Origin of the sequence: Roseisolibacter agri (genome assembly GCF_030159095.1) — a bacterium.
Lineage (GTDB): Bacteria > Gemmatimonadota > Gemmatimonadetes > Gemmatimonadales > Gemmatimonadaceae > Roseisolibacter > Roseisolibacter agri.
In genome coordinates, this window is the sequence record NZ_BRXS01000007.1 from 346,029 (window position 1) to 461,371 (window position 115,343).

The following is a 115,343-nucleotide window of genomic DNA, read 5'->3' on the forward strand; positions in this document are numbered from 1 at the left end:
TCGTCCCGTAGCAATCGCTTCGTCGTGCGACCTCGCGGATGCCGCATCGCGCGCCTCGCCGATCAGCTCCGCCACGATCTTCCCCGAGCTCATCACCCCCGGCAGCCCCGCGCCCGGATGCGTGCCCGCGCCGGCGAAGTACAGGTTGTCGACGTCCTCGCTCCGGTTGTGCGGGCGCATCCACGCGCTCTGCATCAGCGTCGGCTCCACCGAGAACGCGCTGCCCAGGTAGGAGTTGAGCGTCCCCTCGAAGTGCAGCGGGTCGATGCGGTGCTCGGTCACGACGTGCTTCGACAGGTCGGGCAGGTACCGCTCCTCCAGCGAGCGCATGATCGCGTCGCGGTAGCGCGACGCCGCCTGGCGCCAGTCGGTGTCGCCGCCCAGGTGCGGCACGGGCGACAGCACGTACCACGCGTCGCACCCCGGCGGCGCGAGCGACGGATCGGTCGCCGTGGGGCGGTGCAGGTAGAGCGAGAAGTCCTCCGCCAGCCGCTTCCGCCCGAAGATGTCGTCCAGCAGGCCGCGGTAGCGCGGACCCATCAGGATCTCGTGGTGGGCCATGTGCTCGTAGCGCCGGTCCGTGCCGAAGTAGATCACGAACAGCGACATCGAGTACTTCATGCGCTTCACGCGCGCGTCCGTCATCCGCCGGCGCGCCGCGGGCGCCACCATCTTGAGGTACGTCGAGGCGACGTCGGCGTTGCTCACCACCGCGTCCGCGCGCAGCCGCGTGCCGTCGGCCAGCCGCACGCCCGTCGCGCGGCGGCGCGTGGCGTCGACCTCGATCTCCGCGACGTCGGCCTCCAGCCGCAGCTCGCCGCCCAGCTCCTCGAACAGCCGCACGAACGCCTGCACGAGCGCGCCCGTGCCTCCCATCGCGAACCACACACCCCAGCGCTGCTCCAGCGTGTGGATCAGCGTGTAGATCGACGTCGTCTGGAACGGGTTGCCGCCCACCAGCAGCGGGTGGAACGAGAAGACCTGTCGCAGGCGCTCGTCCCGGATGTGGCGCGCGACGTAGCTGGCGACGCTGCGGTCGGCGCGCAGGCGCACGAGGTCGGGCAGCACGCGCAGCATGTCGCGCAGCTTCAGGAACGGCTTGTCGATCAGCCCGAACCCCGTCTCGAAGATCGCGTCGCCGCCCGCGAAGAATCGCTCGTATCCCGCGACGTCGTCGGGGTTGAAGCGGCGAATCTGCTCGACGATCGACGCGCGGTTCCCGTCGTAGCGGAAGACGGAGCCGTCCGGGAAGCGGATGTTGTAGAACGGGTCGCACGGCACGAGCGACACGTAGTCCTCGGTGCGGCGGCCGGCGACCGCGAACAGCTCGTCGATGAGCCACGGCGCCGTGATGATCGTCGGTCCGCCGTCGAAGGTGAAGCCGTCCTGCCGGTACACGTACGCGCGTCCGCCCGGCTGGTCGCGCCGCTCCAGGATCGTGACCTCGTGCCCCTGCGCCTGCAGGCGGATCGCGGCGCTCAGGCCGCCGAAGCCCGAGCCGATGACGAGGATCCGCATCAGGACGGGATCCCGACGACGCTCGGCGCTCGTCGCTCGGCGCTCGCTCCGTCGTCGGGCAGCGTGAGCGCCGAGCGCGGAGCGCCGAGCGTCGAGGGCGCGCGCAGTGCGAGCGCGAGCGGCAGCGCCATCGCGACGAAGCCCAGGATCACCGCCCACCACATCCCGTACCGCGCGCAGATCGTCAGCGGCAGCACGCCGTTCACCGCGTACAGCGCCAGCGGAAAGCGCGACGGCGCCACCAGCCGCGCCCACGCGCTCGGCGGCACGACCGCCAGCATCACGCGCGCGACGACGGTGCCCGTCAGCAGCCAGCCGAGCCAGTTCGAGAGCGGCATGCCGTAGAACAGGTCGCTCACGAACACGCGCTGCAGCGTCGTCTGCTGCGCCTCGGGCGCGAGGTGCCAGAGCCAGTGCGCCGTGCGCACCATCGCGGGATCCATCGACACGTCCCACGCGGTCAGCACGAGCCCCGCGACGGCTGCCCACCGTGCCTTGCTCCATCCATCATCCGCGACGCGCAGGATGCGCCCGCAGATCGCGAGCGAGCAGTAGAGCATGAAGAACCACGACGTCGGGATGTTGAACGGCACCAGCCCGGCGACCTTCCAGCCCAGCAGCCCGCTGTACGCGTACGGTCCGAACGGGTAGCCCGTGGCGGTCCCCGACAGCTCCGATGCGAGCGAGATCGAGAAGCCGAGCACGAAGATCAGCAGCGCGCGCCGCGCGCCGAGCTTCCCGGCGGCGTGCAGCAGCCCCGCCAGCGCGCCGAGCACCACCGTCGTCGCGGGCCCGAACGTCCAGCCGATGCGCAGCGCCTGCTGGTTGGCCGGCTCCTGCAGCCATGCCGGCGGTGGACCCGACAGGAAGGTCGCGAACGCGACGGCCGAGAAGACGCTGAGCGCGGCGTGCGCGGCGAGACAGATGCCGGCGGCGCGGACCAGCGCCGGCGAGGACGTGTGCGTCGTGCTCACGCGAGCTTCACCAGGTCGGTCGGGCGGTGGTGCGTGGCGTGACCACCGCCCGCGACGGCGAGCGCGGTGGGGCAGAGGTCCCACTCGGGCGCCGCGTCGCGCACGCGGTCGGCGCCCGGCCGCGCGTCGCCGGCGCGCAGTCGCCACGCGCGCCACAGCACCTCCGCGCGCGCGGCGGCTCCCACGCGCGCGCGCTGGGCGATCGTGTCGTAGCCGAGGCGCTCGATCGCGCCGAGGATGCTCGCGTAGCCCGTCGCGCAGGCGAGCGCGCACCGCTGCGCGTCGGGGGAGAGCAGGGCGATCCCCGGAAGCGCCGCCTCGTAGAGCGAGCGTGCGCGACCGACGGCGAACGCCATGAACGGCCGCCACCGCTCGTCGCGCGCGAGGTCGGCGCGGTGCAGCACGTCGTCCACGCCGAGCCCGAACGCCGCCAGGTCCTCGGCCGGGAGGTAGCAGCGGCCGCGCCGCGCGTCCTCGCCCACGTCGCGCAGGATGTTCGTGAGCTGCATCGCGACGCCGAGGGTGCGCGCGTAGCGCAGCGCGCGCTCGCGCATCGCGGGCCCGCCCGGCACGCCGAAGACGTGGGTGCACATCTCGCCGACCGTGCTCGCGACGCCCTCGCAGTAGGTCACGAGCGCGCGCCAGCTCTCGTAGCGCACCGGCTGCAGGTCGCGCGCGACGCCCGCGAGCAGCTCGCGCAGGACCGTCGGCGGCACCGCGTGCCGGTCGAGCACGCGGTGCAGCTCGCGGAAGACCGGCCCCTCGGGCCGTCCGGCGAGCGTGGCTTCGAGCGCGAGGGCGTAGTCGTCGAGCTGCCGGGCGACGGCGACCGGGCCGGCGAGCGGGGCGGCGTCCACCAGGTCGTCGGCGACGCGGCAGAAGGCGTAGAGCGCGTACGCCGCGCGGCGCTTCTCCGGCGGGAGCAGCCAGCTCGCGTAGTGGAAGGTGCGCGCGTGCCCCTGGACGATGCGGGCACACCAGCGCGCGTCGTCGCCGGGCGCGACCGTCGGGAACGCCGCGGAGCTCGAGTCGGGCATCACGATGCGGGAAGCGGGGACCGCGCGGCGCGCGGCGCCGCGGTGACCGCCGCCCCCGGCGGGGGCGACGTCGCTCCGGACAAACGTGTGCTGCGTTCGCAGGTTCCCGGCCGCCCGCGTCGGCCCGGTCCTGTTCGCGTCCTGTTCGCGCGCTCCATGCTCGGGGCGGGACTCGAACCCGCACGCCTCTCGGCACCAGATCCTAAGTCTGGCGCGTCTGCCATTTCGCCACCCGAGCCGCGGCCGCGCCGGCGTGTGCTGCCGCCGGCGGGCTGATGGAAGGTAGCCCGCGCCCGGCGGCGCCACATCCCCGGCACTTCGTACGGCCCGTGAACATTCCCGGCGTCGCGAGCGTGCTTGACAGCCCCCGCGCACGCGTGGTATTCCCTGCGAAGACGCAACCCCACGCGCCTGCCGCGCATCACCGTCCGGTGGTGGCGCGCCGTGGACGCTGCGCGCTCACGGCGTCGCGACGCCGTGTCACTCGATGCGGCTGTTCCGGGTGCTCGCCGCACCCGTTCGCCGGCGGCCCATGCGGGCCGCCTTTCGTGTACCGACGCTTCGGGAAGGGAGACGCATGCGCACGAGACCTCCGTCGTGGGCCAGGCGAGGGCAATCCGCCCTCGTGGCCACCACCCTCGCCGGCGCCGCCCTGGCCCTCCTACCGGTCCGCTACGCGTGGGCGCAGCAGCCGGCGGCCACGCAGTCGGCCGGCATCATCGAGGGGCGGGTCACCGAGGCCTCGACCGGCCGGCCGCTCGAGGCCGTGCAGATCCAGGTCGTCGGCACCATGCTCGGCGCCGCCACCAACGCCACCGGCGCCTTCCGCATCACGGGCGTGCCCGCGCGCGAGGTGCAGCTGCGCACGCGGTTCATCGGGTTCGCGCCGCAGACGCGCGCGGTCACCGTCGCCTCGGGCCAGACGGCGCGCGTCACCTTCGAGCTCAGCACCTCGGCGCTGCAGCTCGATCAGGTGGTCGTCACCGGCACCGGCGGCGCCGTCGAGACCAAGAAGCTCGGCAACACGATCGCCGTCGTGCAGCCGCCGCAGAACGCGCCGGTCACCACGGTCTCCGAGGTGCTGCAGGGCCGCGAGCCCGGCCTCGTCGGCCTCCCGTCGAGCGGCATGACGGGCGAGGGCGCGCGCATCCGCATCCGCGGCAACGCCAGCATCTCGCAGTCCAACGAGCCGATCATCCTCGTCGACGGCATCCGCATCAACCAGGCGGGCGGGTTCGGCGGCAACATCAGCCGCAACGGCGGCTCGCCGTCGCGCCTCGACGACATCGACCCCAGCTCCATCGAGCGCGTCGAGGTCCTCAAGGGCGCCGCGGCGGCCACGCTCTACGGCACCGAGGCGTCGAACGGCGTCATCCAGATCTTCACCAAGAAGGGCGCCGCCGGTCGGCCCGTCTGGCAGTTCGGCTTCGAGCAGAGCGCGTCGCGCTACCCGACCGACCGCCTGCCGACGAACGCCGGCTTCGCGCGCACGCAGGGCCGCGCCGACTCGCTGAGCGTCTTCTACGGCCGCACCATCCAGCCGTTCGAGGTGATCGAGCGTCGCGTGCTGGACGAGATGATCGGCACGGGCCTCGGCCAGGTCTACAACGGGCAGGTCGCGGGCGGCACGGGCACGACGCGGTACTTCGTGTCGGGACGCTACGCGTACGAGGACGGCCCGATCAGCAAGACGCTGCAGGGCTTCACGCTCCCCACGGAGGACGTCGCGCGCCGCGCGCAGGCGACGGCGAACGTCGAGTTCCAGCCGCGGAGCAACCTCCGGATCAGCGCGCGCTCCAGCTACACGGGCGCGTTCCAGGAGACGCCGTCGAACGGCAACGACATCACCGGCATCATCAGCCAGGGCTTCCTGGCCAAGCCGGAGAACGCGAACTGCATCCGCGCGGTGCAGCTCGATCCCACCAAGGCGGCCACGCAGGGCGTGCGCGCGCCCGGCGAGTGCGACGGCCCGGGCAACCCGTACGGCAACGGCGCCTTCGCCACCATCCGCGAGGGCGGGCAGCTCCGCACGCGCCAGGACGTGCAGCGCTTCATCGGCGCGTTCGAGACGCAGCTGCAGCTGCCGGCCGACCTGACGCTGACCGCGATCACGGGCGTCGACATCACGGGCCAGCGCAGCACGTCGCAGCTGCCGTTCGGCAACGCGGTCGACAACCAGAACTCCACCGCGCCCAACGGCCGCCGCACCACGGACGACCTGAACGACCGCCAGATCACGGTCGACGCGAAGGCGCGCTGGAAGCGCCAGCTGCGGCCGCAGCTCGGCATGACCCTGGACGCGGGCGTGCAGGGCTTCTTCTCGCGCACCATCAACGGCTCGGTCACGGCCGAGAACTTCCCCGGCCCCGGTCTCGAGGTCGTGAGCGCCGGCACCGTCACCACGTACCCCGAGAGCTTCCTCTCGACGGTGAACGGCGGCGTGTTCGGGCAGGCGCAGTTCGAGCTGTTCGACTGGATCTTCCCCACCATCGGCGGCCGCTACGACTACGCGAGCGCCTTCGGCACCGAGGCGCCGGGCGTGTTCTACCCGAAGTTCAGCCTCTCCGTGGTGCCGAGCGACCGCGCGTGGTACCGCGAGAGCTTCCTCGCCCGCGCGGTGCCGACGCTGCGCCTGCGCGGCGCCATCGGCCAGTCGGGCCGCCAGCCCGGCGCGTTCGATCAGTTCACGACCTTCGGCCCGATCCAGGTCGCGAACCCCACGTCGGCGAACGGCCTGATCCCGGTGAACCTCGGCAACCCCGAGCTGGCGCCCGAGGTCTCGACCGAGACGGAGCTGGGCTTCGAGGCCGGCCTGCTGAAGGATCGCCTGGGCCTCAGCGTCACGGCGTGGAACCGCGTCGTCAACGACCTGCTCGTGCCGGTGCAGTACGCGCCGTCGGGCGGCTTCCTGCCGACGCAGCTCACGAACGTCGGGCAGATGAAGGCGCGCGGCCTCGAGCTCGCGCTCAACGCGACGGCGATGTCGCGTCCGAACCTGCAGGTGGACCTGTTCGCGAACGGCGCCTACCTCTGGCAGAAGATCACGGACCTGGGCGGCGCGGCACCCATCAAGGTGAGCGCGGGCGGGGTGCGCTATCGGAACTTCATCCGCCAGGGCTACGCACCGGGCGCCATGTTCGGCGGCGCCATCATCAAGTCGTGCGACCTGCGGCCGTCGGGCGCCACGTACGCGTGCCTCACCGGCGACCAGGTGCCGTACGACTTCAACGGCGACAAGGTGCCCGACACGCGCGCGCAGGCGCTCACCTACCTCGCCAACGTGCCGCGCCTCGGCGCGAACGCGGGCGTCGCGGCGCTCAACCCGATCCAGGTCGACGAGACGCCGGATCCGAACAACGATCCGCTCGACAACTACCTCGGCAAGCCGATCCCCGACTGGTCGGGCGGCTTCGGCGGCACGGTCACGCTGTTCAAGCGGTGGCGCGTGAACACGCTGTTCGAGTACCGCGCGGGCAACTTCACCGTCACCAACCTCACCGGCGCCTTCAAGAACGCGCTCGGCATCGCGCTCAACTCGAAGGGCACCGCGACGGTCGACGCGCGACTGCAGAACCCCGCGACGACGGCCGAGCAGCGGCTGGCCGACGCGCTGACGTGGGCGAGCGACCTCAAGGCGCTCTCGCCGTACGACGGCCTCAATCAGAACGAGAGCGGGGACTTCATCCGCTGGCGCGAGCTCGGGCTCACCTACACCGCGCCGACCGCGCTCGCGGGCCGGCTGGGCGCGACGGACCTCGGCATCACAGTCGGCGTGCGCAACCTGATGCTCTTCACCAAGTACAGCGGCGTGGACCCGGAGGCCAACCAGGCCGGCCGCGGCGGCAACACGGGCGCGGGCGCGACCGTGAACCAGAACTTCGCGGAGGCGGTCGACGTGTTCGGCATGCCGCTGCAGCGTCGCTTCACCTTCGCCGTGCGCCTCGGGTACTGACATGCAGAAGACCACCAGCCAGTCTCCGGGTCGCACCATGGGCCGCCTGCGCCGCGGCGCCCTCGTCGCCTGCGCCGCCGCCGGCGCGCTCAGCGCCGCCTGCAGCAACCTCCTCGACGTCGACAACCCGAACAACGTCATCGACACCGCGCTCGAGGACCCGTCGGCCGCGACGCCGCTGGCCACGGGCGCGGTGGGCCTGACGATCCGCGCGCTGAACGCGATGCTGGACGTCTACGGCACCGCGAGCGACGAGCTCGATTTCGTCGGGTCGCAGGACGGCTTCTTCCAGCTCGACGTCGGGAACGTCGGCAACCCGGGGCTGCAGTTCAGCGACAACGGGTTCCTGCAGATGTCGACGGCGCGCTACACGGGCGACCTCGCCGTGAAGCAGCTCAGCGCGTTCGACGCGAAGTCGCAGCTCGTCAACCGGAACGACCTCGCGACGAGCTACCTGTACGCCGCGATCAACTACGTCACGATCGGCGACATGTTCGACGACTTCCCGATCGCCTCCGACCGCGCCGAGGGCGCGCCGCCGGTGGGCGAGGCGAAGATGAGCGTCGTCTACGACACCGCCGTGGCGTACCTCGACCGCGGGCTCGCCGTCGCGACCGCGACCAACAACGCGGCGCTGCGCACGCAGATCCTCGCGATGCGCGCGCGCGCCAAGTACTCGCGTGCGGTGTGGGCGAAGGTCAATCCGCCGACGCGCCAGACCGGCGCCGCGCAGCCCGTGGCGAGCCCGCTGGTGAACGACGCCGGCGCGAACGCCGACGCCACCGCCGCGCTGGCGCTCATGGGCGCCGCCGACTTCACGCTGACGGTGCAGCCCACGCCCACCGGCACCGCCGGCAACAACCTCGGCAACGACCTGAACACGCGGCGCGAGGTGCGCATCGGCCAGGCGTACGCGACGCCGGACCCCGCGGCGCAGGGCCAGAACCGCACGCTGATCGCGAACGGCCAGCCGGTCATCGCGCTCAACGACCCGATCACGGGACAGCCCGACCTCGCGCTGCGCGCGCGCGTCAGCACGCTGATCAACGGCGGCCAGTTCCTGCCGGCGATCGTCGTCTCCGCGCGCGAGATGCACCTGATCCTCGCCGAGGCGGCGCTGGCGCAGGGCAACACGGCGGAGTTCACGTCGCGGATCAACACGGTGCGCGCCTTCACGTCGGGGCTCGCGCCGTACACGGGCACCGGCGTGGCGCCGCAGGACCTGCTGGTGCACATGCGCCGCGTGAACCTGTTCATGCAGGGCCGCCGTCTGGCCGACATGTACCGGTTCGGGCAGCGCGACGCGCGGTGGCAGCAGACGTCGCTCGCCTACACGATGCGCGGCTGCTTCTTCCCGATCACGCAGACGGAGCGGCAGTCGAATCCCAATCAGATCCCGCGTCCGCTGTGCGAGGGATGAGCGGCCTGAAGGCGCGCCGCCGGCGCGCGGCGCTCGTGGGGACGCTCGCCGCGCACACCCTGCTGGTGGGGTGCTACGCGCACGTCCCCGCCGCGCCCGGGTCGGTCGCGCCGGGCGCGCGCGTGCGCGTGGGCCTCACCGACGCCGGCGTGGGCGCGCTCGCGTCGTCGCTGGGCAGCAGCGTGCGCGGGCTGGAAGGGCAGGTCGAGCGTGTCGCGGGCGACACGCTCGTGCTGCGCCCCGACCGCCTGCTCACGACCGCCGACGTCGACGTGGCGTGGAGCGGCGACGCGCTCGCGCTGCCGGCGGCGTGGCGGCAGGGCGTCGAGCGCCGGCAGCTCGCGAAGGGCCGCACCGCCGTGCTGGTGGGCGGCGGCGTCGCGCTGGTGGTCGCGCTGGTGGCCGTGCTGCGGAAGGCGGGCGAGGGCGCGGGCGGCCCGGGCGGCGGCGGGCCCACGCCCTTCTGAATCGATGCCGTACGTGCGAGACGACGCGGGGCCGGTGTCCAGTGGACACCGGCCCCGCGTCGCATCACGCGCTGCGCGGTCGCGTCACTGCGCCACGCGCACGTTCACCACGCGGACGCCGATCACCGGCTCCGCGGTGCCGTAGACGCGGAGGCTCACGACGTCGCCCGCCTTGAGGCCCGACAGCACGTTCTGCAGGTCGGCGGTCGTGCGCACCTTCCGCGGCGACGGGAACATCACGTCGGTGATGACGTCGCTCGGCACCAGCAGCCGGAACGCGGGGCCCGAGCGCGACACGTCCGTGATGCGCAGGCCGCGGTCGCCCGCCGCGAGGTTCGTCTCGCGCGCGAAGTCGGCGGACACCGGCTCGACGCTGATGCCGAGCTTCACCGCCTCGCCGCGCGCGGGCTCGACGCGCGGAGCCGCGGCCCGCGCCACCGTCGGCGTCTCCTCGCGCTCCAGCAGCTTCACGCGGTAGCTCTGGCGCTTGCCGTAGCGCATCACGTCCACGCCGACCGTCTCGCCCGGCTCGTGCGCGCGCACCACGCGCTGCAGCGTGCTCACGCGGTCCACCTCGCGGCCGTCGATGGCGACGATCACGTCGCCCGCCTGCAGCCCCGCCTTCTCCGCCGGGCTTCCCTCGGCCGGGTTGAAGCCGCGCACGATCACGCCGCGGATGCGCTCCACGCCGGCGACCTTCGCGTCCTCGGGCGACACCTCGTCGATCGAGATGCCGAGCACCGGCGCGCGCACGCGGCCGTGCTTGATGAGGTCCTCCATCACGCCGCGCGCGAGCGACACCGGGATGGCGAAGCCGTAGCCCGAGTAGAAGCCCGTGCGGCTGGCGATCGCGGAGTTGATGCCGATCACCTCGCCGCGCGAGTTGAGCAGCGGGCCGCCCGAGTTGCCGGGGTTGATCGCGGCGTCGGTCTGGATGAAGTCCGAGATGGAGTAGTTGCCGCCCAGCAGCCCGGGGAGGTCGCGGTTCGAGCGCCCCTTCGCGCTGATGATCCCGGCCGTCACCGTGAAGTCGAGGCCGAGCGGGTTGCCGACGGCCACGACCCAGTCGCCCACGCGCGTCGTCGTGTCCTCGCCGAGCACGACGCTCGGCAGGTCGCTCCCCTCGATCTTGATGACCGCGACGTCCGTGGTCGGGTCGCCGCCGACGACCTTCGCGCTGAACTCGCGGTGGTCGGTGAGCGTCACCTTCACGCGGTCGGCGTCGCCGACGACGTGGTTGTTGGTGAGGATGTAGCCGTCCTTCGAGACGATGAAGCCGGAGCCATCGGCCTGCACGGGCTCCTGCTGCCGCTCCTCGAACTGGCGGAAGAACTCCTCGAAGCCGGGCGGGACGCGGCCGCGGCCGTCCTGGCCGCCGCGGGCCGTGCGACGCGCGTCGCGCTCGGTCTGGATGGAGACGACGGCGGGGGTGACCTGCTCGGCGATGCGGGCGAAGCCGCCGCTGACGTCCACCTGCGCGGCGCTCACCGGCGCGACGCGCACGCCGTTCTGCGCGCCGAGGTGGCGGGTCCAGTCGAATGCGGTGGCGAACAGGACGCCACAGACGAAAGCGAACGCCACGGCCACGCCGAGGCGAACACGGGCGAGACGTGCCATACGGAGCAACTCGAGGTTGGTGGTCAGCGGACGTACCCGGCCCACGAGGGCAAGTTTCGCCTGGCGGCGTCGTCCGCGACAGTGAGACAACCGGCAGCCGGGGAAGGGTTCCCTCCGGAGTCGTCCCGAGCGCAGCGAGGGACCTACTCTCCGGGGCGAGTGGGTCGCCACGGAAAGGAGGTCCCTCGCTGCGCTCGGGACGATCAGGAGCGGATCAGGCCCTCAGATCACTTCTTGTCGTCCACGATCTCGTAATCGGCCTCGACCACCTCGTCGGCGGCCGCGCCCTGGGCACCCTGCGCGCCCTGGGGGCCCTGGGCGCCGGCGGACTCGCCAGCGGTCGCGCCATCCGGGCTGCCCTGCGCGCCCTGCTGCTGGTAGAACGACTGGCCGGCCTCGCTGAACACGCGCGTCAGCTCCTCCTGCGCGCTGCGGATCTCGGCCATGTCGTCGCCGCGCAGCGCCTTGCGCGCGCGGTCCACGGCGGCGTCGATCTTCGTCTTCGTCTCGGCCGGGACCTTGTCGCCCCACTCCTTGACGTTCTTCTCCACCTCGTAGGTCAGCGAGTCGAGGCGGTTGCGCGTGTCGATCTGCTCGCGGCGCTCCTTGTCCGCCTGCGCGTTCGACTCGGCGTCCTTCACCATCCGCGAGATTTCGGCGTCCGACAGCCCGCTCGAGGCCTCGATGCGGATCTTCTGCTCCTTGCCCGTCTGCTTGTCCTTCGCGGTCACGTGCAGGATGCCGTTGGCGTCGATGTCGAAGGTGACCTCGACCTGCGGCATGCCGCGCGGAGCGGGCGGGATCCCGGTGAGCTGGAACTTGCCGATCGTCTTGTTGTAGGTCGCCAGCTCGCGCTCGCCCTGCAGCACGTGGATCTCGACCGTCGTCTGGTTGTCGTCGGCGGTGCTGAACGTCTCCGCCTTCTTGGTCGGGATCGTCGTGTTGCGCGGGATGAGCACCGTCATCACGCCGCCCAGCGTCTCGATGCCGAGCGAGAGCGGGGTGACGTCGAGGAGGAGGATGTCCTTCTGCTCGCCCGTCAGCACGCCGCCCTGGATGGCGGCGCCGATGGCGACCACCTCGTCCGGGTTGACGCCCTTGTTCGGCTCCTTGCCGAAGAACTTCTTGACCGTCTCCTGGATCTTCGGGATGCGCGTCGAGCCGCCGACGAGGATCACCTCGTCGATCTTGTCGGGCGTCAGCCCCGCGTCCTTGAGCGCCATCTCCATCGGCGGCAGGACGCGGCCGATCAGGTCGTCCACCAGCTGCTCGAACTTGGAGCGGGAGAGCTGGTAGTTGAGGTGCTTCGGGCCCGTCTGGTCGGCGGTGATGAAGGGGAGGTTGATGTCGGTCGACTGCGTCGACGACAGCTCCATCTTCGCCTTCTCGCCGGCCTCCTTCAGGCGCTGCAGCGCCATCGGGTCCTTCGACAGGTCGATGCCCTGGTCGCGCTTGAACTCCGCCACCAGCCAGTCGATGACGCGCTGGTCGAAGTCGTCGCCGCCGAGGTGCGTGTCGCCGTTGGTCGACTTGACCTCGAAGACGCCCTCGGAGAGCTCGAGCACGGAGATGTCGTACGTGCCGCCGCCGAGGTCGAAGACGGCGATCGTCTCGTCCTTCTTCTTGTCGAGGCCATACGCGAGCGCGGCGGCCGTCGGCTCGTTGACGATGCGCAGCACGTCGAGGCCCGCGATCTTGCCGGCGTCCTTGGTGGCCTGGCGCTGCGAGTCGTTGAAGTACGCGGGCACCGTGACCACGGCCTTGCTGACCGAGTGGCCGAGGTAGTCCTCCGCGGTCTGCTTCATCTTCTGCAGGATCATCGCGGAGATCTCGGGCGGGGTATAGCGCTTGCCCTGGACCTCGACGGACGCGACGTCGTTGGCGCCCGCCTGGACCTTGTAGGGCACCTTGCGCTGCTCGTCCGCGACCTCGCTCATCTTGCGCCCCATGAAGCGCTTGATGGAGAAGACGGTGTTCTGCGGGTTGGTGACGGCCTGGCGCTTGGCGATCTGACCGACCAGGCGCTCGCCGTCCTTCGTGAAGGCGACGACCGAGGGGGTCGTCCGCCCCCCCTCGGCGTTGGGGATGACGACCGGGTCGCCCCCTTCGAGCACGGCGACGACGGAATTGGTCGTGCCGAGGTCGATGCCGATGACTTTATCTGCCATGAGATCCTCAGAGGGTGAGCGGCGCGGCCCGCTGCCGGGTCGGCGCGGGCCACGTGCGACAGGGAGGTGGCAGGGCAAGCCCGGGGCCCGGTATCCCTGTCACCCTGGCAGAATCGACGGGCGCGTCGCACCGCGGCCCGTGACAGATCGGCACCGGCCGCGCACTCTTGTCACGCCGCCGTCCACCGGCCCCGCATGACCATCTCATGATCCCGATCAGCGACGACAACCCGACGCTGCGCACCCCGGTCGTCACCTACCTGCTGCTGGCCGCCCTCCTCGTCACGTGGGTGTGGGTGCAGGGCGCGGGAATGGAGGGCTACCAGCTCATCGCGTCGGTCTGCAACTGGGGGATGGTGCCGGGCGAGCTGACGCACCGCGTCCCGGTCGGCCTGGGCGTCCCGATGGCCCCCGACGTCGCCTGCGTCATCGACGAGGAGCGCCGGAACGTCCTCACCCCGCTGACGTCGATGTTCCTCCACGGCGGGTGGGCGCACCTGCTGGGCAACGCGGTCTACCTCTGGGTGTTCGGCAACAACGTCGAGGACTCGATGGGGCGGGGGCGCTTCCTCGCCTTCTACCTGCTGTGCGGGCTGGCCGCCGCGGCGACGCACGTCCTGCTGGAGCCGACGTCGCCCGTGCCGACCGTGGGCGCCTCGGGCGCCATCTCGGGGGTGCTGGGCGGCTACCTGCTGCTCTATCCGCGCGTGCGCGTCCGCACCTACTTCCCGCCGATCTTCCTCTTCCACGTGCCCGCGTGGCTGATGCTGATCCTCTGGTTCGGGCAGCAGGTGCTGGCGGGGCTGCCCCAGCTGATGCAGATGCGCCCCGACGCGTCGGGCGGGGTGGCGGTGTGGGCGCACGTCGGCGGCTTCGTGGCCGGGGTGCTGCTGGTGCGGCTGTTCGAGGACCCGTCGCTGGTGCGGCGGCGCGTGACCGCGGGCGACGCGCGCGTGGTGTTCGACCCGAACGCCTGACCGCGGGGCGGCCCCGGAGGGTGCCGCGCGGCCAGGGGGCATTAGCTTTCCGCGCGGCGCCGCGCGGAGTCTCGCGCGGCCCAGCCTGCCGTGACAGAACCGTTACGCCGCCGGCCGTGGCCGCCGATGGGCCGCGCCGACTGCTTACAGCCGCCCTCGGCCGGCCCGCGCCGGCCTCCTACCCCGAGCACCTCCCCTCGTGCGACTCATCCCCCGCGACGAGCAGTTCTTCGACATGTTCGCGCAGATCGCGCAGCGCATCACGTCCAGCGTGACGCTCCTGCACGAGCTGTTCAGCAATCCCGCGCGCCTGCAGCACTACGAGGCGGCGATCAAGGACGTGGAGCACGAGGCCGACGTGCTCGTGCAGCAGGTCAACACGCGCATCGACACGAGCTTCGTCACGCCGCTCGACCGCGAGGACATCCACCGCCTCGCCACGCGCCTCGACAACGTCGTCGACCTGATCGACGGGACCGCGCGCCGCGCGCGCATGTTCCGCATCACCGAGACGCGCCCGGCGGCCCTCAAGCTGACCGAGGTCCTCGTGCGCGCCGGCAAGACGATCGAGGAGCAGGTCCGCGACATCAAGAAGCCCAAGGCGGTCGTCGAGTGCGGGCGCCGAATCAAGCAGCTCGAGGAGGAGGGCGACGCGCTGTACCACGCCGCCGTCGGCGAGCTGTTCGACGGCACGCCCGACGCGCTGGACGTCATCAAGTGGAAGGAGCTCTTCGACAAGCTCGAGGAAGCGCTGGACGAGTGCGAGGACGTCTCCAACGTCCTCGAGAGCATCGCGCTCAAGAACTCCTGAGTCGCCAGGCGCCCGCGCCCTCTCCTCCGTGCTCACCTACATCCTGGCGATCGTCGCGGTCGCCTTCCTGTTCGACTTCATCAACGGGTTCCACGACTCGGCGAACTCCATCGCCACCATCGTGGGCACCCGCGTCCTCAGCCCGTTCGCGGCGGTGGTCTGGGCGGCGGTGTTCAACTTCGCCGCCCTCTTCGTGGTCAAGACGGCCGTCGCCAAGGCCGTCGCCACGGGCTTCGTCGATCCCGCGATCGTCAACCCGAACCTGATGTTCGCGGCGCTGCTGGGCGCGATCATCTGGAACCTGCTCACCTGGTACTTCGGCATCCCGTCCAGCTCCTCGCACGCCCTCATCGGCGGGCTGGCGGGCGCCGGGCTGGCGAAGGCAGGGCTCGCGGGGATCACGTTCGGTCGCAAGTGGATCGAGACGCTCTCCGCCATCGCGCTCTCGCCGATGCTCGGCGCCCTGATGGGCTTCCTCATCATGGTGGCCGTCTTCAACCTCTTCCGCCGCGCCACGCCGCACCGCGTGGACAAGGTGTTCCGCCCCGGCCAGCTGCTCAGCTCCGCGCTGCTCTCGCTGGCGCACGGCGGCAACGACGCGCAGAAGACGATGGGCATCATCGTCGGCCTGCTCGCCTCGACGCAGGCGCAGGCGGTCTTCCAGGGCCAGTCCGGCTGGAAGGCGTTCTTCTACGTCCCGAACGCGGGCGTCGTCCCGCCGCTCTGGGTCGAGGTCATGGCCTACCTCGCGATCTCCCTCGGCACGCTCTTCGGTGGCTGGCGCATCGTGCACACGATGGGCTCGCGCATCACGCGCCTGCGGCCGGTCGGCGGCTTCGCGGCGGAGACGGGCGGGGCGCTCATTATCCTGATCGCGTCGAAGTTCGGCATCCCGGTCAGCACGACGCACACGATCACCGGCTCGATCGTCGGCGTCGGCGCCACCAACCGCCTCTCGGCGGTGCGGTGGGGGCTCGCCGGCCGCATCGTCTGGGCATGGATCCTCACGATTCCGGCGGCGGCGATCATGGCGGCGCTCTCGTTCTGGCTGCTGAACACGCTCATCCCGATGTGATCGCGAGGTGACGGCGGCGCGGCGCCGATCGTGCTCTGGACGACCCGCCGCCCGCGTCGTACCGTCTCGAGACGCCCTGACGTCCGCGCCCATGGGCTGCCATGGCGCGGACGTCGTCGCTTCCAGGCCCGCCGAGCTCCCGTGCCGATCCGCCTGCCGCCGTCCGCCCTGTTCATCAACCGCGAGCTGTCCTGGCTCGAGTTCAACGCGCGCGTGCTGCACGAGGCGCTGGACGCGCGCGTGCCGCTGCTGGAGCGGCTGAAGTTCCTGTCGATCTTCAGCACGAACCTGGACGAGTTCTACATGGTCCGGGTGGCGGGGCTGCGCCGCAAGGCGGCGCTGGGGGCGGTGCAGTACCCGCCCGACGGCCTGACGCCGACGGACCAGCTGAGCGCGATCCAGATGCGCGTGCGCGAGCTGCTGGGGCTGCGCGACCGCTGCCTGCACGAGGAGCTGCTGCCGCTGCTGGCGGCGCACGACATCCGCCTGGTGCGCATGTCGGAGCTGACGCCGGCCGAGTGGATGCGGGTGGACGAGTTCTTCGAGTCGCAGGTGTTCCCGATCCTCACGCCGCTGGCGGTCGATCCGGGCCACCCGTTCCCGTACATCTCGAACCTGTCGCTGTCGCTGGCGGTCGAGCTGCGCGACCCCGAGCGCGGCGAGGAGCACTTCGCGCGCGTGAAGGTGCCGCGCCTGCTCTCGCGCTGGGTGCCCACGGGCACGCCCAACCACTTCGTCCCGCTGGAGGAGGTCATCGGCGCGAACCTCGCCGCGCTCTTCCCGGGGATGGAGGTGCTGCGCTGGTTCGCGTTCCGCATCACGCGCTACAGCGACCTCGATCTCGGGCAGATCGACCAGGTGGAGGACCTGCTCGACACGGTGGAGCAGCAGGTCTTCCGCCGCCGCTTCGGCGAGGTGGTGCGCCTCGAGGTGCAGGAGGGGATGCCGGTCGCGCTGCGCCAGCTGCTGCTGGAGGAGCTGAACGACGCGGAGACGCAGAGCGTCAGCGCGCTGACCGAGGACGAGGTGCACGAGAGCGGCCGCCTGCTGGAGCTGGGCGACCTGATGGCGCTGACGCAGCTCGACTTCCCGCAGCTCAAGGACCCGCCGCACACGCCGGTGGTGCCGGGCGTGCTCCGCGAGACGGGGCCTGGCGGCGCGGCGCGCTCGATCTTCGACGTGATCCGCGAGCGCGACCTGCTGGTGCACCACCCCTTCCACTCGTTCGACGCGACCGTCGAGCGGTTCCTGAAGGAGGCGGCGGAGGACGAGCACGTCCTCGCGATCAAGCTCACGCTCTACCGCACGTCTGGCGACACGGACATCGTGAGCGCGCTGGCCGACGCCGCGCAGGCGGGGAAGCAGGTCGCCGTGCTGGTGGAGCTGCAGGCGCGCTTCGACGAGGTGAACAACATCAACTGGGCGCGCACGCTGGAGCGCTACGGCGTGCACGTGGCCTACGGGCTGCCCGGCCTCAAGACGCACTGCAAGACGGTGCTGGTGGTGCGCCGCGACCCGGACGGCGTGATCCGCCGCTACTGCCACCTGGGCACCGGCAACTACAACTCGAAGACGGCGCGGCTCTACACGGACGTCGGGCTGTTCTCCGCCAGCCCGTCCATCGGCGCCGACCTCTCGGACCTGTTCAACACGCTCACGGGCTTCTCGCGGCAGCGGCTGTACCGCAAGCTGCTGGTCGCGCCCGCGAACATGCGCGAGCGGCTGCTGGGGCTCATCGCGCGCGAGACGGCGCACGCGCGCGCGGGCCGGCCGGCGCGCATGATCGCCAAGATGAATGCGCTCGTGGATCCCGAGACGATCGCCGCGCTCTACGAGGCGTCGCAGGCGGGCGTGGACATCGACCTGATCGTGCGCGGCATCTGCTGCCTGCGCCCCGGCGTCGAGGGCGTGAGCGACCGCATCCGCGTGCTCTCGATCGTGGGGCGCTTCCTGGAGCACTCGCGCATCTTCTACTTCCGCAACGACGGGCAGGCCGAGTACTACATCGGCTCCGCGGACTGGATGCCGCGCAACTTCGACCGGCGCGTGGAGTCCATCGCGCCCGTCGAGGACCCGTCGCTCCACTCCGCGCTCGGCTCGCTGCTCGACACCTGCCTGCGCGACAACCGGCAGGCGTGGGAGCTGCACGCGGACGGGACGTACCGGCAGCGGCGTCCGGAGCCGGACGGGCCGGAGTGGTCGACGCACCGCATCCTGCAGCGCGATCCGTGGGGGCAGGTGGCCGACGCGATGCCCGACGCGCCGCCACCGGAGCGCCGTGACGGCGCGCGCGTCCGACCGGAGGGCGTCACGACGGGCGACTGAGGGCGACCGGGGGCGCGCCGCTACTCGCCCTCGCCGTCGCCGCCCGGCAGCACGGTCGCGCCGTCGGGCGCGACCAGCTCGACCGGCGCGCCGAGGACTTCGGCGAGCAGCTCCGCCTTGCGGCTGGCGCCCCACAGCTCCAGCCGCAGCGCGCCGGCGCCGGCCACCGGGACCGGCGACAGCCGCAGCGTGCCCTGCGCCCAGCGCGCGTCCACGTGGTGCACGGCGCTCGCGTGCCCGCGATCGAGGCCATCGGCGACGCGCAGCACGGCCGACAGGCGCACGATGCGCTCGCGCAGCGCGCGATCGAGCTTGCCGAAGTTCTCGTGCTTCTTCTTCGGCTCGGGCCCCCGGTGGTAGCGCGCGACGTTCGCCACCGCCACCTGCTCCAGCGGCGTCATGCCCAGCAGGTCCGCGTGCAGGATCAGGTGGTACGAGTGCTTGTGGTGCTTCTCGTGGCTGATGTGGTAGCCCACGTCGTGCAGCAGCGCCGCGTCGGCGAGCACCTCGCGGTCGCCCGGCTGCGCGCCGATGCGCGATCCCAGCTGGTCGAACAGCTGCAGCGCGAGGCGGCGCACCTGGTCGGCGTGCGGCTGCTCGTAGTGGCAGCGCTCCGCGAACGCGCGCACCGAGCGCTCGCGCGCCTCGCCCGGATCGGCGATGGTGGGCGCGACGGCGGCCGCCTCCAGCAGCAGCCCCTCGCGGATGCCGTAGCCCGACACGTGCAGCTCGCGCGCCTCGAACACCGACATCACCTCGGCCGCCACGGCGAGGCCGGCGACGATGATGTCCGCGCGCGCCGGGTTGAGGCCGGGCACCGCCGCGCGCTCCTCGAGCGTGAGCGTCGCCAGCGCGTCGAGCGTGCGCGTGAGCTCCGCGCGCGACGCGACGGTGCCGTGGCGCGTGCGTGCGCCGGAGAGGCCCCCCCGCGCGTGCAGCAGCCCCGCGAGGTTGGTGAAGGTGCCGCCGGAGCCGATCACGCGCGCGCCGCGCCACTCCTTCACGGGCAGGCGGTCGCGCACCGCCCAGCGCACCGCGCGGCGCAGCTGGCGCAGCGCCTCCTCGGCGCGCGCGCCGCCGCGCGGCAGGTCGGCGAGGAACTGCTCGGTCGTGCGCACCGCGCCGAACGGGAACGACTCCAGGCGGTCGAGCAGGCCGTCGGCCGCGAGCACCAGCTCCAGGGAGCCGCCGCCGATGTCCATCACCACCGTGCGGCCGACGCCGAGCTCGAAGTGCGCGAGCGCGCTGCGGAAGGAGAGTCGCGCCTCCTCCTCGCCGGTGAGCAGCCGCACGCGCAGCCCCGTCTCCTCGCGCACCCGCTCCAGGAAGGCGCCACCGTTGTCGGCGTCGCGCACGGCGCTCGTCGCCACGGCCTCGATGCGGTCCGCGCCCATCTGCCGCGCGAGCATGGCCATGCGCGACAGGGCGGAGAGCGCGAGCTCCATCGAGTCGTCCGCCAGCGTCCCGGTGGCGTCGACGCCCTTGCCGAGTCGCGGCATCGCCTTCATCTCGTCGACGACCTGGATCGCGCCGTCGGGCGAGACGTCGGCGACGATCTGCCGGATCGAGTTGGAGCCGATGTCGATCGCGGCGATGCGCAGCGCGTCGTCCGCGACGGGCCGGCCCGCGGGTCCGCGCCGTGGGCGCGCGAGACGCGGCTGGTAGGTGGCCGTGGCGTCGCTGGCGCCGGCGCCGTCACCCTCCAGGTCGGGCGGCAGGCGGTCGTTCATCGCCCGCCGCCCGGGAAGCGGTACGCGAGACGGTCAGCGGGGCTCTCGGGGAGGACGGGGGTCGCCGGCATGCTCCAGATTGTGCTTGATCGTCTTCCCCTCCGCCAGATAGACCGCGTCCTCGCCGATGTTGGTCGCGAGGTCGGCCACGCGCTCCAGGTTGCGGCTCACCAGCAGGTACTCGAGCGACGCGTTGATGGTGCGCGGGTCGGCCATCATGTGCGTGAGCAGGATGCGGAACACCGAGTCGTGCAGCGCGTCCACCTGGTCGTCGGCGCGGCACACCTCGCGGCCCAGCACGCCGTCGGCCCGGACGAACGCGTCGAGCGCGTCGCTGAGCATCTTGCGCGCCCGCCGCGCCATGTCCTCCAGCGCCGGCGCGGGGCCGGGTGGGGCGGCGAGCTTCGACAGCCGGATCGCCGACTGCGCGATGTTCACCGCGTGGTCCCCCACGCGTTCGAGGTCGCTCGACACCTTGATCGCGCTGATGATGAAGCGCAGGTCGCGCGCCATCGGCTGCTGCAGCGCCAGGAGCTCGACGGCCAGCGCCTCGACCTGGATCTCGAGCGCGTCGACGTCGCGGTCGCCGGCGAGCACGCGCTCCGCCTTCGCCATGTCGTGCGCGAGCAGCGCCTCGACGGCGGTCTCGACGAGCGCCTCGGCGCGCTCCGACATGTCGAGCAGCCGCGCCTTGAGCGCGCCGAGCTGGTCGTGGAAGTGGCGGAAGCGGGTGGCCTCCGCGGGCGCGCCGGTCATCCGAACCTCCCCGTGATGTACGCCTCGGTGCGCTCCTCGCGCGGGCTCGTGAAGAGCTCCTGCGTGGGGCCCGCCTCGACGAGGCGCCCGAGGAAGAAGAACGCGGTCCGGTCGGAGATCCGCGCCGCCTGCTGCATGTTGTGGGTCACGATGGCGATGGTCAGCTCCCGCCGGAGATCGTACAGGAGCTCCTCGATGTGCTGCGTCGCGATCGGGTCGAGCGACGCCGTGGGCTCGTCGAGCAGCAGGACCTCGGGCTCGTTCGCGAGCGCGCGGGCGATGCACAGCCGCTGCTGCTGGCCGCCGGACAGGCCGAGCGCGTTGGCACGCAGCCGGTCCTTCACCTCGTCCCAGAGCGCGGCGCGCCGTAGCGCGTGCTCCACCACGGCGTCGAGCTCCGCCCGCGTGGGCGATCCGTTCAGCCGCGGGCCGTAGGCGACGTTGTCGTAGATCGACTTCGGGAAGCAGTTCCAGCGCTGGAACACCATCCCGACGCGCTGCCGCAGCGTGACCACGTCGACGCCCGGCGCATGCACGTCCTCGCCGTCGAGCAGGATGCTGCCGGCGTGCCGCGTGCCGGGCACCAGGTCGTGCATGCGGTTGATGGCGCGCAGGAAGGTGGACTTCCCGCATCCAGAGGGTCCGATGAACGCCGTGATCTGCTGCGGCGGCACGGCGACGGTGACCTCGTGCAACGCCTGCTTCTCGCCGTACCAGAACGAGAAGCCCTGCGCCTCGATGCCACCCGTGGTCACGCCCGTGGCGACGGCGGCGGGGGCGGCCGTCATCCGAACCTCCCGGTGATGTACGCCTCGGTGCGCGCGTCGGCGGGCGTGGTGAAGAGCGTGCGCGTCGGTGCCACCTCCACCAGCTCGCCCGCCAGCATGAACGCGGTGCGGTCCGAGACGCGCGCGGCCTGCTGCATGTTGTGCGTCACGATCACCACGGTCAGCTCGTGGCGCAGCTCGTACACCAGCTCCTCGATGCGCTGCGTCGAGATCGGGTCGAGCGACGCGGTCGGCTCGTCGAGCAGCAGCACCTGCGGGCCGTTGGCCAGCGCGCGCGCGATGCACAGGCGCTGCTGCTGCCCGCCCGACAGCCCGAGGGCGCTCGTGCGCAGGCGGTCCTTCACCTCGTCCCACAGCGCCGCGCGGCGCAGCGCCGCCTCGACGATCGTGTCCGCCTCGCCGCGCGACGGCTTCGACTGCCCGTGCCCGCGCAGGCCGGCCAGCACGTTGTCGCGGATCGACATCGTCGGGAAGGGCGTCGGGCGCTGCAGCACCATGCCCATGTGCCGGCGCACGGCGTTCGCGTCGATGCCGCCGCGATAGATGTCCTGCCCGTCGAGCGTGACGCTCCCCTGCACGAACGAGCCGGGCACGGTGTCGTGCATCCGGTTCAGGCAGCGCAGCAGCGTCGACTTGCCGCAGCCCGACGGCCCGATGATCGCCGTCACCTGCCGGTCGAGGAAGCCCAGCGAGACGCCGTGCAGCACGCGCGCCTTGCCGAAGCCCGCGCGCAGGTCGGCGGTGGCCAGTCGCGCCGGCGCGTCCTCGTCGGCCGGCGCGGGCAGCAGCGCGGCAGTGGGGAGGTGCCTCACGGGCTCACTCGCCGGCGGTGCCGAAGCGCGAGCGCGTGGCGACGCGGGCCGCCACCGAGATGACCAGGACGATCCCGATGAGGACGAGGGCGCCTGCCCAGGCGTGCGCGTGCCACTCGTCGTAGGGGCTGATGGCATAGGTGAAGACCTGCAGCGGCAGCGCGGCGATCGGCTGGCCCAGCTCGACCGACCAGAACTGGTTGCCGAACGCGGTGAAGAGGAGGGGGGCCGTCTCGCCGGCGACGCGCGCCACGGCCACGAGCGCGCCGGTGACGATGCCCGGCAGCGCGGTGCGCAGCACGACGACCAGCGAGGTGCGCCACTGCGGGTAGCCCAGCGCCAGCGCGGCCTCGCGCAGCGAGTTGGGCACGAGGCGCAGCATCTCCTCGGTGGTGCGGGTGACGATCGGGATCATGATCGCGGCCAACGCGGCGCCGCCCGCGAGCGCGGAGAAGTGCCCGGCCGGTCGCACGAGGAACTCCCACGCGAAGATGCCGACGACGATCGACGGGAGCCCGTTCAGCACGTCCGACAGGAAGCGCACCGCCGTCGCCAGCGGCTCGTCGCGCCGCTCGGCCAGGTACATCCCGGCGCCGATGCCGATCGGCAGGCCGATCGCGGCCGCGATGCCGACCACGACCAGCGTGCCGACGATCGCGTTCGCCATCCCGCCGCCCGCCTCACCCGGCGGCTTGGGCAGCTGCGTGAAGAAGTCGGGCGACAGCGCGGCCGCGCCCTGCTTCAGCAGGTAGCCCAGGATCAGCACCAGCGGCAGCACGGCCAGCAGCGCGGCCAGGTAGGTGAGCACCACCATCACGCGGCTGCGCGCGCGACGGCCGCGCAGCGAGCGCGGGCGGCGCACCGTCGGGCGGGCGGGCGACATCGCGGCGCTCACGCGCGCCCCCGGCGCGACACGCGCCACACCAGGTAGCGGGCGATCGCGTTCACCACCAGCGTGACGGCGAACAGCACCGCGCCCACGGCCATCAGCGACGAGAGGTGCAGGTCGCCCGTAGCCTCGCTGAACTCGTTGGCGACCAGCGACGCCATCGTGTAGCCGGGCGAGAAGAGCGACGACGAGATCTCGTGCCGGTTGCCGATGACCATCGTCACGGCCATCGTCTCGCCGAGCGCGCGCCCGAGGCCGAGCACGACACCACCGATGATGCCCGAGCGGGCGTACGGCAGCACCGCGTCGCGGATCATCTCCCACCGCGTCGCGCCGAGCGCCAGCGCCGCCTCGCGCTGGGAGCGCGGCACGGCCAGCAGCACCTCGCGCGCGACCGCGGCGACGTACGGCAGCACCATCACTGCCAGGATCAGCCCCGCCGCCAGCATGCTCGGCCCGTACGCGGGGCCGGAGAACAGCGGCGTGCTCCCGAGATGCAGCGTGTTCTGGAGGAACGGCATCACGTGCTCGCGCAGTAGCGGGAGCAGCACGAACACCGCCCACAGCCCGTACACGACGCTGGGCACGGCGGCCAGCAGGTCGATCAGGAACGCGGCCGGCGTCCGCAGCCAGCGCGGCGCGAACTCGGAGAGGAAGATCGCCGACCCGAGCGCCAGCGGCGTCGCGAGCGCGATGGCCAGCGCCGACGACACGAGCGTGCCGTAGAGCGCCGGCGCGGCGCCGAACGTGCCGCGCGTCGCGTCCCACTCGCTCGACGTCAGGAAGGAGAGGCCCGCGGTGCGCAGCGCCGGCCACGCGGCGACGCCGAGCGCGATCGCGATGGCGAGCAGCAGCAGCGGCACGCACAGCGCCAGGGCAGTGGTGACACCGCGGTAGATCCGGTCGCCGGCCGCCGAGCCCTCGATGCGCACGCTCGCCGCTGCGGGCGGCGTGGCGCGCGCCCGGGCCGAGGGGTCGAGCCCCCCGGCCAGCGCCGAGCGGGCGACGGCGTCGCTCACGGCTGCGCGTCCAGCTTGATGGTCGCGAGGCGCTGCTCCAGGCGCGTCACGAGCGCCGGCGGCAGCGGGGCGTAGTCCAGCGGCGCGGCGAACCGCGCGCCGTCCTTCAGCGCCCAGCCGAGGAAGTCCACGAGCTTGCGGCCCTTAACGGCGTCGCGCTGCGTCTCGTAGACGAGCAGCCAGGTGAACGACGAGATCGGATAGGCCTCCGCGCCCGGCGCGTTGACGATCGACACGCGGTAATCGGACTCCGCGGGCAGCTGCTCGGCAACGCCGGCGGCGGCCGCGGTCACGCTGGCGATGGACGGCGTGACGAAGGTGCCGGCGGCGTTGCGGATGGCCGCGACCGGGAGGCGGTTCTGCGTCGCGTACGCCAGCTCCACGTAGCCGATGGTGCCCGGCGTCGACTTCACCTGGCCGGCGACGCCCTCGTTCCCCTTGCCGCCGAGGCCCACGGGCCAGCGCACTTCCTTCCCCTTGCCGGGGCCCGCCTTCCACGGCGCGCTGACGGCCGACAGGTAGTCGGTGAAGATGTACGACGTGCCGCTGCCGTCCGAGCGGCGCACCACGAGGATGTCGCGCGCGGGCAGCGCGACGCCCGGGTTGAGGGCCGCGATCTGCGGCGCGTTCCACTTGGTGATCGTGCCGAGGAAGATGTCGCCGAGCACCTCGCCCGTGAGCTTCAGCGGCTGCTGCAGCTCGGGGACGTTGTACGTCACCACGACGGCGCCGAGCACGGTCGGGATGTGCAGCACCTTGCCGCCCTTCGCCTTCGACATCTCCTCGTCCGACATCGGCGCGTCGGAGGCGCCGAAATCGACCGTCTGCTCGGAGAGCTGGCGGATGCCGCCGCCCGAGCCGATCGACTGGTAGTTGATGCGGACGTTCTTCGCCGTCGCGTACTCGGAGAACCACTTCGAGTAGAGCGGATACGGGAAGGTCGCGCCGGCGCCCGTGAGGTCGACGGAGCCGCTGCTCGCGGGCGCCGCGCCCTTCGTGTCGCCCTGCTTGTCGGACGAGCCGCACGCGGCGACGAGCGCGGCGGCGGCGAGGATCATGAGACGCTTCACGCGTCGCTCCTGGATCGGTGGTGGGTGTCGGGCGCGCTCATGCTGCGCTGCCCGCGTGGGAACGCTGCCACGGCCGCGTCCCGATTCGGCGAGCGTCCTGTCACGGCTGGGTCACGGCGGGCGCCACCGCTGGGCGGCGCCACGCCGTCGGCCGTCAGTAGTTGAACTGCGCCTGGAGGCGGAGGAAGCGCCCCTGCTCGCGAGCGTCCGGCGCGGCGAAGTCGCTCGTGCGCCGGTCCGACGCGACGTAGCTCGCCGTCAGCTCGAACGCGGAGAAGGGGAGCCACTCGGCGCCGACCTCGAGCTCGCGCACGCGGTGGTGCCGCGCGTCGGTGTCGAGCTTCTTGCCGCCGTCGTAGTACTGGCCGCGCGCGAACGGGGTCAGCACGTGGCTGCCCGGCTTGGTGCGCATCATCACCATCGCGTAGCCGCCGGACAGGTGCTCCTCGCGGATGGTCGGCGTCCCCTCGCGCGAGAAGCTCGGCCCGCGCCCCACGTTCCACTCCGCCTGGAAGCCGATCGGCTGCGGATAGACGATGAGCGACGCGGCGACGCGCCGGTCGTCGAACTCGCGCGGAGCGTTCAGACCCGCGGTGCGCTGCGAGCTGGGGATCACGAAGCGGCCGCTGTAGCCCTGCACGCCCGCCTCGACGAACTGGCCGCCGGGCAGCTGGAACGGATAGCTCACGCGCAGCACCGCGTGCTGGCCGTCGTTCTGCTCGGCGCGGTTGGCGGTCTGGCCGTTGAAGATGCCGAGGCCGACGACGCCGTAGTCGCCCGAGCCCTTGTAGCCGCTGTCGGTGAGGACCTTGAAGCGATGACGTGCCGTCGGCGGCGACCAGTAGCCCATCACGCCCAGGTCGCGCTCGTTCGGCAGCCCGCTATTGAGGCCGTCGTCGCGGTCGAGCGGCAGGCGGTTGGAGCTCGACTGCAGGTTCTGGAAGCCGAACGGGATCTTGCTCTGCCCGACGCGCAGGCGGAGCGTCTTCGCGCTGTCCAGGAAGAGGTCGAAGTACGCGTCGCGGATCTGCGCGTAGTGAAGCTGGCCGTTCGCCTCGGAGGCGAGGTCGGGCTGGATGTAGACCGAGACGCGCGGGTGCACCTCGCCGCTGAGCACGATGCGCGAGCGACGGATGAAGAAGCCGTTGTTGCGCCCGATCGACCGGTCGCACTGGGCGCACGTCAGGTCGGGATTGGTCTCGAGCAGGCGGTTGTAGCGCACCTGCGTGTAGCCGCGCAGCGACAGCCGCTCGTACCACGCGCGGCTGCGCGGCGCGGGCGTGCGCGCGGTGTCGCGCTTCGCGGGCTGCGAGTCGCGCGGCGCGTCGGTCTGCGCCGACAGCCGCGCCGGGGCGAGGCAGAGCAGGAAGACGGCGACCACGGCGGCGGCGAGGCCGCGCGGCACCGGAAGCGGGCGAGCGTTCGACACGAGGACGGGACTCGGGGACGTCGGCGCCACCGTCCGGCGGCCGCCGTTACATTCGCCGCGAAGCCTGTCGCTACCGTGTCACGGATCGACCGGCGCTCTGTAACGAAACGGCCACCGAGCACGTGACATCGGCGTCATCGCCGCTGCCTCAGCCCTCGGCCACCTCGGGAAAGAGCGCCTCGATCGTCGTCCCGTGCCCGACCTCGCTCTCGGCGTGGATGCGGCCGCCGTGCGCCTCGACCAGGTGTCGCACGATCGCAAGGCCGAGACCCGTGCCGCCGGCCTCGCGCGAGCGGCCGGGGTCCACGCGGTAGAAGCGCTCGAACACGCGGGGCAGGTGCTCCGGCGCGATGCCGATGCCGGTGTCGCGCACCGAGAGCCAGATCCCCTCGTCGCTGCGCCGGGTCGTGACCGCGACGCGCCCGCCGGCGGCCGTGTGGCGGACCGCGTTCTCGACGAGGTTGCTGACGACCTGCCGCACGGCCGTCGGGTCCGCGTGCAGGACCGTCGCGTCGGGCGCGGGCGCGATCTCGAGCGCGACCCCCTTCTTCGCGGCCACGCTCTGCACCGCGGCCGTCGCCTCCGCGCTCGCCTCCTCGACGTCGACCTCCTCCGGCGCCGGGCGCCAGCGTCCGCTCTCGATGCGCGAGAGGTCGAGCAGGTCGTCGACGATGCGCTGCATGCGCGACGCGTTCGCCAGCACGGTCTGCGCGAACTGCTGCCGCTGCTCCAGCGTCAGCTGCTCGTCCTCGACCAGCGTCTCGGCGAAGCCGGCGACGACGGTGAGCGGCGTCTTCAGCTCGTGCGAGACGTTGGCGACGAAGTCGCGGCGCACGTTCTCCAGCCGTCGCAGCGGCGTCAGGTCCAGCAGCGCGAGCACCGCGCCGCCGGCGGGCAGCGGCCGCGCGGTGAGCGCGAGCACGCGGCCGTTGACGCGGATCTCCTCGGTGGGCGTCGCGGCGCCCGCCAGCGCCTCGCCGAGCGCGGCCCGCAGTGGGCGAAGACGCGGGAGCCGGTCGATGGAGAAGGGGACCGGGTCGCGCAGCTCCAGCAGCTGCTGCGCGACCGCGTTCACGCGCACCACGCGCTGCCGCGCGTCCACCGCCACGACGCCCTCGGTCAGCGCCTCGGTGAGCGCGACCATCAGCGCCTGCTCGGTACCCAGCGCCGCCAGGCGCGCCTCCAGCTGCTCGGCCAGCACGCGCACGGCGTCGGCCAGGTCGCCCACCTCACCCGGCGCGGAGAGCGCGGGGCGGCGCGAGAGATCGCCGGCGGCGAGCGCGCGCGTGACGTCGCGCAGCTCGGCCACCGGGCGCGAGACGTTGCGCGAGAAGAGCGCCGCGAGGCCGAGCGCGACCACCATCGCGATCGCGCCGGCCGTGAACACCTCGCCGCGGCTGCGGGCGAAGATCGCGTCCACGGCGCGCGTGCTGACCGACACGCGCGCCACCCCGCCGGGGGCGCGCACGGCGACGTAGAGCTCCTCGTCGCCGGCCGATCGGCTGGGGCGGCGCGCGACGCCCACGCCCTCGCGCAGCGCCTGCACGACCTCGGGACGCGTCGCGTGGTTCTCGAGCGCGGCCAGCGCGCCGTCGTCGAACTCGGAGTCGCCGAGCACGCGCCCGTCGGCGGCGATGAGCGTCACGCGGTGGCCGAGCGCCTCACCCGCCGCGTCGGCCATGGCGTCCGGCGCGACGGCCGGCGTCCACTGCACGCGCACCAGCCGCGCCTCGCGCGTGAGCTGCTCGCGCAGCCCGCTCTGCACCTCGGTGCGCAGCCGGTAGTCGAGCACCGCGAGCACGACCAGCAGCAGCACGGCGACGACCATCGCGGCGCCGAGCAGGAGCCGCGCGGTGAGCTTCATGCCGCGCGGCGCCGCATGTGGGACCTCGTCGGCCACTGTCAGTTGCGGGCGTAGCTCGTCCAGCCCTGCCACCAGCGCGGACCGGTCGGCGAGACCGCGCCCAGATACGTCGTCGTCGCCAGCGGTGCGCCGAAGAAGCCGCCCGTGCGTGCGGCGACGCGCGTGGGGAACGCCGCGAGCCCGCCCGTGCGGAGCGGCGTGGCGGGCGTCCAGTCGAAGGCGGCCGCCGTCGGGACGCCGGTCGGCAGCGCAGTGAAGAGCGTCGCCGCGGTGCCCGTGCCCGCGACGGCGCCCGGGAAGTTCGTCGCGGTGCCGAAGCCCGCGCCGCCCGCGGCGTCGAACGGGCCGAGCTGGTTGTCGGTCAGCAGCACCGCGCCGATGTACAGCGAGTCGCGCTGCCGCAGCGTGTCCGTGGCCGCCTCGCGCACCGAGAGGCCCTGCGCCTGCCAGCGCGCCACGACGCCGTTCACCAGGCTCGCGCCCGAGCCGCGCCGGATCATGATCCCGTGCGACTGGTCGCGCGTCTGGAGGGCGGCGAAGCCGCCGGCGCCCGGGCCGACGAGCGTGAAGTTCGCGAACACGGGCTCGGAGATCGGCGCCTGCGTCGACGTGACGCACCCCTCGACGTTCGGGTCGCAGCCGTAGCCCTGGAAGCCGCGCGGCGTCGTCGAGACGAGGCCCGCGCGCGGCGCGGGCTCGTGGCTCTGGAAGCCGATCACGAACTGGTTGCGCCCCTGGTAGCCCTCGCTCCACGAGAAGTGGTCGTCGCCGGACTCGTACGAGACGAGGTAGCGCGCGTCCACGGTCCCGCCGAACCACTGGAAGCTGCTGCCCAGGTTCTCCAGCGCCTGCAGGTACTCGACCGTGGTGCCGCGGCCGACGGCGTAGAAGGAGAACGCGCCCACCGCCGTCGGCGTCCCGTCGGTCCCCGTCGGCACCTCGGCGCCCGCGAACTCGACGCGCACGTAGCGCAGGATGCCGCTGTCGTCGCCGGCGCTCGTGCCGCCGCCGTACGTCTCGGCCTGCGCGGCCGTGCCGACCGTGCGCGCGAGCGCCGGCGTGCGGCTGGACGGCGCGTTGCCGACGATCACGAGGCCGCCCCAGTCGCCCGGCGCGCGGCTGCCGGCGGCGCGCTGCGACGTGAAGACGATCGGCTGCGCCTCGGTGCCGCGCGCGTCGATGCGCGCGCCGCGCGCGATCATCAGCAGGCTCCCGGCGACCGTGCTGTCGCCGACGAGCCGCGTGCCCGGCTGGATGGTCAGCGTCGCGCCCGCGCGCACCTTCACGAAGCCGCTGATGACGTACGTGGTGTCGGCGCTCAGCGTGCGCGACGCGGTGATGTCGCCGCGCAGCGCGGCCGCGACGGCGCCGAGCGCGCGCGTCGCGACCGTGACGGCGGCGCTGTAGCTGCTCGTGTCGGCACCGCGCACGGCGGCGACCTGGTACTGGTAGCTGGTCGCCGGCAGCAGGCCGCTGTCGTCGAAGGTCGCCGCCGTCGCCACGCCGGCGCGCGTCGCGCTGCCGCCGGCCGGCGTGCGCTGCACGACGTAGGCGGTGGCGCCCGTGACGGCGGTCCAGGTGAGCCGCACCGCGCTCGTCGAGAGGGCCGTCCCCTGCACGGACGTCGGCGCGCCGAGCGTCGTCGGCGGCGGGGTGGTGCCGCCGTCGGGACCCGTGGAGTCGGAGCCGCCGCAGGCGGCGAGCAGCACGAGGGGGAGCGCGAGGAGGGGGAGCCGCGAGGGCGTGCGCATGGCGGGCGGGGAGGGGAGCGGAGCGGCCGGCGGCCGTGCCTGCCGGAATAGACGAACGGGAGACGCCGCCCGCCACCTCTCGTTCAGGTCCTCGTGTCCCCGACGGCCGCCATCAGAGCCTGTTGGAGTAGCTCACGAACTTGAAGGAGCCGCCGCGCTCCAGGATCGCGCCGAAGAGCTGCTCCTGCACGGTGTCGCCGGGCGCCTGCAGCCGGCGGATCGTGCAGCCGGCGTGGATGCGGTTCGCGCCCTCAGCGTCGACCCGCGGGCAGGCGTGCGACAACAAGCGGAGCGGGCGGCCGCCGCGCTCCTCGAGCGCGTGGAACAGCCCGCGCCCGCTGTTGCCCTCCAGCTGGAACCACATCAGCGCCGGCGACAGGTCGTACGGCGGCCGCGCGAGCCTGCTGGCGGGGTAGTACGCCCAAGCGAACTCCCGGCGGTCGATGCGGAGCGCGTGGAGCGTCGCCGTGTCGCGCGCCTCCAGCGCGGTCGCGAAGCGCCGCACGAGCGCGTCGGCGCTCGGCGCGCCGCCGGCGAGCGCGTCGACCGAATCGACGCCCTGCCGGAAGCGCCGCAGCTCCTCGTCGCGTGGGACGACGCTGTCGATCACCGCCGCGGCGACGGTGGTGGGGGAGTCGGCCACCGCGGCCGTCTCCCCGCGCGCGCACGCCGCGGTCACGAGGACCGCGGCGCGCACCGGCCACGAGCGGAAGGTCCGGGACATCCCGCTCAATTGATGGCGTAGCGCGTCCAGCCGGCGTACCAGGGGCTGGCCGCGCCCGGCTCCACCGCGCCGATGTAGCTCGTGTTGGCCCAGCCGCCGCCGGCCGTGAAGTACCCTGCGACGCGCGCCGCGGGCGTCGTCTCGGCGCCCGACGTCAGCGGGTTCGCCGCGCCGGCGATCGGGCGCCAGTCGAGCGAGGTCGGGTTGATGCTGGTCAGCAGCGCGGCCGCGGCCGTCGCCGTGCGGACGTTGCTGCCCGCGAACTTGTCCGGCGTGCCGAGGCCGTTGTTGCCCGCGCCCGTCGTGTCGAAGTTGAAGCCGTTCTCGGCCAGCACGAGCCCGCGGATCGAGAGGCTGTCCTTCACGCGCATCGAGTCGGTCCAGGCGTCGCGGATGTTCAGCCCGATGCCGCGCCAGCGCGCCAGCAGACCGTTGCGGAAGGTGCCGCCGGTGCCGCGGCGCAGCGTGGCGCCGTTGCCGTCGGCCGGGAAGCCGCCGAGCGGTCCGGTGCCCACCATCGTGAAGTTCGCGAACACGGGCATCGAGTACGGGGTGCTCGTCCCCGTCGCCGTGACCACGCACCCCGAGGTGCCCGGATCGCAGCCGTCGCCCTCGAAGCCGCGCGGGTCGCTCGAGAACACGCCCGCGCCCGTGCGCGGCACCAGGCGCTGCGTCTGCAGCGCGATCATGAACTGGTTGCGGCCGACGTAGCCCTCGGTCCAGTCGAAGTGGTCGTCGCCCGACTCGTACGAGACGAGGTAGCGGCCGTCTACCGCGCCGCCCCACCACTCGAACGAGTCGTCGAGGCCCGACAGGGTCTGCACGTACTCAAGCGTTGTCCCGCGGCCGACGGCGTACATCGACAGCGAGTTGAGCTCCTGGCCGGCGCCGTTGGACACGTCGAAGCCGGCGAACTCGATGCGCACGTAGCGCAGCGTGCCGCTGTTGTCGTTGTTGTCGGTGCCGCCCGCGTAGTTCTCGGCCACGCCCGCGGTGCCGCCCTCGGTGGTGATCGTCGTGCCGCTGCGGTTGATGATGCCGTTGCCGACGATCACGAGGCCGCCCCAGTCGCCCGGCGACCGGCTGCCGGCCGCGCGCTGCGAGGTGAAGACGATCGGCTGCGCCGCCGTGCCGACCGCATTGATGCGCGCGCCGCGCAGGATCCAGAGCGAGCTCCCCGGCACCGTCGTGTCGCCGACCACCGTCACGCCCGGCTGGATGGTGAGCGTCGCGCCGTTCTGCACCTTGATGAAGCCCGACAGCACGTAGGTCGAGTCGGTGGACCAGGTCTGGCTCGCCGTGATGTTCCCCGTGATGCGGCGGACGCGCGGCCCCTGCACGGGGCTCGCGGTCGTGCGGGCCACGACCTCGCCGCTGAACGGGCCGCTCGTGCCGCTGCGGACCGCGCCCACGCGGTAGCGGTAGTCGGTGGCGGCGGAGACCGCGTTGTCGGTGAGCGTGGTACCCGTCACCACGTCGCCGACCTGCACGAAGGTGCCGCCCGAGGTGCCGGCGGCGCGCTGCACGACGTAGCCGGTGGCGCCGGTCACGGACTGCCAGCTGACGGTGACGGCGGTGCTCGTCGTCGTGGTGGTGACGCCGGTCGGCGCGACGAGCGTCGGCGCGGGTTCGACCGGGATGGTCTCGTCCTCGTCGCTGCACGCGGTGGCCGAGAGCGTCAGGAGCGTGGCGGCCGTCGCCAGTCGCACGAAGGCGGTGATGCGCATGATGGCTGGAATGGAGTGGCGGGAGAACGCACAGCAGGCCGAGCGCGAGAACGAAGCGCCCGGCCTGTCGTGTCACGGTGACCGTGCGGTCACGGCCGCGTCACGGGCCGCGGATCGCGCCCCTGCGGCCTCCAGCTCAGCCCGAGCGAGAACACGCGTCCCGCGCGGTACGAGCGGCGATGGACCCCGCCGATCTGCTCGCGATACGGCGCGTCGAGCAGGTTGGAGCCGTTCACGCGCGCCGTCACGTCCGCGAGCACCGGCACCTGGAGCGCGAAGTCCAGGACGTTGCGCGGCCGCTCGTAGGTGTCCGGAAGCGGCTCGACGCCGGCGAGCGTGATGCGCTTGCCGAAGACGTTGTACAGCACCGTGGCCGAGAAGCGGCCGTCGGGCTGCGCGTAGCCGAGGCTCGCGTTCACCACGTAGGGCGACTGGCCCACCATCGGGCGGTCCGGGTTGGTGGCCGCCGTCAGCGAGTCGGTGATCGCGATCCGGCTGCGCATGAACGTCGCGTTCGTGGACGCCGTGATGTCGCGGAACGGCGCGCCGAGGAAGCCGAGCCCCTTCCGCACGTCGAGCTCGACGCCGTAGTTGGTGGCCGCGTCCGCGTTCACGAAGCCGATCTGCGGGCGTCCCGTGGTGGCGACGAAGACGCGCTCGATGGGATCCTGGAAGCGCTTCGCGAACACGCCGACGCTCAGCACCTCGCCGCCCGACGGGTACCACTCCCAGCGCGCGTCGTAGTTCCGGATCAGCGCGCGGCGCAGGCCGGGGTTGCCGCGCTCCTCGTTGTTGGCCGCGATCTCGACGTACGCCACCGGCGACAGCTCCCGGTACTCGGGGCGCGACAGCGTCTGCGTGGCCGACAGGCGGAGGTTCTGCGCGTCGGTGACGCGGACGGTGAGGTTCACCGCCGGCAGCACGTCGGTGTTCTTCAGGCGCGACACGGTGTCCTGCAGCTGCGCCGTCAGCGTATTGACCTGGATGTCGGCCGACTCGACGCGGGCGCCGGCGATCACGCGCACCCGGCTGCCGAGCCCCCCTTCGAGCATCGCGTAGCCCGCGCCGAGCGTCTCGTCGGCCGAGTAGCGCCCGCCGAAGGTGCTCGGGCGCACGAGCAGCGACGCGGCGTCGCTCGACGCGGCGCGGCGGAAGATCGACTCCGCGCGGTCGCGCAGCGCGGCCTGCTCGAGCCCGAGGTTCAGGATGTCGTACGCCTGGACGTCGGAGTCGCGGTGCACGTCGCGGTAGTAGCCGCCGACCTTCAGCTGCGGCGCCGATGCGGCGTCGCCGAAGCTGACGCGGTAGTTCAGCGCCCCCGCGTAGTCTCGCTCGTCCAGCGCGCCGAAGAAGCGGGTCGCGTCGTTCGCCAGCCCGCGCCAGAACCGGTTCGCGCCCGTGCCCTGGTACACGAGGTCCGAGCGATCCGGCTCGTCGCGGCTCACCTGGCTGCGCGACACGTTCCAGTCGAGCTGCTGTCGCGCGCCGGCGCCGATCGTGTGCTCGCCGCGCAGCTGGTTCGACAGCACGCTGCGCGAGACGAAGCCGAGGCGCGTGAGCGTGAGGACGCTCGCGAACTGCTCGTCGAGCCCCGTCAGCGACCGCGCCTCGTTGTCGGAGGTGCGGTTGTACGTGTTGTTGAGCGACAGGCGCGACGCGCCACCGAGCATCGTGCTGAGGTTGGCCACGCCGCCCCACAGCACGCTCTCGCGCCCGGTGCTTCCGGCGAACGTGGAGAGCGCCTCGGCGCCGCCCGCGCCGTCGGCGCGCGGCACGATCAGCTGCTCGTCGCGCCGCACCTCCTGCGAGGTGGAGTACGACAGCGACGCCACGTAGCCGACACGGCGTCCGAGCACCGCGTCGTTGCCACCCACCGACACGCCGAACGAGCCGTTCGGGAGGCCCGTGTTGTCGGCGACCGGTGTCCACTTGTTGCGGAAGCTCCGGATCAGCGCGTTGGTCGGCGCGCCGGGCGTCACGCCGCTGAGCGTCTGCCCCGCCGCGGCCACCGCCGACGGAAGGGTGCGGCGATCGCCGCCGAAGCCGAGCCACTCCTGGCCGACGCGCGGCGCGCGGATCACGTCGCGGCCCGCGGCCGCGGTGTTGGCGCCGAGCGACGACGAGAAGGTCACCGATCGCGACGCCGGGAACTCGCGGGTGCGGATGTCGACCAGCGCGCCGCTGAAGTCTCCGGGCCGGTCGGGCGTGAACGTCTTCGCGGTGGTGATCGCGTCGATCAGCGCGGCAGGGAACAGGTCGAGCGGGACGACCTTGCGCTCGGGCTCCGGGCTGGGGACGCGCGATCCGTTGAGCGACGTCTGCGTGTAGCGCTCGCCCAGGCCGCGCACGATGACGTACTTGCCGTCCTGCACCGTCACCCCGCTCACGCGCTTCACGGCCTGCGCGGCGTCGGCGTCGGGGCTGCGCTGGATCTGCTCGGCCGTCGTCGCGTTGACGATCGACGTCGACGTCCGCTGCTCGTCGAGCGCCTTGCTCACCGAGCCGCGCTCGGCGGACGCGGTCACTGCCACCGCCTGCAGCTGCACCGTCGCGGTGCCGAGGGTGACGTCCTGCTCCAGCGTCTGGCCGCCGGCGAGCATGATGCCGGTGACCGTCTTCGCCTGGTAGCCGATGCGGCGCGCCTGGATCGTCACCGTGCCGGCGGGGACCGCGGGGAGCGTGAAGCGGCCGTCGACGCCCGACATCGTGCCGAGCGTGGTGCCGACCACCTGCACGCCCACGTCGGAGAGGCCCGCGCCGGTCTTCGCGTCGACGATGCGGCCCGTGATGCGGCCGGTGGCGTGGCGCGCGGCGGTCGCCGCGGGCTGCGCGACGAGTGCGGACGGGATGGCGAACGGCATCAGCGGCATCGCCGCGTACATCGCGGCCGCGGTCCACCGTGAGCGAGCAGGCATGGAGGTCTCGGGTTGGCGTGAGAGGGACCCGGTCTGGGTCACGACTCAGCGTCAAAGCTCCCCGGCCTCGGCAACGCCGCGCCGACGGCCGCGCCACGGAACGGTCACGACGGCGCGACGGGCGCGTGACGCTCCGTGACGCGATCAGCGCGTGCCCGGTGCCTTCAGGCGGTAGCCGAACCCGCGCACCGTCTCGATCAGGTCGCCCGCGTCGCCGAGCTTCGTGCGCAGCCGCTGCACGTGCATGTCCACCGTGCGCGTCTGGATGTCGGGCGCGGCCTCCCACACCGTCTCCAGCAGGTGGCCGCGCGCCTGCACCCGCCCGCGCCGCTCGGCGAGCGTGAGCAGCAGCTTGTACTCGGTCGGCGTCAGCTCGATGCGCCGGCCGTCGACGTCCACGGTCATCGCCGCGCGGTCGATCCGCAGCGGACCCACCACCAGCAACTCGGCCGTCTCCGCGGCGGCGGCCGGCGCGGCGCCCGCCGTGACGCGCCGGAGGATCGCGCCGACGCGCAGCATCAGCTCCTGCGGCGAGAACGGCTTCGCGAGGTAGTCGTCGGCGCCGAGGGAGAGGCCGCGGATGCGATCGGGCTCCTCGCGGCGCGCGGTGAGCATCAGCACGCCCAGCCTCCGCGTCGCTTCGTCGGCGCGCAGCTGCTCCAGCACCTCGAAGCCCGAGAGGTCGGGCAGCATCAGGTCGAGGACCATGAGCGCGGGGCGCTCGCGGCGCGCCAGCTCCAGCGCGTCGGTGCCGGTGCCCGCCGTCGAGACGCGGTAGCCCAGCTTCGCCAGGTGGTACGCGACCAGCGCGACGATGTCCGGCTCGTCGTCGACGACGAGGATCCGCTCGCCCGCGCCGGGCACGGTGGGCGGCGCGGCGCTCGGCGACGAGCGGTCGGGCGAGCGATGGGGCGAGCGGTCGGCGCTCGACGAGAGCATGCGAGGAAGGCGGATGGCCGGTCGTGCGGGCGGCGCGGGGCGCGCCTCAGTCGCGGCGGGCCTGCAGGCGACGCTGGATCTTGGCGACGATCATCTCGATCGCGACGGCGTTGTGGCCGCCGCGCGGGACGATCACGTCCGCGTAGCGCTTGCTCGGCTCGACGAACTGCTGGTGCATCGGGCGCACGGTCGAGAGGTACTGCTCCAGGATCTCGTCGAACGGTCGGCCGCGCTTGACGATGTCGCGCCGCAGCCGCCGGATGAGCCGCACGTCGGCGTCCGCGTCCACGTACACCTTCACGTCGCACAGCTCGCGCACGCGCTCGTCGACGAACAGCAGGATCCCGTCGATCACGACCACGTCCGCCGGCGCGATGTGGACGACGTCGGGCGCGCGCAGATGCTCGACGAAGTCGTACACCGGCTTCTGGATCGCCTCGCCGCGCGACAGCCGCCCGAGGTGGTCGACGAACAGGTCGAGATCGAACGCGTCCGGGTGGTCCCAGTTCACGCGCCGCCGCTCCGACATCGGCAGGTCGGCGAAGTGGCGGTAGTACGCGTCCATGTCGACGAACGCGACCGACGCCGCCGACTCGCCCGCGGTCAGCGCCTCGGCCACGCGGCGCGCGACCGTCGACTTCCCCGAGCCCGTGCCGCCCGCGATCCCGATGACGAGCGGCTTGGTCACGGGCGATCCCCCGGTCGGGTCACGCCCGGGCGTTCACGGAGGCAGGATGCCGGGCCGGCGGCGCGAAGTGAAGCGGGGCGCGCGTCACGGGAGTGTATCGGGCCCCGGGACGAGCGGCGGTGCGCAGGGGTCGTGGCAGGCATCCGGGCAAGTGTGGCCGGCGCGCCGGACAGCGTCAACCGCACGCCCGCGCCGGCGCCAGCGGCCCGCGCCCTGCACCCCCGCGGAGGCGGCCGCTAGCTTGTGTCCATGCAACGAGTTGCTTCACTCCGGGTGCCGCGCCGCGGCGCCGTGTGGTCGGGCGCCGCGCTCTCGCTCGCGGTCGCCATCCTGGGCGGGGCCCACGTCGCCGGCGCGCAGGGCGCGCCACGCGCGGCCGACTCGCTCGAGCTGCTGATCGCCTCGACGACCGACGTCCACGGCCGCCTGCGCGGCTGGGACTACTTCGCGGGCCGCGCCGACACGGTGCGCTCGCTGGCGCGCGCCGCGACCGTCGTCGACTCGCTCCGCGCCGCCCACCCGGACCGCGTGGTGCTGGTGGACGCGGGCGACCTGCTGCAGGGGACGCCGCTGACGTACGTAGCGGCGCGCGTCGCGCCCGACCAGCCGCACCCGGTGTCTGCGGCGATGAACGCGATGCGCTACGACGCTGCGGCCATCGGCAACCACGAGTTCAACTACGGCGTCGAGACGCTGGACCGCGCGACGGGGCAGGCGCGCTTCCCGTTCCTCGCGGCCAACCTGCGACGGACGGACGGCGGCCGCGCCTACCGTGCCTGGACGATGGTCGAACGCGGCGGGGCCAAGGTCGCGTTGGTGGGTGGGACGACGCCGGGCTCGATGGTCTGGGACCGCGACCACCTGAAGGGGAAGGTGACGATCGGCGACATCGTGCCCGCCGTGCGCGCGGCCGCGGCCGAGGCGCGCGCGGCCGGCGCCGACGTGGTCGTCGCGGTGCTCCACTCGGGGCTCGGCGAGCCGTCCAGCTACGACACGGTCAGCACCGGCCTGCCGAGCGAGAACGTCGCCGCGCGCGTCGCGCGCGAGGTGCCGGGGCTCGACGTCGTGATCTTCGGCCACTCGCACCGCCAGCTCCCCGACACGACGATCGGCGGCGCGCTGGTGATGCAGCCCAAGAACTGGGCGGAGAGCGTGGGCGTCGCGCGCCTCGCGCTCGTGCGTCGCGACGGGAAGTGGGCGGTCGCGTCGAAGCGCGGGACGCTGGTGCCGACCGTCGGCCGTGCCGAGTCGCCGGCGGTGCTGGCCGCGACCGATGCCGGGCATGCGCGGGCCGTCGCGTACGCCGCCTCCGAGGTCGGCCGCACGACGGTCGCCTGGCGCGCCGACTCGTCGCGCGTCGCCGATACCCCGCTGCTCGACTTCGTGCTCGAGGTCATGCGCCGCACGGCCAAGGCGGACCTCGCCGCCGGCGCGGCATTCTCGCTCGAGGCGGGGCTGGACGCCGGCCCCGTGACCGTGGCCGAGATGGCGCGCCTCTATCCCTACGAGAACACGCTGCGCGCGGTGAGGGTGAGCGGCGCGCAGCTGCGGCAGTTCCTGGAGCACAGCGCGCGCTACTACCGCCCGTTCGACGCCGCGAACGCGTCGGCGTCGATCGTCGATCCGTCGGTGCCGGGCTACAACTTCGACGTCGTGGCCGGCGCCGACTACGTGCTCGACGTGAGCCGTCCGGTGGGGCAGCGCGTCACGTCGCTGTCGGTTCACGGCCGTCCCGTCGCCGACACGGACAGCTTCACGCTCGCGCTCAACAACTACCGGCAGACGGGCGGCGGCGGCTTCGCGATGCTGGCCGGCGCGCCGGTCGTGTACGACGAGGGGCTGGAGATCCGCCAGCTGCTGATAGACGAGGCGAAGGCGCGCGGCACGCTCGACCCGGCCGACTACTTCACGCCCAACTGGCGGCTGGAGCCGGCCGCCGCGGTCGGCGCGGCCTACGCCTCGATGCGCGGCGACGCGACCGGCCGCGCGGCGGCTGGCGCGAGCGCCGTGCGCGCGACGACGGCGGCCGCCGCCGCCGCGCAGGACACGGGCGCCATCCGCGTGCGGAAGGATGCGCCGGCGATCCGCCGCCGCCCCGGCCTGCCGACGACGCTGCGCATCATCGGGATGAACGACTTCCACGGCGGCGTCGAGGCGCGCGCGGACACGCGCGGCGTGCGGCGCGGTGGCGCGGATGCGCTGGCGGCCGCGATCGCGCGGGCGCGCAGCGAGTGCCGCCCGCCAGCCTGCGTCAGCATCCTGCTCGATGGCGGCGACGAGTTCCAGGGCACGCCCGCCTCGAACCTGACGTACGGCAGGGCGGTCGTCCCGATCATGAAGGAACTGGGCGTCGTCGCCTCCGCGCTCGGCAACCACGAGTTCGACTGGGGCGTCGACACGCTGCGCGCCCGGCTGCGCGAGCTGCCGTACACGGTGCTCGGCGCCAACGTCCGCACGACCGACGGGAAGAAGCTGCCCTGGCTGCGCGACGACACGCTGGTGGTCCGCAACGGGCTCCGCATCGGCATCGTCGGCGTCGCCGATCCGTCCACGCCGCGCACGACCAAGGTGCTGAACGTGAAGGGGCTGGTGTTCGGCCCCATGGCGCCGGCCATCGACGAGCGGGCGCGCGCGCTGCGGGCGCGCGGCGCCGATCTCGTGGTGGTGACGGGGCACATCGGCGGCTACTGCGATCGCGACGGCGAGAACGACCCGGGCTCGGCCGGCGCGGCGGGTCCCACGCCGTGCACGGGCGAGGTGTTCACCCTCGCGCGCGAGCTGCGCGAGCCGATCGCGGCGATCGTCAGCGGGCACACGCACTCGCGCGTCGCGACCATCGTCAACGGCATCCCGATCTCGCAGGGTCGCTCCAGCGGTCGCGGGCTGGGCGTGATCGACATCCCGCTGGCGGGCGGCGCGCCGCGCGTCGAGATGCGCGAGGTCGTCGCCGACTCGATGGGGCCCGTCCCGCCGCGCGTCGCCGCGCTCAGCGCGCGCGCGCTCGCCGACGTGCAGGCGCGCGTGACGCGCGTGGTGGCCGAGGTTGCGGAGGCGATGCCCCGGGAGCCGGACGAGCAGTACGCCGTCGGCAACCTGATCGCGGACGCGCAGCGGTGGGCCACGCGCGCCGACGTCGCGATCATGAACAACGGCGGCATCCGCACCGGGCTGCCCGCGGGACCGGCGACCTTCGGCCGCCTCTACGAGATCCAGCCGTTCGGCAACACGCTCTACACCCTGCGCGTGCGCGGCCGCGACCTGAAGGCGTACCTGCCGAAGCTCGTCACCCGCGACCGGCCGCGCTGGCACGTCAGCGGCGTCACGATCACGTACGACAGCACGAAGACGGGCACCGCGCGCTTCGTCGCCGCGACGCTCGACGGCGGGAAGGCGATCGAGGACGAGCAGCTGTACGCGGTCACGATCAACGACTTCCTCGTCACCGGCGGCGACGGCGTCACGCTCGCCGAGGGCGCCGCTTCGGTCGTCGAGACGAAGGTCGTCGACGTGGACGCGTTGATGGGCTACCTGCGCCAGCTGCCGCAGCCGGTGCGCGCGCCGACCGAGGTGCGCATCCGCAACGTCGCGGGAGCGCAGCCGTGACTGCGCTCCCGCCGACGCTCCGCGTGTTCGTGAACGAGCGCGCCGTCGAGGTCCCGCGTGGTGCGAGCGTCGCCGACGCCCTCCGCGCGCACGACGCCGGCGCGGCCGACGCGGTCGCCGCCGGCGAGCGCCTCGTGACCGACAGCCGTGGCCTGCCCGTCGACCCGCAGGGCGAGACGTACGCGGGCGCCATCTACCGCCTGATCTCCGCGCGCCGCGCCGCGGCCGCCGACGACGCCGAATGACCTACCGACACGCCGACCTCCCGCCTCGCGCCGCCCGCCTCGATCCGCAGGAGGTCGCCGAGCGGCGCGCCGCGCGCGAGGCCGCGGTGGACCGCACGCTGCTCGCGCGCCTGCCGAAAGCGGAGCTGCACTGCCACCTCGACGGCTCCGTCCGCCCCGAGACGCTGATCGCGCTGGGCGCCGAGCTGGGCGTCCGCATGCCGGCCGCGACGCCTGAGGCGCTGCGCGAGTACATGCGCGTGGATGACGCGCGCAACCTCGAGGACTACCTCGCGCGCTTCGACGTGACGCTCTCGGTGATGCAGACCGAGGCCGCGCTGGAGCGCATCGCCTACGAGCTGGCCGTCGACGCGGCGGCCGAGGGCGTGCGCTACCTCGAGACGCGCTTCGCGCCCGTGCTCAACACGAGCGGCGGCCTCTCGCTCGGCGCGACGGTCGAGGCGCCGCTGCGCGGCCTCGCGCGCGCCGAGCGCGAGACGGGGATCGTGGCGCGCGTGATCGTGTGCGGGATCCGCAACATGGACCCCGAGGTGTCGCTGGAGCTGTCGCGCCTCGCGGTGGAGTACCGCAACCGCGGCGTCGTCGGCTTCGACCTCGCGGGCGGCGAGGCGGGGAATCCCGCGTCGCGCCATCTGGCGGCGTTCGAGCACGCGCGGAACAACGACCTCGCGATCACCTGCCACGCGGGCGAGGGCGCGGGCGCCGAGAGCGTGCGCGACGCGCTGCACACCTGCGGCGCGGAGCGCCTGGGCCACGCCACGCGGCTGATCGAGGATCCGGCGCTGGTGGACGAGGTGGGCGAGCGGCGCATCTGCTGCGAGTGCTGCCTGACGTCCAACGTCCAGACGCGCGCGGCCCACGACTACGCGTCGCACCCGTTCCGCCGCTACTTCGACCTGGGACTCAACGTCGTGCTCAACACCGACAACCGCCTCATGAGCGGCACCACGCTCGTCGACGAGTACGTGCACGCCGCGGCGCACCTCGACTTCACCTTCGACGAGCTGTCGCGCGTGGCGCTGAACGGCTTCGAGAGCGCGTTCCTCCCAGCCGAGGAGCGCCGCGCGCTCATCGCCCGCGTCGAGCGCGACCTGGCCGCGCTGCGCGCCGACGGCCGCGAGGTGCTCGCGTGAGCGCCGGCGTGATGGTGGGTGCGGATCACGCCGACCTGGCGCGCTACGGCGCCGAGGCGGCCGCGCGCGCGGCGGACGCGATCCGCGAGCGGCTCGGGGTGCGCGCCCCGGCGTGCGCGATCGTCCTCGGCTCCGGGCTGGGCGACCTGGCGCACGACATCGTGGACGCGCGCCGGATGCCCTTCGCCGAGGTGCCGGGCTTCCCGACGGCGACGGTGGCCGGGCACGCGGGCGCGCTGATCGCGGGCACGCTCGCGGGCCGCGAGGTCGTCGCGCTGGCGGGCCGCTTCCACATGTACGAGGGGCACCCGGCCGCGCTGGCCGGCTTCCCGGTGCGCGTGGTGCACGCCCTCGGCGCGCCGACGCTGTTCGTCAGCAATGCGGCCGGCGGCGTGCGGCGCACGTTCGCGGCGGGCGACCTGATGATCATCGCGGACCACATCAACCTCATGTTCCGCAACCCGCTCGTCGGGCCGCTGCAGCCGGGGGATGTGCGCTTCCCGGACATGTCCGACCCGTACGACGCCGGGCTGCGCGCGGTGCTGCGGCGCGTGGCGGCGGAGCAGGGGATCCGCGTGCAGGAGGGCGTCTACGCCGCATCCGTCGGCCCGACGTACGAGACGCCGGCCGAGACGCGCATGCTGGAGCGGCTCGGCGCCGACGCGACGGGGATGTCGACCGTGCCCGAGGTCGTGGTGGCGCGCGCGATCGGGATGCGCGTCGCGGGCGTCAGCTGCATCACCAACATGGCGTGCGGCATCGCGACGCACCCGCTGTCGCACGAGGAGGTGCTGGAGACGGGCCGCGCGGTGAGCGCGCAGTTCCGCGCGCTGGTCACGGGGTTCGTGAAGGCGCTCGACTGAGCAGCCGCGGACCCGAAACGACGGAGGGGCGGGCCGCAGCATCGCGGCCCGCCCCTCCGTCGTCTTCTACCCGTCGCTCAGCGCGCGGCCTGCCGCGGCGCCGCCGGCAGCGACTTCAGTCGGTTCTGGAAGGCGCGGAAGTTCTGCGAGTCGCGCGACAGCGACTGCAGTACCGCCGGCGAGATCTGCGCGATCTGCGCCTCGGTCTTCGAGATGCGGTCCTCCTCCATCGGGTGCGTGGAGAACCACGCCTCGACGCCCGCGGGGCGCGACTGCCGCTCCTCGAGGAGCACCCGGAACATGCCCGGGATGCCGCGCGGGTCGATGCCGGCGCGCGTCACGTACCGCACGCCCTCGGCGTCCGCCTCGCTCTCGTCCTGCCGGCTGAAGCGCGCGAACACCGCGCTGCCGCCGACGTTGATCAGCGCGCCCGCCGCCTGGTTGTTGCACACGGCCGGCGCGAGGATGCAGCCGATCGTCAGGCCGATGTTGGCGCCCTGCGCCTTCTGCATCTGGTCGATCGAGTGGCGCTTCGTCACGTGGCCGATCTCGTGCCCCAGCACGCCCGCGACCTGCGACATGTTCTGCGCGCGCTCGATCAGCCCGCGGTTGACGTAGATGAAGCCGCCCGGCACCGCGAAGGCGTTGACTTCGGGGGCGTTGACCACGTAGAACTGCCAGTCGAGGTCGGTGCGCCCCGTCACCCGCGCGATCGAGTCGCCGATCACGTTGATGTAGCGCGAGATCTCGGGATCGGTGATGATCGGCAGCTGCGAGTTGATCTGCTGCGCATACTGGGCACCCATCTCGACCTCCTGCTGCGTCGACACGCCGCAACCGGCGGTCAGGAGGGCGAGGCTCGCTGCGGTGCTCACGATGAAACGTCTCATGACGACTCCACGCGTGCTCGGTGATCGAAGGTCGGCCCGGCGCGCGACGCCTGTCGGCGATGTGCGTCGGGGGCGGTCCACGCCAGGGGCGGTCCACGCCCAGCCACTTCCTAGGGCAAGAGCCATTCCCGGCGCCGATCGCCGGCTGCGAACGGTAACGATATGCGGCTGCTGACTTTAGCGCGCGACCTCCAGCGTCGGAAGGCGCGCGAACGGCAGGGGCTGTTCGTTGCAGAGGGCATCCGGACGGTCGAGGAGCTGCTCGCCGCGCCGCTGCGCCCGCGCGGCGCGGTGGTCTCCGACGCCCTCGACGCGACGCCGCGCGGCGTCGCCCTCCGCGAGCGGATCGCGGCCGCCGGCATCCCGCTGCTCGAGGTCACGGCGCGCGACTTCGCCACGGCCGCCGACACCGACGCGCCCCAGGGCGTGCTGATGGTGGCCGAGCAGCCGGTGCTGGCCCTCGACGCCCTGCGGGAGCGGCTGCCCGCGTCCGATGTCCGGCTCCTCGTGCTCGACGGCGTCCAGGACCCGGGCAACGTCGGGACGATCCTGCGGTCCGCCGCCGGGCTCGGAGCCGCCGCCGTCGTCGCGCTCCCCGGCACGGTGGACCTGTGGAGCGCCAAGGTGGTCCGGTCGGCGATGGGCGCGCAGTTCAGGCTGTCTACGGTGGGTGATACCGTGGAGGCGCTCGACGCGTTCCTCGCGGCCGAGCGGATCGTCCTGTGGGGGGCGGACGGCGCCGGCGCGCCCGTCGGCGCGCTGGCGTCGACCGCGCCCGACCGTCTCGCGGTCGCGGTGGGGAACGAGGGCGCGGGCCTCTCCGCCGCGCTCCGGGGGCGCGCCGCGGGCCTCGTCGCCGTGCCCAGCACCGGGCTCGTCGAGTCGCTCAACGTCGCGGTCGCGGCGTCGATCCTCCTCTACGAGCTGCGCCCCGCGTCGCTCCGCCGCCCCGCCTGAGCACGTCCCTCCGTCGTCCGCCCGACCCCCGCCGATGCTCGAGCCGCACTGGTCCCTCGCCGTCCTCGCGTTCCTCTTCGGATCGGCGATCGGCTCCTTCCTGAACGTCTGCATCGTCCGCTGGCCCGAAGGCGAGTCGGTCGTCCGCCCGCGCTCGCGCTGCCCGCGCTGCGGCCGCCCCGTGCAGGCGCTGGAGAACGTCCCGATCCTCAGCTGGCTGGTGCTCCGCGGGAAGTGCCGCGGCTGCGGCCTTCCGATCTCGCCGCTCTACCCGGCGATCGAGGCGCTGGTGGGGCTCGGCTGGCTGGCCGCGTACTTCACCTACGGCCCGACGCTCGACGCGCTGCGGGTGGCGGTCTTCGGCACGGTGCTGCTGGGCATCGCCGCCACCGACGCGCGGCGCTACCTGATCCCCGACGGCTTCACGGTCTTCCTGCTGCTCTGGGTGCTCGCGACCTCGCTGATCGCGCGCGGCGCGGGCGCCGCGACGCTCTTCGCGTCGCCGTACGAGGCGCTCATCGGCGCGTGCACGGGCGCGGGCGCGATCGCGATCATCGGCTGGCTGGGGGAGCTCGCGTTCAAGAAGGAGGCGATGGGCTTCGGCGACGTCACCATGATGGCGGCCGTCGGCGCCGCGCTCGGCCCCGAGCGCGCGCTGCTGACGGTGATCGTCGGCGCGTTCGTCGGCGCCGTCGCGTCGGTCAGCGTCATCGTGCCGGCGGCCTGGGTACTGCACCGACGTCGGCTGGTACAGGGCGACGCCGACGCGGCGTTCGAGCTGCCGCCGGTGCCGTTCGGCGTCTTCCTTGCGCCTGCGGCACTCCTGACCTTGCTTTGGGGAGACCGCATGATCGCCTGGTACTTCGCCACCGTCCTGCAGTAATGCCGACCGCGCCGCGCCTGCGCACCACGCTCGGCGCGCTCGCCGCCTGCGCGGCGCTCGCCGCGTGCCGCCCCAGCGCGGGCGAGATGCGCGCCTCCTACGTCGAGCAGGCCGTCAAGCTGGCGCCCGAGATCGAGCGCGCCACGGGCCTCCGCTTCACGACGCCGCCGCGGGTCGAGGTGCGCACGGCCGAGCAGGTGCGCGCCTTCCTGGAGCGCGAGATCGACGAGCCGCGGGCGCGCGCGGAGCTGCAGGGCCAGGCCGCGGCCTACCGGCGCCTGGGCATGATGCCCGACACGATCGACCTCCGCGCGCTCCTCGTCCGCGTGCTGGAGGAGCAGGTGGTCGGCTACTACGACCCGCGCTCCAAGACGCTCTACGTCGTCGAGGGCGCCGACTCCGCGGCCGCCGCGGTGACGCTGCGCCACGAGCTCGTGCACGCGCTGCAGGACCAGCACCGCAACCTCGACTCGCTGCTGCGGCTGCACGGCCAGGCGGACCGCGCCAGCGCGGCGCACGCGGCGCTGGAAGGGCAGGCGACCTGGGTGCAGCTGAGCACCGGCGGCGACACGTCCTCGCGCTCGGCCGCGGGGTGGGAGCGCACGCGCGAGGCGATCCGCGCCAACATGAACCGCACGCCGGTGCTCGCGGCGGCGCCGCTGATCGTGCGCGAGACGCTGCTCTTCCCGTACCTGAGCGGCGCGGAGCTGGTGCGCCGCGTGGCCGGCGCGGGGCATCCCGACAGCGTGCTGCTGCGGCTCCCGACGTCCACCGAGCAGGTGCTGCACGCCGACCGCTACGCGCCGGGCAGGGCGGACGACGCGCCGCTCGCGGTGCGGCTTCCCGCGCCCACCGTCGGCACGCTGACGGCCGAGAACACGCTCGGCGAGTTCGAGACGCGGCTCGTGCTGTTCGAGCACCTGCAGGATCTCGAGCTGGCCGCGCGTGCGTCGGGCGGCTGGGGCGGCGACCGGTGGGCGATCGTGCGCACGCCCGCGGGCGACGCGTTCGTGTGGCTGACCGCGTGGGACGGCGGCGTGGACGCGGCCGAGTTCTACGACGCGCTGGCGCAGGTGGTGCCGCACCTCCATCCGAGCGCACGCGCCGAGACGACGAAGCTGCCGACGGCGCGCGCGTACGTCACGACCGACGCGAGCCGCGAGCGTCGCGCGCTGCTCGTGCGCGCGGCGGAGGTACAGGGGCGCCCGGTCGTGCTCTACGTCGACGCGCCGGCCGCCGCCGGGACCGACCTGCTGGACCTGGCGCGCGTGACGCTCCAGCCGTGATCCAGCCCTGACGCGACCGTGAGCGACGAGCCGTCGCCCGTCACGGCGCCCGATGCGCCGTCCACCGAGCCGCCGATGGAGCGGCCCGCGACGCTCGCGCTGCCCGCGCCGCCGGTGCCGCCGGTGCCGCCGGTGCCGCCCGTGCCCGCCGGCGCCACGCACGACCCGAGCGTCCCGCCGCCCATCGCCGACGAGGCGGAGAAGCAGCGCGCGCTGGAGCAGATGCAGCGGCGCGCGACGGCGCTGCTGGTGGCCGCGGGCGTGCTGTTCGTCGTCACGCGCTGGTTCGAGTCGCGGTACCACTGGCTCGGCTTCGTGCGCGCGTTCGCGGAGGCGGCGATGGTCGGCGGTCTCGCCGACTGGTTCGCGGTGACCGCGCTCTTCCGCCGCCCGCTCGGCCTGCCGATCCCGCACACCGCGATCGTGCCGACGCGGAAGGACCGCATCGGGCGGTCGCTCGGCATGTTCGTGCAGCGCAACTTCCTGTCGCCCGAGGTCGTGGGCACGAAGCTCCGCGCGGCGCGCGTGGGCGAGAAGGCGGCGCGCTGGATCGCCGATCCGCTGCACGCGCGGATGGTCGCGCGGCAGGTGGCGGCGGGCCTCTCCGGCGCGGCCGAGGTGTTGCGCGACGAGGACGTGCAGGGCTTCGTCGAGCGCTCGTTGGTGACGCGCGCGCGCAAGGTGCAGGTCGCACCGGTGATGGGCCGCATCCTCAACCTGCTGACCGCCGACGGGCGGCACCAGGAGCTGCTGGACGAGGCGCTGCGGCTGGCGACGCGCGTGCTGAGCGAGAACGAGATGCTGATCCGCGACCGCATCGCGGCCGAGGCGCCGTGGTGGATGCCCGGCGCGGTCGAGGACCGCATCCACGACAAGGTGGTCTCGGCGGTCGAGCGCACGCTGCAGGAGGTCGCGGCGAACCCGGACCACGAGCTGCGCGAGCGCTTCGACGAGGCGGTGCGCGGCTTCGCCGAGCGGCTGCGCACGAGCCCCGACACCATCGCGCGCGCCGAGGCGATCAAGGAGGACATGCTCCAGCATCCAGCCGTGCGCGAGTACGCGAACACGGTGTGGAGCGACGTGAAGGCCGCGCTGGGCCGCTACGCGACGGCCGACCTGGAGAGCGGCGACGGCAGCGGCGCGCTGGCCGCGGTCGAGCGCGGGCTGGTGTCGCTCGGCAACGCGGTGCTCGCGGATCCCGCGCTGACGGCGAAGGTGGACGCGTGGGTGCTGGACGCGACGCTGTTCGTGGTCGAGCAGTACCGCAGCGAGGTCTCGGCGCTCATCGAGTCCACGGTCGCCGGCTGGGATCCCGCCGCCACCTCGCGCCGCATCGAGATCCAGATCGGTCGGGACCTGCAGTTCATCCGGATCAACGGAACGCTGGTCGGTGGACTCGTCGGCTTGCTGCTCTATACGATCGGGCGATTCATCGACTGACGCGCGGGACTGCGGAGGACGAAGGGGCGGAGGACGGTGAAGCGGAGGACGGAAGGGCGTGAAACGAAAGAGCGGACGCTTCGAGCTTCAGGCTCGCAGCGTCCGCTTCTCCGTTTCACGCATTCTCGTTCTTCGCCGTTCCGGCCTCCGCCTCACCGTCCTCCGCCAAACCGCGCTAACGCTTCACGTCCGCCAGCGGCACGGTCTCCACGGAGGCACTCGGCGTCCGATGGTTCTCCCCCACGGCCAGATCCGCCGCATCCGCGATCGGCGCCGTGGCCTTCTCGTCGACGTCCTGGTCGGGCGCGCGGTCGGCGTTCGGCACGGGGCTCGGCAGCAGCGCGATGCGCAGCACCTCGTCCATCGACGAGACGAAGCGGAACTCGATGTGCTCGCGCACCTCCTTCGGCACGTCGCGCAGGTCCTTCTCGTTGCTCTTGGGCAGGATCAGCTCGCGCAGCCCCGCGCGGTAGGCGGCCAGCACCTTCTCCTTCACGCCGCCGATCTCGAGCACCTTGCCGCGCAGCGTGACCTCGCCCGTCATCGCCAGGTCGCGGCGCACCGGGCGGCGCGAGAAGACGCTGGAGAGCGCGAGCGTGATGGCGATGCCGGCCGACGGGCCGTCCTTCGGGATCGCGCCCGCGGGGAAGTGGATGTGGATGTCGGAGTCCTTGAAGTCGCGCGCCTCGATGCCGAGCGTCTCGGCGCGCGAGCGCACGTAGGAGTGCGCCGCGTCCACGCTCTCGCGCATCACGTCGCCCAGCTGGCCGGTGACCGTCATCCGTCCCGTGCCCGGCATGCGCAGCGCCTCGATCACCATCAGGTCGCCGCCCGTGGACGTCCACGCGAGGCCCGTGACCGCGCCCACCTCGGGCTCCTTCTCCGCCTCCTCCACCGCGTAGCGCGGCGGGCCGAGGACCTCCTCGACCTTCTCGCGGTCGAGCACCCACGCGCCCTGCTCGCCGTCCGCCTTGCGACGCGCGCGCTTGCGCATGAGCGTCGCGAGGTTGCGGCTGAAGTTGCGCAGCCCCGCCTCGCGCGAGTAGCGCGCCGCCACGAACGACAGCACCTCGTCGGTGAAGACGATGTCCTGCTCGGTGATCCCGTGCTCCTCCAGCAGCTTCGGGATCGTGTAGCGCCACGCGATCTCGACCTTCTCCTCGATCGTGTAGCCGGCGATGCGGATGATCTCCATCCGGTCGCGCAGCGGCCCGGGGATGTCGAAGACGTTGTTCGCCGTCGCGATGAACAGCACCTGCGACAGATCGAACGGCAGGTTGAGATAGTGGTCGACGAAGCTCTGGTTCTGCGACGGGTCGAGCACCTCGAGCATCGCCGCCGTCGGATCGCCCGACGGGCCGCCGCCCGACATCTTGTCGATCTCGTCGATCAGGAACACCGCGTCGCGCACCTGCACGCGGCGCAGCGCCTGGATCAGCAGCCCGGGCATCGAGCCCACGTACGTGCGCCGGTGGCCGCGGACCTCGGCCTCGTCGCGGACGCCGCCCACCGAGATGCGGTAGAACTGGCGGCCGATGGCCTTCGCGATCACCTCGCCCAGCGACGTCTTGCCGGTGCCCGGCGGGCCGGCGAAGCAGAGGATCGGCCCCGCCAGCGCCACCTCGGTCGCGCGCGCCTCGCTCGGCGCCGCGTCGGCGTCGACGGGCGGCGTCGCGGGCACGGGCGCGTCCGCCGGGACGGCGTGCTCGGTGCGATCCGCGCGCGGCTCGTCGTCGTCGGCCAGCGGCGCGGCGTGCGCGGTCGGCGTCATCGCGCGCAGCTTGCGCACGGCGAGGTACTCGACGATGCGGTCCTTCGCCTCGTCCAGCCCGTAGTGCCGCTCGCCGAGCGCGTCCTCGACCTTCTTGAGGTCGATCGCGCTGTCCTGCTCGCCCGACTTCGCGTTCCACGGCAGCGCCAGCACCCAGTCGAGGTAGGTGCGCACCACCTGGTACTCGCTGGAGGCGGGCGAGAGCATGCGCAGCCGCTCGACCTCGCGCCGTGCCTCCTGCGCGACCTTCTCCGGGAGCTTGGCGTCGTCGACCTTGCGCAGGAGGTCCACCGCCTCCTTCTCGCCCGGGTCGGTCTCGCCCAGCTCCGCCTGGATCGCGCGCAGCTGCTGGCGCAGGTAGAACTCGCGCTGGTGCTGCTCGATCTTGATCTCGGTCTGCTTCTTCACGTCCTCCATGACGCGCGCGCGCGCCACCTCGCGCTCCAGGCGCGAGAGGATGAAGCGCAGCCGCTCGCCGACGTCGAGCTTCTGGAGGACCTCGTCCTTGTCGGCGATCCGGAAGTTCATGTTCGTCGCCGCCAGGTCCGCGAAGCGGCCCGGGTCGGAGACATTCATCTTCAGGATCGCGGGCACCTCGTCGGGGATGCGGTCGACGAGGTTCGCCAGCGTCTCGGCCGCCGACGTCACGCGCGCGACCAGGTCCTCGACGTCCGCGTCGTCGGGCGGGACCTCGCGGGCCGGCGTGATGCGGGCGACGGGGTACGGGTTCAGCTGGTCGATCCCGTCGATCGTGATCCGGCGCAGCCCCTGGAGGGTGATCTGCACCGTGTCGCCGGGCAGGTTGATCCGCTCGTGGACGCGGGCCGCGACGCCGACCTTGCCGGTGAACTTGGTGCTGTCGATCGGCTCGTCGTGGTCGCCGAGGGCGACGACCAGCGCGACGATCACGCCCGGGTCCTCGTTGGCGCGCAGGAGCGCCAGGTTCTCGGGGGCGCCCATCTGCACCGCGATCGTGCCGAGCGGGTACACGATGGTCGAGCGCAGCGCCATCAGGGGGAGGACCGGGGGGACCTCGGACCGGAGGATCTCTTCCTTGCGCTGGGGTCGGGGCATCGCGGCTGGACCGGAGGAACGGGAGGCGGCGGCTTTCGGCCTCGGAGCGGGGGGCTCCCCTGCACGACCGATACCCGTCGCGGAGATCGGGGGCCGCGCGTCGGGGCGGTCGCCGGCTGGGGACGCGGCGTCCGGCGGGGGAGATCCGGCCGGGTCGGGCCGGTTGTTCCGGAGTCTAAATCGCGGTACTTTCAACGGCTATGTTCGACGAGCTGACTGAGAAACTCGAGTCGACCTTCGCCCGCCTGCGCGGGAAGGGGACGCTCACCGAGGCCGACATCAAGGAGGGGCTGCGCGAGGTCCGGCGCGTCCTCCTGGAAGCCGACGTCAACTTCCAGCTCACCCGCGAGTTCCTGGAGCGGGTGGAGGGAGCGGCCGTCGGCGTCGCGCAGCTCAGGGGTGTCAATCCGGCGCAGCAGCTGGTCAAGATCGTCTACGACGAGCTGACGAAGATGCTCGGCGAGCGGCGCGAGGGGCTCAAGCTGAGCACCATCCCGCCGAGCGTCGTCATGATGGTCGGGTTGCAGGGCTCGGGGAAGACCACGACCGCCGGAAAGCTCGCGCGGAAGCTGAAGGCCGAGGGGCGCCAGGTGCGCCTGGTCGCCGCCGACGTCTACCGTCCCGCGGCCATCGACCAGCTCGAGACCGTCGGCCAGCAGATCGGCGTCCCCGTCTACGCCAACCGTACGACGAACGACGTCGTCCGGATCGCGCGGGAGGGGATCGAGGAGGCCAAGCGCGGCCGCGACCGCCTGGTCATCGTCGACACCGCCGGCCGGCTGCAGATCGACGCCGACATGATGGCCGAGCTGAAGCGGCTGAAGGAGGCCGTCCGCCCGGACGAGATCCTCTTCGTCGCCGACGGCATGACGGGCCAGGAGGCCGTGCGCATCGCGCAGGGCTTCGACGAGGCCCTCGGCGTCACCGGCGTCGTGCTGACCAAGATGGACGGCGACGCCCGCGGCGGCGCGGCGCTCTCGATCTACGGCGTCACCAAGAAGCCGATCAAGTTCATCGGCGTGGGCGAGAAGCTCGACGCCCTCGAGGATTTCCATCCCGACCGCATGGCCGGGCGGATCCTCCAGCAGGGCGACGTGCTGACGCTGGTCGAGAAGGCGCAGTCGGCGTTCGACGAGGAAGAGGCGAAGCGCCTCGAGAAGAAGGTCCGCAAGGACGGCATGGACCTGAACGACTTCCTCGTCGCGATGAAGCAGATGCAGAAGCTCGGGCCGATGAAGGACCTGCTCAAGCTGCTGCCCGGGGTGAACGCCAGCATGCTGAAGCAGGCGAACCTCGACCCGAAGCGCATGAAGCACGTCGAGGCGATCGTCCTCTCGATGACGAACGCCGAGCGCACGCGCCCGGAGCTCATGAACGGCTCGCGCCGGCTGCGGGTGGCCAAGGGATCCGGCCGCCCCGTGCAGGAGGTCAACCGCCTGCTGGAGCAGTTCCGCGAGATGCAGAAGATGATGAAGAAGATGACGCAGGGCGGCGGTGGCGGCGGTGGCCGCATGCCGCAGCTGCCCGGCATGCCGCGGGGGCCGTTCGGCTTCCGCTAGGCGAGCACGACCCGAGTGCGACCCGGATCCGCCGGCGTTCGCGAGGAGCTCGGGAGCAGTACCCACCACCTCTGACGGGGTAGTTGTCACATGGTTCGCATCCGTCTCCGCCGCGTCGGCCGCAAGAAGGCGCCGGCCTACCGCATCGTCGTCGCCGACAGCAAGAGCCCGCGCGACGGCAAGTTCATCGAGATCATCGGGCAGTACGCGCCCCGCCAGAGCGACGACCAGAAGCTCACGATCGACCTCGATCGCGTGAACTACTGGATGAACGTCGGCGCGCAGCCGTCGGACACCGTCCGCTCGCTGCTCCGCCGCGCGGGCGTGCTGAAGGCCCGCCACGAGACGCGCCTGGCGCAGAAGCTCCAGAACGCGGCCGTCGCGCTCCCCGAGAAGTCGGCGGAGTGATCGGCGCGCCATGACGACGTCCATCGGAGGCGGGGGCAACCCCGCCGACGAGCTGGCGATCGTCGGGCGCATCCGGAAGGCGCATGGGATCCGCGGCGAGCTCGTCGTGGAGCCCTACACCAACGAGCCGGCCGCGGTCTTCGCGGCCGGCCGTCGCCTTTTCGGGGGCAATGCCGACGGCCGTCCGCTTCCGCAGTCCCCGGCGCTGACGGTGCGCCGCGCGTCGCCGCACAAGGACGGCTGGATCGTGCGCGTCGACGAGATCGCCGACCGCACGGCCGCCGAGGCGTGGCGCGAGCGCACGCTGCTCGCCCCGCTGGCCGAGCTGCCGCCGCCCGGCGACGACGAGGTCTACCTGCACGACCTCGTGGGGCTGCGCGTGCAGCGCGTCGACGGCACCGCGGTCGGCGCCGTGGTCGACTACTACGAGATGCCGCACGGCATCATGCTCGAGGTGCGCCTCGACGCGCGCGACGGCACCGCGCTCGTGCCGTACCGCCCGGAGATCGTGACCGTGGTGGACACCGGCGCGCGCACGCTGACGATCGACCCGCCCGAGGGGCTGCTGGAGTGAGCGAGGCGGAGCGACCGGAAGCCGAGGGCGCGACGCGCCGCTCGCCGCTGCGCATCAACGTCGTCACCATCTTCCCGCCGTTCTTCGAGGGGCCGCTGTCGCTCAGCATCCCGGCGCGCGCGCGCGCCGCGGGCAGCGTGGAGTACCGCATGGTGGACCTGCGCGACTTCACGCACGACCGGCACCGCTCGGTCGACGACTATCCGTTCGGCGGCGGGCCGGGGATGGTGATGCGCCCCGCGCCGTTCTTCGAGGCGGTGGAGCACATCGGCGCCCGCGCGCCGATCGTGCTGATGTCGCCGCGCGGGCGCACCTTCACGCAGGCGGACGCCATCCGCTTCGCGCAGGGCGAGGAGCTGACGCTGCTGTGCGGGCACTACAAGGACGTCGACCAGCGCGTCGCCGAGCATCTCGCCACCGAGGAGCTGTCGCTCGGCGAGTTCGTGCTGAGCGGCGGCGAGCCCGCGGCGCTGGCGATCATCGACGCGGTGGTGCGGCTGCTGCCGGGCGCGATGTCGGACCACGACAGCGCGTACGGGGACTCGTGGTACGGCCGCGACGTGAGCGCGCCGAGCTACACGCGGCCGGCGTCGTATCGCGGGCACGAGGTGCCGCCGGTGCTGCTCTCCGGCGACCACGCGAAGATCGCCGCGTGGCGCGAGTGGGAAGGGAAGCGCCTCTCGGCGCGCCGCGCGGGCGAGCCCGAGCCCGTGCCCGAGACGCCGCGCGGCAAGCGTCCGCGGACGCGGCGCGCGCCACGCGTCGCGCATGTCGACGACGCGTCGCGCGCAGCGGATCCATCCGTTATTGTGACGCCGGACACGCCTGAGTCTGTCGGTTCCGACAGCCCCGACCTCAGTAAGCGGGCTGAGCAATAGCAATCGACGCGCGTCGGTGATCGCAGTCACATGACGCGGTGACAGGGCCCGTTTTGATTCGTCCCCATCCGTCGCCTGGGTGTCAGCCCGGGCAGCAGATCGGGGTGCAGCTCGGGCCCGACGATCTGTGAGGTGACCGCCCTCGACACCAGTCGACGGGCGCCGTCCTGCTTGTGGGTCCCCGAGCTCGGAGAACTTCGTTTGATGGTCCGACGCGTTCTTGCTCCCGTCGCCACGCTGGTGGTGACGGTCCTCGCCGCTTGCCAGGGCGATCTCCCCGCGCCCGTGGCGCCCGACCTCCTCGCGACGTCGTCGCTCGCCGGCGCGCCGCGCCTGGCCCGGAGCCCCGCCGCGAACGAGGTCGTCCCGGGGCAGTACCTGGTCGTCTTCCGCGCGGGCGTCGCCGACGGCAACGGCCGGTCCGAGGCGAAGGCCGCAGAGAAGATCGCGCGGGCCCGGAAGCCCGCGAAGCTCAAGCACACGTACTCGGCGGTCATCAAGGGCTTCGCCGCCGAGCTGTCGGACGAGGACGTCGCGGCGCTGCGCGCCGATCCGGACGTCGCCGTCGTCGAGCCGGATCCGGTCGTGCGCATGGCCGGCTCGCAGGCCGGCGCGACGTGGGGCCTCGACCGCATCGACCAGGCGTCGCTGCCGCTGAACGGCACGTACAGCTACGGCAACGACGGCTCGGGCGTCACGGTCTACATCCTGGACACCGGCATCAACACCGGGCACGTCGAGTTCGGCGGCCGCGCGGTGGCCGGCTACGACGCGATCACCTCGGGCGGCGGCGCGGCGGACTGCAACGGCCACGGCACGCACGTCGCCGGCACGGTGGGCGGCGCGACCTACGGCGTCGCGAAGAACGTCCGCCTGGTCGCGGTGCGCGTGCTCGACTGCTCGGGCAACAGCGCGGGCTCGTCGCTGATGGCGGGCATGGACTGGGTGACGCGCCAGAAGCAGGCGAGCCCCAGCACGCCGATGGTCGCCAACATGAGCCTCGTCGGCGCGGCGTCGTCGTCGTTCGACCAGGCCGTGCAGAACATGATCAACGCCGGCGTCACGGCGGTCGTCGCGGCGGGCAACTCGTCGCTCGACGCCTGCACCGTGTCGCCGTCGCGCCTCCCCGCCGCGATCACGGTCGGCGCGTCCGACCAGACGGACGTCTACGCCTCGTTCTCGAACTACGGCAGCTGCGTCGACATCACGGCGCCCGGCGTCGTGATCACGTCGTCGTACATCGGCAGCACGACCGCCACCGCCGCGATGAGCGGCACCTCGATGGCGACGCCGCACGTCGCCGGCGCGGCGGCGCTCTACCTCGCCGCGAACCGGACGGCGACGCCCGCGCAGGTCTCGGGCGCGCTGGTCAACAACAGCGTCACCGGCCGCATCCTCTCGCTCGCCGGCGGCCAGACGAACCGCCTGCTCTCGATCGCCTTCCTCGGCGGCAGCGTCACGGAGCCCGCGCCGGTCCCGGCGCCGACGCCCGCGCCGTCCGCGGGCACGCAGACGAACCTGCTGTCGAGCGCGTCCGGCCTCGGCTGCCTCGAGGTCGCCAACGGCTCGACGTCGAGCGGCACGATCGCGACCGTGAACGCCTGCGCCTCGGGCGCGGCCCGGCAGACCTGGACGCTGCCGACGACCGGCAGCACGGGGATCGTCTCGGTCTACGGCGGCGCGCAGTGCCTCGACGCCTGGGGCGCCGCCGGGACGCCCGGCACGACGCTCGGCACGTGGACGTGCGTGCCGTCCGCGCCGAACCACCAGTGGACGCTGACCGCCGACGGCTACCTGAAGGGCCAGAACGGCCTCTGTGCGACGGTGAGCAGCGCCGGCGGGACCGTCACGCTGCAGAGCTGCACGGGCGCGAGCACGCAGAAGTGGACGCTGGGCGCGACGAGCAGCGCCCCGGCGCCGAGCTCGCCGACGACCTCGACGCCGACGGTGGGCGTGCCGCTGGTGGTGGCCTCGGGCGCCGGATGCCTGGGCTCGCAGGCCGGCTCGGCGACCAGCGCGGCGGCCGTCACGCTGGTCGGCTGCGTCAGCGGCGCGGCCACGCAGACCTGGACGCTGCCGGCAGTGGGCACCACGGGCCTGGTCACCCTCGGCGGCGGCGCGCAGTGCCTCGACGCCTACGGCGGCAGCGGCGCGGTCGGCACCACGCTCGGCACGTGGACGTGCGTGCCGACGGCGCCGAACCACCAGTGGACGCTGACCGCCGACGGCTACCTCAAGGGGCAGAACGGCCTCTGCGCCACGACGACGAGCGTGGGCGGCAGCGTCAGCCTCCAGCCCTGCACCGGGGCGAGCACGCAGAAGTGGACCACGGGCAGCGGCAGCACGCCCGCGCCGGCGCCCACGCCGGCTCCCGGCACGGGGACGCTGCCGACGACGCGCTTCGGCGCGACGCTCACCGGGGTGGGCTCGGGGCTCTGCCTGAGCGTCAGCGGCAACCAGGCGACCGCGAGCGCCGTGGTGCTGGCGGGCTGCCAGGGGCTCACGGGGCAGACGTGGAGCCTGGCGGGGCTGGGTGCGACGGGTGTGGCCTCGGCGTTCGGCGGGGCGCAGTGCCTCGACGCGTACGGCGGCAGCGGCGCGGTGGGCACGACGGTCGGCACGTGGACGTGCGTGGCGTCGGCGCCCAACCACCAGTGGACGCTCACAAGCGAGGGCTACCTCAAGGGGCAGAACGGCCTCTGCCTCGGCGTCCGCCAGGGCGCCACGGCCAGCGGCAGCCCCGTCGAGCTCCAGAGCTGCACCGGCGCCAGCCACCAGAAGTGGACCGCCACGCCGCAGTGACGGCCGACTGACCGCTTGCCGCGGGCGGTCGATCGCCCGCGGCGGGCCCGCTAGCGTGCGGCGCCCCAAGTAATTACGTTGCGATTCTCTTGTCCGTCCGCACCACCCGTATACCGATCGGGCCTGTCCTCCAGCCCGGAAGACCGCCAGCCCGAGGAGCGTCATATGCATCCGTTCATCGAGACCCAGAAGGAGTGGCTCCGCAGCGAGATCCCCGCGTTCCGCGCCGGTGACACGCTTCGCGTCAACGTGCGTGTGAAGGAGGGCGACAAGGAGCGCCTGCAGGCCTTCGAGGGCGTGTGCATCGCCCGCCGCGGCAGCGGCGTCAGCGAGACCTTCACCGTCCGCAAGATCAGCAACGGCATCGGCGTCGAGCGCATCTTCCCGGTGCACAGCCCGATGATCGGCAGCGTCGCCGTGGTCCGCCGCGGCCTCGTGCGCCGCGCGAAGCTGTACTACCTGCGCAACGTGACCGGCAAGGCGGCCCGCATCCGCGAGCGCAAGGTCGTCCGCCCGACGTCCGCCGGCGCGCCGGCCGGCGCCGCGCCGCAGGGCTGAGCCGCACCTCCACCGTCGCGCGCGAGCGCGGCCGGACGTGCGCTGGAGTGAACTCGAGCGGGCCGTGCGCGTGGCGCACGGCCCGCTCGTCGCAGGCGTGGACGAGGTGGGCCGCGGCCCGCTCGCCGGCCCCGTGGTGGCCTGCGCCGTCGTCATGCCCGCGGACGCGCGCGCGATCGGCGGCATCGACGATTCCAAGAAGCTCGACGCCGAGGAGCGCGAGCGGCTGGCGCGCCTGATCCGCCGCAAGGCGCTGGCGGTGGGCGTGGGCGCCGCGAGCGCCCGCGAGGTGGACGCGCTCAACGTCTACCACGCGACCACGCTCGCCATGCGCCGCGCGCTGGCGCGGCTGGGCGCCGGCCTGGGCGCCGCGCCCGACCACGTGCTCGTGGACGGGAAGCCGATCCGCACGCTGGGCGTCGAGCACACGGCGGTGGTCGGCGGCGACGCCCGCTGCTACGCGATCGCCTGCGCGTCGATCGTGGCCAAGGTGACGCGCGACCGGCTGATGCACGCGCTCGCGCGCCGGCACCCCGCGTATGCCTGGACCCGCAACGTGGGCTACGGCACGCCCGCGCACCTGGACGCGATCGCGCGCCACGGGCTGACCGCGCACCACCGGCGGTCGTTCTGCGCCCGCGCGCAGATCGAGCTCGCGCTGGAGGAGCCGCCGGCGGCGACGGAGGCGACGCCCGCGGCTGGCGAAGCGCCCGTCGCGCCGACAGAATAGCAGCGCGCGGCGCCCGCCCAGGGTGTCGTGCGCTTCTCTTTCACCCCCGCGCGCATGCCCGACACGTCCGTCTTCCGCCCCGGCCTGCTGGACGGGCAGGTCGCCCTCGTCACCGGTGGCGGCACCGGCATCGGGTACGGGATCGCCGAGCTGCTGGCGGGGCTGGGCGCGCACGTCGTGATCGCCAGCCGGAAGCCCGAGCACCTGGAGCAGGCCGCCGGCCAGCTGCGCGCCGCGGGCGGCGCGGTCTCCACGGTGGCGGTGGACGTGCGCGACCCCGAGCGCGTGCGCGCGATGGTGGAGCAGGTGACGAACGAGCGCGGGCGCATCGACCTGCTCGTGAACAACGCCGCCGGCAACTTCTACGCGCCATCCGAGTCGCTGTCGCCGAATGCCTGGAAGAGCGTGGTCGAGATCGACCTGTACGGCACCTTCTTCTGCTCGCAGGCGGTCGTGCCGGTGATGAAGCAGCAGGGCGGGGGGCGCATCGTCTCGATCTCGATGACGCTGCACTACCGCGGCTGGCCGCAGATGGCGCACGCGACGGCCGCCAAGGCGGGCGTGGACGCGCTGACGCGCACGCTGGCGGTGGAGTGGGCGCCGTACGGGATCCGCATCAACGCGATCGCGCCCGGCCCGATCCCCACCGAGGGGGTGCGGAAGGCGTTCACGCCGCCGGCGGACAGCGGCATCCCCGACGTCTTCGCGGCCGCGGACGAGGCGATGGCGCGCTACGCCCGGAAGGCGATCCCGCTGGGGCGCTGGGGTGCACCACGCGACATCGCGAACATGGTGGCGTTCCTCGCGTCGCCCGCGGGCGACTGGATCACCGGCGCGATCATGGTGGTGGACGGCGGCGAGTGGCTGTCGAAGGCCGGCGCGTGATCGCGAACTGACGCGAACCGTCGGCATTCCGGGGGAATGACGGCCCGCTGCCTGCCACTGGGCGGGGGCCGGCCGGCCGCGTGACGGCACCCAGCGCTTCCCGCGTGTCCCGCGTCACCGACCGGCCCGCACGACTGCCAGCACGGGTGATCGGAGTCACGCCGAGGGTTTTCCATGGACCGTACGTTGCCCTTGCGTCCTGCACGGAGACGGTCGGCGGCTGCTGACCTCCCAACGCGCTGTGCCGCCCGACGCACCGCCGTCACCACCAACTTCACGGGGATTCCAACTATGCGCTCCTTCCAGGTTCTGGTTCTGGGTCTCGCCGGCGCCGCCAGCCTCAGCGCGTGCGCGACCAAGGGCTACGTCAACCGCCGCGTCGACACCGTGGTCGCCACCGAGCGCGTCGCGCGTGAGAGCGCCGACAGCGCGCAGGTCCGCGACATCGCCGCCCTCCGCACGGATCTGACGGCGCTCCGCAACGACCTGCAGACGCTCCGCAACGAGTTCGGCGCGCGCATCACGGCGATGGAGGACCAGGTCAAGTTCACGATGCCGGTCCACTTCGCGTTCGACGACGCGTCGGTCCGCCAGGAGGACCAGGCGGCGCTGCAGCGCTTCGCGCAGGTCGCCAACAAGTACTACAACGGCGCCGCGATCACGGTCGAGGGCTTCGCGGATCCGGCCGGCTCGGCGCGCTACAACGCCGCGCTCTCGAAGCGCCGCGCGGACTCGGTGAAGGACTTCCTCGTCGCGCAGGGCCTGAACGACGGCCTCGTCAAGACGGTCGGCCTCGGTGAGAGCCGCCAGGTCCGTCCGGGCGCCGCGGGCAACGACGCGGGCGCGGAGCTGAACCGCCGCGTGGTGTTCGTGATCGAGTCGCCGGGCGTGGGTGCCGCGACGACCGCCGCGACGACCGCCTCGATGCAGTAAGGCCCAACGGAGGGACGTCGCGCGACGCTGCGCGGCGCCCCTCCGTTCGCACGACCTCCGCACGACCTCCGCACGACCCGCTGCACCGCGGCCCGTCCGCACCGCAGCGTACGACGCGCCCCGCCGGGCCTGAGCCCGGCGGGGCGCGTCGCGTGCGCGACGTCCGCGACGTGCGCGGATCGCACGCGTACGCGGTCTGCACTGGCGTCCGGCGTTCGCGGCGCCGCCCCGGTCGCGACGTCTTGGGGCGCCGCGAGGCGCCGCCCGGGTCCGATCCTTGATGGGGCGGCCGCACATGCACGATCCCGCGCACATGACCGCACCGAAGACGCCTCCCGCCCGCCGCGCCGCCCGCGCCGCCGCCCCCGCGGCCGGCGCCACCGCGAGCCCGCCCCGCATCGTCGTCGCCGACGTCGCGCCCTCCGTGGACGACGGGCGCTTCCCGGCCAAGCGCGTCCTCGGCGAGACGTGCGTCGTCACGGCCGACGCGTTCCGCGAGGGGCACGAGCTGCTGCGTGCGCGCGTGCGCTATCGTGGCCCGGACGGCGGCGCGTGGCGCACCGCGCCGATGACGCACGATCCCGACGCCGACCGCTGGACCGGCGAGTTCCCGCTCGACGCGCTCGGCGACTGGACCTTCACCGTCGAGGCGTGGACCGACGAGTTCGGGACGTGGCTGCAGCGGCTCGGCAAGCGCGTCGCGGCGCAGCAGCCCGAGGTCGCGACCGAGCTGCTCGACGGCGGCGCGCAGCTGCAGCGGGCCGCGCGACGCGCGCCCTTCGGCGCGGCGCGCAAGCGCCTCGAGGCGGCGGCCACGCTGCTGCTCGACACCGCGCAGCCGCTGGACGCGCGCGTCGCCGCCGCGACCGATCCCGCGCTCGCGACGCTGATGGAGGCGCACGCGCCGGCGAACGACCTCACCACCTACGACCGCGAGCTGCGCGTCTCCGTGGAGCGTCCGCGCGCGGCGTTCGCGGCGTGGTACGAGTTCTTCCCGCGCTCGACCGCCACGGAGCCGGGGCGCCACGGCACCTTCGCCGACGCGGAGCGGGTGCTGCCGCGCATCGCGGAGCTCGGGTTCGACGTCGTGTACCTGCCGCCCATCCACCCGATCGGCCGCACCTTCCGGAAGGGGAGGAACAACACGCTCACCGCCGAGGCGGACGACGTCGGCAGCCCGTGGGCGATCGGCAGCGAGCACGGAGGCCACACCGCGATCGAGCCGGCGCTCGGCACGCTCGAGGACTTCGAGCGCTTCGTCGCCCGCGCGCGCGCGCTCGACCTGGACGTCGCGCTCGACTTCGCGCTGCAGGTGTCGCCCGACCATCCCTGGGTGCAGGAGCACCCCGAGTGGTTCGTGAAGCGGGCCGACGGCACGATCGCGTACGCCGAGAACCCGCCCAAGAAGTACCAGGACATCTACCCGCTCGACTTCTGGTCGTCCGACCGCGAGGGGCTCTGGACGGCGGCGCGCGACGCGCTGCTGTTCTGGATCGCGCGCGGCGTGAACACCTTCCGCGTCGACAACCCGCACACCAAGCCGTTCGCCTTCTGGCAGTGGGTGATCGCCGAGGTGCGCCGCGCGCACCCGGAGGTCGTCTTCCTGAGCGAGGCGTTCACGCGCCCCAAGAAGCTGCTGCACCTGGCGAAGCTCGGCTTCTCGCAGTCGTACGGCTACTTCACGTGGAAGAACGAGGCGTGGGAGATCACGCAGTGGCTCGAGGAGTTCCTCGCGCCCGACGTGGTGGAGTACCACCGCGGCAACTTCTTCGTGAACACGCCGGACATCCTGCACGAGTTCCTGCAGACGGGCGGGCGCGGTGCGTTCCGCCTGCGGCTCCTGCTGGCCGGCACGCTGAGCCCCCTCTACGGCGTCTACAGCGGCTTCGAGCTGCTGGAGCACGAGCCGGTGCGCGCGGGCAGCGAGGAGTACCTCAACAGCGAGAAGTACGAGCTGCGGCAGCGCGACTTCACCGCGCCCGGCAACCTCGACGAGGACATCCGGCGGCTGAACCGCATCCGGCGCGCGGAGCCCGCGTTGCAGCGGCAGGACAACCTGACCTTCCACCGCTCGGAGAACGAGCAGGTGCTCTTCTATCGTCGCGCCGGCAGCAAGGGCGCGGCCGACCTGCTGGTGGCCGTGAACCTGGATCCCCGCCAGGCGCACGCGTCCATCGTGCACGTGCCCATCGCGGACATGAACATCGCGGACGACGAGCCGTACGAGGTGGAGGACCTGCTGACGGGCGCGCGCTACACGTGGCGCGGCGTGCGCAACTACGTGCGGCTGGATCCCGCGCACGAGCCCGCGCACGTGCTGCGCGTGGAGGCGCGGCCGCCGCGTCCGAAGGCCGCGAAGGCGACCACCGCGGGCGCCGGAGGCCACGCGTGACGGCGCCGACCGACCAGCGCGCCGCCGAGGAGCGCGCGGCGCACGAGTTCCGCGGCGACGACAACCCGCTCTGGTACAAGGACGCGATCATCTACCAGCTGCACGTCAAGGCGTACCGCGACCACAACGGCGACGGCTACGGCGACTTCCGCGGGCTGCTGGACAAGCTGGACTACATCCAGTCGCTCGGCGTCGACTGCATCTGGCTGCTGCCGTTCTACCCGTCGCCGCTGCGCGACGACGGGTACGACATCTCGGACTACAAGGCGATCAACCCGACGTACGGCACGCTGGAGGACTTCCAGCGCTTCCTCGACGCGGCGCACGCGCGCGGCATCCGCGTCATCACGGAGCTCGTCATCAACCACACGAGCGACCAGCACCCGTGGTTCCAGCGCGCGCGCCTGGCGCCCAAGGGGAGCCCGGAGCGCGACTGGTACGTCTGGAGCGACGATCCCAATCGCTACGCCGGCACGCGCATCATCTTCACCGACACCGAGACGTCCAACTGGACGTGGGACCCGGTGGCGCAGCAGTTCTACTGGCACCGCTTCTTCAGCCACCAGCCGGATCTCAACTTCGACAACCCGGAGGTGCTGGAGGCGGTGAAGGACGCCATGCGCTTCTGGCTCGACATGGGCGTCGACGGATTGCGGCTGGACGCGATCCCGTACCTGGTGGAGCGCGACGGCACGAACTGCGAGAACCTGCCCGAGACGCACACGGTCCTGAAGCAGCTGCGCGCCGCGCTGGACGCCGAGTACCACGGGCGGATCTTCCTCGCGGAGGCGAACCAGTGGCCGCCCGACGTGCGCCCGTACTTCGGCGACTCGGACGAGTGCCACATGGCGTTCCACTTCCCGGTGATGCCGCGCATGTACATGGCCGTCGCGCGCGCCGACCGGACGCCGATCGTCGAGATCATGGCGCGCACGCCGGACATCCCGGCCGACTGCCAGTGGGCGATCTTCCTCCGCAACCACGACGAGCTGACGCTCGAGATGGTGACGGACGAGGAGCGCGACTACATGTACCGCGAGTACGCCAAGGATCCCCGCATGCGCATCAACGTGGGGATCCGGCGCCGGCTCGCGCCGCTGATGGACAACGCGCGGCGGCGCATCGAGCTGATGAACACGCTCCTGATGTCGATGCCCGGCACGCCCATCATGTACTACGGCGACGAGATCGGAATGGGCGACAACGTGTTCCTGGGCGACCGCAACGGCGTGCGCACGCCGATGCAGTGGAACGGCTCGTGGAACTCGGGCTTCTCGGAAGCCGACAGCGCCGCGCTCTACAGCCCGCTCATCGTCGACCCGCCCTACGGCTACCAGGGCGTGAACGTCATGGCGTCGGAGCGCACGGACTCGTCGCTCCTGCGCTGGATGCGGCGGCTGATCGCGGTCCGCAAGACGTCGCGGGCGTTCGGGCGCGGGCGCATCGAGTTCCTGCACCCGGCGAACCGGAAGATCCTCGTCTTCCTGCGCGAGTACGAGGACGACATCGTGCTGGTGGCGTGCAACCTCTCCGGCAGCGCCGAGCCGGTGGAGCTGGACCTGCGCCGCTTCGCGGGCTACGTGCCGATCGAGATGTGGAGCGACCGGCCGTTCCCGACGATCGGCGAGCTGCCCTACTTCCTGACGTTCGGCCCGCACGGCTACTACTGGTTCCGGCTCTCGCGTCCCGACGGCGCAGGGCCGGGCGCGTGAGCCCGGCCCACGCCGGCGCCCCTGACGCCGGCGTTCCGCCGTTCGACTGGGGGGCGCTGCCGCCGGCCGCGCTGGCCGACCACCTCGCGCGCCAGCGCTGGAGCGGGGCGCGGGGCGCCACGATCACCGACGTCCGCGTCGCCGGCTGGATCCCGTTCCCGCTCGACGCGGCGGACGCGTGCGCGATCGTGCTCGTCGAGGGGCGCGTGAACGGCGCGCCCGTGCGCTGGCAGCTGCCGCTGCTCGCGCCGTCCGACGCCGCGGTCGACCTCGCGTCCGCCGACGCGACGGCGCACGCCCCCTTCCGCGACGCGCTGCGCGCGGCCCTGGCCGCGGAGCGCGAGCTGCCGGGACGGACGACCGACGGCCGGCCGCTGCGCTGGCGCGCGCGCGCGGTCGCGCGCGATGGCGCGCTCGCGGCGTCGCTCCCGTCGCGCGTCGGCGGCGCGGAGCAGAGCAACACCTCGCTCCTCTACGGCGAGGCGGCGATCGTGAAGCTGTTCCGGCGGCTGGAGCGCGGTCCGCAGCCCGACGTCGAGATCGGGCGCGCGCTCGCGACCACGCGCTTCGCGCACGTGCCCGCGCTGCTCGCCGTCGTCGAGCTGGACGAGGACGGCGACGTCACCGTGCTGGCGATGGCGCAGGCGCTGGTGCCGCGCGCCCGTGACGCCTGGGAGGTGGTGGTCGCGCGCGCCCGCGCCGCGCTCGCCGGCGACGCGTCCACCGAATCAGACGCCGGCGTCGCGGAGGCGCGCCGGCTGGGCGAGGCCACGCGCCGCCTGCACGATGCGCTCGCGGCCGTCGGGGAGGAGGCCTTCGCGCCCGAGCCGGCCACGCCGGCCGACGTGCGCGGCTGGGCCGGCGATGCGGCGCGCGCGTTCGACCTCGCGCTCGACGCCGTCGCGCCGCCGCCGGGCGAGGACGCCTCGACCGACACCGCGCGGGCGTTCGCGGAGGCGCGCGCCGCGCTCGGCGCCCTCGCGGCGCGTCGCGAGGAGCTGCGTGCGCGGCTGGACGCGCTGGTCGCGCGCGTCGACGACGACGCGGGCCTGCGCATCCGCCACCACGGCGACTACCATCTGGGCCAGGTGCTGCGCGGCGAGGACGGCACGCTGGCCGTCATCGACTTCGAGGGCGAGCCGGCGCGTCCGCTGGCCGAGCGGCGCGCGCGACATTCGCCGCTGCGCGACGTCGCGGGCATGCTCCGTTCGTTCGGCTACGCGGCGGCGGCCGCGCTGCGCGAGGTGTCCGCCGAGGACGACGTCGCGCCGCGCGCCGACGCCTGGGAAGCGGCCGCGCGTGCCGCGTACCTGGACGGCTACTTCCACGCGGCGGCCGAGGGACGGCCGTCGTATCTTCCCCGCAGCCGCGTCTCGGCCGACGCGCTCGTGCGGGTGTTCGAGCTCGAGAAGCTCTTCTACGAACTACGCTACGAAGTGCGGAACCGACCCGACTGGCTCGCCATCCCGCTGCGCGGGCTGCAGGCCCTCCTGGCCGCCGAGGTGCGCTGATGCGCGCCTGGCCCGGCCAACCCTTTCCCCTCGGCGCCACCTGGGACGGCGCGGGGGTGAACTTCGCCCTCTTCTCCGAGAACGCGACCGGCGTCGATCTCTGCCTGTTCGACGCGCCCGACGACCCGCGCGAGCGCGTCCGCATCCCGATGCGCGAGCGCAGCGACCAGGTGTGGCACTGCTACCTGCCCGACGTGCGCCCCGGGCAGCTCTACGGCTACCGCGTGCACGGCCCCTACGCGCCCGAGCAGGGCCACCGCTTCAACGCGGCCAAGCTGCTCATCGATCCGTACGCGAAGGCGGTCAGCAACTCCATCGCCTGGAGCGATGCGCTGTTCGCCTACAAGGTGGGCGGTCCGCGCGAGGACCTGGAGCCCGACCCGAGCGACGAGACGTCGGGCGTGCCGAAGTCCGTCGTCGTCGACAACGCCTTCACGTGGGAGGACGACCGGCCGCCGCGGACGCCGTGGAACCGCACGGTGATCTACGAGTGCCACGTGAAGGGGATGACGATCCAGCATCCGGACGTCGACCCGTCGCTGCGCGGCACGTACCTGGGCCTCGCGTCCGATCCGATCGTCGAGCACCTGCTCTCACTCGGCGTCACCGCGGTCGAGCTGCTGCCCGTGCACCACTACGTCGTCGACCGGCACCTGGCCGAGCGGGGGCTGACGAACTACTGGGGCTACAACTCGATCGCGTTCTTCGCGCCCGACATCCGCTACGCCACGCCGGAGGCGCGGTACGGCCAGCAGGTGTACGAGTTCAAGACGATGGTGAAGAAGCTCCACGCCGCGGGGATCGAGGTGATCCTCGACGTGGTCTACAACCACACCGGCGAGGGGAATCACCTGGGGCCGACGCTGTCGCTGCGCGGCGTGGACAACCGGGCGTATTACCGCCTGATGCCCGACAATCCCCGGTTCTACATGGACTTCACGGGGACGGGCAACTCGCTGAACATGATGCACCCGCGGACGATCCAGCTCATCATGGACTCGCTCCGCTACTGGGTGACCGAGATGCACGTCGACGGCTTCCGCTTCGACCTCGCGCCGGTGCTGGCCCGCGAGCTGTTCGACGTGAACCGCCTGTCGGCGTTCTTCGACATCATCCACCAGGATCCGGTCCTCAGCCGCGTGAAGCTGATCGCGGAGCCATGGGACATCGGGCCCGGCGGCTACCAGGTCGGCAACTTCCCGGTCGGCTGGGCCGAGTGGAACGGCAAGTACCGCGACTGCATGCGCCGCCTCTGGCGGGGCGACCCGAACGTCGTCGGCGAGGTGGCGTCGCGCCTCTCGGGCTCCAGCGACATCTACGCCTGGAGCGACCGCGCGGCGTACGCGAGCGTGAACTTCGTGACGGCGCACGACGGCTACACGCTGCGCGACCTCGTGAGCTACGAGCGGAAGCACAACGACGCCAACGGGGAAGGGAACCGCGACGGCCACGACGACAACCTCAGTCGCAACTGGGGCGCGGAGGGCGAGACGGACGACGCGCGCGTGATCGCGCGCCGCCGCCGCGCGATGCGCAATCTCATCGCCACGCTCGGCTTCTCGCAGGGCGTGCCCATGCTCTCGCACGGCGACGAGATCGGCCGCACGCAGCGCGGGAACAACAACGCGTACGCGCAGGACAACGAGCTGTCGTGGGTCGACTGGAAGCTGGAGCCCTGGCAGCGCGAGCTGCTCGACTTCACGCGCCGCGTCATCGCCATCCGCCACGTGCACCCGGTGCTGCGCCGCCGCAGCTTCTTCCGCGGCCGGCCCGTGGGCGCCGCCGGGGTGAAGGACCTCACCTGGCTGCGCCAGGACGGCCACGAGATGACGGACGCCCAGTGGCACGACCCCAACCGTCGGGTGCTCGGCATGCTGATCCACGGCGAGGCCGCGGACGAGACCGACGACCGCGGGCGCCCGGTGCGCGGGGACACCATGTTGCTGGTGATCAACGCGGGCTTCGACCCGGTGGACTTCACGCTGCCGGCGGTCGCGGGCGCGGGCGCGTGGACGAAGCTGATCGACACGGTGGAGGGGCACGTGGAGCCGGCGACGGGTCCGACGCTCGCGCTGGAGGGCTTCTCGCTGGCGCTGCTGCGCCACGGCGTCGAGCGGCGCATCGGCTGGACGGGCGCGACGGCGGAGAGCGCGGCGCTGGTCAACGCGGCGACGGTCGGCGGCGCGAGCGGGCTCGCGGCGGCCGAGCTGTCGCTGCTGGGCATCGGAGGGGTGACGCCATGAGCGACGATCGTCGACCGCCCGAGGGGCCGACGCCGGACGACGCGACGCCGCGCGAGTCCGACGTGCCCGCGCGCGCGCCGCGCGGGCGACGCCCCGCGTCGAGCGCGAAGAAGTCCGCCGGCGCGCCGCCCGCGCCGTCGACGTCGGCGCGCAAGCGGGCGCGCGGTGCGGAGCCCGCGCCCGTGCTGCCGCCCGAGTCGGGCGCACAGGTGACGCTGCCGCCGCCGCCGGCAGGCGCGCAGGACGTCGCGCGCCTCCGCGCGGGCGACGTGACGGACCCGCACGCGATCCTCGGCGTGCACCCGGCGCTGTCCGAAGGGCTGGCGGGGCTCGTCGTGCGCGCGTGGCATCCGGATGCCGTGTCGGTCGACCTGCTGCCCGCGAGCGGCGGCACGCTGCCGATGGAACGCAGCGCGCCCGGGCTGTTCGGCACCTTCCTCCCGGGCGAGACGCTGCCGTTCGCGTACCGGCTGCGCTTCACCTTCGCCAACGGCGGCGTGTGGGAGCGCGACGATCCGTACCGCTTCCTGCCGACGCTCGGCGAGGTGGACCTCCACCTCTTCAACGAGGGCACGCATCGCCGGCTGTGGGAGAAGCTCGGCGCGCACGTGCGGACGGTGGACGGCGTGCGCGGCGTCGCGTTCGCGGTCTGGGCGCCCAACGCGCGCCGCGTCAGCGTCGTGGGCGACTTCTGCGGCTGGGACGGCCGCCTCTTCCCGATGCGCCGCATGGGCGGCAGCGGCGTGTGGGAGCTGTTCATCCCGGAGATCGGCCCCGACACCTGCTACAAGTTCGAGATCCGCACGCGCGAGGGGATGCTGCGCCTCAAGACCGACCCGTTCGCCGCGAAGATGCAGCAGGCGCCCGCGACGGCGTCGATCATCGTGGACGACGCGGCGTACACGTGGGGCGACGACGAGTGGATGACGCAGCGGCCGCGGCGCGACCCCGCGCGCGAGCCGATGGCGATCTACGAGGTGCACCTCGGCTCGTGGCTGCGGCACGCGGACGATCCCGAGCGGCTGCTGACGTACCGCGAGGTCGCGCCGCGCCTCGCCGCGCACGTCGCGGGGCTCGGCTTCACGCACGTGGAGCTGCTGCCCATCGCCGAGCATCCGTTCTACGGCTCGTGGGGCTACCAGGTCACGGGATTCTACGCGCCGACGTCGCGCTACGGCACGCCCGACGACTTCCGCTACCTGGTGGACACGCTGCACCAGGCGGGCATCGGCGTGATCCTCGACTGGGTGCCGGCGCACTTCCCGAAGGACGACCACGCGCTGCGCCGCTTCGACGGCACGGCGCTGTACGAGCACGAGGACCCGCGGATGGGCGAGCACCCCGACTGGGGGACGCTCATCTTCAACTACGGGCGCCACGAGGTCCGCAACTTCCTGCTCGCCAACGCGCTCTACTGGCTCGACGAGTTCCACGTCGACGGGCTGCGCGTGGACGCGGTCGCGTCGATGCTGTACCTGGACTACAGCCGCGCACCGGGCGAGTGGCTGCGCAACCGATACGGCGGGCGCGAGAACCTGGAGGCGATCGACTTCCTGCGCACGGTGAACGACGTGGTGCGCACGGACTACCCGGGCTGCTTCACGGTGGCCGAGGAGTCGACCGCGTGGCCGGGCGTGACCAAGCCCGCATCGGAGGGCGGGCTCGGGTTCACGTTCAAGTGGAACATGGGGTGGATGCACGACACGCTCGAGTACTTCGCGCGCGATCCGTTCTACCGCCCCTGGCACCACGACCAGCTGACGTTCGCGATGATGTACGAGTACAGCGAGCGCTTCATCATGCCGCTGTCGCACGACGAGGTGGTGCACCTCAAGAAGTCGTTGCTCGACAAGATGCCGGGCGACGTGTGGCGCAAGTTCGCGAACCTGCGCCTCCTGCTCGCCTATCAGTGGACGCGGCCCGGCAAGAAGCTGCTGTTCATGGGCTCCGAGCTGGGCACGTGGCGCGAGTGGGACCACGACCGCGGCCTGGAGTGGCACCTGCTCGAGTCGGCGCCGCACGCCGGGCTGCTGCGCTTCGTCGAGGCGCTCGGCCGCCTGTACGGGGAGCACGCGTCGCTCTGGAGCCACGACCACGATCCGCACGGCTTCCAGTGGGTGGACGTGGCGGACCGCCAGAACTCGGTGGTGAGCTACGTGCGCCGCGACGGCGCCGACCACGTGGTGGTGCTGCTGAACCTCCAGCCGGTTCCGCGCGAGCGCTATCGCATCGGCGTCCCGGCACGCGGCGCGTATCGCTGCGTGCTCTCCAGCGACGCGGCGCGCTTCGGCGGCAGCGACTGGCCCACGCCGGACCGGATGGACGCCGAGCCGGTGCCGTACCACGGGCACGCGCAGAGCATCGAGCTCTCGCTGCCGCCACTCGGCGCGCTCGTCCTCGCGCCGGCCGACGACGTCCCGGATGACGTGGAGAGCGTCGCCGCCGACGTGTCCGAGCCGCCGGTCGCCGCCGCATGAGCGCGCCGGCCGACGGGCCCGGATCGCACGAGGCGGCGCGCGCGGGGCTCGCCGCGGCGCTCGGCATCGTGGCCGAGTACCACGACGTGTCGGGGCGCCTGCACCACCTGGGCGACGAGACGCGCGAGCGCCTGCTCGCGGCGCTCGGCTTCCCGTCGCCGGACGACGCCACCGCGCAGCGCCACCTGGACGCGCTGCACGCGGCGACGGCCGCGCGCGCGCTGGCGCCCACGTGCGTCACCGTGCGCCAGGCGCCGGGCACGCCGCTGACCGTCGGCTTCCGGGGCACGCCCGACACGGACGTCGGCTACGCGCTCTGGTGGCGCGGCGAGGGCGACGCGGCCGAGACGCTGGTGGCGGAGGGGAACGCGCACACCGACGGCGCGGGCGCGACCTCGGTCGTGACGCCGGACCTCGCGCCGGACCTCGGCTACCACACGCTGCGGCTGGCGGTGCGCGACGCGGACGGCGCGCGCGAGTCGACGCAGCGGCTCATCGTCGTGCCGCCGCGCTGCGCCGCGCCGGAGGACGTGCTGCGCGGCGAGCGCGTGGTCGGGCTGACGGCGAACCTCTACACCGTGCGCAGCGCGCGGAATTGGGGCGTGGGCGACTTGGGCGACCTGCGCACGCTGACGCACGTCGCGCACGAGGTGGGCGCCGCCTTCGTTGGCGTCAACCCGCTGCACGCGCTGCGCAACGCCGACGGCGACGTGAGCCCGTACAGCCCGATCAGCCGCGTCTTCCGCAACGTGCTGTACCTGGACGTCGAGGCGGTGCCCGAGCTGGCGGAGTCGTCGGAGGCGCGCGCGCTGCTCGCGTCGCCCGCGCTGCAGGATGCGATCGCGGCGCTGCGCGCGGGCGCCCGCGTGGACTACGCGGGCGTGATGCGCTGCAAGCTGCCCGTGCTGGAGGCGCTGCACCGCGCGTTCCGCGCGCGCCCCGCGGGCGACGTGCGCCGCGCGGCCTACGACGCGTGGATCGCGATGCACGGCGAGGCGCTGCAGCGCTTCGCGCTCTTCACCGCGCTCGACGAGCACTTCCGGCCGCAGGGCTACGGGTGGTGGCCCGAGTGGCCGCAGGAGGTGCGCGATCCGCGCGGAGACGGCATCGCGGGCTTCCGCGCCGTGCACGCCGAGCGCATCGACTTCCACCTCTGGTGCCAGTTCGAGCTCGATCGGCAGCTGGCCGCGGTGGCGGCGGAGGGGCGCGCGCTCGGGCTGCCCATCGGGCTGTACGAGGATCTCGCCATCGGCGCGTCGGGCGCAGGGAGCGACGTCTGGTCGGAGCCCGACCTCTTCCTGCGCGACGTCAGCGTCGGCGCGCCGCCCGACCCGCTCGGCCCCGAGGGGCAGAACTGGGGGCTGCCGCCGGTCGATCCGCGGCGGCTGCGCGCGCGTGGCTACGATTTCTGGATCGCCCTCGTGCGCAACGCGCTGCGCCACGCCGGTGCGCTCCGCATCGACCACGTGCTCGGGCTCTTCCGCCAGTTCTGGATCCCACAGGGGATGTCGGGCGCGGAGGGCGCGTACGTGCGCTTTCCCGCGCACGACCTGCTCGGCATCCTGGCGCTGGAGAGCGTGCGCGCGGGCGCGCTGGTGGTGGGCGAGGATCTCGGCACCGTGCCGCCCGAGGTGCCGCCGGCGCTCGCGCGCTGGGGCGTGCTGAGCTCCAAGGTCCTCGTGTTCGAGCGCGAGGGCGACGGCGCGTTCCGGCCGCCGCGCGCGTATCCGCGCATGGCGCTCGCGACGGCCAACACGCACGACCTCGCGCCGCTCGCGGGCTTCTGGGGCGGGCGCGACATCGTGCGGCGCCGCGAGGTCGGGCTGCTGCGCGACGACGCGGAGGTGCAGGCGGCCGAAGCCGACCGCACGCGCGATCGCGCGGCGCTGCTGCGACTGCTGGTGGACGAGGCGCTGCTGCCGCCCGAGGTGCTGACCGCGGACGCGGCGGCGGTGGACGAGGCGCGCGTGCGCGCCGCGGTGCACGCACTGCTCCGCCGCACGCCGTCGTGGCTCGTCGGCCTGTCGCTCGACGACCTGGTGGGCGAGGCGGAGCCGGTGAACGTGCCCGGCGTCGGGCCCGAGCAGTTCCCGGCGTGGCAGCGGCGACTCTCGATGCCGATCGAGCAGCTCTTCACGGATCCCGCGGTGCGCCGCGCGCTGGGCGTCGAGCGGACCTGGACCGCGGCGCCGTGATCCCGCTGACGGCGACCTACCGGCTGCAGCTGCACCGCGAGTTCGGCTTCGCGGACGCGACGCGGCTGGTGCCCTACCTGCAGCGCCTGGGCGTCTCGCACGTCTACCTCCCGCCGGTGCTCGCGGCACGTCCGGGGAGCACGCACGGCTACGACGTCGTCGATCCCACGCGCGCGAACCCTGAGCTGGGCGGCGACATGGGATTCGTCGCGCTGGCCGACGCGGTGCACGCGCACGGGATGGGGCTGATCGTCGACATCGTGCCCAACCACATGGGCGCGGGGCCGGCGAACCCGTACTGGCTCGACGTGCTCGCGCTGGGGCGCGACTCGCGCTGGGCGCGCTGGTTCGACGTCGACTGGAGCGCCTCGCACGCGCGCGGCCGGATCGTGCTCCCGGTGCTCGGCGACGGGCCGGAAGAGGTGCTCGCGCGCGGCGAGCTGCGGCTGGCGGTGCAGGGCGACGCGTTCGTCGTGCGCTACTACGAGCACCTCTTCCCGCTCGACCCGCGAACCGTGCACGAGCTGTTCGCCGTCACGCACACCTACGTCTTCCCGCCGCACGCGCGCGAGGACGAGGCCGAATGGGCGCGGCTGCGCGCGGGGCTGCAGGGCGAGGGCGGGCGGGCGCTCGATGCGGACGCGGCGTCCGACGCCGTGCGCGCGGCGTCCGACGCCGTGCGCGCGGCGACGGCGCTGATCGCGCGGTCGGAGGCGGTGCGCGCGTACGTGGAGTGGGTGCTGGACGTGTTCGCGTCGGGCGACGACGGGCGCATGCGACTCGCCGCGCTGCTCGAGCGGCAGCGGTGGCGGCTGGCGCACTGGCGCGAGACGACGCGCGAGCTGCACTTCCGCCGCTTCTTCGACGTGACGGAGCTGGTGGCCGTGCGCGTCGAGGATCCCGCCGTGTTCGAGGCGTACCACGCGTGGACGCTGGCGCAGGTGGCCGCGGGCCGCATCGACGGGCTGCGCGTGGACCACGTCGACGGCCTGGCCGATCCCCACGCGTATCTGCGCATGCTGCGCGCGGCGCTCGACGCGCGGCGCCCGGACGAGCGCGTGCCGATCCTCGTCGAGAAGATCCTCGCGCACGGCGAGGCGCTGCGCCCCGAGTGGCCGGTGGACGGCACGACGGGCTACGAGGCGCTGAACGAGATCGAGCGCGTGTTCGTGTCGCCCGACGGGGCCGCGACGCTGGAGAGGGGCTATCGCCGGCAGCTGCGCGCGCGGCCGACGGCGACGTACGCGGACGTCGCGGAGCGCGGCAAGGAGCACGTGCTGCGCACGGCATTCCGCCCGGAGCTGCGCCGGCTCGTGTCGCTGCTGATGCGCGTCGCGCGCGCGGTGGGCGTGGACGCGAAGCCGGCGGCGATGAGCGAGGCGCTGCTGCAGCTCGCGATCGCGCTGCCGGTGTACCGCACCTACGTGCGCGCGTCGGCGTCGGACGGGCGGCTGGTGGCCGACCCGCACGATCGCCGGCTGCTGGAGGACGCGGTCGCGCACGCGACGGCGCGCGGCGTCGCGAAGCCCGACGTCCTGCACTTCGTCGCCGGCGTCCTGCTCGGCGACGTGCCGGGCGACGTGCCGATGAAGGCCGCGCAGCGCCGCGCCGCGCACGAGGCGGCGCTCCGCTTCCAGCAGACGAGCGGCCCCGCGACGGCCAAGGGCATCGAGGACACGGCGCTCTATCGCTGGTTCCCGGTCGCCTCGCTGAACGAGGTCGGCGGCGAGCCCGATCATCCGCTGGAAGCGGCCGTGGAGGAGCTGCACGCGGCCAACGCCGCGCGCGGCGCGCGGTGGCCGCGCGCGATGGTCGCCGCGACGACGCACGACACCAAGCGCTCCGCCGACGTGCGCGCGCGGCTCGACGCGCTCGCCGAGGTGCCCGCGCGCTGGAACGCGCTCGTGGGCCGCTGGCACCGCCGGCACGCGCCGCTGCGCACGAAGGTCGGCCGCCGCAACGTGCCCGACGCGAACACCGAGTGGCTGCTCTACCAGACGCTCGTCGGCATCTGGCCGGAGGGCCACGACGGAGCGGCGGACGACGCGCTCGTCGCGCGCGTGCAGGAGTACCTGCGCAAGGCCATGCGCGAGGCGAAGGCGCAGACCAGCTGGACGCAGCCGAACGCCGCCTATGAGGACGGCGTGCTCGCGTTCGCGCGCGCCGTGATGGTGGAGGACGGAGGCGCCGAGTTCCGCACGGAGCTGGCGTCGCTGCTCGCCGTCGTCGCGCCGGCGGGCCGGTGGACCTCGCTCGCGCGCACGCTGCTGCAGGGCGCGGCGCCCGGCACGCCCGACACCTACCGCGGCGACGAGCTGTGGCAGCTCGCGCTCGTCGATCCCGACAACCGCGGCCCCGTCGACTGGGCGGAGCGGAAGGTGGCGCTGGTCGAGCGCGAGCTGGGGACGGTGGCGCCCGCGGAGCTGCTCGAGCACGCGGCCGACGGGCGGATCAAGCTGCACGTGCTGCGCTCGGTGCTCCAGGCGCGGCGCGCGCATGCGGCGCTCTTCACGGACGGGTCGTACGTGCCGCTGCACGCCACCGGCGAGCACGCCGTGCACGTCGTGGCCTTCGCGCGCGTGCACGAGGGACGCGCGGCGATCGCCGTCGCGCCGCGACTTCCGCTCGGTCTCGCGCCGGACGGCGCGCCACCCGTGGGTGCGCGCTGGGGCGACACGCGGCTCGATCTCGGAACCGTGCGGCACGCCCTCGGTACCAGTGCGCTGCGCGACCTCGTGAGCGGTGGGGAAGTGCCCGTCGAGGACTCCATCTCTCTCGCGCGCTTGCTGGACGCGCTCCCTGTCGCGCTGTTCATCGGCGACTGAGCGGGGTCGTCACCTCGGGCCCCGACCGGTCGTCCATGACCGTCCGGGCGGCCGGTTGGTCCAGGCCGCCGGCCGGACGTATTAGCTTTTCCGCAGCAGCCCGGTGGGCCCGGTCGCCGTCCAGGACGGCCCGCGCCGCCCGCCTCCCACCAAGCGCCGCCCATGCGCGGCGTACTCCCTCCGTATCCGAGGTACCCCATGGCCGCGGCTCGCCCCATGACCGTCGCCTACTTCTCGATGGAGATCTGCCTCGAGCAGGCGATCCCCACGTACAGCGGCGGCCTCGGCGTCCTCGCCGGCGACACGCTGCGCTCGGCCGCCGACCTGCGCCTCCCCGTCGTCGCCGTCACGCTCGCGCACCGGCTCGGCTACTTCCGCCAGCACCTGGACGCCGACGGCGGCCAGACCGAAGGGCCGGCGGAGTGGCGCCCGGAGGAGCGCCTGCAGGCGGTCGCGCAGACGGTGACCGTGCAGGTCGAGGGACGCCCCGTCGTCGTCCGCGCCTGGCGCTACGACATCCGCGGCGTCAGCGACGGCGTCGTGCCCGTGTTCCTGCTGGACACGCGCCTGCCCGAGAACTCGCCCTACGACCAGACGCTGACCGACACGCTCTACGGCGGCGACTCGCGCTACCGCCTGTGCCAGGAAGTCGTGCTGGGCATGGGCGGCGCCGCGCTGCTGGAAGCGATGGGCTACGGCGAGGAGACGCAGTTCCACATCAACGAGGGCCACGCCGCGCTCCTCTGCCTGCACCTGCTGGAGCGCCAGTACGCGGGGCGACAGCCGTGGGAGGCGAACGTCGGCGACGTGGAGGCCGTGGCGCGCCGCTGCATCTTCACGACGCACACGCCGGTGCCCGCGGGCCACGACCGCTTCGCGGGCGACCTCACGCGCGAGGTGCTCGGCGAGCGCGCGGCGACGCTCGACGCGCTGCAGCTGTGGGAGGGCACGGAGCTCAACATGACCCGCCTCGCGCTGCGCTGCTCGCGCTTCATCAACGGCGTGGCGCTGCGGCACCAGCAGGTCTCGCAGGAGATGTTCCCCGAGTTCCCGATCGGCGCCATCACCAACGGCGTGCACGCGGTGACGTGGACGGCGGAGCCGTTCCGGCAGCTCTTCGACCGCTATTTCCCCGAGTGGCGGCGCGACAACAACTACCTGCGCTACGCGATCACGATCCCCGTCGAGGACATCCGTTCGGCCCACCGCGCGGCCAAGCAGGCGATGCTCGACGAGGTGGAGCGCCGCACCGGCGTGCATCTCGACCCGCGCGTGTTCACGATCGGCTTCGCGCGCCGCGCGACGACGTACAAGCGCACGGACCTCATCTTCTCGGACCTCGACCGCCTGCGCAGCATCGCGACGCAGGTCGGCCCGATCCAGATCGTCTACGGCGGCAAGGCGCACCCGAAGGACGAGAACGGGAAGGCGATGATCCGCCGCATCCACGAGAGCGCGCGCAAGCTCGGCGACCTCGTGAAGGTGGTGTACGTCGAGAACTACGAGATGACGCTCGGCCACCTGCTGACGTCGGGCTCCGACGTGTGGCTCAACAACCCGATGCGTCCGCTCGAGGCGAGCGGCACGAGCGGGATGAAGTCCGCGCTCAACGGCGTGCCGAGCCTGTCGGTGCTTGACGGCTGGTGGATCGAGGGCTGCCTCGAAGGCGCGACGGGATGGTCGATCGGCGCGGATCCGGGGCTCACGGTCGATCCGACCGCGGACATCCCGGAGCTGTACTACAAGCTGGAGCGCGTCGTCCTGCCGCTCTTCTACGGCATGCCGTACAAGTGGGGTGAGGTGCAGCGCAACGCGATCGCCGTCAACGGGTCGTTCTTCAACACGCAGCGCATGGTGATGCAGTACCTGCAGAATGCGTGGGCGCCCGGCTCGGCGAACGAGGCGCTGATCGCGGCGCCGACGGCGTAACGCCAGCGCTCCGCATCACGCTCGGCGCCCGGCGCTCCGCGCTCGCTCCTTCGCCGCGAAGGAGTGAGCGCCGAGCGCCGGGCGCCGAGTCGTTCACGGAGCTCTCTCGTCGGTCATCGCCCAGCATCGTAGCAGCTCCGCCACGCTCCACGCCTGCGCGATGCAGCCGCGCGGCGTGAACGGCGCCTCGGCGTCGAACACCTCCGCCACCGAGCCCACGCCGAACTCGTCGAGGTGGCCGGCGAGGCCCTGCAGCCAGCGGCGCGCGCCCGCGCGATCGCCGGGATGCACCTTGAGCCACGCGTCCACCCACGGGCCTATCAGCCAGCCCCACACCGTGCCCTGGTGGTACGCCCCGTCGCGCGTGCGCAGGTCGCCGAAGTACTGCGGCTTGTACTCGGGGCTGCCCGGTGCCAGCGAGCGCAGCCCCATCGGCGTCACGAGCAGCCGCTCGCACGCCTCCACGACGCTCGCCCAGCGCGCCTCGTCGAGCACCGGATTCGGCAGCGACACCGCGAGCAGCTGGTTCGGGCGGAACTCGGCGCTGTCCCCGTCGGGACCGTCGACGACGTCGTACAGGTAGCCGCCGCCCTCGTGCCAGAAGCGCCGATTGAACGACGCGCGCGCGCGGCTCGCCTCCGTGCTCCACCGCGACTCGGCGCCGGGCTCGCGCTCCTCGCGCGTCCAGCGGGCGAGCAGGCAGAGCGCGTTGTACCAGAGCGCGTTCAGCTCCACCGCCTTGCCGCGCCGCGGCGTCGGGATCCAGTCGCCCATCTTCGCGTCCATCCAGGTGAGCTGGTAGCCCTCCTGGCCCTGCGTCAGCAGCCCGTCCGCCGGATCGATGCGGATGCCGTAGCGCGTGCCGCGCAGGTGCTGCTCGGCGATGTCGGTCATCGTCGGCAGCAGGCGGCGCAGCGTCGCCCGGTCGCCGGTGACCTGCACGTAGCGATCGAGCGCGTGGAAGAACCAGAGCGTCGCGTCGGCCGTGTGGTACAGCCCCTCGTTGCTGCCGTCGGGGAACATGTTGGGGATCAAGCCGTCGCGCACGTACTGCGCGAACGTGCGCACGATGAAGCCCGCCTCGCGCCAGCGGCCCGTCGTGAGCGTCAGCCCCTCCATCGCGATCATCGTGTCGCGGCCCCAGTCGGTGAACCAGTGGTAGCCGGCGATCACCGTGCGCACCTCGTCGCCCACCGCCTGCGCGCGCACGCGGTCGCGCAGACGGCCCGCCGGCGTGATGAGGAACTGGTCGGCCGCCAGCACGAGCTCCGCGGCGGTCACGTCGTCGCCCGCGACCGTGGCCTGATCGAGCAGTCGGCGCCGCCGCTCCAGCTCCGCATGCCACGCCTCGTCGGGGTCGAGCGCCGCGAGCACCTCGGGCGCCTCCGCCGACGCGACGAACGTCACCGGCACGCCGCGCTGCAGCTGCACGTCGAACGCGCCCGGCGACCAGAGCTGCCCGCGGTTCTCGTAGCCGCGCGCCTGCTCCACGCGGTACAGCAGCTCGTTCGTCACCGAGGGCTCGAGGCGCACCTTCACCTCCGCGCCGTGCACGCGGATGCGCAGCGGCGGCAGCGGCGACGCGTCCGCGGTCACCGCGAAGTGATCGCCTGCCGCGGACAGGTGGTACGTCGCCGACTCCGGCGTCGTCACCGGATCCTCGTAGCCGCGGAAGTGCAGGGCAGGGCGCAGCGTGAGGCCCACGGTGTCCGCGCCGTCGAGCAGCACGTAGCCCACGTACACCGTGTTCTGGCGGTACGGCATCATGAGCCGCTTCTCGATCACGACCGGACCGTCCGCGCCGCGGAGGGCGTATCGCCACACGGGCAGCCCCGCCTCCAGGCGGAACTCGGCCAGCGCCTGCGCGCCCGCCGCGTCGAGACGCCCCTCCGCCCACTCCTCGCCGCCGAGGCTCGCCTGGCTGCCGTCGGGCAGCGAGACGCAGTCGACGAGGTGGTTCAGCAGCACCATGCGGCCGAGCGGGTTCTGGAGCGCCGCGACCAGCACGCCGTGGTAGCGGCGCGTGACGACGCCCGCCACCGTCCCGGACGCGTAGCCGCCCAGTCCATTGGTGACGAGCCACTCGCGCGTGATGAGTGGCTCGACGTCGCGCGCGTCGTGGGGCGTCCACGGAATGCGGCGCACGACGCGGTCGATGAGGCGCGTCATGACAGTGTACGTACGTGGCGGGAGGGCGGGGCGGTCAGCGGCCGTCGTCGGGCGGCGCGGGCGCGGGCACCAGCAGCACCGCCGTCTCCGCCGTCAGGCGCCAGTTCTCGGCGAGCCAGCGGTCGGTGAAGCGGTCGTGCGGCCGGCGCGGCGTCTCGGGCGCATCGACCGATGGCGTTCCGAGCCCGCCGTAGCGCGGCGACTCGCTCGACCACGCGATCGACCAGCGCGCGCCCTGCGGCGGCGCGAGCAGCGGCTCCGGCGCCGGATCCAGATGCAGCGTGCGGCCGAGGTTCACGACGAGCAGGCGGTCGTCGCCGTTCTCGCCGAACCAGCGCAGGAGGAAGGCGTCGTCGTCGATCACGCAGGCGTCGAACTGGCCCGCCGACGCGCCGACGCCCGTGCGCGACGTCGAGAGCACGGGATCCTCGCGCCGCAGACGCAGCAGGTCGCGATGCATCTCCCACACGGCCGCGTGGCGCTCGCGCTCCGCCCAATCGAGCTTGCAGCGCTCGAACGAGATCGGATCGTGCGGCACCGCGAGGTACGGGCGCATCTCGTCGAGCGCGAGGCTCGGGAACTGGTGCAGCTCCTTGAACCGCCCCTCGTGCACCAGCTTCGCGAGCTCGTCGCGGTGGTCGGCGAAGAAGACGAACGGCGCGCTGGCCGCGAACTCCTGCCCCTGGAAGAGCATCGGCGTCTGGGGGCCGAGCAGCAGCACCGCGGTGAGCGCGCGCCAGCGGGCCGGACTCGTGAGCAGGTGCAGCCGCTCGCCGACGCCGGAGTTCGCGATCTGGTCGTGGTTCTGGAGGAAGTGCACGAAGCGCCACGGCGGGATGCCGAGCGACGGCGTGCCGCGGCGCTGCTTCTGCCAGCTGTACCACTGGCCCTGGTAGAGGAAGCCGTGCTTCGCCATCGCCACGAACTCCGACGCCGTGCCGCGGTAGTCCGTGAAGTACGCCTCGTCGCGTCCGGTGAGCGCGACGACCGCGGAGTGGTGCCAGTCGTCGTTCCACATCGCCTCGAGCCCGAAGCCGTCGGCGTCGGCCGGCCGCAGGTTGCGCACGTCCTGCGGCTCGTTCTCGCTCACGATCCAGATCGGCCGGCCCCGCGCCGCGGCACGCGCGCGCTGGCCCAGCTCCGCGAGCACGTGCGGCGACGACGTGTCGACGATCGCGTGCGTCGCGTCGAGCCGCAGCCCGTCGAGGTGGAACTCGTCGATCCAGTAGCCCGCGTTGGCGACGAAGTACTCGCGCACCGGACCGCTGTGCGCGGCGTCGAAGTTGAGCGCGTCGCCCCAGTCGGTGTGGTGCGCGCTCGTGAGGTAATGCGGCGAGAACTGGCCCAGGTAGTTGCCGTCGGGACCGAGGTGGTTGTAGACGACGTCGAGGATGACCGCGAGCCCCGTCGCGTGCGCGCGATCGACGAAGCGGCGCATGTCGTCGGGCGTGCCGTACTGGTGCGCGGGCGCGTACAGGCCGACGCCGTCGTAGCCCCAGTTGAAGCGGCCGGGGAACTGACCGACGGGCATCACCTCGATCGTCGTCACGCCGAGCGCGGCGAGATCCTCCAGCCGCTCGGCCGCGCCGGCCCACGTGCCCGCGGGCGTGAACGTGCCGAGGTGCAGCTCGTAGACGACGTGGCGCTCGGGTGCGACGCCGCGCCACTCCGCGTCGGTCCACGCGAACGTCGTCGGATCGACGATCTCGGACGGGCCGTGCGGTCCCTCGGGCTGCGAGCGCGACGCGGGATCGGGGAACGCGTCGCCGCCGTCCAGACGGTAGCGGTACCGCGTGCCCGCGCGCGCGTCGGCGACGTGGCCGGAGAAGTAGCCGTCGTCCTCGCGCTCCAGCGCGAACTCCTGCGCGACGCCTCGCGCCGCGCCACGCTCATCGCCCGGCTCCAGCACGACGGTCACGCGCGCGCGCTCCGGCGCCCACACGCGAAAGTGCGCGCCTCCTTCAGGGGCGAGCTCGGCGCCCACCGGGAGGCGGCGCCAGGTCGGGATCGGTATCGTTGCGGTCGTCATTCACGCGGCGGGAGCGCAGATTCGATACCACGCGCGACGCGCCGCCACGGCACACGGCTCGCGCTGCGCTGCGCATCGCGCCAACCGAGCGGCCATCGACCCGGCATGGACCTCCGCATTCCCGATCCCTCGCTCGTGCTCCTCGTCGGCCCGACGAGCAGCGGCAAGTCGACCTTCGCGCGCGCACACTTCGCGCGCACGGAGGTCGTGTCGTCGGACGCATGCCGCGCGGCGGTGTCGGACGACGAGAACGACCAGACGGCGACGGATGCGGCGTTCGCGGTGCTGCACCTCATCGTCGCCAAGCGGCTGGAGCGGCCGCGGCTGACGGTCGTGGACGCGACGAACGTGCGTCCCTCCGCGCGCGCGCCGCTGCTGGAGCTGGCGCGTCGCTGCCACCTGCCGACGGCGGTGATCGTGCTCGACCTGCCGGAGGCCGTGTGCGAGACGCGCCGCGCCGCGCGCGAGGATCGCGATGCCGACGCCGACGTGCTCCTGCGGCAGCGCGAGCAGCTGCACCGCGGGCTCGACGGACTGGCGGCCGAGGGGCACGCGGTCGTGCACGTGCTGCGCTCGCCCGACGCGGTCGCGGCCGTGCGCATCGTGCGCGAGCCGCTGCCGACGGACCGACGGGTGGAGCGCGGGCCGTTCGACGTCATCGGCGACGTGCACGGCTGCACCGACGAGCTGGAGGAGCTGCTCGCGCGGCTCGGCTACGTGCACGGAGAGCACGCGGGTGCCCGCGAAGCGGGCGGTTGGCGGCATCCGGAAGGGCGCCGTGTCGTCTTCGTCGGCGACCTCGTGGATCGCGGCCCGCGCGTCGCCGATGCGCTGCGCATCGGCATGGACATGGTGCGCGCGGGCAGTGCGTTCATGGTGCCCGGCAACCACGACGACAAGCTGCTCCGCAAGCTCGAGGGGCGCACCGTGCACGTCGCGCACGGCCTCGAGGAGACGCTGGCCGAGCTGGCGCAGGCGCCGCCGGCATTCTCCGCCGAGGTGCGCGCGTTCCTCGCCGGGTTGCCGAGCCACCTCGTGCTCGATGGCGGAGCGCTGGTCGTGGCGCACGGCGGGCTGCCGCAGGGGCTGCACGGCCGCGACTCGCGCCGCGTCCGCGACCGGGCGCTGTTCGGCGAGACCACCGGCGTGCCCGACGCCGACGGGCTACCCGTGCGCGTGGACTGGGCCGCGCGCTACTCGGGGCGTGCGCTCGTGGTGTTCGGGCACACCCCCGTGCTCGAGCCGCGCTGGCGCAACGAGACCGTGGACATCGACACGGGCTGCGTGTTCGGCGGCGCCCTCACCGCGCTGCGGTGGCCCGAGCGCGAGCTGGTCTCGGTGCCCGCGCGGCGCGCGTACGCGGTGCCGGCGCGCGCGATCGTCGCCGATCCGTTCGTCGCGCCCGAGGTCGTGCGGCGGCGCGAGCGCGAGCTGCGCGAGGCGGAGCGCGCGCGCCGGGGCGATCCGTCCGCGCGTCAGTCCACGCGATGGTAGCCGTGGATGGCCCACCACTGCACCCAGCTCTCGACCTGCGACCGCTCGTCGGGCGCCAGCCGCTCGATGCAGCGCGTCACCATCGGCACCAGCGCCGCGAGCATGTCGGTGGGATCGAGCGCGAGATCGCGCGCGACGCTGCCGTAGCGGACCACGGCGCCGCGCAGCGCGTCGTGGGACAGCCGCGGCGCGCTGAGCGCCTGGATCACCGCCTCGGCCGCGCGGCGCACGGCGCCGTGCGCCGCCGGCGCGCTCTCGCCGTGCGATCCCCGGAGGTGCTGTGACAGGGTTGGCTCGCCTTCGGACATCATGCGGGCTCTCCTCCTGGCTTCCGCGGTGGGGCGACGGCGACTTCTCTCGAAGCGCGACGGGGCGGCGGGATGCGCAAGCGGCGTGCTGCGGACGGCGGCAGCCCCCGGGTCGCGACGATCGCGGCGTGTCGCGCGTGGCGACGGCTCGGGGGCCGGACTAGACTACGCCGCGACGCGCGGCCCACGCGGCGGCGCGCGCTGCGACCCTGTAGCTCAGCTGGTTAGAGCAGGCGACTTTTAATCGTCAGGTCGAGGGTTCGAATCCCTCCGGGGTCATGAACGGTCGGGGGTGGTTGACGATTTGATCGGCCCGGATACAATAGGCCGCTCGCCAGTCGACCCCTACCGTTCGCGCCCGACCATGACGATGCCCGCCGGCGGCCTCCCTCTCGCGGTGAACCCCCGCTTCGCGGCGCACCTGCGCCTGTTGCGCGCGCTCAACGCCATGGAGCGCGCGCGCGCCGTCTCCCGCGAGTCCCGCGAGCTCGTCGCCCGGACGCGCGTGCCCTGGGCCGCTCCCAGCGGACCCGCATCGGCGGATGCGGACGCCGACGACGCGGCGGTGCTGCGACTGCTCTGACGGTCGCGACGGCCGCGTCCGCTCGCCGCACCCCGGTCTTGCGCAAATGACACTGGATTACGAAAGTGTCATCGGTGGCGACCGGGCACGCTTGGGAGGGCCGCCCATCGTCACCGCAGGCTCCCACGGGCTGTCATCCCCTGGATGGCGGCCCGTGGGTGTCTCCGGGAGTGGCATCGACGTTGCTCGATCCACTCGCCCACGAGGATCGCGCGCCCGATCCCGTCCGCTGTCCGTCGCGATGACCATCGAGGCCGAGTTCACCGAGGGGCTGCTCGTGATCCGCGGGGCGGGGACGGTCACAGCGAGCGACCTGCGCGAGATGCCCGGGCTCACCACGGCGTTCGACGCGGGGCGCGCCGTCACGCCGAACCGCCTCATCGACCTGACGGCCGTCGAGGGGTTCGACGTCGGCTTCTCGGAGATGCTCGCCGCCGTGCGCGAGCGGCGCGATGCCGTCCTCTCCGGGCCGACGCGCACCGCGTTCCTGACGGCCAGCGCGGTGCAGTTCGGGATGGCGCGCATGTTCCAGACGCTCAACGACAACGCGCAGATCACCGTGCGCATCTTCGAGGACCGGGCGGAGGCGCTGGCCTGGCTGCGATCGCTGCCGTGAGAACGTCGTCGGCTCGCGTCCGCGCCGCGGCGCTCGCGCTGGCGCTCCTCGCGGGCTGCGAGCGTGCGACGCACGACGCGCCCGAGGCGACCGGCGCGCGCACCGTCGCCAGCGCGGAGGGCGACGTCGTGGCGGCGCTGCCCGCGCTGCCGGCGTCGGAGCTGGACCTGCAGGTGGCGTACGACCTCGCGCCCGCCGTCGCGGCGCTGGAGGCCTCCGTCCCGCGCACGTTCGGCGACCTCGCGCAGCGGAAGCAGATCCCGAGCAACCCGAAGGTGTCCGTCGCGTTCGCGGCCGAGCGGACGCCGTTCCGCGTGACGGTGCGCGGGAACACGGCGACCATCGCGTCGGTCGTGACGTATCGCGCGCGCGGCTGGTACGACGCGCGCTTCGCGCCCGCAGTCAGCGGCTCGTGCGGGCTCGGCGACGGCGAGCCGCCGCGGCTGCGCATCGCGCTCACGTCCACCGTGCGTCTCGCGCCGGACTGGCGGCTGCGGCCGCGCACGCGCATCGCGGCCGTGGAGCCGGCGAGCGACGACACGCGCGATCGCTGCCGCGTGACCGTCGTCAAGTACGACGTGACCGAGCGCGTCGTCAACGCGGTGCGCGGGAAGCTCGAGGGCAAGGCGGCGCTGGTGGACGAGCGGCTCGCGCGCATGGACGTGCGGCAGCGCGTCGACCGCTGGTGGGCGCTGCTGCAGCAGCCCATCCGCATCCGCGACGACCTGTGGCTCGAGGTGCGGCCGTCCGAGGTGCGCATGGGCGCGCTGGCCGCGGAGGACGGTGCGCTGGTCGCGCCGCTCGCGCTCACCGCGAACCCGCGCATCGTCAGCGGCACGCGCCCGCCGCCGTCGCGGACGCCGCTGCCCACGCTCGGCGCACGCGGCGCGGTGGGCGGCGACAGCGCGCCGGCGGGGCTGCGCATCCGGCTGGACGCGGCGCTCGACTACGCGGCCGCGAACCGCATCGTCGCGCCGCGGCTCGTCGGGCGCACGTTCGAGCGGCAGGGGCAGCGGCTCGTCGTGCGCGACGCCGCGCTGTCGGCCGCGCGGGGCGGGCGCGTCGCGCTGACGGTGCGCGTCGACGGCGCGGCGGGTGGACAGGTGCGCTTCGTCGGACGCCCGGTCTACGACGCGCCCTCGGGCGAGCTGCACGTGCAGGACCTCGACTACGACGTCGCCAGCGAGCAGCTGATGGTGCGGGGCCTCGACTGGCTCACGCACGGCGAGCTGCGCGACGCGCTGCGCTCGCGCGCCCGCTGGCCGGCGAGCGGGCTGGTGGAACAGGCGCGCGATCGCCTCGAGCGCGCCCTCAACCGCGACCTCACCGACGGGGTGCGGCTGTCGGCCACCGTGCCGACGGCGCGCGTGCTGGCCGTGCACGCGCTGCAGGACGCGATCGTCCTGCGCGCCGAGGCCCACGGCCGCGCGGACCTGCGCGTGCACCGCGCGCCGCCCATCCGGCGCCCGGCGTCCCGGCCCGTCGTCGCCGCGCGTTCCGGGCCCGCGCCCGAGCGCTGAGGCTACCGCGCCGCGCGCGCGTCCGGCCGCAGGGCGGCGTGCACCAGGCGCGCGACGTCCACGATGGCGGCGCGGGCGACGACCTCCTCGGCGATGCCGCGCGTCAGCACGACCAGCACGTACGGCGGCCGGTCCGGCGGATACACCAGCGCCGCGTCGTGCAGCACGCCGGTGATCGATCCGGTCTTGTGCGCCACGCGCGTGCCCGGCGGCAGCCCCGCCGGGATCTCGCCGTTGTGCTCCTGCGCCGCGAGGATGTCGAGCATCGCGCGCGTCCCTGCCGGCGAGGCGGCGCGGCCCTGCTGCAGCGCCACGAGCAGCGCGGCCAGGTCGGGCGCCGTCGTGGTGTTGATGATCCCCGCGCGGAACGCGACGTTGTCCTCCACGCCGCGCCGCACCTCCATGCGCGAGGCGCCGAGGGCACGTGCGGTGGCCGTCGTGCGCACCGGATCCGCGAGCGCGATGACCGCGTTGGTGGCGAGGTTGCTGGAGCGCACGATCATCCGCCGCACCAGCTCGCGCACGGCGACGCGTCGCCCCACCAGCGCGTAGGCCGAGCTGTCCGAGTCGTCGCCGGCGTCCAGCGCGTAGGGCGATCCATCGGCGACCGACGCGAACTGGTTGACGAGCAGGATCTCCTGGTCGAGCGACAGCGCGCCGCGGTCCGCGGACCGGAACAGCTCGATCATCACCGGCAGCTTCATCGTGCTGGCGGCGTGGAAGACGCTGTCACCCGCCAGGTCGAGCGAGCCGCCGCCCGGCGCGAGGTCGCGCACCGCCACGGCCACCACCACGGTCGGCACCCGCGCCCGGAGCGCGGCGATCCGCGCCTCCAGCGCCATCCGCAGGGAATCGAGGGGCGCCGGTCGTCGCGCGGCCGCCCGGATCGTGGCCCGGGTGACGGGCGTCACCGGACGGGGCTCAAGCCGCGGCGCCGCGGTGCCGATGGTCAGGAGGAGCAGGGCGATGGTCGGTGGTCGCATGCGGCGGAGCATCGTCCCCGGAGCCGGACCCTGCAAGTCGGTCGCGTTGCGTCACGCCGGCTGGATCGTGTACACCGTGCCACGCCTCCGGTGGCCGTCAACCGGGGGCGGCCGGCGTCGACGTCGCACTCACCCGTCGTTCGCATGGCTTCCATTGCCGCATCGTACGAATCGGAGCCGAGTCGCTCCCCGGCGGAGAACAGCGCCGGGGAGCCGCGCCGCGTCCGCCTCCTCGCGCTCCGCGCCCAGCGCTTCCCGTCCGGGCTATGCCGCGCCGAGGTCGAGCTCCAGCGCCTGGACGGCACGACGGTCGTCGGCGTGCGCGAGGGCCACGCGATCGCCCTCGGCGACCTGCGCATCGTGGCCGAGGCCACGCTCGACGCGCTGCACCGCGCGTCCAGCTCCGGGATGCGCTTCGAGCTGCTCGGCGTGAAGACCGTCCGCGCCTTCGACGAGACCGTCGTCCTCGTGCAGGTGGCCGTCGTCGCGGGGCGCGAGCCCGTGCGCCTGGTGGGTGCCGCGATGGGCGACACCGACCTGCCGCACGCCGCGGTCCTCTCGGTCCTCAACGCGACCAATCGCGTGCTCGGCAGCGTGCCGGACTGATCGCCCGCACGTCCGCGGACACGCGGCCGGCACCACGCCCCGACGGTCGCGGGCGTGGTCCGGCCGCGCTACGTTTCGCCGCTTCGATCCCCGCCGTTCCGCGCGCGCCGCTTCCGGGGCGCCGCGCCCCGCCGCACCGCCTGCCGCCGTTCCGTGCCGCCATCCCAGGACGCCCCGCTCACGCGGCGCGCGCATGCCGCGCTCCTGTCCGCGACGCTCGCCCTGCTCGGCGCCTGCTCGCCGGGGCTGCGGCCCGCCACCGCGCCGACGCCCGTCGCGCGGCCCGACGTGCCCGTGGAGACGCCGTCGGACCTGCCCGCGCCGGCGGCCAGCGCGCCGCTCGCGGTGCCCGAGGCGCCGCGGCCGCACGCGCCGCACCTGGCGGGCGTGACGTTCGACCTCGACGTCCACGCGTTCGAGGACGAGGAGCGGGTGCAGCACTACGTGCGGCTGTTCACGGGCAGCGCGCGCGGCACGTTCACGGGGTGGCTCGCGCGCGGCGCGCGCTACGAGCCGATGATCCGCGCCAAGCTGCGCGCGGGCGGCCTGCCCGAGGACCTCATCTACCTGCCGCTCGTCGAGAGCGGCTACGACGCGAACGCCGTGTCGCGCGTGTCGGCGGTGGGGATGTGGCAGTTCATGGCGCCGACCGCGCGCGACGTCGGGCTGCGCGTCGACTGGTGGCTGGACGAGCGCCGTGATCCGGTGCGCGCCACCGACGGCGCGGTGAAGATGCTGAAGTGGCTGAAGAAGGAGTTCGGCTCGTACTTCGTCGCCGCGGCCGCGTACAACGGCGGGCCGACGCGCGTGTCGCGCGGGCTCGCGCAGCTCACCGCGTCGTCCGACAGCACGCTCGGGGACGCGCGCTTCTTCGCGATGGTGGACGCCGACTACCTGCGCCCCGAGACGAAGAACTACGTGCCGCAGCTGATCGCGGCCGCGCTCGTGGCGAAGGAGCTGCCGCGCTACAACCTCTCCGTGCGCGCGCAGCCCGCGTTCGCGTACGACTCGGTGACGGTCGCGCCGCTCACGCCGCTGGCGGCGGTCGCGCGCGCCGCGTCGGCCTCCCGCGCGCAGCTGCTCGATCTCAATCCCCAGTTCCTGCGCGGCCTCACGCCGCCGGACGCGCGCGTGCAGGTGCGCCTGCCCGTGGGCTCGGCGGTGGGATTCGCGGCGCGCTACGCGAAGCTCGACGCGAGCACGCGCCGCGCGTTCAAACAGGCGACGACGAAGAAGCGCGAGACGCTGGAGGGGTTGGCGGAGCGCCAGGGCGTGCCGCTCGCGCTGCTGACCGCGTACAACCCCTCGCTGAACACGGTGCAGAAGGGGAAGTGGAAGGGGCGCCTGATCTCGGGTCAGGCGGTGCGCGTGCCGACGGCGGCGGTGCTGGAGTACGCCCGCCCGGCGGCCGACGCGGACGACGGGAGCGGTGCGGGCGCGCTGCCGGCGCTCGCCCCGATCGAGGCGCCGCGCGTCGCCGAGCGCGCGCCGGCGAGGGGCGAGAAGGCCGAGAAGGCCGAGAGGTCGGAGAAGGACGAGACGACGCGCGTGGCCACGGGCGAGACCGAGCGCGACGCGAAGGCCGCGAAGGAGACGAAGGCCGCCAAGGAGACGAAGGACGTGACGCCGTCGAAGGTCGCTGCGCGCGAGGTCGCGAAGACGCGCGCGAAGGACGACGTCGCGATGCTCGCGCTGACGACGGTGGCGCGCGAGAAGCCCGCGAAGCCCGCGAAGCCCACGAAGTCCGTGGCGAAGAAGGCCGCCGTGAAGACGGAGAAAGCGGCCGCGAAGCCCGCCGCGAAGGCGAAGCCGGCGGCGAAGACGAAGGCGGAGCCGACGCCGAAGAAGCCCGAGAAGAAGGCCGACGCGAAGCCGAAGGACGCGAAGCCGAAGAGCGCCAAGCAGAAGGCCGCGAAGTCCGGCAAGTCGGAGCGCTGAACGCGAACGGGCGGCCGTCGAAACGGCCGCCCGTCGCACTTCCAAAGCTGACCACGCCTCAGTCCAGCAGGCCGCGGCCGCGATAGTCGCCCAGCACCACGCGCTCGTAGCCGTTGGCCGGGTCCTGCCCGTTGTTCAGCGCCGCCTGCACGGCCACCGGCCCGCGGTTGTAGACCAGCAGGGCCAGGCGCACGCTCTTGTACTCCTTGATCAGCCCGCGCAGGTAGCGGAAGCCGACGCGCAGGTTGAGATCGCGGTTGTAGAGCTGCTTGCGCGTGACGTTCGGCATGTAGTGCCGCGCCGTCTCGGGCATCAGCTGCGTGAGGCCGACGGCGCCGACGGGGCTCGTCGCGCGCTCGTTGAACTCGCTCTCCACGCGGACCACGCGGAACGCCAGCTCGGGCTCGATCCCCTCGCCGACCGCCGCGTCGTGGATGGCACCCGCGAGGTCGGGCGAGATGCGATAGCGGCTCGCGTAGCGGTACACGCGATGCCAGCGGCGCAGGTCCAGCTGCGCCGTCTCCAGATAACGCGCCTCGGGATGGTTGACGAGGAGCGGGATGTGTCGGGCCGGCGCTGCGGCGGCCTCCTCGAGCGAGCGCTCGCGCACCAGGACGATCGCCGCGAGGGCGGCGCCGGCCAGGAGCACGCGGTGGCGACGGCGTGCACGACGACGGGCTACGTCGCCGCGGTACGCGTACGACTCGCGCGGGGCGGGGTCACGCATGGCTGGTGGGATGAGGGAACGGCGCCCGCCGTCCGTGACCGGACGACGGGGTGAACGACCACGAACGGGGCAAGCGATGTGCCGTGCCCAACCGTGTGGCGCCGGCGCAGCAGCACGGGCGACGTCCGATGCAACGTCTCACGTGCGCCACGGTCCTGAAGCGCCGCCGGTCTTCTCGACCAGCCGCACCCCTTCGAGGATCATGCCGCGATCCACTGCCTTGGCCATGTCGTAGATGGTCAGGAGTGCCACGGTCGCCGCCGTCAGCGCCTCCATCTCCACTCCAGTCCGGCCTCTGGTACGCGCCGTCGCCTCCACCCGGACCCCGGGGAGCGACGGGTCGAGCGTCAGCGCCACGTCCGCATGGGACAGGGCGATCGGGTGGCAGAGCGGGATCAGGTCGGACGTCCGCTTGGCGGCCATGATGCCCGCGATCTTCGCCACGGTCAGCACGTCGCCCTTGGCCAGCCGGTTCTCTCGCAGCTGGTCGAGCGTCGCGCCCTCCATGCGGATCGCGCCGACCGCCCGCGCCAGCCGCTCCGACTCGGCCTTGGCCCCGACGTCGACCATGCGCGCCTCGCCCGTGGCGTCCACGTGCGACAGCCCCGGTGTGGCACGCCCGGCGTCCCGGCCCGACCCCTCATCGGCCGAGCGTGGGCGCGGCGCGTCGGCCTGTGGCGTGGACGCCACGGTCAGCGGAACTCCGCCGCCATCTCGCGGAGGAGCTCCGCGGTCAGCAGCTGGGGGTTCACGTTGCCGGCGGCCCGCGCCTTCGCCCGCTCCACGGCGTCCACGGCCCGGCTGGCGGCCAGCGCCCGGTGCTCGTCGCGCGGCGTCGGATCGGCGGCGCTGCGCGGGGCGCTGGCGTCGCGCGCCAGGTCCCGAAGGGCCACCGTCAGCGCGTCCAGCACGTCGGAGAACGCGCCGCGCGCCTTGGAGGCGCCCTGCATGAAGGCCGCGCGCATCCGCTCGGGGCGCCCGCCCTGGACGACCGCCGCCAGCAGGCGCTGCGCCTCGCCGGCCGCCGCCGAGCGCTCCCTTCCGCCGAACAGCGACCCCGGCGCGCCGCCGAGCGAGGCGGCCAGCGTCGCCGCCGACTCGCGCACGCCGTCGCCCGCGAGCACCTCGCGGACCTGGGCGTCCTCCAGCAGCCCGGCAACGTCGCCGGCGGCCAGCGGCGGCACGCGCAGCGTGACCACGCGCGAGCGGATCGTCGGCAGCAGCGCCCCGGGCTCGCTCGACGTCAGGATGATGAGCGTGTCCGCCGGCGGCTCCTCGAGCAGCTTGAGGAAGGCGTTGGCCGCCGCGTCCGCGCCCTCCTGCGCGACCATCCGCTCCGCGTCCCCGACCACGAAGACCTTTCGTCGCGCGAGGGCGGGGGAGACCGCGGCCGACTGCACCAGGGCGCGGACGGTCGCCACGAAGAGCGCCTCCATCCCCGACGCCGGCGCGTACAGGCCGTGCCGCTCCAGCCGCTCCGCGCGGGCCGCCGCGTAGTCCGCCTGCACCTCGGCCGGCGACTGGTCCGGGTTCTTCGGCCGCTCGCGCGGGAAGTACCAGTGAAGGTCCGGGTGGGTCAGCTCGACCGCGTAGCGGCAGTGCCGGCAGCGGCCGCACGGCTCGCCGCCCGGGCGGTCGTCGTGCGGGCCCTCGCACAGGAGCGCCTGGCCCAGCCAGAGCGCGAGGCGCTGCTTGCCCACGCCGCGGGGCCCCTGGAGGAGCAGGCTCGCCGGCAGGGCGTCCCGGGCCGCGGCATCGAGCAGCCGCCGCCGGAGGGGCGCGTGTCCGTGGAGGGGAACGATGGGCACGGGCGGAATATCGCCCCCGCCGCCGGAGGCTGTAACCCGTTGACTTTCATGGATGTGGTCGCTTCGGATCCGGCCGGCGGCCGGGGGCGGACCCGGGGGGCGGGCGCACTTCCTGCCCATCCGCGGGGCGTATCCCAACCATCAGGAGGCCCTCATGGGCGGCAAGCGTCCCGACCAGTATGCGATCGATCCCGGCGAGGCCAACGCGACCGACTACAAGGATCGCCGGCGCGAGGAGTTCACGGACGACAACAAGGAGAAGGTCCAGAACTCGATGAAGGACGACCGGCAGGAGGAGAGCCACATCCCGAAGTCCGGCATGAACCCGGCGCTGGCCGAGCTGCGCGAGGCGAAGGCGCGCATGAAGGCGGAGAGCGCCGACCAGCAGTCCACCGACTCCGACCGCACGGAGTGAGCGCCATGGCCACGACGAACACGGGCGGGGCGGCGGGCGGCGTCCTGAAGGGGCGCCGCGTCGCGGTCCTCGTCACCGACGGCTTTGAGCAGGTCGAGCTGGTGGAGCCCGTGCGCGCTCTCGAGGCGGCCGGGGCGCAGGTGGACATCGTGTCGCTGGAGGCGGGCGAGATCCAGGGCATGAACCACGACGACAAGGCGGACATGCTGCCCGTCGACCGCACGGTCGAGGAGGCGCGCGCCGGCGACTACGACGGCCTCCTGATCCCCGGCGGCGTCGCGAACCCCGACCGCCTGCGCTGCGACGAGAAGGCGGTGGCGCTCGTGCGCGACTTCGTCGAGCGCGACAAGCCGGTGGCGGCGATCTGCCACGGGCCGTGGCTGCTCGTCGAGGCGGACGCGGTGCGCGGGCGGTCCCTCACGTCGTGGCCGTCCCTGCGCACCGACATCACGAACGCCGGCGGCAGCTGGGAGGACCGCGAGACGGTGCTCGACCAGAAGCTGCTCACCAGCCGGAAGCCGGCGGACCTGCCGGCCTTCTGCGACAAGCTGGTGACGATGCTGACGCAGGCGGCGGAGGAGCGGAGCCTCGACCGGATGGTGGAGCAGACCTTCCCGGCGAGCGATCCGCTCCCCGGCCCGTCGAGCGTGGGCGGGCACGGCGCGTCGCGCACCGACGCCCCGCGTCCGACGGCGTAGCGCGGTCTCGGCAGGTCATCGTTCCCTGGTGGCGATCGGCGGCGCTCCCTATGCTAGGGGGCGCCGCCGATCCGCGTGCGCGCCCCCGACCTCCGCCCGCCGACACAATGGAAGCCCGCTCCGTCCCGGCCGCGCTGGCCCCTGCCGCGCGTGCCGCCGATCGCGCCGTGGCCGTCCCGTGGCCCCTGGTCGCCACCGTCTTCGCCGCCACGAGCATCGTCCTCGGCCTCATCTGGGACATCTCGTGGCACATGACCATCGGCCGCGACACGTTCTGGACGCCCGCGCACATGGGCGTCTACCTGGGCGGCATCGTCGGCGGGTGCGCGAACGGCTGGCTCGTGCTGCGCACCACGTTCGGCGGCAGCGACGCCGATCGCGCGCGCTCGGTGCGCTTCTGGGGCTTCCGCGGCCCGCTCGGCGCCTTCGTCTCGATCTGGGGCGCGGGCGCGATGCTGACCTCCGCGCCGTTCGACGACTGGTGGCACGGCGCGTACGGCCTCGACGTCGAGATCCTGAGCCCGCCGCACGTCGTGCTGCTGCTGGGCGTCCTGGGGATCGTCGGCGGGGCGATGATCACGTCGCTCACGTACCAGAACGCCGCTGCCGCGGCGGGTGCGTCCGACGAGGGGCAGCGTCTCTACCGCCTCTGCTACGCCTACGCCGCCGGCCTGCTGCTGACGATGGCCGCGACGGCGGTCTACGAGTACACGCACCCGATCCGCTCGCACAGCGCGACGTTCTACAAGGCCGCGGCGTACGCCATCCCGCCCGTCCTCGTCGCCGCGGCGCGCGGCTCCCGCCTGCGGTGGCCCGCGACGGCCACGGCGCTCATGTACATGGGCGTGTTCTGCGCGATGACGTGGATCCTCCCGCTCTTCCCGGCGACGCCGAAGCTCGGGCCGATCTACCAGGACATCACGCACATGGTGCCGATGGGCTTCCCGCTGCTGCTCGTCGTGCCCGCGCTCGCGATGGACGTGATCCTCCGCCGCACGCCCGACCGCTCGCGGCTCCTGCTCGCGCTGCTGATCGGCATCGCCTTCGTCGCCACGCTGCTCGCGGTGCACTGGCCGTTCGGCACCTTCATGATGTCGAAGGCGTCGCACAACTGGTTCTTCGCGGGCGACAACTTCACGTACAACACGCCGAAGACGTCCATGCGGTATCGCGGCGAGTTCCCGCAGTTCCATCGAACGCCGGCGGAGCTGTGGACGGGGCTCGCGATGGCGACCGGGATCGCGGTCGTCACGACGTGGATCGGACTCGCGTGGGGTGACTGGATGCGGCGGGTGCGCCGGTGAGCGCGCTGCCCCTCGTGCTGCGCACCTTCGCGCGCCGCGCCGTCGTCGCGGTGGGCGTCGCGCTCGCGGCGCTCGCGAGCAGCGCGCACGTCGGCACCAACGACGCCTTCTTCGACGGGCCCGCGGGACCGTACGCGGTGCGCGTGTCCGTTCGCCCGCCGGGCGTGATCCCCGGCCAGGCGCAGATCACCGTGCGCGTGCTGCAGGGCGACGCGCGCCGCGTGCAGGTGCAGGCCGCGCAGTGGAACGTCGGCACGAAGGGCGCGCCCGCGCCCGACGACGCCGCACCCGTCGCCGGCGAGCGCGGGCTGTGGGCCGCGCAGCTCTGGCTCATGACGTCCGGCTCGTACATGGTCAACGTCGCCGTCGACGGCGCGCAGGGCACGGGCACCGCCACGGTGCCGATCCTCGCCGTCGCGACCGCGCGGCTCGGCATGCAGCGCGCGATGGGCTGGATGCTCGTGGTGCTCGGCGGCGTGCTGGTGGCGGGGCTCGTCACGCTCTTCGGCGCCGCGGCGCGCGAGGGCGGGCTGCCGCCGGGCGAGGCGCCGGATCGCAGGCACCGCCTGGCCGGCCGCATCGCCGCGAGTGGCGCCGCCGCCGTCGCCGCGCTCTTCCTGCTCGGTGGCAGCCGCTGGTGGGACGCGGTGGACCGCGAGTACGCGCAGGGCATGTATCGCCCGCTCGCCTCGCGTGCCGACGTCCGGTGGGGCGAGGGCGGGCAGCGCATCCTCCGCTTCGTCGTCACGGACACGACGTGGATGGGTGGGCGCATGACGCCGCTGATTCCTGACCACGGGAAGCTGATGCACCTGTTCGCGGTGCGCGACTCGTCGCTCGACGCGTTCGCGCACCTGCACCCCACGCGCCTCGACTCGGCCACCTTCGAGACCGCGTTCCCGCCGCTGCCGACGGGCCGCTACCGCATCTTCGCGGACGTGGTGCACGAGAGCGGCTTCGCGCGCACGCTGGTCGCCACGGCGGACGTCGCGAACGGCCCGAAGCCCGCCACGCTCACGGGCGCCACGGGTGACGACGCGTGGCTCATCGGCCCGGTCGGCGATGCGAGCGCGCGCCGCTACGCGACGGGCGGCGGGATCACGGTCGCATGGGACTCGACCGCCCCGATCACGGCGGGCGCGGAGACGACGCTGCGCTTCACGGTGCGCGACACGACGGGGCAGGTGGCGCAGCTGGAGCCGTACATGGGCATGGCCGGGCACGCGATGGTGATGCGCGACGACGGCTCGGTGTTCGTGCACCTGCATCCCATGGGCTCGATCTCGGTCGCGGCGCAGGAGCGGATGCTGCGGCGCGAGCGCGGCGACACGGCGCAGCACGGCGAGCGCCAGCCGGTGGACACGAGCACGCACGCCTCGCATGGCCCCACGGCGTTCGCCGGCACGCTCGGCTTCCCGTTCGCCTTCCCGAAGCCGGGCCGCTACCGCGTCTGGGTGCAGGTGCGACACGGCGGCGCCGTGCGCACGGCGGCGTTCGACACGACGGTGCGCTGAGCGTCAGATCGGAACGTCGGGCGCCTCGCGGGCGACGTCGGCCAGCGGCACGCGGATGCCCGTGGACGCGGCGACGGGCACGTGCGCGTGCAGCCGGGCCGGATCGAAGTAGGCGGTGAAGCGCACGATGCGCCCCTCGCGCGTCTCGATGGTGCTCACGCCGGCGTACGTCGTGTCGACGCCGGCGGCAGTGCGGCAGCGCGAGGTCCACTCGAGTATCACGCGCCGCTCGCTCTCCAGCACCGCGTGGAAGCGCGAGCGCACCGACTGGAACGAGTGGCGGTAGGCGGTCCAGAAGCGGCGCGCGCCGTCGGGGCCGACCTGCGTGACGTGCTCGGTGGGCGAGGTGAGCACGGCGTCCTCACCGAACAGCGCGACCATCGCGTCGATGTCGCCGTCGTCCTCGATGCGCCGGAGCGCCGTGACGAACTCCTGTGCCGTGGGAGTGGACATGGTGGCTGTGGCGGAGGACGATAGGGCGGAGGACGGAACGGCGGACGACAATGGAGCGTGAAACGGTGGGGCGGACCTTTCAAGCCTCCGGCCTCAGGCGCCGTTCCGCTCCATCGTATCACGCCGTTCCGTCCTCCGCTTCATCGTCCTCCGCCGTATCGTCCTCCGCTTCACTTCTTGGTTCCGATCGCTTCCGTCCACTCCTCGATCTCGTCCGCGCTCATGTTCCCGTTCGGCGTCAGGCGCCCGTCCGCGTAGCCCCACTCGAGCACGTCCGGCAGGTACTGCTGCCGCGACAGGATCGTCCCCTGGCACAGCCGGCCGACGTCGGCGTTCTCCGACAGCTCGGCGCGCAGGCGCTCCAGCAGCGTGTCCATCACCCACGTCGGGATGCGCGTGCGCTCGGCCGGATAGACGAAGCCGAACAGCACCGTGATCGACAGCAGCACGCGCCAGTGCTGGCCGAAGCGGTCGAGCACGCGCTGCCAGTCCAGCTTCTCGGCGCGCGCGCGCAGCAGGTGGATCACGTCGCTGCCGTCGTAGCGCTCGCGCTCCATCACGAACGCCTTCGACCAGAGCATCTCCTCGGCCGGCGCCAGCTTCACCTCGACGCCCAGGACCTCCCCTGTGGGCGCGTGGCTGAACCAGTCGGCGTCCACGGGCGCGACGCCGTTGCCGGAGCTGAAGATGAGGTCGACGAACTCCTTCCCCTCGTAAGCCTTGCCGAGCCAGTGCGGGAAGGTGAGCTCGGTGCGGAAGCCCGCGTCGTCCAGCACGTCGAGCGCGCGCTCGATGTCGTCCTTCGCGACGAAGAGGTCGAAGTCCTTCGTCGAGCGCGGGATGCCGGTGAACGGCGTGAACGCGTACGCGCCGCCCACGAGGAACGGGACGTCGCCGGCCTGCAGCGACTCCATCACGCGGCGGTAGACCGCCTGCGCGGCGGGCGAGGCGAGGTCGGTGCGGCGCGGCGGGCGCGGCGCGGTGCGCCGCTCCCGTTTCTTGCGCCGAGGCCGCTTGAGCGCGTTGGGCTCCTCTGGGTCGCGCAGCTGGTCTGTGCTCACGGGCGGAACGGTTGTTGAAACGGGGCGGGCAGCAGGACGGCCGCGTGCGCGCCCGGATCGTCCCGGCCACCGCCCCGCCCGTCGTCACCCGCCCCAGCCCAAGCATCGACCATGCCCACTGTCCGTATCGCCGCGATGGCCGACGTCCACGTCAGCAAGACGTCGCAGGGAGCGCTCGCGCCGATCCTCGCCCAGGTCGCGGATCGGGCCGACGTGCTCCTGCTGTGCGGCGATCTGACCGACTACGGCTCGGCCGAGGAGGGGCGCGTGCTCGTGAAGGAGCTCGCGACGCTGCGGATGCCGATCATCGCGGTGCTCGGCAACCACGACTTCGAGATGGGCCATCCGCAGGAGCTCGTGGCGCAGCTGCGCGACGCGGGCGTCGTCGTGCTCGACGGCGAGTCGCACGAGGTGCAGGGCATCGGCTTCGCCGGCATCAAGGGCTTCGCGGGCGGCTTCGGGCGCTCGACGCTCGGCTCGTGGGGCGAGACGGGGATCAAGGCGTTCGTGAAGGAGGCCGTCGACGAGACGCTGAAGCTCGAGACGGCGCTCGCGCGGCTGCGCACGCGGCAGAAGGTCGCGCTGCTCCACTACTCGCCGGTGCGCGCGACCGTCGAGGGCGAGCCGCTCGAGATCTTCCCCTGGCTCGGCTGCGGGCGGCACGAGGAGCCGCTCCTGCGCTACAAGGTGAGCGCGGTCTTCCACGGCCACGCGCACAACGGCTGCCCCGAAGGGAAGCTGAGCAACGGCGCACCCGTCTACAACGTCGCGATGCCGCTGCTGAAGAAGCGGTTCCCGGAGCAGCTCCCCGTGCGCTTCCTGGAGATCGATCCGGACGTCGGCGGCGACGCGGACTCCGAGCCGCGCTACGAGGGGCCCGAGCGCCGGCGCGGCGTCGGCGATCCGGCGCCCGCGCGAGATACGACCGCGGGCAACGGCGTCGCCGCGCACTGACGGGCGGTGACGAATGCAAAGCGGGGCGGGGCGCCGATCGGCGTCCCGCCCCGCTTCACATCCATCGTCGATCAGGGCTTCAGCACGACCTTCAGGCAGTCGTCGCGCTTCTCCTGGAACACCTCGTACATCTTCGGCGCGTCGTCCAGCCGCTCCGTGTGCGAGATGATCCGCGACGGATCGATGTCGCCGCGCTCGACGCGCTCGAGCAGCGGGCGCATGTACTTGTGCGTGTGCGTCTGGCCCATCTTGAAGGTGAGGCCCTTCGCGAACGCCTGGCCCATCGGGAACTTGTCGATGAAGCCCGTATAGACGCCCGGGAGGCTCACCGTGCCGCCCTTGCCGCACGCCTGGATCGCCTGCCGCAGCGCGGACGCGCGGTCCATCTGCAGCTTCGCCTTCTGCTTCGTCTTCTCGTAGCCGGCGTAGATCCCGGTGCCGTGCGCCTCCATCCCCACCGCGTCGATGACGTGATCGGGACCGCGGCCGCCGGTCATCTGCTTCAGCGTCTCGACGATGTCGTCGGTGTCGTCCTCGTAGTTGAGGATCTCCGCGCCCCACAGGTCGCGCGCCTTGTTCAGCCGGTACTGGAAGCGGTCGACGCAGATCACGCGCTCGGCGCCGAGCATGAACGCGCTGGCGACCGCGAACTGGCCGACGGGGCCCGCACCCCACACCGCGACCGTGTCGCCGCGGCGGATGCCGCACTGCTCGGCCGCCTGGTAGCCCGTCGGGAAGATGTCGGTGAGGAAGAGGACCTTCTCGTCCTCGATCCCGCTCTCGATCTTCAGCCCGCCGACGTCCGCGAACGGCACGCGCACGAACTCCGCCTGACCGCCCGCATAGCCGCCGTAGAGATGCGAGTAGCCGAACAGCCCCGACGTGCTGAAGCCGTTCATCCCCTCCAGCGCGGCGGCGTTGGGGTTCGAGTTGTCGCACAGCGACCAGAGATCGTGCTGGCAGTAGTAGCAGTTGCCGCACGCGATGTCGAACGGCACCGCGATGCGGTCGCCCTTCTTCAGGTTCGTGACGCCCTTGCCGACCTCCTCGACGACGCCCATGAACTCGTGGCCGAGGATGTCGCCCTTCATCATCGAGGGCACGAGGCCGCCGTAGAGATGCAGGTCCGAGCCGCAGATCGCGGTCGACGTGATGCGCACGATCGCGTCGCGCGGATTGATGATCTCGGGATCCGGCACGCGGTCGACCCGCATGTCCTCCACGCCGTGCCAGCAGCAGGCCTTCATGCGCGCGCCTCCCAGGTCGCGGGTTCCGTCGTGTTGATGCCGCGCTCCGCGTCGCCGGGCGTGGGCACGTGCTGCGGCTCGTGCGCCGCGCGCGCCGCGCGCTGCTGCAGGTCGTCGATCGCGGCGCCGGTCTGGCCAGTGCTGACCTTGGCGTTGAAGTCCGCCTGACGCGCGCGCTTCCCCTGGCCCGGGATCTCGCTCACGGGCAGCTCGCCCGTCTCGAGCAGCGCCTTGTAGCGGCGCAGGTCCTCGCGCACCTGCAGGTCCGGCTCCTCGCCCAGCAGGCGCGCCAGCGTCACGCCCACGCGGCCGGCCGGCGGCTCGTACTCCAGGACCACCCTGACCTCCACACCACGGCCACCGGGCACGTCGCTGAAGTGCACGGAGCCCGCATTCGGTACCGAGGCACCCGGCAGCGACTTCCACGCGAGCAGCTCGTCGGGGATCTCGTTGACGATCTCCGCGTCCCAGCTCACGGTGCGGCCGGCCGGCGCCTTCGCGACCCAGTGCGAGCGCTGCGAGTCGTGCACCGTCACCGACTCGAGGTGCTTGAAGATGCGCGGCAGGTTCTCGAGCTGGCGCCAGAAGCCGTAGATCGCCGCGCGCGGCTGACCGTAGATCGTGACCGAGCGCTCGACCTTCGTCGCCTTCTGCGCGTCGAGCGCCGCGGCCCTGCCATGCTGCTGCACGACGCCCGACCCCTCGTCGCGCGCGATGCCGCCGCCGTGTCCCACGCTGCTCACGCCCATCATGTCGTACGCGGGGCAGTGGCCGGTGACTCCGCGCTCCAGCAGCAGGCCGCCCAGCAGCCCGAGCGCGAGGCCGGTGGTGTCCTTGCGCCGCAGCGCGTACGCCGCGAGCGCGCCACCCGCAGCCACCGACAGCGCGCGCTCCACGGTGTTGACGTTCGTCCACGCGCGCGAGCCCTCGCGCGGCGCCCTCCTCGCCGGACGCGACTCCGACCGCCACGCGCCGTTCGCTCCGTGCCCTGCCGATCCCTCGGCCATCCGTGCCATCGTCGACCTCCCTCGTGCGGCGCCGCGCGCCGGGTGCGTCGTGTGGGTGCCCTCCGGTCGCGTGACCGGCGCGCGCCGGTCATGACGGCGGCGCGCACCGGCGCGAACACGAGCTGGGGAGCAAGCGAAGTGCCGCCCGTCACACGCCGCACCAGCGGTCGTGGGACGGGCGGCACGGGGCCGCGCACGGATGAGCCGCGCGTCAGCGCACGATCACGCCGCAGGCGATGCGGTCGCCGGCGTTCCCGGCGGGATCGCTCGCGTAGTCGTCGGGCGACGCGTGGATCACGATCGACGAGCCGTCCGGGTCGATCAGGCTCGTGGGACCCGTGCCGACGGTGACGCGGTCCGTGAACACGTCGACGCGCACGCTGCCCGTGGACGGCGCCGTGAAGTTCGGCAGGTCGCCCGCGTGGTGGCCCGCGGCCACGCGGAAGCCGTGCACGCGCTGCGTCGGGTTGAAGTGGCCGCCCGCGCTCGTGAACGGCGGGTCGCACCGGCCGATGTCGTGGAGGTGCATCGCGTGCACGCCCGAGGGCAGGCCGTTGAGGTCGCCGGAGATCAGCACGCCGTGCGGCGTCTGCGTGAGCGTCATGACGCCCAGCGCGCGGCCCTGCGCGTCGCGCATCTCGGCGCGCGCGCGAAGGTCGGCGGGCACGGGCGCGGGGCCGGGCTCGGCGCGTCCGCCTCCGCAGGCGGCAACGGCGAGGACGAGCAGCGAGAGCAGCGCAGTCGGGCGCATGGAATCTCCGTGGATCGGTCGAGAGGTCGGGGACGCGCACAGGGTACGCGGATGCGGGCGCGTCCGTTCGGGAGGGCGACCGCCGCACGCGGTCTCCGCTGGCAACGACCGCGCCCGCGCGATCGTGCCAGGCGCGTGGCACCGGCTCAGAAGCGCGCGGGCGCGCCGCTCACCGCGCGGTACGTGTCGCGCGCGATCAGCAGCTCCTCGTCGGTGGGGATGACCCACGCAGCCAGACGTGAGCCCTCGGCGTGGAACGCGCCCTCGCGGCCGCCCGCCAGCGCGTCGTTGCGCGCCGGATCGACGGCGAGCCCCATCCACTCCAGCCCCGCGCAGATGCGCGCGCGGATCTCGGGCGCGTTCTCGCCGATGCCGCCGGCGAAGACGATCGCGTCCGCGCCGCCCATCGCCGCCAGGTACGCGCCGACGTACTTGCGCACGCGGTAGCAGAAGATGTCGATGGCCAGCGACGCGCGGCGGTCCCGGTGCTCGCGCTCCTCGGCCAGCAGCTCGCGCATGTCGTTCGTGAGCCCCGAGATGCCGAGGAGGCCCGACTGCTTGTTCAGCAGCGCCTCCGCCTCGCCGAGCGTGAGGCCTTCCTTGCCGCCGACGTAGTCGAGGATCGTCGGGTCCACGTCGCCGGAGCGCGTGCCCATCACCAGCCCCTCGAGCGGCGTGAAGCCCATCGACGTGTCGATGGAGTCGCCGTTCTGGATGGCGCACGCCGAGCAGCCGTTGCCGAGGTGCAGCGTGACCAGCCGCGTCGCGTCGCGCGCGGTGCCGGTGAGCTGCCGCCACCGGTGCGCGACGTAGCGGTGCGACGTGCCGTGGAAGCCGTAGCGGCGCACGCGGTATCGGCGGTAGAGCTGGTACGGGATCGCGTAGAGGTACGCGTGCGCGGGCAGCGTCTGGTGGAACGCGGTGTCGAACACCGCGACCTGCGGGACGCCCGACCCCAGCACCGCGATCGCCGCGCGGATGCCGCGCAGGTTGGCGGGGTTGTGCAGCGGCGCGAGGTCGATGGTCTCCTCGATGCCGCGCAGCACCGCGTCGTCGATGCGCACGGAGCGCGTGAAGCGCTCGCCGCCGTGCACCACGCGGTGGCCGACCGCGTCGATCTCCGCGCGACCGCCGAGCGCGACCCCGCTCTCGCCGCTCACGAGCCACGCGATGAGCCACTCGACCGCGGCGCGATGGTCGCGCAGCGTGGCGGTCGTCGTCTGCGTCGGTCCGTCGCCCGCGCGCAGCGTCACGACGGCCTCGCCGCCCAGCCGCTCGATGGTGCCGCGCGCGAGCTTCTCATCCGTGTTGTCCGTCAGCCGCTCCTGGTCCGTGCGGACCAGCTGGAACTTGAGCGAGCTGGATCCGACGTTGAGGACGAGGACGTTCATCGAATGCGACTCAGCCTCGCGGCCGCTCGATGGCGGGGCACGCGCCCGGCCGGAACGCGTCGTACGCGTCGAGCGCGCGGCCGAGCGCCTCGGGGCCGCTCTGCCCGATGGCCGAGAGGTGGCCCATCTTCCGCCCCTCGCGCGCGCTGCGCTTGCCGTAGAGGTGCACGCGCGCCGTCGCGACGTCCAGCGCGCCCGCGACGTCGGGCGGCGCGTCGGCGAGCCAGAGGTCGCCCAGCAGGTTCGCGATCGCGCCCGCGCTCACCAGCGTCGGCGCGCCGAGCGGCAGGCCGCACACCGCGCGCACCAGCTGCTCGAACTGGCTCGTCGCGCACGCACGCTCGGAGGCGTGATACGTATTGTGCGGGCGCGGCGCGAGCTCGTTCACCAGCACGCGGCCGTCGGTCGTGACGAACAGTTCCACCGCCAGCAGGCCGACGATCTCCAGCCCCTCGGCGATGCCGAGCGCGATCTCGGCGCCCGTGCGCGCGACCTCCTTCGGAACGTCGGCCGGCAGCACCGACCACGCGAGCACGCCGCTCGAATGGTGGTTGCGCGCGGGCGGATAGACGGCCATCTGCCCGTCGGCGCGGCGCGCCACCAGCACCGAGAACTCCAGCGCGAGGTCCAGCCGCTGCTCGACGACGCTGCGGCGCGCGCCGACGGCCTCCCACGCCTTCGCGGCGTCCGCGGCCTGCGTCACGTGAGCCTGGCCGCGGCCGTCGTAGCCGCCGTGCGCCGCCTTCACGATGCACGCGCCGAGCGCCTGCACCGCGGCCTTCACGTCGTCGGCGCTCTCAGCGTGGCGGAACTCGCCGACCGGAAACGCGTGCTCGGCGAGCCAGTCCTTCTGCCGCACGCGGTCCTGGATGATCCAGATCGGCGCCGCGCCCGGACGCAGCGGCGCGTGCTGCGCGACCGCCTCCATCACCGTCGGCGCGATCTGCTCGATCTCCAGCGTCACGACGTCGCAGCCCTTCGCAAGATCGATTGCTGCCGACGGATCATCGAAGCGCGCGGTCACCACGCGCGACGCGACCGGCTTCGCCGAGCAGTCGGGATCGGGGTCGAGGACGTGGACGTCGTAGCCCATGCTGCGCGCGGCCATCGCCGTCATGCGGCCGAGCTGCCCGCCACCGAGGATCCCGATCGTGGCGCCGGGGAGGATCGGCGCGCCGTCGTGCGTAGTCATCTGCGATCGTGTGCGGTCAGGGCAGGGTCTGCGCGAGCACCTCGTCGCGCCGCTCGTCGCGGCGGCGCGCCAGGCGCGCGCGTAGCGCGGGATCCGTGGTCGCGATCAGCTGCGCGGCGAAGAGCGCGGCGTTGATCGCGCCGGGCTTCCCGATCGCGAGCGTTCCCACCGGCACGCCGGCCGGCATCTGCACGATCGAGAGCAGCGAGTCGACGCCGTTCAGCATCGTCGCCGGCACCGGCACGCCGAGCACCGGCACGAGCGTCTTGGCGGCGAGCATGCCGGGCAGGTGCGCCGCGCCGCCCGCGCCCGCGATGATCGCGCGCAGCCCGCGCGCCTCGGCCTGTTCCGCGTACTCGAACAGCCAGTCGGGTGTGCGGTGCGCCGACACGACGCGCGCCTCGTACGCCACGCCCAGCTCGGCCAGCGTCTCGCACGCGGGGCCGAGGATCCCCCAGTCGCTCTTGCTCCCCATGACGACGCCGACGAGCGGCGACGAGGCGTCGGACGGCGCGGGCGCGGCGGGAGCGTCGGGCATGAGCGCGGGGCAGGGAGGAGTGGTCCGTCACGTGGGCGGCTGGCGAGGAAGATACCCGCGCCGGCTGGCGATGCGGAGTGCCGCGCGGCGAGGGCTTGCCGCACGGTGCGCGGCGCGGAGCTTTCCGCGACCATGACGAGGCCCCGCTCCGCGCTCGCGCTCCCTCTCGCCGTGCTGTCGCTCCTCGGCTGCGACGCCGCGCCGCGGGCCGATGCCGCGCGGCCACTGACCGTGTGGGCGGCCGCGAGCCTGACGCGCCCGGTGCGCGCGGCGCTCGACTCGTTCACCGCGCGCACCGGCGTGCCCACGCGCCTGGAGACGCAGTCGAGCCTCGAGCTGGCGCGGCGCATCACCGAGCTCGGCGAGACGCCGGACGTGCTGCTGCTGGCCGACCGCGCGGTGTTCCCGGCGCTGCTCGCGCCGCGTCACGTCGCGCGGTGGACGCTGTTCGCGCGCAACCGGATCGTGCTCGCGTGGGGTCCGCGGTCGCGTCACGCCGCCGAGATCGTGCGCGCGGAGCGCTGGTGGGAGGTGCTGGAGCGCCCGGGCGTGGAGGTGGGACGCGCCGATCCCGCGACCGATCCGAGCGGCTACCGCACGCTGCTCGTCTTCCAGCTGGCCGAGCGGCACTACGGCGTGCCGGGGCTCGAGGCGCGGCTGCTGGCCGCCGCGCCGCCGCGCAACGTGCGCCCGCGCGAGGCCGACCAGATCGCGCTCGTCGAGACCGGCGTGCTCGATTACGTGTGGACGTACGAGAACCTGGCGCGCGCGGCGCACCTGTCGTTCCGCGAGCTGCCGGCGGCGGTGGACCTGAGCAGCGTCGCCGACTCGGCGACGTACGCGGCGGCCAGCGTGCGCGTGCCCGGCCGCGCGCGCGGCGACTCGGTGACGTTCCGCGGCGAGCCGATCGCGTACGCGCTGGCGATTCCACGCGCGGCGCCGCAGCCCGACGCGGCGGCGCGGCTGACGGCCTACCTGCTGTCGGCGGACGGGCGTCGCGTGCTGCGCGCGCACGCGCTCGATGCGCTGGAGACGCCGGTGGAGGTCGCGGCGCCAGCGCCGTGATAGGGCACGACGCACGAGGGGCCGCGAGCGCATGCGCTCGCGGCCCCTCGTCGTGTGAAGCTCCCGCGGTAGGACTCGAACCTACGACCCGGCGATTAACAGTCGCCTGCTCTACCAACTGAGCTACGCGGGAATGAGCCCAAGAGTCTAAACGGGGATTCGGCGTCGGTCAACCCGTGGCGGAGCTCGCCCGCCGCGTCGCGCGCTTGCGCGCCGGCGCCTCGAGGATCGGCGCCGCGGGCGGCGCGCCGGGGCCGCCGAGCAGCACGCGCTTCAGGAAGCGCCCCGTGTGCGAGCGCGGCTCCAGCATGACCTCCTCCGGGCGCCCCTGGGCGATGATCTCGCCGCCGCGGTCGCCGGCCTCGGGGCCGAGGTCGACGACCCAGTCGGCCAGCTTGATGACGTCGAGGTTGTGCTCGATCAGCACCAGCGTGTGCCCCGCGTTCACGAGCCGGTCGAGCACCTCGGCCAGCTTGCGCACGTCCTCCAGATGGAGGCCCGTCGTCGGCTCGTCCATCACGTACAGCTTCTTCCCTTTCGTCTTGGCCGACTGCGTGAGCTCGCGCGCGATCTTGATGCGCTGCGCCTCGCCGCCCGAGAGCGTCGTCGCGGGCTGCCCGAGGCGCAGGTAGCCGAGCCCCACCTGCTGCAGCTGCCAGAGCGCCTGCCCGAGCTTCTCCTCGCGCGGGAAGAAGCGGATCGCGTCGTCGATCGTGAGCTGGAGGACGTCGTGGATGGTGCGGCCGTGCACCGTGATCTCGAGCACCTCGGGCTTGAAGCGCTTCCCGCCGCACTGGTCGCACGGCACGAACACGTCGGCCATGAACACCATCTCGACCTCGAGGTAGCCCGCGCCCTCGCACGTCTCGCAGCGCCCGCCGGCCGAGTTGAAGCTGAACGTCGACGCCGTGTAGCCGCGCTGCTTGGCGAGCGGCTGCGCGGCGAAGATGCGCCGGATCTCGTCGTACGCCTTCACGTACGTGACGGGGTTCGAGCGCGGCGAGCGGCCGATCGGGCTCTGGTCGATGAGCACGACGTCGTCGAGCGTCTCCCAGCCGGTGAGCGTGTCGTACGCGCCGACCTTCTCGCCCAGGTGCTGCTTGGCCGTGTGCTCGCCGGTGATCTTCTGCTCCAGCGCGCGATACAGCACGTCGTGCACGAGCGTGCTCTTGCCCGAGCCGGAGACGCCCGTCACGCACGTCAGCGTGCCGAGCGGGATGCGCAGGTCCACGCCCTTGAGGTTGTGCTCCCTCGCGCCCGTCAGCGTCAGCCAGCGCGGCCCCAGCTTGCGACGCTCCGTCGGCGTCGGGATCGAGCGCTTGCCCGTCATGTACGCGCCGGTGAGCGGGCTCTCGGACACGCGCGACATCGGCCCCGCGAAGACGACGTAGCCGCCCTTCTCGCCGCTCTCCGGGCCCAGCTCCACCATGTAGTCGGCGACCTCGATCGCCTCGGGGTCGTGCTCGACCACGAGGACCGTGTTGCCGCCGTCGCGCAGGCGGTGCAGCAGCTTGAGCAGCCGCTCCATGTCGCGCGAGTGCAGCCCGATGGACGGCTCGTCGAGGACGTAGAGCGTGTCCACCAGCTGCGCGCCGAGCGAGTTGGCGAGGCCGATGCGCTGCGCCTCGCCGCCCGAGAGCGTGCGCGTCGCGCGATTGAGCGAGAGGTAGCCGAGCCCCACGTCGCAGAGGAAGCGCACGCGCGACTGCGCCTCCAGCAGGATGTGCGCGGCCACCTGCTGCTCGAACTCGGTCAGCGCGAGCGCGTCCAGCCAGACGGTCAGGCGGTCGACCGGCATCTCGGCCGCGTCGGCGATGCTCGCGCCGCCCAGGCGCACCTGCAGCGCCTCGGGCTTGAGCTTCGTCCCCTTGCACGTGGGGCAGGTCTGCGCCGTCTGGTACTGCCGCAGGAAGACGCGGATGTACTGCTTGTACCGCTTCTCCTCCTTGCTGCGCATGAACGGGAACGCGCCCACGAAGCCGCGCGCCTTGCCGTGGAGGATCTGCTCCTGCTGCGCGCGCGACAGCTCGCGCCACGGCACGTCCACCGGGATCCCCTCGCGGCGCGCGTACTCCACGACCTTGCGGCGCTCGGCCTCGTAGCGCGGCTTCGTCCACGGATCGATCGCGCCGTCGCGCAGCGTGCGCTCGGGGCTGGGGACGATCAGCGCCTCGTCGTACTCGAGGATCGCGCCGAAGCCGTTGCATGTCTCGCAGGCGCCGCGCGGGTTGTTGAAGCTGAACAGCTGCGGCGTCGGGGCGGGGAGGCGGGTGCCGTCGTTCGGGCACTCGTACCGCTCCGTGAAGTTGAGCCGCGTCACCGGCTGGCCGGCCTCCATCCCGCGCGGCGTCGACACCGCGATGGGGGAGGGGACGGGCGCGGTGAAGAGGACCGTCGCGTCGCCGTCCCCCTCGCGGAAGGCGGTGCCGAGCGCGTCCGCGAGTCGCCCGCCGACGTCGGGGCCCGTGGCCAGGCGGTCGACGATGACGAGCAGGTCCTTCACCTTCGCGAGATCGAGCCCGCGCGACTCGACGTCGTCCAGGTGCAGCGTCTCCCCGTCGAGCGCGACGCGGACGAAGCCCTGGGCACGCAGGTTCTCGAGGACGACCGCGTGGGTGACCTTGGCCGAGAGCCGCAGCGGGAAGGCGACCGAGAAGCGGGTGCCCTCGGGGAGCGACTCGATGGCGGCGCGGACGGACTGGGGCGTGTCGGGCTTCAGCTCGCGTCCGCAGGCCGGGCAGTACGTTCGGCCGACGCGGGACCAGAGCAGGCGCAGGTAGTCGTAGACTTCCGTGGCGGTCCCGACCGTGGAACGCGAGGTCTTCGTCGGGTTCTTCTGCTCGATCGCCACGGCGGGCGAGAGCCCCTCGACGGCGTCGACGAGCGGCTTCTCCATCCGCTCGAGGAACTGCCGGGCGTACGCCGACAGCGACTCCACGTACCGCCGCTGTCCCTCGGCGTAGATGGTGTCGAAGGCGAGGGAGGACTTCCCCGAGCCCGACGGGCCGGTGATGACCGTGAAGCTCCGCCGCGGGATCTCGAGGTCGAAGCCCTTGAGGTTGTGCTGCCGCGCGCCGCGGACGAGGATGCGATCTTTCACGGTCGGAATCTAACCGAAGACAGCCCGAATCGGACCCGACCGGAAGTGCCAGTGGGCCGGCCGGCCCCGCAGACGCGACGCGCGGCGCAGGGGTTCCGAGAGGAACGTCCCGCGCCGCGCGTCGGTTGCCCTCGGGTCGCCCCGGAGCCGGGAGCTCCGGGACGCCCGTGGTCCTGCCTTACACCGCCGAGCGGCGGGTGGCCATGCGGTAGATCCAGAGCAGCAGGAGCGCGCCCACCACCGCGATCAGGATGCTGCGGATGTCGACGCCCGAGACGCCGCCGATGCCGAAGATCATGTTGCCGAGGAAGCCACCGATCACGGCGCCCACGATGCCGATGAGCGCGGTGACGATGAAGCCACCCGGGTCACGGCCGGGCATGAGAGCCTTCGCGATGGCGCCGGCGATGAGCCCGAGAATGATCCAAGCGAGAATACCCATCTGAGCCTCCACAGGGTAAGGACGACTGCGCTGTGCGGGCGGGAAGTGCAACGGCCGTACCACCCTCAACGTCGCGGCGGCCCGCGGGTCACCGCGCTCCGCCCTCCAATGCAGGGCGCGCGCCGCGCTAACTTCGGACGCATGACGAGTCGCACATGAGCCTTCCCTCTCGGGCATGACGACGAGCGGCGACGACGAGGTCCTCGGCCGCGTCTACGACGCGCGCCTGGCGCGGCGGCTGCTCCGATACGTCCGTCCGTACCGCGGGATCGTCGCGGGCGCGGTCGTGCTGCTCTGCATCGAGGGCGGGCTGCAGCTGGTGGGGCCGGCGCTCACGCGGCACGTGATCGACGTCGCGCTGCCGGCGCGCGCCGCCGGCGTGGTGACGACCGCCGCGGCGCTGTTCGCGCTCACGCTCGTGCTGCAGTTCGCGGCTGGCTACGGCGAGACGGTGCTCACGGGGCTGCTGGGCCAGCACGTGATGCGCGACCTGCGCACCGAGCTGTTCGCGCGGCTGCAGCGCCTGCCCGTCGCCTTCTACGACCGGAACCCGGTCGGGCGGCTGGTGACGCGCGTGACCTCCGACGTCGAGGCGCTGAACGAGCTGTTCACCGCCGGCGTCGTCGCGGGGCTGGGCGACCTGTTCACGCTGGTGGCGATCGGCGTGATGATGCTCGTCGTCGACTGGCGGCTGTCGCTGGCGGCGTTCGCGGTCATGCCGTTCGTGCTGCTGGCGTCGCGCGTGTTCCAGACGCGCGTGCGCGGCTCGTACCGCGAGATCCGCACGCGGCTGGCGCGCATCAACGCGTTCGTGCAGGAGCGCCTGACGGGGCTGCGCGTGGTGCAGCTGTTCGGGCGCGAGCGCGCGGAGCGCACGCGCTTCCGCCGTCTGAACGACGACCACCTGGACGCGCACCTGCGCTCGATCCGGATCTACGCGCTGTACTTCCCGGTGATCGAGATCCTGACCACCGTCGCGCTCGCGAGCCTGGTGGTCTCCGCGTCGTCGCGCGTGGGTGCCCCGGGTGCGGGCGGGCTCTCGGTGGGGACGGTGGCCGCGTTCCTCCAGCTCGTGCGCCGCTTCTTCCAGCCGCTGCAGGACCTGTCCGAGAAGTTCAACATCCTGCAGGGCGCGATGGCGGCGTCGGAGCGGATCTTCGCGCTGCTGGACGAGCCGCTCGAAAGCGGCAGCCCCTCGACGCTCGACGCTCGACGCTCGACGCTCGCTCCGGCGGACGTGGAAGCGAGCGCCCGGGTGCCCGCCGAAGGCGGGCGGGTCGGAGCGCCGAACGCGCACGGGGTGACGGTGGAGTTCCAGGACGTCTGGTTCACCTACGGGGATGCCACCGCCGCGGATCCGCAGTGGGTGCTCCGCGGCGTCAGCTTCCGCGTCGCGCCCGGCGAGACGCTGGCGCTCGTGGGGCACACCGGGGCCGGCAAGACCACGGTCGTCTCGCTCCTGCTGCGCTTCTACGAGCCGCAGCGCGGGCGCATCCTGGTCGACGGCGCCGACATCCGCGAGCTCCCGCTCGACGAGCTGCGCGCGCGGATCGGCTTCGTGCAGCAGGACATCTTCCTCTTCGCCGGCGACGTCGCCAGCAACGTGCGGCTGGGGGCCGCGCTCACCGACGCGGAGGTGCAGGCAGCCGCCGCGCGCGTGGGCGCCGACCGCGTGGTCGAGCGGCTGCCCGACGGGTGGCACCACCAGCTCGGCGAGCGCGGCGCGTCGCTGAGCGTCGGCGAGCGGCAGCTGCTCGCGTTCGCGCGCGCGATCGCGGCCGATCCGGGGCTCCTCGTGCTCGACGAGGCGACCAGCGCCGTCGACAGCGAGGCCGAGGCGCGCATCCAGGCCGCGCTGGCGACGCTCATGCGCGGCCGCACGACCATCGCGATCGCGCACCGGCTGTCCACCATCGTCGCGGCCGACGCGATCCTCGTGCTGCACCACGGACAGGTCGTCGAGCGCGGCCGGCACGCCGAGCTGCTCGCGCGCGACGGGCTGTACGCGCGGCTCTACCGGCTGCAGGTGGCCCAGGCCGCGGAGGCGTCGCGCCCCGCGGCGTGAGCGCGCCGTCACGCATCACCACACGGAACGCGGTCGGATGCGTGCACCGTCGTTCATGTGCGGCCCGCCCACGGTCGTGGGGCGTGTCGGGCCCGTGCCACGCTTGCACCCCTTTGGGGCCCCGGGTAGTTTCGACCGACCCGGCCCCGGCCGTCTCGCCCGAGGTACGCCGCGCGGTCCGCGCCGGCGTGCGTGCCCCGGCGGCTGCCGCCCGGACCCCCGACCGGCTGTCCTTCCGCTCCCGACGTGCCCGGCACCCGAGCTCCTGATCTTCCTCGTGCCTACTCGCTAGTGCAGCTCTCCGTGGCCGCCCGCACGGACGTCGGACGGATCCGTGCCGGCAACGAAGACAGCCTCTACGCCGTCGCCAACGAGAGCCGGGGGCTCTTCATCGTCGCCGACGGCATGGGCGGGCATGCGGCCGGCGAGGTGGCCAGCTCGATGGCGGTGCAGATCATCGCCCAGGAGCTCGAGCCGCTCGCGTCCATCGACGAGCCGGGCGCCGTCGAGCGCATGGCGCAGGCGGTGCACGACGCCAACCGCGCCATCTACGAGCGCACGATGAGCGAGTCCGAGAAGCAGGGGATGGGGACGACGACGTCCATCCTCATGCTCTCGGACGCCGGCTACCTGATCGGCCAGGTCGGCGACTCGCGCATCTACCTGCTGCGCGACGGGCAGCTGCGCCAGCTCACGAAGGACCATTCCTACGTGCAGGAGCAGGTCGACGCCGGCTACCTGACGCCCGAGCAGGCGCGCTACCACCCGTACAGCAACGTCATCACGCGCTGCGTGGGGGCGAACGAGGCGGTCGAGCCCGACTTCTTCGCGGGCCCGATCACGGGTGGCGACGTGTTCCTCGTCGCCAGCGACGGCCTCACAGGCATGGTCGAGGACCGGCGGCTCCACCAGCTGATGTCGTCGAAGGCGAACCCCGCGCGCGTGGTGGACGCCCTGATCGCGGAGGCGAACGGCCGCGGTGGCCTCGACAACATCACGGCCATCCTGGTGCAGGTGCACGGCGTGACGCCGCCGCCCGCGCCCACCGGGAACGGCGCCCCCCTCGGCGGCTGACGACGGTACGGTCCGCGTGACCACGCCGTCCGACGGCACGCCCGCCCCCGGCGACACCGTCGCCGACGTCGCCGGCCTGTACCTCGGCAACATCCTCTACGCGCTGGAGCTGGCCGCGCTCTCGCTGGAGGAGCAGGGCAAGCGCGAGGACGCGGCGTTCTACCGCGGGATCGCGCGCCGGCTGGCCGAGGCGCGCGGACGCGAGACGGGCGGCCCGCCGCGCTGAGCGCGGCACGCCCTCAGCCGCGCAGCAGCGGCTCCCCGCCGGCGAGGCGCGCCCGCAGCTCCCCGGCCGGCAGGTGCAGGACCGCCAGCAGCCGCTCGCGCGGCAGCGCGACGCCGCGCACGGCGAACACGCGCAGCCAGCGCGCCGACCGGTACAGCTGCTCGGCCAGCGTCGGGAGGTTGATCGCGCCCTCCCACCCCGCGGCCGTCACGCGCGCGACGGCGCCGCCGCGGCGCAGCACCGGCAGGTCGAGGCCGAGCATCTGCGTCTTCGCCGGGTAGTCCAGCAGCAGCTCGCCCGGCGCCAGCCCCACCTCGCGCGCCAGCTGGTCCTCGACCGCGACCGTGAGCGCGCGGTCCGACACCATCCAGGCGCCGAAGTCCTCGTCGAACTCCGCCGCGGGACACTCGAGCGCGCGCTTGTGCAGCCGCCGCTCGCGGAGCGACGCCGCGAGACGCACGACCTGTTCGACGGCATCCGGGCTCGCGTCGGGCGACGCCACCGGCTCGTCGAGGGCGTGCAGGATCCCCTCGTCCGTGTACGCCGGCAGCCGCGCGACGTCCAGCGCGCCCACGCGCACCGCGACGTCCACCAGGCGCTTGTACATCGCCGTCGCCGCGCGTACTGCGTGGTGCCAGTAGACGTTGCGGTACATCTGGTACTTCGCGAACAGCAGCGACTCCAGCGCGGACAGCCCCTTCTCGCGCAGCCCCACCGCGAGCCGGCCGGTCGCCGGGTCCTCGACGACGACGAGCGCGTTCAGCAGCCGGTCGACGTCGATCTCGCCGTACGGCACGCCGCACATCAGCGCGTCGCGCTTGAGGTACTCGATCTTGTCGAGGTCGAGCGACCCCGAGATGAGGCCCTGCAGCGGGCTCTCGCCGCGCCCGCACACGAGCGCGTACACGCGCGCGGGCGCGTCGTCGCCGATGGTCTCGCGTAGGATGTCGGCGACGACGCCGTCGGTGATCAGCGGGCGCGCGACGCTCTCGTGGTGCGGGACGCCGATCTCCTCCAGCGCGTGCGAGAACGGGTAGTGCCCGACGTCGTGCAGCAGCGCCGCCGCGCGCGCGATCGCGGGCTCGTCGTCCGCCACGCGCGTCAGCGCGTCGCGCTCCGCGAGCAGGCCGAGCGTCGTGCGCGCCAGGTGGTACGCGCCGAGCGCGTGCTCGAAGCGCGAGTGCGTGGCGCCGGGATAGACCAGGTACGCGAGCCCGAGCTGGCGCACGAAGCGCAGCCGCTGGAAGACGCGCGTGTCCACCAGTCGCAGCGCGGCCGCGTCGACGCGGACGTTGTTCCAGAGCGGGTCGCGGATGGTCTCCACAGGGTCGTCGGTCGGGGAGGCGGAGAGTAGCCCGCCACGGCGGCGCGCCGGAAGTGGCGCCCGGTGCAGCCTGCGCACGGCGCGCGCCGTGGGGCCGTCGGGGACGGCCGCCTAAACATCGGGCGGGGGCCGCCGATACTTCCAGGCACCTCCCTCGCGCATCCCCGCCGTGACCCCTCCCGCCTCCGCTCCACCCGCCACCGGCCCGGCCGGAGGCACGCGTCCGACGACGCCAGCCGCCCCGCAGGCCAGCCAGGCGTCGATCGACGCGAGCCGCCCGATGGCCTACGTCCGCCGCATCCTGGTCGCCGACGACTTCCCGGCGATCTCGCGGCAGATGGGCGAGGTCATGGCGTCGCTCCAGGAAGGAGAGGCCTCCGCCCAGCGGCTGGCCAACCTGGTGCTGCGCGACTACGCGCTCACCGTGAAGGTGATCCGCACGGCCAACACGGTGCACTACAACCGCACCGGGCGCCCCGTGCAGAGCGCGACGCACGCGATGATGCTGCTCGGCGCGCAGACGGTGCGCGACCTCGCGAGCAG

Annotated in this window: 88 protein-coding genes and 3 tRNA genes (2 of these 91 cut by a window edge); 49 read left to right on the forward strand and 42 right to left on the reverse strand. The window is 73.2% G+C overall.

Features of this window, described 5'->3' with window-relative positions; all coding sequences use genetic code 11:
* From rosag_RS22595 to rosag_RS22610, 4 genes are all read right to left on the reverse strand, one after another.
* Window positions 1-1,518, reverse strand: partial view of a phytoene desaturase gene (locus tag rosag_RS22595; protein ID WP_284352450.1) — the 5' portion only. It extends 3 nt beyond the left edge of the window; 1,518 of the gene's 1,521 nt are visible here — the first part of the coding sequence; the start codon lies at window positions 1,516-1,518; the stop codon falls past the left edge of the window.
* Complete coding sequence (locus tag rosag_RS22600; protein ID WP_284352451.1) at window positions 1,518-2,492, reverse strand: carotenoid biosynthesis protein; 975 nt, start codon at window positions 2,490-2,492, stop codon at window positions 1,518-1,520. The genes rosag_RS22595 and rosag_RS22600 overlap by 1 nt, the downstream gene beginning before the upstream one ends.
* A complete protein-coding gene (locus rosag_RS22605) occupies window positions 2,489-3,529 on the reverse strand; it encodes a phytoene/squalene synthase family protein (RefSeq protein WP_284352452.1) in 1,041 nt (346 codons plus the stop codon). Before rosag_RS22605 ends, rosag_RS22600 begins: the two co-directional genes overlap by 4 nt.
* 157 nt (window positions 3,530-3,686) lie before the next feature.
* Window positions 3,687-3,767, reverse strand: a tRNA-Leu gene (locus rosag_RS22610).
* Between the two features lie 387 nt (window positions 3,768-4,154).
* Between rosag_RS22610 and rosag_RS22615 the strand changes: the two genes are divergently transcribed.
* From rosag_RS22615 to rosag_RS22625, 3 genes are read left to right on the forward strand one after another with little or no spacing between them, the layout of a single operon-like run.
* Window positions 4,155-7,481, forward strand: coding sequence for a SusC/RagA family TonB-linked outer membrane protein (locus rosag_RS22615; protein WP_284352453.1), 3,327 nt, complete (start codon window positions 4,155-4,157; stop codon window positions 7,479-7,481).
* A gap of 1 nt (window position 7,482) precedes the next feature.
* On the forward strand, window positions 7,483-8,901 hold the full coding sequence (locus rosag_RS22620) for a RagB/SusD family nutrient uptake outer membrane protein (RefSeq protein ID WP_284352454.1): 1,419 nt from the start codon (window positions 7,483-7,485) through the stop codon (window positions 8,899-8,901).
* Complete coding sequence (locus tag rosag_RS22625) at window positions 8,898-9,368, forward strand: hypothetical protein (protein ID WP_284352455.1); 471 nt, start codon at window positions 8,898-8,900, stop codon at window positions 9,366-9,368. The genes rosag_RS22620 and rosag_RS22625 overlap by 4 nt, the downstream gene beginning before the upstream one ends.
* An 84-nt stretch (window positions 9,369-9,452) precedes the next feature.
* Here the strand turns inward: rosag_RS22625 and rosag_RS22630 are convergent, their stop codons facing one another.
* Together rosag_RS22630 and dnaK are read right to left on the reverse strand one after the other, a co-directional pair.
* Window positions 9,453-10,949 carry a Do family serine endopeptidase gene (locus rosag_RS22630; RefSeq protein WP_284352456.1) on the reverse strand — a complete coding sequence of 499 codons (1,497 nt, stop codon included), beginning with the start codon at window positions 10,947-10,949 and terminating at the stop codon, window positions 9,453-9,455.
* Between the two features lie 263 nt (window positions 10,950-11,212).
* Window positions 11,213-13,153: a molecular chaperone DnaK gene (dnaK, locus tag rosag_RS22635; protein WP_284352457.1), complete on the reverse strand. Its 1,941-nt coding sequence runs from the start codon at window positions 13,151-13,153 to the stop codon at window positions 11,213-11,215.
* A gap of 206 nt (window positions 13,154-13,359) precedes the next feature.
* Here dnaK and rosag_RS22640 point away from each other — a divergent pair, with 206 nt between their 5' ends.
* From rosag_RS22640 to ppk1, 4 genes are all read left to right on the forward strand, one after another.
* The gene (locus rosag_RS22640) at window positions 13,360-14,130 is read left to right on the forward strand and encodes a rhomboid family intramembrane serine protease (RefSeq protein ID WP_284352458.1); all 771 of its coding nucleotides are present in this window, start codon (window positions 13,360-13,362) and stop codon (window positions 14,128-14,130) included.
* A 199-nt stretch (window positions 14,131-14,329) separates the two neighbouring features.
* Window positions 14,330-14,941: a DUF47 domain-containing protein gene (locus tag rosag_RS22645; RefSeq protein ID WP_284352459.1), complete on the forward strand. Its 612-nt coding sequence runs from the start codon at window positions 14,330-14,332 to the stop codon at window positions 14,939-14,941.
* Between the two features lie 28 nt (window positions 14,942-14,969).
* On the forward strand, window positions 14,970-16,016 hold the full coding sequence (locus rosag_RS22650; protein ID WP_284352460.1) for an inorganic phosphate transporter: 1,047 nt from the start codon (window positions 14,970-14,972) through the stop codon (window positions 16,014-16,016).
* Window positions 16,017-16,157: 141 nt separating this feature from the next.
* Window positions 16,158-18,341 (forward strand): polyphosphate kinase 1, encoded by a 2,184-nt coding sequence (gene ppk1 / locus rosag_RS22655; RefSeq protein ID WP_284352461.1) that lies wholly within the window; start codon window positions 16,158-16,160, stop codon window positions 18,339-18,341.
* Window positions 18,342-18,361: 20 nt separating this feature from the next.
* On the opposite strand, the gene rosag_RS22660 is transcribed toward ppk1, so the two are convergent.
* The 15 genes from rosag_RS22660 to udk all read right to left on the reverse strand — a co-directional run bounded on the left by rosag_RS22660 (window position 18,362) and on the right by udk (window position 37,442).
* On the reverse strand, window positions 18,362-20,071 hold the full coding sequence (locus rosag_RS22660; protein ID WP_284352462.1) for a Ppx/GppA phosphatase family protein: 1,710 nt from the start codon (window positions 20,069-20,071) through the stop codon (window positions 18,362-18,364).
* Between the two features lie 33 nt (window positions 20,072-20,104).
* Window positions 20,105-20,827, reverse strand: coding sequence for a phosphate signaling complex protein PhoU (gene phoU, locus rosag_RS22665; RefSeq protein WP_284352463.1), 723 nt, complete (start codon window positions 20,825-20,827; stop codon window positions 20,105-20,107).
* Window positions 20,824-21,567 (reverse strand): phosphate ABC transporter ATP-binding protein PstB, encoded by a 744-nt coding sequence (gene pstB / locus rosag_RS22670; protein ID WP_345784875.1) that lies wholly within the window; start codon window positions 21,565-21,567, stop codon window positions 20,824-20,826. Before pstB (rosag_RS22670) ends, phoU begins: the two co-directional genes overlap by 4 nt.
* A 44-nt stretch (window positions 21,568-21,611) precedes the next feature.
* Window positions 21,612-22,427, reverse strand: a complete 816-nt coding sequence (gene pstB, locus rosag_RS22675) for a phosphate ABC transporter ATP-binding protein PstB (RefSeq protein WP_284352465.1) — start codon at window positions 22,425-22,427, stop codon at window positions 21,612-21,614.
* 4 nt (window positions 22,428-22,431) lie between these two features.
* Window positions 22,432-23,310 carry a phosphate ABC transporter permease PstA gene (pstA, locus tag rosag_RS22680; protein WP_284352466.1) on the reverse strand — a complete coding sequence of 293 codons (879 nt, stop codon included), beginning with the start codon at window positions 23,308-23,310 and terminating at the stop codon, window positions 22,432-22,434.
* An 8-nt stretch (window positions 23,311-23,318) separates the two neighbouring features.
* Window positions 23,319-24,335, reverse strand: coding sequence for a phosphate ABC transporter permease subunit PstC (gene pstC / locus rosag_RS22685; protein WP_284352467.1), 1,017 nt, complete (start codon window positions 24,333-24,335; stop codon window positions 23,319-23,321).
* Window positions 24,332-25,393: a phosphate ABC transporter substrate-binding protein PstS gene (pstS, locus tag rosag_RS22690; protein ID WP_345784876.1), complete on the reverse strand. Its 1,062-nt coding sequence runs from the start codon at window positions 25,391-25,393 to the stop codon at window positions 24,332-24,334. The genes pstC and pstS overlap by 4 nt, the downstream gene beginning before the upstream one ends.
* 166 nt (window positions 25,394-25,559) lie before the next feature.
* Entirely contained in the window at window positions 25,560-26,834 is a 1,275-nt protein-coding gene (locus rosag_RS22695) for a porin (protein ID WP_284352469.1), read from the reverse strand.
* Between the two features lie 148 nt (window positions 26,835-26,982).
* Window positions 26,983-28,734 (reverse strand): sensor histidine kinase, encoded by a 1,752-nt coding sequence (locus rosag_RS22700; protein ID WP_284352470.1) that lies wholly within the window; start codon window positions 28,732-28,734, stop codon window positions 26,983-26,985.
* A gap of 2 nt (window positions 28,735-28,736) precedes the next feature.
* Window positions 28,737-30,449 carry a fibronectin type III domain-containing protein gene (locus rosag_RS22705; RefSeq protein WP_284352471.1) on the reverse strand — a complete coding sequence of 571 codons (1,713 nt, stop codon included), beginning with the start codon at window positions 30,447-30,449 and terminating at the stop codon, window positions 28,737-28,739.
* Window positions 30,450-30,561: 112 nt separating this feature from the next.
* Window positions 30,562-31,173, reverse strand: a complete 612-nt coding sequence (locus rosag_RS22710) for a hypothetical protein (protein ID WP_284352472.1) — start codon at window positions 31,171-31,173, stop codon at window positions 30,562-30,564.
* A gap of 5 nt (window positions 31,174-31,178) precedes the next feature.
* Window positions 31,179-32,900: a fibronectin type III domain-containing protein gene (locus rosag_RS22715; protein WP_284352473.1), complete on the reverse strand. Its 1,722-nt coding sequence runs from the start codon at window positions 32,898-32,900 to the stop codon at window positions 31,179-31,181.
* 89 nt (window positions 32,901-32,989) lie between these two features.
* Window positions 32,990-35,815: a TonB-dependent receptor gene (locus rosag_RS22720; RefSeq protein WP_284352474.1), complete on the reverse strand. Its 2,826-nt coding sequence runs from the start codon at window positions 35,813-35,815 to the stop codon at window positions 32,990-32,992.
* A 144-nt stretch (window positions 35,816-35,959) separates the two neighbouring features.
* A complete protein-coding gene (locus tag rosag_RS22725) occupies window positions 35,960-36,754 on the reverse strand; it encodes a response regulator transcription factor (RefSeq protein ID WP_284352475.1) in 795 nt (264 codons plus the stop codon).
* A gap of 46 nt (window positions 36,755-36,800) precedes the next feature.
* Entirely contained in the window at window positions 36,801-37,442 is a 642-nt protein-coding gene (gene udk, locus rosag_RS22730; RefSeq protein WP_284352476.1) for a uridine kinase, read from the reverse strand.
* A gap of 249 nt (window positions 37,443-37,691) precedes the next feature.
* Here udk and rosag_RS22735 point away from each other — a divergent pair, with 249 nt between their 5' ends.
* The 4 genes from rosag_RS22735 to rosag_RS22750 are packed head-to-tail and all read left to right on the forward strand — an operon-like array spanning window position 37,692 to window position 43,286.
* Window positions 37,692-41,045: a 5'-nucleotidase C-terminal domain-containing protein gene (locus tag rosag_RS22735; RefSeq protein WP_284352477.1), complete on the forward strand. Its 3,354-nt coding sequence runs from the start codon at window positions 37,692-37,694 to the stop codon at window positions 41,043-41,045.
* Window positions 41,042-41,290, forward strand: a complete 249-nt coding sequence (locus rosag_RS22740) for a hypothetical protein (protein WP_284352478.1) — start codon at window positions 41,042-41,044, stop codon at window positions 41,288-41,290. Before rosag_RS22735 ends, rosag_RS22740 begins: the two co-directional genes overlap by 4 nt.
* A complete protein-coding gene (gene add / locus rosag_RS22745; RefSeq protein ID WP_284352479.1) occupies window positions 41,287-42,423 on the forward strand; it encodes an adenosine deaminase in 1,137 nt (378 codons plus the stop codon). Before rosag_RS22740 ends, add begins: the two co-directional genes overlap by 4 nt.
* Window positions 42,424-42,434: 11 nt before the next feature.
* Window positions 42,435-43,286 (forward strand): purine-nucleoside phosphorylase, encoded by an 852-nt coding sequence (locus rosag_RS22750; RefSeq protein WP_425607533.1) that lies wholly within the window; start codon window positions 42,435-42,437, stop codon window positions 43,284-43,286.
* 77 nt (window positions 43,287-43,363) lie between these two features.
* On the opposite strand, the gene rosag_RS22755 is transcribed toward rosag_RS22750, so the two are convergent.
* Window positions 43,364-44,176, reverse strand: coding sequence for a M48 family metallopeptidase (locus tag rosag_RS22755; RefSeq protein ID WP_284352481.1), 813 nt, complete (start codon window positions 44,174-44,176; stop codon window positions 43,364-43,366).
* Window positions 44,177-44,338: 162 nt separating this feature from the next.
* Here rosag_RS22755 and rosag_RS22760 point away from each other — a divergent pair, with 162 nt between their 5' ends.
* From rosag_RS22760 to rosag_RS22775, 4 genes are read left to right on the forward strand one after another with little or no spacing between them, the layout of a single operon-like run.
* Window positions 44,339-45,133 carry a TrmH family RNA methyltransferase gene (locus rosag_RS22760; RefSeq protein WP_284352482.1) on the forward strand — a complete coding sequence of 265 codons (795 nt, stop codon included), beginning with the start codon at window positions 44,339-44,341 and terminating at the stop codon, window positions 45,131-45,133.
* A 34-nt stretch (window positions 45,134-45,167) separates the two neighbouring features.
* Window positions 45,168-46,016 (forward strand): prepilin peptidase, encoded by an 849-nt coding sequence (locus tag rosag_RS22765; RefSeq protein WP_284352483.1) that lies wholly within the window; start codon window positions 45,168-45,170, stop codon window positions 46,014-46,016.
* Complete coding sequence (locus rosag_RS22770; protein ID WP_284352484.1) at window positions 46,016-47,302, forward strand: hypothetical protein; 1,287 nt, start codon at window positions 46,016-46,018, stop codon at window positions 47,300-47,302. Before rosag_RS22765 ends, rosag_RS22770 begins: the two co-directional genes overlap by 1 nt.
* 18 nt (window positions 47,303-47,320) lie before the next feature.
* On the forward strand, window positions 47,321-48,742 hold the full coding sequence (locus tag rosag_RS22775; RefSeq protein ID WP_284352485.1) for a DUF445 domain-containing protein: 1,422 nt from the start codon (window positions 47,321-47,323) through the stop codon (window positions 48,740-48,742).
* A 175-nt stretch (window positions 48,743-48,917) separates the two neighbouring features.
* Here rosag_RS22775 and lon read toward each other — a convergent pair whose 3' ends face one another.
* The gene (gene lon, locus rosag_RS22780; protein WP_284352486.1) at window positions 48,918-51,587 is read right to left on the reverse strand and encodes an endopeptidase La; all 2,670 of its coding nucleotides are present in this window, start codon (window positions 51,585-51,587) and stop codon (window positions 48,918-48,920) included.
* A 200-nt stretch (window positions 51,588-51,787) separates the two neighbouring features.
* Between lon and ffh the strand changes: the two genes are divergently transcribed.
* The 17 genes from ffh to glgP all read left to right on the forward strand — a co-directional run bounded on the left by ffh (window position 51,788) and on the right by glgP (window position 78,198).
* Window positions 51,788-53,146: a signal recognition particle protein gene (gene ffh / locus rosag_RS22785; protein WP_284352487.1), complete on the forward strand. Its 1,359-nt coding sequence runs from the start codon at window positions 51,788-51,790 to the stop codon at window positions 53,144-53,146.
* A 90-nt stretch (window positions 53,147-53,236) separates the two neighbouring features.
* The gene (rpsP, locus tag rosag_RS22790; protein ID WP_284352488.1) at window positions 53,237-53,554 is read left to right on the forward strand and encodes a 30S ribosomal protein S16; all 318 of its coding nucleotides are present in this window, start codon (window positions 53,237-53,239) and stop codon (window positions 53,552-53,554) included.
* Between the two features lie 10 nt (window positions 53,555-53,564).
* Window positions 53,565-54,128 carry a ribosome maturation factor RimM gene (gene rimM / locus rosag_RS22795; protein WP_284352489.1) on the forward strand — a complete coding sequence of 188 codons (564 nt, stop codon included), beginning with the start codon at window positions 53,565-53,567 and terminating at the stop codon, window positions 54,126-54,128.
* The gene (trmD, locus tag rosag_RS22800; RefSeq protein ID WP_284352490.1) at window positions 54,125-55,006 is read left to right on the forward strand and encodes a tRNA (guanosine(37)-N1)-methyltransferase TrmD; all 882 of its coding nucleotides are present in this window, start codon (window positions 54,125-54,127) and stop codon (window positions 55,004-55,006) included. The genes rimM and trmD overlap by 4 nt, the downstream gene beginning before the upstream one ends.
* A gap of 204 nt (window positions 55,007-55,210) precedes the next feature.
* Complete coding sequence (locus tag rosag_RS22805) at window positions 55,211-57,808, forward strand: ricin-type beta-trefoil lectin domain protein (protein ID WP_284352491.1); 2,598 nt, start codon at window positions 55,211-55,213, stop codon at window positions 57,806-57,808.
* Window positions 57,809-57,973: 165 nt separating this feature from the next.
* Window positions 57,974-58,366, forward strand: a complete 393-nt coding sequence (rplS, locus tag rosag_RS22810) for a 50S ribosomal protein L19 (RefSeq protein WP_284352492.1) — start codon at window positions 57,974-57,976, stop codon at window positions 58,364-58,366.
* A gap of 37 nt (window positions 58,367-58,403) precedes the next feature.
* Window positions 58,404-59,096, forward strand: coding sequence for a ribonuclease HII (locus rosag_RS22815; protein WP_284352493.1), 693 nt, complete (start codon window positions 58,404-58,406; stop codon window positions 59,094-59,096).
* A 54-nt stretch (window positions 59,097-59,150) separates the two neighbouring features.
* Window positions 59,151-59,981, forward strand: coding sequence for an SDR family oxidoreductase (locus rosag_RS22820; protein WP_284352494.1), 831 nt, complete (start codon window positions 59,151-59,153; stop codon window positions 59,979-59,981).
* A gap of 291 nt (window positions 59,982-60,272) precedes the next feature.
* The gene (locus rosag_RS22825) at window positions 60,273-60,914 is read left to right on the forward strand and encodes an OmpA family protein (RefSeq protein ID WP_284352495.1); all 642 of its coding nucleotides are present in this window, start codon (window positions 60,273-60,275) and stop codon (window positions 60,912-60,914) included.
* 313 nt (window positions 60,915-61,227) lie between these two features.
* Window positions 61,228-63,306 (forward strand): alpha-1,4-glucan--maltose-1-phosphate maltosyltransferase, encoded by a 2,079-nt coding sequence (locus rosag_RS22830; RefSeq protein ID WP_284352496.1) that lies wholly within the window; start codon window positions 61,228-61,230, stop codon window positions 63,304-63,306.
* A gap of 86 nt (window positions 63,307-63,392) precedes the next feature.
* Window positions 63,393-65,018 (forward strand): maltose alpha-D-glucosyltransferase, encoded by a 1,626-nt coding sequence (treS, locus tag rosag_RS22835; RefSeq protein WP_345784877.1) that lies wholly within the window; start codon window positions 63,393-63,395, stop codon window positions 65,016-65,018.
* Window positions 65,015-66,529 (forward strand): maltokinase N-terminal cap-like domain-containing protein, encoded by a 1,515-nt coding sequence (locus rosag_RS22840; protein WP_284352498.1) that lies wholly within the window; start codon window positions 65,015-65,017, stop codon window positions 66,527-66,529. Before treS ends, rosag_RS22840 begins: the two co-directional genes overlap by 4 nt.
* Window positions 66,529-68,772, forward strand: a complete 2,244-nt coding sequence (gene glgX, locus rosag_RS22845) for a glycogen debranching protein GlgX (protein WP_284352499.1) — start codon at window positions 66,529-66,531, stop codon at window positions 68,770-68,772. The genes rosag_RS22840 and glgX overlap by 1 nt, the downstream gene beginning before the upstream one ends.
* Window positions 68,769-71,249 carry a 1,4-alpha-glucan branching protein GlgB gene (glgB, locus tag rosag_RS22850; RefSeq protein ID WP_284352500.1) on the forward strand — a complete coding sequence of 827 codons (2,481 nt, stop codon included), beginning with the start codon at window positions 68,769-68,771 and terminating at the stop codon, window positions 71,247-71,249. Before glgX ends, glgB begins: the two co-directional genes overlap by 4 nt.
* Window positions 71,246-73,444, forward strand: a complete 2,199-nt coding sequence (gene malQ / locus rosag_RS22855; RefSeq protein WP_284352501.1) for a 4-alpha-glucanotransferase — start codon at window positions 71,246-71,248, stop codon at window positions 73,442-73,444. Before glgB ends, malQ begins: the two co-directional genes overlap by 4 nt.
* Window positions 73,441-76,269, forward strand: coding sequence for a malto-oligosyltrehalose synthase (gene treY, locus rosag_RS22860; RefSeq protein ID WP_284352502.1), 2,829 nt, complete (start codon window positions 73,441-73,443; stop codon window positions 76,267-76,269). Before malQ ends, treY begins: the two co-directional genes overlap by 4 nt.
* 198 nt (window positions 76,270-76,467) lie before the next feature.
* Window positions 76,468-78,198 carry an alpha-glucan family phosphorylase gene (gene glgP / locus rosag_RS22865; RefSeq protein ID WP_284352503.1) on the forward strand — a complete coding sequence of 577 codons (1,731 nt, stop codon included), beginning with the start codon at window positions 76,468-76,470 and terminating at the stop codon, window positions 78,196-78,198.
* Between the two features lie 93 nt (window positions 78,199-78,291).
* Here glgP and rosag_RS22870 read toward each other — a convergent pair whose 3' ends face one another.
* The gene (locus rosag_RS22870; RefSeq protein ID WP_284352504.1) at window positions 78,292-80,367 is read right to left on the reverse strand and encodes an amylo-alpha-1,6-glucosidase; all 2,076 of its coding nucleotides are present in this window, start codon (window positions 80,365-80,367) and stop codon (window positions 78,292-78,294) included.
* Between the two features lie 34 nt (window positions 80,368-80,401).
* A complete protein-coding gene (gene treZ, locus rosag_RS22875; protein ID WP_284352505.1) occupies window positions 80,402-82,396 on the reverse strand; it encodes a malto-oligosyltrehalose trehalohydrolase in 1,995 nt (664 codons plus the stop codon).
* Between the two features lie 105 nt (window positions 82,397-82,501).
* Here treZ and rosag_RS22880 point away from each other — a divergent pair, with 105 nt between their 5' ends.
* A complete protein-coding gene (locus tag rosag_RS22880; RefSeq protein ID WP_284352506.1) occupies window positions 82,502-83,890 on the forward strand; it encodes an AAA family ATPase in 1,389 nt (462 codons plus the stop codon).
* Here rosag_RS22880 and rosag_RS22885 read toward each other — a convergent pair.
* Window positions 83,872-84,201 (reverse strand): hypothetical protein, encoded by a 330-nt coding sequence (locus rosag_RS22885; RefSeq protein ID WP_284352507.1) that lies wholly within the window; start codon window positions 84,199-84,201, stop codon window positions 83,872-83,874. The genes rosag_RS22880 and rosag_RS22885 overlap by 19 nt on opposite strands.
* Before the next feature lie 202 nt (window positions 84,202-84,403).
* Between rosag_RS22885 and rosag_RS22890 the strand changes: the two genes are divergently transcribed.
* The 4 genes from rosag_RS22890 to rosag_RS22905 all read left to right on the forward strand — a co-directional run bounded on the left by rosag_RS22890 (window position 84,404) and on the right by rosag_RS22905 (window position 86,917).
* Window positions 84,404-84,477, forward strand: a tRNA-Lys gene (locus tag rosag_RS22890).
* A gap of 85 nt (window positions 84,478-84,562) precedes the next feature.
* The gene (locus rosag_RS22895) at window positions 84,563-84,781 is read left to right on the forward strand and encodes a hypothetical protein (RefSeq protein ID WP_284352508.1); all 219 of its coding nucleotides are present in this window, start codon (window positions 84,563-84,565) and stop codon (window positions 84,779-84,781) included.
* Window positions 84,782-85,022: 241 nt separating this feature from the next.
* Complete coding sequence (locus rosag_RS22900; protein WP_284352509.1) at window positions 85,023-85,397, forward strand: SpoIIAA family protein; 375 nt, start codon at window positions 85,023-85,025, stop codon at window positions 85,395-85,397.
* Window positions 85,394-86,917 (forward strand): DUF4403 family protein, encoded by a 1,524-nt coding sequence (locus rosag_RS22905; RefSeq protein WP_284352510.1) that lies wholly within the window; start codon window positions 85,394-85,396, stop codon window positions 86,915-86,917. Before rosag_RS22900 ends, rosag_RS22905 begins: the two co-directional genes overlap by 4 nt.
* A gap of 2 nt (window positions 86,918-86,919) precedes the next feature.
* On the opposite strand, the gene rosag_RS22910 is transcribed toward rosag_RS22905, so the two are convergent.
* A complete protein-coding gene (locus rosag_RS22910) occupies window positions 86,920-87,900 on the reverse strand; it encodes a serine hydrolase (RefSeq protein WP_284352511.1) in 981 nt (326 codons plus the stop codon).
* A 144-nt stretch (window positions 87,901-88,044) separates the two neighbouring features.
* Between rosag_RS22910 and rosag_RS22915 the strand changes: the two genes are divergently transcribed.
* Together rosag_RS22915 and rosag_RS22920 are read left to right on the forward strand one after the other, a co-directional pair.
* The gene (locus rosag_RS22915) at window positions 88,045-88,506 is read left to right on the forward strand and encodes a hypothetical protein (protein WP_284352512.1); all 462 of its coding nucleotides are present in this window, start codon (window positions 88,045-88,047) and stop codon (window positions 88,504-88,506) included.
* Window positions 88,507-88,659: 153 nt separating this feature from the next.
* Complete coding sequence (locus tag rosag_RS22920; RefSeq protein WP_284352513.1) at window positions 88,660-90,444, forward strand: lytic transglycosylase domain-containing protein; 1,785 nt, start codon at window positions 88,660-88,662, stop codon at window positions 90,442-90,444.
* Between the two features lie 58 nt (window positions 90,445-90,502).
* On the opposite strand, the gene rosag_RS22925 is transcribed toward rosag_RS22920, so the two are convergent.
* The 3 genes from rosag_RS22925 to rosag_RS22935 all read right to left on the reverse strand — a co-directional run bounded on the left by rosag_RS22925 (window position 90,503) and on the right by rosag_RS22935 (window position 92,979).
* The gene (locus tag rosag_RS22925; protein ID WP_284352514.1) at window positions 90,503-91,171 is read right to left on the reverse strand and encodes a lytic transglycosylase domain-containing protein; all 669 of its coding nucleotides are present in this window, start codon (window positions 91,169-91,171) and stop codon (window positions 90,503-90,505) included.
* A gap of 138 nt (window positions 91,172-91,309) precedes the next feature.
* Entirely contained in the window at window positions 91,310-91,774 is a 465-nt protein-coding gene (gene moaC, locus rosag_RS22930; RefSeq protein WP_284352565.1) for a cyclic pyranopterin monophosphate synthase MoaC, read from the reverse strand.
* Window positions 91,775-91,863: 89 nt separating this feature from the next.
* Window positions 91,864-92,979 carry a DNA polymerase III subunit gene (locus rosag_RS22935; RefSeq protein WP_284352515.1) on the reverse strand — a complete coding sequence of 372 codons (1,116 nt, stop codon included), beginning with the start codon at window positions 92,977-92,979 and terminating at the stop codon, window positions 91,864-91,866.
* A 154-nt stretch (window positions 92,980-93,133) separates the two neighbouring features.
* On the opposite strand from rosag_RS22935, the gene rosag_RS22940 reads away from it, so the two are divergent.
* The 4 genes from rosag_RS22940 (at window position 93,134) to rosag_RS22955 (ending at window position 96,910) form a co-directional block, all read left to right on the forward strand.
* Entirely contained in the window at window positions 93,134-93,394 is a 261-nt protein-coding gene (locus rosag_RS22940) for a hypothetical protein (protein ID WP_284352516.1), read from the forward strand.
* Between the two features lie 5 nt (window positions 93,395-93,399).
* A complete protein-coding gene (locus rosag_RS22945; RefSeq protein WP_284352517.1) occupies window positions 93,400-94,092 on the forward strand; it encodes a type 1 glutamine amidotransferase domain-containing protein in 693 nt (230 codons plus the stop codon).
* A 107-nt stretch (window positions 94,093-94,199) separates the two neighbouring features.
* Complete coding sequence (locus tag rosag_RS22950) at window positions 94,200-95,396, forward strand: hypothetical protein (RefSeq protein WP_284352518.1); 1,197 nt, start codon at window positions 94,200-94,202, stop codon at window positions 95,394-95,396.
* Window positions 95,393-96,910 (forward strand): hypothetical protein, encoded by a 1,518-nt coding sequence (locus rosag_RS22955; RefSeq protein ID WP_284352519.1) that lies wholly within the window; start codon window positions 95,393-95,395, stop codon window positions 96,908-96,910. The genes rosag_RS22950 and rosag_RS22955 overlap by 4 nt, the downstream gene beginning before the upstream one ends.
* A 3-nt stretch (window positions 96,911-96,913) precedes the next feature.
* Here rosag_RS22955 and rosag_RS22960 read toward each other — a convergent pair whose 3' ends face one another.
* Together rosag_RS22960 and rosag_RS22965 are read right to left on the reverse strand one after the other, a co-directional pair.
* On the reverse strand, window positions 96,914-97,363 hold the full coding sequence (locus rosag_RS22960; RefSeq protein ID WP_284352520.1) for a nuclear transport factor 2 family protein: 450 nt from the start codon (window positions 97,361-97,363) through the stop codon (window positions 96,914-96,916).
* Between the two features lie 170 nt (window positions 97,364-97,533).
* A complete protein-coding gene (locus rosag_RS22965; protein ID WP_284352521.1) occupies window positions 97,534-98,424 on the reverse strand; it encodes a nucleotidyltransferase family protein in 891 nt (296 codons plus the stop codon).
* Between the two features lie 111 nt (window positions 98,425-98,535).
* Here rosag_RS22965 and rosag_RS22970 point away from each other — a divergent pair, with 111 nt between their 5' ends.
* Window positions 98,536-99,378: a metallophosphoesterase family protein gene (locus rosag_RS22970; RefSeq protein WP_284352522.1), complete on the forward strand. Its 843-nt coding sequence runs from the start codon at window positions 98,536-98,538 to the stop codon at window positions 99,376-99,378.
* A 71-nt stretch (window positions 99,379-99,449) separates the two neighbouring features.
* Here rosag_RS22970 and rosag_RS22975 read toward each other — a convergent pair whose 3' ends face one another.
* From rosag_RS22975 to purE, 6 genes are all read right to left on the reverse strand, one after another.
* The gene (locus rosag_RS22975; RefSeq protein WP_284352523.1) at window positions 99,450-100,625 is read right to left on the reverse strand and encodes a zinc-dependent alcohol dehydrogenase; all 1,176 of its coding nucleotides are present in this window, start codon (window positions 100,623-100,625) and stop codon (window positions 99,450-99,452) included.
* The gene (locus rosag_RS22980; RefSeq protein ID WP_309298192.1) at window positions 100,622-101,641 is read right to left on the reverse strand and encodes an SRPBCC family protein; all 1,020 of its coding nucleotides are present in this window, start codon (window positions 101,639-101,641) and stop codon (window positions 100,622-100,624) included. Before rosag_RS22980 ends, rosag_RS22975 begins: the two co-directional genes overlap by 4 nt.
* 202 nt (window positions 101,642-101,843) lie before the next feature.
* Complete coding sequence (locus tag rosag_RS22985) at window positions 101,844-102,383, reverse strand: superoxide dismutase family protein (protein ID WP_284352524.1); 540 nt, start codon at window positions 102,381-102,383, stop codon at window positions 101,844-101,846.
* Window positions 102,384-102,529: 146 nt separating this feature from the next.
* Window positions 102,530-103,774 (reverse strand): acetate/propionate family kinase, encoded by a 1,245-nt coding sequence (locus tag rosag_RS22990; RefSeq protein ID WP_284352525.1) that lies wholly within the window; start codon window positions 103,772-103,774, stop codon window positions 102,530-102,532.
* 10 nt (window positions 103,775-103,784) lie between these two features.
* Window positions 103,785-104,966: a 5-(carboxyamino)imidazole ribonucleotide synthase gene (gene purK / locus rosag_RS22995; protein WP_284352526.1), complete on the reverse strand. Its 1,182-nt coding sequence runs from the start codon at window positions 104,964-104,966 to the stop codon at window positions 103,785-103,787.
* A gap of 16 nt (window positions 104,967-104,982) precedes the next feature.
* Complete coding sequence (gene purE / locus rosag_RS23000; protein ID WP_284352527.1) at window positions 104,983-105,504, reverse strand: 5-(carboxyamino)imidazole ribonucleotide mutase; 522 nt, start codon at window positions 105,502-105,504, stop codon at window positions 104,983-104,985.
* A 132-nt stretch (window positions 105,505-105,636) separates the two neighbouring features.
* Here purE and rosag_RS23005 point away from each other — a divergent pair, with 132 nt between their 5' ends.
* Complete coding sequence (locus rosag_RS23005; protein WP_284352528.1) at window positions 105,637-106,569, forward strand: extracellular solute-binding protein; 933 nt, start codon at window positions 105,637-105,639, stop codon at window positions 106,567-106,569.
* 60 nt (window positions 106,570-106,629) lie between these two features.
* On the opposite strand, the gene rosag_RS23010 is transcribed toward rosag_RS23005, so the two are convergent.
* The 3 genes from rosag_RS23010 to rosag_RS23020 form a co-directional block, all read right to left on the reverse strand.
* A tRNA-Asn gene (locus rosag_RS23010) sits at window positions 106,630-106,702 on the reverse strand.
* A 36-nt stretch (window positions 106,703-106,738) separates the two neighbouring features.
* Window positions 106,739-109,669, reverse strand: a complete 2,931-nt coding sequence (gene uvrA / locus rosag_RS23015; RefSeq protein ID WP_284352529.1) for an excinuclease ABC subunit UvrA — start codon at window positions 109,667-109,669, stop codon at window positions 106,739-106,741.
* A gap of 178 nt (window positions 109,670-109,847) precedes the next feature.
* The gene (locus tag rosag_RS23020; protein WP_345784872.1) at window positions 109,848-110,051 is read right to left on the reverse strand and encodes a GlsB/YeaQ/YmgE family stress response membrane protein; all 204 of its coding nucleotides are present in this window, start codon (window positions 110,049-110,051) and stop codon (window positions 109,848-109,850) included.
* Window positions 110,052-110,286: 235 nt separating this feature from the next.
* On the opposite strand from rosag_RS23020, the gene rosag_RS23025 reads away from it, so the two are divergent.
* The 3 genes from rosag_RS23025 (at window position 110,287) to rosag_RS23035 (ending at window position 113,476) form a co-directional block, all read left to right on the forward strand.
* Window positions 110,287-112,176, forward strand: coding sequence for an ABC transporter ATP-binding protein (locus rosag_RS23025; RefSeq protein WP_284352531.1), 1,890 nt, complete (start codon window positions 110,287-110,289; stop codon window positions 112,174-112,176).
* 303 nt (window positions 112,177-112,479) lie between these two features.
* Window positions 112,480-113,250, forward strand: coding sequence for a Stp1/IreP family PP2C-type Ser/Thr phosphatase (locus tag rosag_RS23030; protein WP_284352532.1), 771 nt, complete (start codon window positions 112,480-112,482; stop codon window positions 113,248-113,250).
* Window positions 113,251-113,266: 16 nt separating this feature from the next.
* On the forward strand, window positions 113,267-113,476 hold the full coding sequence (locus rosag_RS23035; protein WP_284352533.1) for a hypothetical protein: 210 nt from the start codon (window positions 113,267-113,269) through the stop codon (window positions 113,474-113,476).
* A gap of 13 nt (window positions 113,477-113,489) precedes the next feature.
* On the opposite strand, the gene rosag_RS23040 is transcribed toward rosag_RS23035, so the two are convergent.
* Window positions 113,490-114,800 carry an HD domain-containing protein gene (locus rosag_RS23040; RefSeq protein ID WP_284352534.1) on the reverse strand — a complete coding sequence of 437 codons (1,311 nt, stop codon included), beginning with the start codon at window positions 114,798-114,800 and terminating at the stop codon, window positions 113,490-113,492.
* A 169-nt stretch (window positions 114,801-114,969) separates the two neighbouring features.
* Between rosag_RS23040 and rosag_RS23045 the strand changes: the two genes are divergently transcribed.
* Window positions 114,970-115,343, forward strand: the start of a protein-coding gene (locus rosag_RS23045) for an HDOD domain-containing protein (RefSeq protein WP_284352535.1). The gene runs 1,591 nt beyond the window's last position; the window shows 374 of its 1,965 coding nt (coding positions 1-374); its start codon is at window positions 114,970-114,972; its stop codon lies beyond the right edge, outside the window.

Bases quoted from the DNA above. Each gene is read 5' to 3' on its own strand.
- rosag_RS22605 (WP_284352452.1), bottom strand. From the start codon at position 3,529: ATGCCCGACTCGAGCTCCGCGGCGTTCCCGACGGTCGCGCCCGGCGAC.
- rosag_RS22620 (WP_284352454.1), top strand. From the start codon at position 7,483: ATGCAGAAGACCACCAGCCAGTCTCCGGGTCGCACCATGGGCCGCCTG.
- rosag_RS22625 (WP_284352455.1), top strand. From the start codon at position 8,898: ATGAGCGGCCTGAAGGCGCGCCGCCGGCGCGCGGCGCTCGTGGGGACG.
- dnaK (WP_284352457.1), bottom strand. From the start codon at position 13,153: ATGGCAGATAAAGTCATCGGCATCGACCTCGGCACGACCAATTCCGTC.
- rosag_RS22640 (WP_284352458.1), top strand. From the start codon at position 13,360: ATGATCCCGATCAGCGACGACAACCCGACGCTGCGCACCCCGGTCGTC.
- rosag_RS22660 (WP_284352462.1), bottom strand. From the start codon at position 20,071: ATGAACGACCGCCTGCCGCCCGACCTGGAGGGTGACGGCGCCGGCGCC.
- phoU (WP_284352463.1), bottom strand. From the start codon at position 20,827: ATGACCGGCGCGCCCGCGGAGGCCACCCGCTTCCGCCACTTCCACGAC.
- pstA (WP_284352466.1), bottom strand. From the start codon at position 23,310: ATGTCGCCCGCCCGCCCGACGGTGCGCCGCCCGCGCTCGCTGCGCGGC.
- pstS (WP_345784876.1), bottom strand. From the start codon at position 25,393: ATGATCCTCGCCGCCGCCGCGCTCGTCGCCGCGTGCGGCTCGTCCGAC.
- rosag_RS22705 (WP_284352471.1), bottom strand. From the start codon at position 30,449: ATGCGCACGCCCTCGCGGCTCCCCCTCCTCGCGCTCCCCCTCGTGCTG.
- rosag_RS22710 (WP_284352472.1), bottom strand. From the start codon at position 31,173: ATGTCCCGGACCTTCCGCTCGTGGCCGGTGCGCGCCGCGGTCCTCGTG.
- rosag_RS22715 (WP_284352473.1), bottom strand. From the start codon at position 32,900: ATGCGCATCACCGCCTTCGTGCGACTGGCGACGGCCGCCACGCTCCTG.
- rosag_RS22720 (WP_284352474.1), bottom strand. From the start codon at position 35,815: ATGCCTGCTCGCTCACGGTGGACCGCGGCCGCGATGTACGCGGCGATG.
- rosag_RS22725 (WP_284352475.1), bottom strand. From the start codon at position 36,754: ATGCTCTCGTCGAGCGCCGACCGCTCGCCCCATCGCTCGCCCGACCGC.
- rosag_RS22735 (WP_284352477.1), top strand. From the start codon at position 37,692: ATGCAACGAGTTGCTTCACTCCGGGTGCCGCGCCGCGGCGCCGTGTGG.
- add (WP_284352479.1), top strand. From the start codon at position 41,287: ATGACCTACCGACACGCCGACCTCCCGCCTCGCGCCGCCCGCCTCGAT.
- rosag_RS22750 (WP_425607533.1), top strand. From the start codon at position 42,435: ATGGTGGGTGCGGATCACGCCGACCTGGCGCGCTACGGCGCCGAGGCG.
- rosag_RS22755 (WP_284352481.1), bottom strand. From the start codon at position 44,176: ATGAGACGTTTCATCGTGAGCACCGCAGCGAGCCTCGCCCTCCTGACC.
- rosag_RS22760 (WP_284352482.1), top strand. From the start codon at position 44,339: ATGCGGCTGCTGACTTTAGCGCGCGACCTCCAGCGTCGGAAGGCGCGC.
- rosag_RS22765 (WP_284352483.1), top strand. From the start codon at position 45,168: ATGCTCGAGCCGCACTGGTCCCTCGCCGTCCTCGCGTTCCTCTTCGGA.
- rosag_RS22770 (WP_284352484.1), top strand. From the start codon at position 46,016: ATGCCGACCGCGCCGCGCCTGCGCACCACGCTCGGCGCGCTCGCCGCC.
- lon (WP_284352486.1), bottom strand. From the start codon at position 51,587: ATGCCCCGACCCCAGCGCAAGGAAGAGATCCTCCGGTCCGAGGTCCCC.
- ffh (WP_284352487.1), top strand. From the start codon at position 51,788: ATGTTCGACGAGCTGACTGAGAAACTCGAGTCGACCTTCGCCCGCCTG.
- rpsP (WP_284352488.1), top strand. From the start codon at position 53,237: ATGGTTCGCATCCGTCTCCGCCGCGTCGGCCGCAAGAAGGCGCCGGCC.
- rimM (WP_284352489.1), top strand. From the start codon at position 53,565: ATGACGACGTCCATCGGAGGCGGGGGCAACCCCGCCGACGAGCTGGCG.
- rosag_RS22805 (WP_284352491.1), top strand. From the start codon at position 55,211: ATGGTCCGACGCGTTCTTGCTCCCGTCGCCACGCTGGTGGTGACGGTC.
- rplS (WP_284352492.1), top strand. From the start codon at position 57,974: ATGCATCCGTTCATCGAGACCCAGAAGGAGTGGCTCCGCAGCGAGATC.
- rosag_RS22820 (WP_284352494.1), top strand. From the start codon at position 59,151: ATGCCCGACACGTCCGTCTTCCGCCCCGGCCTGCTGGACGGGCAGGTC.
- rosag_RS22825 (WP_284352495.1), top strand. From the start codon at position 60,273: ATGCGCTCCTTCCAGGTTCTGGTTCTGGGTCTCGCCGGCGCCGCCAGC.
- rosag_RS22830 (WP_284352496.1), top strand. From the start codon at position 61,228: ATGACCGCACCGAAGACGCCTCCCGCCCGCCGCGCCGCCCGCGCCGCC.
- glgX (WP_284352499.1), top strand. From the start codon at position 66,529: ATGCGCGCCTGGCCCGGCCAACCCTTTCCCCTCGGCGCCACCTGGGAC.
- glgB (WP_284352500.1), top strand. From the start codon at position 68,769: ATGAGCGACGATCGTCGACCGCCCGAGGGGCCGACGCCGGACGACGCG.
- malQ (WP_284352501.1), top strand. From the start codon at position 71,246: ATGAGCGCGCCGGCCGACGGGCCCGGATCGCACGAGGCGGCGCGCGCG.
- glgP (WP_284352503.1), top strand. From the start codon at position 76,468: ATGGCCGCGGCTCGCCCCATGACCGTCGCCTACTTCTCGATGGAGATC.
- rosag_RS22870 (WP_284352504.1), bottom strand. From the start codon at position 80,367: ATGACGCGCCTCATCGACCGCGTCGTGCGCCGCATTCCGTGGACGCCC.
- treZ (WP_284352505.1), bottom strand. From the start codon at position 82,396: ATGACGACCGCAACGATACCGATCCCGACCTGGCGCCGCCTCCCGGTG.
- rosag_RS22880 (WP_284352506.1), top strand. From the start codon at position 82,502: ATGGACCTCCGCATTCCCGATCCCTCGCTCGTGCTCCTCGTCGGCCCG.
- rosag_RS22885 (WP_284352507.1), bottom strand. From the start codon at position 84,201: ATGATGTCCGAAGGCGAGCCAACCCTGTCACAGCACCTCCGGGGATCG.
- rosag_RS22895 (WP_284352508.1), top strand. From the start codon at position 84,563: ATGACGATGCCCGCCGGCGGCCTCCCTCTCGCGGTGAACCCCCGCTTC.
- rosag_RS22900 (WP_284352509.1), top strand. From the start codon at position 85,023: ATGACCATCGAGGCCGAGTTCACCGAGGGGCTGCTCGTGATCCGCGGG.
- rosag_RS22910 (WP_284352511.1), bottom strand. From the start codon at position 87,900: ATGCGACCACCGACCATCGCCCTGCTCCTCCTGACCATCGGCACCGCG.
- rosag_RS22915 (WP_284352512.1), top strand. From the start codon at position 88,045: ATGGCTTCCATTGCCGCATCGTACGAATCGGAGCCGAGTCGCTCCCCG.
- rosag_RS22925 (WP_284352514.1), bottom strand. From the start codon at position 91,171: ATGCGTGACCCCGCCCCGCGCGAGTCGTACGCGTACCGCGGCGACGTA.
- rosag_RS22940 (WP_284352516.1), top strand. From the start codon at position 93,134: ATGGGCGGCAAGCGTCCCGACCAGTATGCGATCGATCCCGGCGAGGCC.
- rosag_RS22945 (WP_284352517.1), top strand. From the start codon at position 93,400: ATGGCCACGACGAACACGGGCGGGGCGGCGGGCGGCGTCCTGAAGGGG.
- rosag_RS22950 (WP_284352518.1), top strand. From the start codon at position 94,200: ATGGAAGCCCGCTCCGTCCCGGCCGCGCTGGCCCCTGCCGCGCGTGCC.
- rosag_RS22960 (WP_284352520.1), bottom strand. From the start codon at position 97,363: ATGTCCACTCCCACGGCACAGGAGTTCGTCACGGCGCTCCGGCGCATC.
- rosag_RS22970 (WP_284352522.1), top strand. From the start codon at position 98,536: ATGCCCACTGTCCGTATCGCCGCGATGGCCGACGTCCACGTCAGCAAG.
- rosag_RS22975 (WP_284352523.1), bottom strand. From the start codon at position 100,625: ATGAAGGCCTGCTGCTGGCACGGCGTGGAGGACATGCGGGTCGACCGC.
- rosag_RS22980 (WP_309298192.1), bottom strand. From the start codon at position 101,641: ATGGCACGGATGGCCGAGGGATCGGCAGGGCACGGAGCGAACGGCGCG.
- rosag_RS22985 (WP_284352524.1), bottom strand. From the start codon at position 102,383: ATGCGCCCGACTGCGCTGCTCTCGCTGCTCGTCCTCGCCGTTGCCGCC.
- rosag_RS22990 (WP_284352525.1), bottom strand. From the start codon at position 103,774: ATGAACGTCCTCGTCCTCAACGTCGGATCCAGCTCGCTCAAGTTCCAG.
- purK (WP_284352526.1), bottom strand. From the start codon at position 104,966: ATGACTACGCACGACGGCGCGCCGATCCTCCCCGGCGCCACGATCGGG.
- purE (WP_284352527.1), bottom strand. From the start codon at position 105,504: ATGCCCGACGCTCCCGCCGCGCCCGCGCCGTCCGACGCCTCGTCGCCG.
- rosag_RS23005 (WP_284352528.1), top strand. From the start codon at position 105,637: ATGACGAGGCCCCGCTCCGCGCTCGCGCTCCCTCTCGCCGTGCTGTCG.
- rosag_RS23020 (WP_345784872.1), bottom strand. From the start codon at position 110,051: ATGCCCGGCCGTGACCCGGGTGGCTTCATCGTCACCGCGCTCATCGGC.
- rosag_RS23025 (WP_284352531.1), top strand. From the start codon at position 110,287: ATGACGACGAGCGGCGACGACGAGGTCCTCGGCCGCGTCTACGACGCG.